Consider the following 114503-nt stretch of genomic DNA (forward strand, 5'->3'; position numbering starts at 1 on the left):
CTGGCGGTGCTGCACCGCGCGTACCCGATTTTCATTCCCCTCCGGCCTGCTGAACTCGATCTGTCCAGTAGAGACTACGGGAAGCTGGACCAATCAAGTGGACACTTCCAGTGGACGGTTTGGCCGAGAGAACGTCGTGGTCAATCACTCCCAGTGGCCCGTTCGCACTCGTCCGGTATGACGATGGTCTAAACGCACACCCAAACCCGCAGGAAGCTTCTCAACCCGGACCCGCGAGACAAATCGCGATGAGCCTGCCGAGGTGATCTCAAGAAGCCCGAGCCGTGCGAGAGACCGTGGAGTGTAATTTCCGAGGCGGACGATTGACGGCACGCCACCGACGCGGCCTGTTTATGCACAACCCGACCAGTGCCCCCCGACGTCGATGACTGCCACGCTTCTGCTGTTGGCCGCCATTGGCAGAGTTGCAGCGGTCCGCGAGTAATCTGCAACGGAAATCCCGTGAGGAGAGGAAGCCCTATAAATGGAACCGCCACCAGGGTCGGGTTCGTTAAACCCCAAAACCGGTCGATACGAATCAGGCGAATGCTACTGGGACGGTCGAACCTGGCGGCGGATAGACGACCAGAAACATAAGAAGCCGCACAAGTGGCCGTTGACGACGCCTCAGTCAGTGGTTGCAGGTGCTGCGTTGGTAAGCGTGCTCCTCCTAGGAGTCGCTCTCGGCAACGCCGACAATAATGAGAACTCTACGCGCGCCATTCAGACGACCACACGCACGCTTCCGCCTTCGCCCCCGGGAGGTTCGGCTCCGAGTGGTGCCGAACGAGCGACCACCGTCCCAACCGTATCGCCCTCACCGGCCGCTGCGGTAACGACAGATCCGAACGCGGCTGCAATCGAAGCAAATCGCGTTGCTATGGATTCTCAACAGGCAGCGGCCGACGCTCAAGCAACACGGCTGGACCGACAAACTTACCCAGCAATCGGCGAACGCGAATTCGGCGTGTTGGTCCGCGATCCAGATGCCGAACGGGGAAGAAGAGTTGTCGTGTACGGGTATGTGACCCAGTTTGACTCGGTCACCGGGACCTCTATGTTTCGGGCAGACACCTCTGCAGTGGAAGGCAACCAGTGGTACGAGTTCGACCACAACACCATAGTGAACTTCGATCCGGTCATTGGACGCGAAATCATTGATGGCGATGTGGTGACGCTCTACGCAGAGGTCGCCGGAAGTCGGAGCTATGAAACCACATTGGGCACGAGCGAAACCGCGTTAGTACTCAAGGCCAACATGATTGACATCACGGGATAGCAACGGCCTCTCCGACTGGACGATTGATTACGAAGATGAGCGGCATGTCGGGGCGTGTTGCGCAGGACTCGACCGCAAAAGTGTCGTCGAGCCGCGCGATCAGGTTGGGCGCGATGCGAGAGTGCCAATTGTTGATGGCGTTGGCGATTCGATCCCACAATCCGTTCGCCGAGGGACCGATGTGCTCTCGGTCAGAGTAGCTGTCCGATGCACCCATTCGGTCGCGTGCGGTTGTCACGATGCCGAGCTCGATATGGACGCGGTGCGCACTCGCGTTCGGCGATGGTTGTCAGGGCAACGCACACCCACCACAGTTGCCCCTGACGTGTGTCGTCGTCACTCGCAGCCGACGCCGTCTCCGTCACCGTCGAACTCGGTACTGAATCCGGGGTCTCCAACTCGGATGGGGGCTGCACCGGCGGCGCGAACTGCGGCGCAGTTCGCGTAGATCACGCTCGCCAGCGCCGGTGCCATACCCACCGGCGCTGGCGCAGCGGGTTGCTGAGCTGGTGTCAGCGCGGGCGCTGACTCGGCGGGGCGGATTGAGGCGGTAGCGCCGCACTCCCCGAGTATGCGAACGATGGCATCGTATTCGGGCGGGGTGACCCAAAGTCCGTACGCGGCTTTGACCTCGACCTGCCGTGAGACGTAGGTACACCGGTACGGCTTGTTGCTCGGCAGCCATGTCGCGGCATCGCCGTCGCCTTTCTGCTGATTCGCCGGGCCGTCCACGGCCTGCAGATTGCGCGGGTCGTTCGCCAGATTCCGCAACGTGAGCTCGTCAAGCTGCTGCGCACCTGTCTGCCAGGCGTTGCTCAGAGCAACGACGTGATCGACCTGCACGGTCATCGAGGTATCGGCACCACGGATGAAGTCGATGGTGGCCCCGGTGTATTCGTCAACCAGGGTGCCTGTTTGTATTGCGCATCCGTTGGATCCCGGTTTCACAGTGATTGCGGTGAGATCCCGTCGAAGTACGTCGTTGCGGGTGTCGCAGCCGTTGCGGCCGTACTCAACGGTTACGTTGTCGGTCCAGGCCTGCCCGAACAGGTCGCGGTCGTAGCCGGTCTTCGGGGCTCGCCCCTTGATCGGCACGGTTGCCAGCATAGTCAGGGCTGTTTGTGCGCTGTCCGCGTTGGTGACCACCGCCGCGGCAGGTACGGATGGATCCACCGGTTCGGGTATGGCCGGCGGATCGACCGGAAGCGTGGGCGTGGCCTCGGTAGTAGCCGCTTCGCGTGAGGTGTCGATTGTCGTATCGGCGGCCGACGACGCAGCATCGGTTTGCGACGTTGCGTCCCTCTCCCCCGACGGATCCACGCAACCGACGACGAGCAGACCGGACAATGCCACTCCGGCGATCCACGGCCACGTCCGCACACTCTTCGATGCGGATGACATAGGCGGCGAACAGCCGGAAAAAGACACAGTGGTGCTCCAGGATCGTTGATGAACGAGTCGGGCGACATCGTAGTTGGGCAGCTGATCAGCAACCGACGCAGTGGAAGTATTCGGCGACGGCTACCGTTTCGCAGTTTCGAGTGCGATTAGCGAAGAACATCACTGCCAAGGAGGTAGCGGTTTCACCCGGAATGAGCCCACATCAGGCGGCCGTAGTCGGCAACAGACGAAAAAGCAGGGTATAGGACCTGGTCATCGACACGTCCCGATGCAAGCCGTTGTCCCACATGCACAGGCCCGAGAGTTGACAGGTCAGATATCGCCCGAGGCTGCTGCCCTGCAGAGTACCGTTACGCGCATGGGGAACAACTTTTACGGCGGCGTTCACCACCATTACCATGGTGGGACGAGAGGTGTTGAACGTCAACCCGATCCGCCGCCCGTCGACACGCGCTCTGTGTGGCGCCAACACCCTATCGTCGGGACGCTGACCTTCGCGATCATGGCCTTCATCGCCCTCGGTGTTGTCATCAACTTCTGGTATGTGTTCGTGCCGCTCGCCGTTGTCGGTGTCGGCGGCTATTTCGGAATCCAGCGGGCCAAGGCGCAGCGCGCAGAGAACGCGGCACTGTCGGCACGGGCACAGGCCGAGCACGAGGCGTACATGCGAGGGTCAGAGGTGGGAATGTTCGGACGGTTCCCGCCGGAGGTGTAACCGATTTGAGAATTCTCGGCGTCGCCTCCGGGGGAGCGGCTGAAACTTTAGCGTAGGTTGTCGTCGGGTTTTCTGTTGATCGTTTACCCGGTCAGTTGTCTTCAGTCCACGTGGTCACCAACTGGGTGGGCAATGGGGTGCTGCTCCCCGGTCGGAGTGCGCATTGTCGCTATGAGCACCGACTGTGTCCGGAGACTTCAGACCACCGATCGAACACGCCTGAACGAAGCCGTGCCGGGAGGACGCGTGCGGTTTCTAACTGGGTGCGCTGGCAACGTAATGGGATGGCATCTCGGTAGGTTGGCGTCGCGGCGGGTCCGGCGCACTCTGTCAGCTATCTGGAGGGGTGGGAGTATCCCAGATTCCCGCATACATCTCGGCTACCAACGGCCACACCTGGCGAAGACCGTCCTCGACGGAGTCGACGACGGTGGCGAGGTCGCCGAAGATCACGAACTCGTGGGGAATCACACGGCCAGCCGAGTCTCGGCGTCCGAGCGGATCCTCGATGCGAAGCGCAACATGTCCATCCTGGCGGTGCCACGCAGTCAGCGCGTCTCCAGCGTCGTCGAAAGCACGTTCGTAGTCCGGGAGCGGGTCGCCGAGTCCGGCGTCGAGAAGAAAACGAAAACCCCAATTACGGCCCCGAGTGGACCAGATGATGTCCGAGGGTCCGGAACTGGTGCTCACTTCGGGTTCCTGATCACCTTGTCGTCGACGCCCTGCTCGAGGTCCAACTTGAACTGCGTCAGTGTCGCTCGCAGGTAGTCGTGCTGAGCGCGGGCCTGCGCGTTCATCTCCCTGAGTTTCGGTCCCACCAACCGCGCCGCGTCCGCCAGGATGGGCAGCGCGACGGCGGCGATCTTTCTTGCCTTTCCGCCCTTACCTGGGTTGACCAGTGCTAGAAGCTTTTCGATCGCCGCAAATTTTTCACCCGTCAGGCCTGCTGCCAGCAACTCTGCGCCGTCGGCGAGCGAGTCGAGCACTTTGCCAGGAATGTCGTGCTTCTCCTGCCATTGCACACGACGCTGAAGCGGAAGAATCGACGCCACCGGAAGGACGAGATCGAGACCGATACGCCGGGTCAAGTCGATGTCGAGCGTCTGTGGACCAGTGGACTCGCGCTCGAACTTGGCGGAGGACAGCAGCAAGAAGTCTTCCCCGATGGACAGGGCAGCGGGGGTGTCGATGAGTTCGGCGATGGTCGATCGGAGCTGTTCGATGTCTGCTGCTGCATTGACGATGATCAGATCGCGGAAAGTGTCGACGTCCCAGTCCGGGAACAGATCGGCTTTCGAGAGCGCCAGGATCCACACCCGAGGGAACTCGACGATAGGCCCGTCCTCGAGCAAGTCGTCCTTGATTCGTAAGAGCCCCTGACGAAAGCTGAACATCAACGACTTCAGGTACAGCTCTTCGTCGCCTCGGTGGTCGAGTAATTTCTGTCCGTCGACCAGCAGGAAAGCGACGTCGGACCGAAGTAGAGAACGGAAGGTGTCGGTGCGCCGCTCGCGCTCCGTCGCGCTGCTGGGCTCGGTTTCGAACCATTCGCCTGGATAGTCGTGCCATGCGAGTCGGAGGACGTCGAAGGGCCGCTTCTTGGCTGCGTCGGTGTCTGCGCCTTTGAGTTTCACCGAGAAGTAATGAGTCGTCGCCTTGTATCGGTCTTGTTTCGGTGCCGTCGCGAGGTCCCGCATGCGGAGGTAGTTCCTGTAGAGCCGATGCCCTTGGCCGATGTCGTCGGCAACAAGGTCCCAGAGATCGTTCGCGTATCCCCCATCCTGCGTCGGTCCGAAAAAAGACGACAACAAAACAGTCTTGCCCGAACCACTCTCGCCGAACACGGCGATGTGTTGCTCTCGAACCCTGGGAAATTTGGCCATGGCAGGGAAGGTACAACACACGGCGTGAGCGCCTCCGCTGCGACAAGAGACCGCAGGTGAAACGTGCAAGCAGTGCCGTCACCTTCGAACCCAGAGCTGCACCTCCTCGGCCGCAACCTACCGGTCTCAGGCACATCGACGACTTTGAAAATCGATGGACGCATGATCAGCCAAGAGGGTTCATCTGCTTCAATTCCGTCATGACCGATCCGGTAGACATCACAACGACAACACCCACCGTTGGTGACACAGTCCAAGTGCGACGCCTAGAAGGCGGCTTCGTTACCGGGACCGTAGTCGAGGACTTCGCCGACTACTTGCTGACCGTCCCCGTCGCCGGCCGAGACTGGGCGATGCCCCATCGATGGGCCGTCGCAACGAACAGCGGAACGCTGATCTTCGCCGACGACGCCGACATCATCGAGCACCACAAATCCGAACCGTCGACGACAACGGCGACACCGAACGACGTAAGCCACAAGACCTGACCGGTGGACATCTACCCAATTCTGGTTGCCTCGGTCATCGGGTCCGCGGCCGTACTGGGCATTGTCATACCAGTCCTGCTGGTCATGACGATCATCGACATCACGCGGGCGCTGCGAAACCGCACCGAAGGTTCCCCAAGCCAACCCCCGGCGTCAGCACGAAGAGCAGCCGACTTCTGACACTGACAAACGTCATCGACACTACTGATCCTCGCGTTGATCGCCCTCGCTGGCGGGAAGTCGATTCACGTCGCGATCACCGTAGGAATCACCCCATTCCCACACGCCACTGAGGGCATCGCGAACTTCGCTACAGCCCGGACGACGGTGTAGGCGCGTGGTAAGCGTGGGCGTACTCACGGAGTCGATCACGGACATCGTCGTCCAGGTCCGGGCCGCCCGGCAGATTCAAGGCCCACCACAACCGGCGCCGATACTCCGCACCCGAAATTCCGAACGCGACGAAGATGTCTTCATCGTCGGCACCACCGTACGGTTCCCAGCGCACCGCGAACCCCACAAAAGTCTCTGCCGACCGCTCGTCCGTCATGCCGACAATTCTCGCCGACCTATCGACCGTCCACACACTCCCACCGCAGCCCCGACAACCCGAGACCTGCGATGCCCCGATTGTGCACTCCACTTCTGCACTCAGATTGTCAGAAGACGGCTGCAATCACTGGTGAAATCCCAGCAAATCGTGCAGCCCACTTCTGAAACTGACACCTGTCAGTTTCAGGAGTCGCGTTCACTGTGTCAGAAGTCGAATGCACTGAGCGCCAGCAATTGATGTGGGTTCGGCTCCTACTCCGGCTCGTCGGCGTTAGTGTTGCCTATGGGCATGTCGAAAGTGGTACCTGCGCTGCCGGTACGAGACATCGACACCGCTGTAGAGATATACGTCCGCGCGTTCGGCTTCACGACCCGGTACACCGACCCGACTTTCGCGAGACTTACCCGCGACGACGTCGAGATCCACTTGTGGGCCGCCGACGACGACAGCTGGAATACCCGTTCAGACCCTGCGGCATGGCCGGTATGCAGCGGAGCCGAGACGTTCCTTGCCGGCACAGCCAGCTGCCGCATCGCCGTGGACGAGATCAACGACCTTTACGCCGAGATGTCCCGCGCGGGAGTGCTCCATCCCGCAGACGCGGGTCGTCCCGTCTCGACGGACTGGGGAACGACGGAGTTCGCAGCTGTCGACACCGACGGCAATCTGATCACTTTCCATACCGATGAAAAAAGCCAACACGAGCCCACCACGGCAGGCAACGGCGCACCCTGACCGCACCCTCGAGCAGAAACTCGATGACCCGGACGTCCGTCGACGCGCTACGCGTGGTCATCGTCCTGAAATAAGCGCATGCTGGACTTGTCCACCCGCGCGCAGTCAGGCGACGGTCAGATAGATCAACGCGACATTGAGTGCGACGACGATTCCCGCGATGAGCCATGCCGCGTATGCCGTGATCCGGTGATTGACATCGCCGCCCATCAGGATGCGGTCCGAGGTGAACCGCACCAAGGGAATGAGCGCGAACGGAATACCGAAGGACAGGACGACTTGTGAGACGACCAGTGCCCGACTGGGGTCGACCCCCGCGGCCAGAATTGCCAGTGCGGGAACAAGTGTCACCAGTCGTCGCACCAGAATCGGAATGCGCTGACGTAGTAGGCCGTCCATGATCATCGCGCCGGCGTATGCCCCGACCGATGTCGATGCCAGGCCCGAGGCCAGCAGGCCCACCGCGAACAGCAGCGCTACCACCGGCCCCAGAGTGTCTCCTACTGCTGTGTGAGCTCCTTCGATGGAATCGACGCCCTCTCGGCCTCCCAGCGTCGAGGCCGCCAACAGCAGCATCGACATGTTCACTGCACCGGCCAGCAGCATCGCCAACCCGACATCGATCCGGGTGATCCGCAACAACCGCTGCCGGACAGGCCCTGCCTCGGGGTGTCCGTGCCGGTCACGTGCAAGGCCGGAGTGCAGATAGACCGCGTGCGGCATGATCGTCGCACCGAGCATAGCGGCGGCTATCAATACGCTTTCCGCGCCGTCGAACCGCGGAATCAACCCGGCGGCAGCGGCGGTGAACGATGGCGGTTCCACGACGACGCTGGCAAGAAATCCGACGGCGATGACACCGAGTAGACCGAGAATCACGAACTCGAACGGGCGCTGGCCCCGGCGATCCTGGACCAGCAACAAGATCATCGATACGGCTCCGGTGATGAGGCCGCCGATCAGGAGCGGCAGGTCGAAGAGCAAGTAAAGAGCGATCGCACCGCCGACGATCTCTGCGAGGTCGGTCGCCATGGCGACCACTTCTGCTTGCCCCCAATATGCCAGTCGCACACTCTTGCTCGACTTCTCGCGGACCACTTCGGGCAGTGTCATTCCGGTGACGATGCCGAGTTTGGCGGAGAGGAACTGCACGAGGCCGGCCATCACGTTCGCGGCGACGATCACCCAGACCAGCAGGTACCCGAACTGCGCGCCGGCGCTGACGTTGGAGGCGACATTGCCGGGGTCGACGTAGGCGATCGCGGCGACGAAAGCAGGACCGAGCAGAACGAGGCCAGACCGAAACCTCGAGGGCGGCCGAGACGATCGGCGCTGCAGCACAGACATGACCACACCCTCCGGCACCAACAATATGTCAGAACCCTGAAAATATAGTTCGGCCTCCCGAACAATGCAATGCGGCGTGGCGGTTCGGCGACATCACGATCAGATGGGCAGGATCACTGCACTGACGAATTCGTTGCGGATCCAGGCGATGAACAACCCCCACACCCCGGTCAGCAGTGCGATGCCGACGGCGATCATGATGACACCGCCCGCCACCTTGATCCTCTGAGAGTTCCTCCGAAGCCACCCCACACCGCGCATCGCCGAACTCGAACCGAACGCAAGAACGACGAACGGTAGGCCGAGTCCCAGGCAGTACGCGACGATGAGAGTGACCCCGCGGGCTGCGGTTGCACCTTCGGTGCCTGCCGCCACGGACAGCACGCCGGCAAGGGTCGGACCCAGGCACGGCGTCCAGCCGAGCGCGAACACCCCACCGAGCAGCGGCGCTCCTGCAAGGGACGAGATCTGCCGGGGTGCGAATCGGGTGTCGCGTTGCAGTGCGGGTATCAACCCGATGAACGCCGCACCCATGATGATCGTGATGACCCCGCCCACGCGTTGGAGTACTTGCTCGTTGATGCGCAAGGTGCCGATGACTCCGAAGACCGAGGCTGTGGCGAGGACGAAGACGATGGTGAACCCGGCGACGAACAACGACGCTGCACCGGCCACACGCCAGCGATTCACGAGACCCGTCGACGACGTACCGGCGGTCGCGGTGCTGGGTGTCCGGGCATCGGCTGACTGAGCCTCGCAGGCCGATTGGGTGCCGCGGGCTGATTGGGCGTCGCGGGCTGATTGGGCGTCGGCGCCGGCGATGCCTGCCAGGTAGGACAGGTATCCCGGCACCAGCGGCACCACGCACGGTGAGGCGAACGAGACCAACCCGGCGAGCATGCATGCCGCGATCGCCAGCAGTAGGGGCCCACTCGATGCCGCGTTCTGGAACGTCGACCCGATGTCTTGGGCGAGAAGAGTCGTCATTCCGCGGCTATCCGTTCGACGACGGGAAGCAGGTCTTCGGTGAGCAGGGCTCGCATGAAGACCGCGGCCACCCGGTGCTGGCGATCGAGTACCAGCGTCGAGGGAATGACGCTGGTCGGATAGTTCCCGCCGAGGGCGATCAGCGTCCGCATCGAGGGGTCGTAGATCGAAGGGTAAGTGACGTTGTTGTCGACCACGAAGTCCTGCGCTTTGTCCTTCTGCGGATCTCGGACATTGATACCGAGGAACTGCACACCGCGCTCACGGGTGGCCTCGTAGACCTCTTCGAGGTCGTCGGCTTCGCCGCGGCAGGGGCCACACCATTGACCCCAGAGATTGATCACGACGACCTTTCCGTCGTAGTCCGCCAGAGCGGTCGTCTTGCCCTCCTCCATCAGATCGGGGCCGGCGAGCTCGCCTATGGTTCCGCGTGTTTCGGGAGGGTCGTAGACGATGTCGGTTCGGCCACCGGGCGCGACGAAGTCGAAGCTCCCGCCGGACGGTGCAGCGTCGGCACCAGCGGAGCATCCGGAGATCAGTAGTACGACGGCAAGAATCGATCCGATTGCCGCGGTGGGCGTGCCGCCTTGTCGTCGAGTACCGACCCACACGGGTAGGAAACGTGTCATGAGGTGAAGTCCTTTATTGCAGTGCGGATCTGGTCTGTCGTCTCGAACACTGTCGGGTCGGTGATGCGCTCGATCGTTCCGTCCGGGCGGACGAGAAAACTCAGGGGAAGGACCGGCGGTGCCGAGAGCGCGTCCTGGACGCTGCCGCCGTCGATGTAGTTCGGATAGCGGATGCCCAGTTGCGTGAGCAGCGCGGCCGCGTCCGCGGGTCGGTCCTCGACGTTGATTCCGATGACTGGGATCGCGTCGGGTTCTGCGGCGTAGGCATCGACTACGGGCATCTCGGTGCGGCACGGGCCGCACCAGGATGCCCACAGGTTGATCAGCGTCACCTCGCTGCCGAGAACGTCGACGAGATCGACATCGTCGGCACTGCCGATGCAGCGCGCCATCACTCCCGCCAGCGGCCCACCTTCGTGTGGCACCGGCTGCGGACACAGCGGTAGCGCTGTTGCTCGTGCCGCGTCATCCGGCGGGCGGGACAGTGTGGGTTCGGGTCCGACCGGCGCGACATTGTTGGCGATGACGTCGGATGGGCCGCCCTCGACGCCACCGGAGCGGGGCCACAGTGCGACGATCGATGCAACGACAACGACGAGCATGACGATCGACCAGCCGCGCGTCATCGCCGTGACCTTCTTTCTCGAGAGATCGGCAGAGGGGCGAACGGTACGTCGCGGATCATAGGAGCGTGGACCAGTACGACCAGAAACGCTGCGCGATCAGGGCGATGAGGACGAGAAACCACACGGTCAGCGCAATCGAGTGATTGCGCATCAACACTCCCGCCCACTGCCGCCGGCCCGCACTCGGAGCCCCGCGGTCGAGGTTGCGCAGCGTGACGTACCAGAAGATCGGTACGGTGACCGCCCACACCGCCATGCAGTACGGGCACAGCGCGCCGATGTCGTAGAGGCTCTGCACGATCAGCCAGTGCACGAAGACCGCAGCAGCAGTGACACCGACCTGCAGTGCACTCCAGAACCACTGCGCGAACACGGCTCCGGCGAGCAGGGCGGCACCCACTGCCGCCACGACGGCGAAGCCCGCGATCCCGAGAAGGGAATTGGGAAATCCGAACGCAGACGCCTGCGGGGTGTCCATCACCGATCCGCAGTTGAGTACCGGATTGATACTGCAGGTCGGGGCGTAGGCGGGATCGAGCGCAAGGGCGAACTTCTCTACCGTGAGTACGAACGCGGCGGCCAGTCCGATCACGCCTCCTACCAGCAGCAGCCAGGGCAGGCTTCGGGCGAACGGTCCGCTGCGTCGGGTGAGAGCGGCTGCGCGGTCAGCCGAGTGCAGCGTCGAGGGCATCGGTGAGGTCTCCGTAGGTGGTGGGTTCGATCTTGGTGCCGTTGAGGAAGAACGTCGGGGTGCCCTGGACGCCGAGCGCGATCCCGTCGGCGACGTCGGCCTCGATGCGTTCGAGCGTCGCAGGGTCGGTGTAAGCGGCATCGAAGGCGCTCATGTCGAGTCCTTGCTCGACGGCGAAGCTCCGAAACAACTCGTCCTGCGGAACCTGCTGTTCGCCCCACTGCGCCTGCGTCTCGTACATGCGCTGATACATGTCCTCGAAGCCGCCCTGCTGTGCTGCGGCTTCGACAGCGCGTGCGGCGCGTTCGGCATTGAAGTGCGAGGCGATGGGAAAGTAGCGGGCCACGAAGCTCACCCGGTCGCCGTACTCCTCACGCAATTGTTCGATCGCTGGGTAGACAGACCGGCAGGCCTCGCACTCGAAGTCGAGGAACTCCACGAACGTGACCCGGCCGTCGGGCACCGAGTTCAACCGATGACTGTTCTCGCGCACCGCGATCGAGGCAGGGTCGGCGGCGGCCTGCTCGGCGGCGGCAGCATCCGGCGTGCCCGATCGGTCCACCACCAGAAATACAGCCAACGCGGCGGCGAACACGACCACCAGGGACAGGGAAATCTTCAACGCTCGGCTCATACAACTACCTTCTCGACTCGTTCGGACTGATCAACGGGCCCGATATGGGCGTTTCGACCCGTTGTGAGACTAACAATCGTACGAACGTCGACCGAAAGGTCTTCCCTGACGATCGCATGATTGTTAGATTGTGCCCATGGCCTTGGAACCTTTGGACTCGTGCGATCTGTTGTGTATGGACCTCCCTCACGCCGAGAGGGTGCGCGCAGCCTTGCCTGCTCTCGGCGATATCGAACCGGTCGCCGACGCTGCCCGAGCTTTCGGTGACCCCACCCGACTGACCATCGCGCTCGCGTTGAACGCCGGCGGGCAGATGTGCGGCTGCGATGTTGCGTGGATCGTGGGACAGAGCCAGAAGCTGGTCTCCCACCATCTCCGCAAACTCAAAGCCGCGGACGCCGTCACATCGAACAGAGAGGGAAAGTTGGTCATGTATTCGCTCACCGATCGCGGCGCCCGACTGCTCTCGATACTGACCGAGCCACTGGCCACCGCCTCGGCCACCGCTGATCTCACCGGGGTCGATCATGGCTGACGCGTGCTGCGGACCGACCCCCGCTGCGCCGACCACCGAACCGGCCGCCGACGGTACGGGCACGGCAGGTCCGGCTCCGACCGACGTACCCCAGAGGTTGTGGCAGGTCCGCGAGCTGCAACTCGCATCGGTAGCCGCGATCATCCTCGCCGCATCGTGGTTGCTCGGTCGAACGGGTGCCGATGCGGTCGCGACCGTCGGCGGTCTGATCGCTGCCGCGATCGCGGCCGTCACCTTCGTTCCCGCGACGGTGAGAAATCTGCGACACGGCCGCATCGGTGTCGGCACGCTGATGACGATCGCGCTCCTCGGTGCCATCGCATTGGGCCAGATCCCCGAGGCCGCGATGCTCGGCATCCTGTTTTCCGTCGCCGAGGGACTCGAGGAGTACGCGGTCACCAAGACCCGCCGCGGACTACGCGCACTTCTGTCCTTGGTGCCGCCGACAGTGTCGGTCCTGCGCGGTGGAACCGAGCAGGCCCTGCCCCCCGACGATGTCGTGATCGGGGACACCATGGTGCTGCGACCGGGCGAGCGAGCTGCCACGGACGGCACCATCGCACGCGGTTCGACGAATCTGGACGTGTCCGCGATCACCGGCGAGTCCGTGCCCATCGAAGCCGGTGTCGGCGACGAGGTGCATGCCGGTGCCATCAACGGCGGCGGAGCCATCGAGATCACCGTCACCGCGCCGGCATCGGAGAGTTCGCTTGCGCGCATCGTCCGCATCGTCGAACAGGCCCAGGACCGCAAAGGGGCCGGCCAGCGGCTCGCGGACCGGATCGCACGTCCCCTCGTGCCTTCGATCATGATTCTCGCCGCCCTCGTCGCCGGCGTCGGTGCGGTGCTCGGTGACCCCATGTTGTGGCTCGAACGCGCACTGGTGGTCCTGGTCGCGGCATCACCGTGCGCGTTGGCCATCTCGGTGCCGCTGTCGGTGGTGGCGGCGATCGGGGCTGCGAGCCGCAACGGGGCATTGATCAAAGGCGGTGCAGCAGTAGAAGAGCTGGGCCGCATCCGCGTCGTCGCCGTGGACAAGACCGGCACCCTCACCGCAGGACGACCGGAGGTCGTCGACGTCGTCACCGCTGCGGGAATCGGCCGCGACGCCGCGCTGGCCGTTGCTGCTGCGCTCGAAGCGCGCAGCGAGCATCCACTCGCCCGCGCCATCCTCGCTTCCGTATCGACCGTCGCGGCAGCCGATGATGTCACTGCCATCGCCGGACACGGCCTGACCGGCACCCTCGACGGAGCCGCGATCAGGCTCGGGAAACCGAGCTGGTTCGACACCCACCCCAGCTCCGAGGAGTTCCGCGCCGACGTCGCTCGTCTCCAAAGCAGCGGTGCCACAGTCGTTCTCGTCGAACGCGCCGGAGTCCTGATCGCTGCGATCGCCGTCCGCGACGAACTGCGGCCCGAGGCCGCCGAGGCTGTCCGCCAACTCACCGCGCTCGGTATCGACACTGCGATGCTCACCGGCGACAACGCACTCACTGCGCAGGCCCTGGCGACCCAGGCGGGTATCACCGCCGTCCACGCCGAACTACTGCCCGAGGACAAAGCGGCCCTGCTCGCCGACATCGCGGCCGGACGCAAGATTGCCATGGTCGGCGACGGCATCAACGACGCTCCCGCCTTGGCGACCGCAGATGTCGGTATCGCCATGGGCGCAATGGGAACCGACGTTGCCATCGAGACCGCCGATGTTGCCCTCATGGGGGAAGACCTCCGGCATCTACCGCAGGTGCTGGCCCACGCTCGGCATGCCCGCGGCATCATGGTCCAGAACATCGCCCTGTCGATCGCGATCATCGGCGTGCTCGTCCCACTGGCTGCCACCGGCGTCCTCGGTTTGGCGACTGTGGTGCTCGTCCACGAACTCGCCGAAGTCCTGGTGATCGCCAATGCGATTCGTGCCGCCCGCACCACACCGTTGGACGGGTTCGTCCCACCGCCTACGGCATCCGGTGCCCTCAATGTCACGATCGCACCCGCAGCGGCCTTCGAGGATGCCTGCTGCGCTCCGGCCCCGACGCCGAGGAACGCTGCGCCTCTCGCATCTGGGAACCTACTGGCCGCCACCACCGCACCGTCACCCTCGGCGATCGGAGCAGACGACGGCAGCAGCTCCGGGTGCTCGGATGGATGTACCTGCTGCACATCGACTCCCGCGCGAAGCGAACTCGGTCAGGGAAGGTAGAGACCTGCGGGCGGTGATCGGACTGCATGCAGGCTCTACGGGATCGACATGACCCCAGCAGCAGCGGCATCGACAACAGAGGTGCGCTGGCACCACCTCGAACGAACACACATCCTCTCGCAGCACTATCCGTGATTGCATGCTCTCAACCACGCCGCGATGGTGAAAGCTGCGGCGGTAGAACATGATCGGCGCGAATCCTGGGGTCAGGTGATCCGGATCGTGATCGCTGCTCCAGGATCGTGGTCGGGGCGATACCCGGCCGGTAACACCGGCCGGGTCGAGGCGGGACCGATGTCGCCGATGCCCATTCCGCAGGACCGTACGGACGCGCTGAGAGGCAGATAGCGGTCATCAGTTCAGGCCTGCGTAGGAGTGCAGGCCGGAGACGACCATGTTGATGATGAACAGATTGAACAGCATCGCCACGAATCCGGCGATGTTGATCCATGCTGCGCGGGTGTTGCGCCACCCGCTGGTGGCGCGGGCGTGCAGGTAGGAGGCGTAGACGATCCAGGTGATGAAGGAGACCGTTTCTTTCGGATCCCAGCCCCAGAACCGGCCCCACGCGGCTTCGGCCCAGATAGCGCCGAGGATGACGCCGACGCCGAAGAGCGGGAAGGCGAAGATCGTGGTCTTGTAGGCCACGATGTCCAGTGTCTGCGCGGAGGGCAGGCGGGCTGCGATCCGGCTCACGCGGCTGCCCGAGTCCTCGGGATGCTTCATGCGGATCAGGAACAGTATGCTCGCAACCCCGGAGATCAGGAACACCCCGCTGCCGAGCGAGACGATGGAGACGTGCACCGGCAGCCAGTACGACTGCAGTGCCGGTACCACCGGTGCTGCGTCGGCGTACAGCACGGTGCCGGCGACGAACAGCAGGATCAACGTCGGCACCAGAACGAACAACCACAGGGTGCGTAGCTGCGTCGAGCGCAGCACCACCAGTGCAGCGACTACACCTGCTGCGCAGGTGACCGAGACGAATTCGTACATGTTGCCCCACGGCGGCCTGCCGGTGGCGATCCCGCGAAGGATGATCGACCCGATATGCAGGGTCAGTGCCACCATCACCAGCCCGAGTCCGCTACGCCCGAAACGTTCGGATGGAACTCGCCGGGGTGCGTCGGGAATGCGTCCGGGCGTCGTCGACGTGGCAGCAATGATCCGAGCACGAAGTCGCTCCGTATTGTGCAGTTCCGCGCTACGGGTCGTTGCGAGCTGTGCGAGGAATGCGATCGCGGCGAGGAGATAGACCACGAAGGCGGTCTCGAAGCTGATGTCGCTCCACCGGGCGAGGGTGTCGTCGATCGGCATGGTGCTACACCGTTTCTCTGTCGTGGTTCTCGGACGGGCTCTGCGTGTGCGGCCAGATCTTCAACCGAAGGGTCTGGAATTCCGGTCCCCAGCCGGCGTGATCGGTGCGAGCCAGGCCACCCATGTCCACTGGCGAGAGACCGCGCTCGCCGGGGTGGACCCGGAACCAGACACGGCGACGTGTGATGACCAGGGACACCAGTAGTCCGGTCATCATCGTGACCGCGAACACGAGCACCCACCGCTGCGCGGGGTCGTATCCGACCTGGAGGTTCGCGAATTCCTTGGCACCGTCGAACCGGACGACGGTGCCGTCGGAGAGGGTCGTCGATTCTCCGGGCCGCAGGTTGACCCGGTCCTGCTTGACCAGCCGGCCCTGGTTGATCATCTCCTGGTCCAGGGAGAAGATCGACTGCGGGATGCCGGTGTCGAGACCGGTGTCGCCTTTGTAGATGTCCACTGCCACCGCGGGATCGACCAGTTCCGGGAAGCGGGAGGAGAGCAGGTTGCCGTTGAATTGCGCGGTGGGCGCGAAGAGTCCTTCGATGGCGATCTGCCCTCGGCGGCGCTCCTCGGCGGTGGCGTAGGTCCCCCCGGGTGGGTCGAATCGCAGCGCGCCGCTGCTGAGGAACGTGGTGGCGTCGTCGGGGCGGAACTGCAGCGCTTCGGTGCGGGTCTGGCCGTCGGGGAAGGTGACGGTGAACTCGGGGGCGTAGCCGTGTCCGGTGAGGTAGATGCGTTCGTCGCCGAGCCGGAGGGGTTCGTTGACTTTGAGTTGATAGTCGCGCCAGGTGTCGGCGGCGATGTCGTCGGCGCTCTGGTAGGAGATGTTCGAGGTGAACATCTCGGCCTGACCGTTCTCGAGGTAGTCGGCGGTGAAATCTCTGACCCGGATACAGAACGGCTCGAGTCCGGTGCCGTCGGTGCTGTTGCCGGCGCGAAAGGAGTCGTAGATCGCGGGCGAGGTGTTGCAGAAACCGGGCCCGTTGTCGGCGATGACGATGACCGAGCCTTCGTAGCCGAACAGTTTGCCGATCGCGATGGCCGCGAGCAGACCGATCAGCGAGAAGTGAAACAGCAGGTTCCCGGCCTCGCGGGTGTAGCCCTTCTCCGCCGAGAGAGTCAGTGCCCCATCGGGCTCGGGTCGAACGGCGGTACGCCACCCTTTCAAGTGCCGCGCGATGTCGGCGATCACCTTCTCGGGGTCACCGGCGAGGGTGCCCGAATGATGCAACGGTAGTCGAGTGAGGTTTCGCGGTACTCGAACAGGTTGTGCGCGAAGAGCTTTGCCGTGCTCGATCAACCGGGGAGTCAGACAGCCGATCAGCGACACGAACAACAGGACGTAGATCGCGGTGAACCAGGAACTCGCGAACACGTCGAACAATTCCAGCGTGTCCATCACCGGCCCGAGAACCGGACGCGCGGCAATGAAAGAATCGACGGCCTGGGTATTGAGATTGCGCTGCGGCAGCAAAGCGCCGGGGACAGCTGCGGCGGCGAGGAGGAACAGCAGCACCAACGCTGTCCGCATCGACGTCAGTTGTCGCCACCGGTTGCGCAGCATCGCCACTGTTCTGCGCACCAGTCCCGGCGAGTGCGCACGGGGGTGTTCGTCGATCGTCATCTCCGCACGCCCTTCACCGACCACCATCTAAATACTACGCGACATAGTAGTTTGCGGGGTTCGGTGTGATGGAGCGTGGTCGGCGCAGCAGCGAGAACGCCAGTGCTGCACCAGCGCCGGTGGCGGCAATCCATTCCGGAACGCTGCCGGTGATCGTCGCCGGGGTGAGGGTGGTGCTCAGTGACACCTCGGTGACGACAGCTGCGGGGGTGAACAGCTCCGTGCGCTCGACGACCTCCCCGCGTGCATCGATGACGGCGCTGACGCCGCTGGTGGCCGACACGACGACGCTGCGCCCGTGTTCGACCGCTCGTACCCGCGACATGGCGAGTTGTTGATAGGTCATGTTCGTCCGACCGAAAGTGGCGTTGTTGGTGGGCACTGCGATCAGCTGGGCACCGGCGCGCACGGAGTCGGTGAGCAACGAGTCGAAGGCGACCTCGTAGCAGGTGGCCACCGCGACGTGCACTCCGGCGAGGTCGAGGACGCCGTTGCCCTGGCCCGGGGTGAAGTTTCCTGCCTGGGCGGCATAGGGAGAGAGTGCGGTGACGATCGTGCGCATCGGCAGGTACTCCCCGAACGGCACCAGTTGCCGCTTGTCGTGCCTCTGCCCGGGCCCGGTGACGGGATCCCACACGATCGAGGTGTTGCTCGTGGTGCCGTCGTCTCGGCGGAGAACCGTGCCGACGAGTACGGGGACTCCGACGGCGCGGGCCGCGGCGTCGATACGTGCGGCGGCGTCGGGGTTGCGCAGGGGATCGATGTCGGAGGAGTTCTCCGGCCAGATGACCAGGTCGGGTGCGCGTACGCGGCCGGAGTCGATGTCGGCGGCGAGCTCGATGGTGCGCTGAACATGGTTGTCGAGAACCGCGCGTCGTTGGGCGTTGAAGTCGAGACCGAGACGCGGGACGTTGCCTTGCACCAAGGCGACGGTGACCGTGTCCTGCTGCGGCGGAGCGAACAGTGGAGCCACCATCGTGAGCGCCCCTACAGCAGTGGCCACACCGATGCACGACGCTGCTGCAGTTCTGCGGGTGATGCGACCGGAGGCAACGACGCCGGCCAGAGCGGACCCGATCAGCACCACGACGAACGACAACCCCGGCGCGCCGATCACCGCAGCCAGAGGCAGCAGCGGCCCGTCGGATTGACCGAATGCGATGCGGCCCCAAGGGAAGCCGCCGAACGGGACCCGAGATCGTGCCGCTTCCATCGCCACCCAGGCGCTCGCCACCCAGACCGGCGCCCACGGCAGTCGGGACATCCGATCCGCTACCGCACCGAACAGTGCCACGAAGAGTGCTTGAACGACGGACAGCGCCAGCCACGGCACCGATCCGACGTACTCCCCCACCCACGGCAGCAGAGGCACGAAGAACGCCGAGCCGGCGACGAAGCCGTAGCCGGCCCCCGCACGCGCCCCTCGCCCGCGCACAGCCAACAGCAGCATTGCAAGTGCTACCGGAGCGAGAAACCACAGATCGATGGGCGGGAATGTGGCATACAACATCAGCCCGGATGAGGCGGCGGCGAGGAGCCGGATCCACGCGCGGACTCCGTTGCTGCCGGTCACCCACCGCGCCCGGCTCGGGTCGTAGACGAGAGGTCGAGGCCCGGGCTCGATGCCGGGAGCCGATCTCATGACGGCACGCGCGTGCAGCCGGTACCGGAGGAGCCTCTGCCGTTCATCAACTACTATGGTGCATAGTATTTTATGTGATGGCAACTCTGCGGCGGTGACCGATCCCCTTCCGTCGACACCCAGCACCTGTCCGAGATACACACCCGAGAACGAGGATCCGTGAACCGCTCGCCCACCACGTCTCCCACGCGGCTGCGTGCTTACGCAGTGACTCTCGTGCTGACATTGGTCGCTACCGCGCTGACCGTCGACTACTGGGCGCAAGAAGCATTGGTCGGCTCTCCGATCCCACTACCGATCCTCGAATTGCGGCTCGCCTTCAACCGCGGAATGGCCTTCAGTCTGGGCAATTCGCTGCCCCTATGGGTGATCGTGTCGGTCACGGCGACGATCACCGCCGGGGTCGCGGCCTACGGATGGCACAGCGCTCGGCACGGGGAGCAGTGGACCACGGTGGCGCTGGCGTTGATCCTCGCCGGCGCGCTGTCCAACGTTCTGGACCGGCTTGTCGACGGTGCGGTCACGGACTACTTTCACACCGGTTGGTGGCCGACATTCAACCTCGCCGACATCTACATCACCTGCGGGGTGGTGCTGATGATCGGGGCGGCACTGGCACGCGAGAGGGCACAAGGGTTGCCCCTCTGCCCGCAGTGCCCGACAGCGCCGGATCGTGAACGTGCATGAGATATCTCGGCGTTCGAATCGAATGCCCTGCAGTGCACATACATTCGCGACAGGACAATCATGCTGATCCGCTCGAACAGTGAGGGTGATCGACACCGGAACTGCTCGAAACATAGTCGACTACAACCACCGACACGCGATCGTCGCCTCTCGCTCACCGAGGCGTACCGAGGGGAGCCTGCTGTATGAGCGAGGACATCCCGGCGCTACCGCGCCGTATTTTTCTCGCTACGAGCTGCGCTACAGCGTGCCTGACTGCCGCCGGATGCAGCGTCGGCGAAGCCCCGTCCGGTGAGGACACCGCTTCCGACGGTCCCGTCACCTTGTCGGTGAACGATGTTCCTGTCGGCGGTGGAATCGTGCTCGCCGACCGGCAGGTCGTCGTCACCCAACCGGAACCCGGTATCTTCCGGGCCTTCTCGGCTATCTGTTCTCACCGAGGGTGCACAGTGAACCGAGTTCGCAACGGCACGATCGAGTGCCCCTGCCACAACAGTGCGTTCTCGATCACCGACGGGGCGGTCATGCGCAGCCCCGCCACCGAGCCACTGCCGAACCGTGCCGTGACCAGAACCGTCGATACCCTCACCGTCGACTGATCCATCACCGGGCGCGAACATGCGAGGTGGACGGGTTCGGGGTGAACGGTCTCGACCGGGCCGATGTGCGGCACTCGAGGACCCACTCTGTGCCCCCACCCGACGGGTGCCGGTTCGGTACATCGCTGCCGTGTCGACGACAGCACAGCGTGCCGATCGCGCACCGGGTCGAGACCTGCCTACCAATTGACCTCTCGGCACCGGCCTTCGCCTTCCCGGGGTTCGACCTGCACAGTGGCGTGTTCGAGACCGAACTCGTTGCGGAGAACCTGCTGCGCTGCAGCGAGCACCCGCGGTGTCTCGGCCTCCGGGGCGACCGTCAGATGCGCCGACGCGACCTCCATCCCCGACGTCAGTGTCCATATGTGCAGATCGTGCACCTCTTCGACATCGTCGACATCGGTCAGGGCCCTTTCCACGGCGGCGACATCGATGCCCGCCGGAGCATGTTGCAGCAGAATTCGTACGGCGTGACGGCCCAGGTTGAACGCGCGTGGCAGGACGAACACGCCGATGGCGACCGCGATGACCGGGTCGGCGTACCGCCACCCGAACAGGACGGTGACCAGTCCGCTGACCAGTACGCCGATCGAGCCGAGCATGTCCGCCATCACCTCGAGATACGCACCCCGAACATTGAGGCTGTCCTTGGCGCCGCTGCGCAGCAGGACGAACGCGATGAGGTTCATCACGAGCCCGAGGGTGGCCACCGCCATCACCGGGACGCCGGGGACCTCGGGCGGATTCGTGATGCGTTGCGCGGCTTCGTAGAGAATCCAACCGGCCACACCGAACAGCAGAAGTGCATTGAACAATGCGGCGAACACCTCGGCTCGGTAGAGCCCGAACGTGCGGGCAGCCTTGGTCGATCGTCGCTGTGCGAGTGTGATCGCCACGATCGCCATCAGCACCCCGAACACGTCGGTGAACACGTGTGCGGAATCGGAGAGCAACGCCAGCGACGAGGTGGACAGGCCGACGACGACCTGCGTCACCAGGGTGACCGCCCCCAGACCGACAGCGATCCACAGTCGCCCGAGGTGCTTACCGGACGCGCTGGCCGGTGAACCCGGCTCTATCCCGTGGCCATGTCCGTGCCCCATCGTTGCTCCTTCGTCGTGTCAGATCCGCAGAACGACAACATATTGCGATATGCGCATACATGCAAGTGTTGAAGGATCATCCGGCGGTGGCTGCCCGGACTCGTACAACTATCATTCGTAGTAGTTCATTGTCGGCGCAGGTCGGACTGCCTCGCGCCCATGCCGGAAACACGATCCACCGGGAAGAGGCGCACACCATGGCCACCGAAGCGGCCCATTCGACCCGCGGCGCAGTGGATCGACGCTCCGGATCGCAGGTGATGGTGCTGTGCGCAGCGATTGCCGCGGTGGTCGCTGCACTGCTCGCAGCGATGTCGACGTCGCAAGCGCTCGTGCTGTTGGGTCTGCCCGATCCGGGCCCGATCACCACGTACGGGATCCCGGCACTGACCGCGATCGGCGAGGTGGCTGCCGTCGTGGCGGCGGGGTCGCTGCTCCTCGCGGCATTTCTCGTTCCGCCTCAGAGGTCGGGTGTGCTCGACATCGACGGGTACATCGCCGTCCGCACCGCGGCGAAGGCCTCCGCAGTGTGGGCGGTGTGCGCGGCGGCGTTGGTGCCGCTGACACTCTCGGACGCCTCGGGTCAACCTGTCGGATCCGTTGCAGCGCAACCGGTGCAGTTCCTCGGTGCGATCGGCGATGTCGAGGCCTCCACTGCATGGGCCATCACCTCTGCGGTCGCGGCGATCACCGCCGCAGCATGCGCGGCGGTGTTGCGGCATCGATGGACCCCCGCCTTGTTCGCCCTGTCGATGCTCGCGTTGATCCCGCGCGCGGTCACCGGCCACTCCTCGACCGGCGGCAATCACGACATCGCGACGAACTCGTTGATCCTGCACATCCTCGCTGCCGCTCTGTGGGTGGGCGGACTCCTCGCACTTCTCGCTCATGCGCTGCGCGGAGGTGGACACCTTGCCGTCGCGACCCGCCGCTACTCGACGCTCGCTCTGGTCGCGTTCGTGATCATGGCGGTCTCCGGAGTGGTCAACGCTGCCGTGCGAGTGCCCGTGACGTCGCTGTGGGATTCGACGTACGGCGCTCTGATACTGGCGAAGATCGCAGCCCTGGCGATCGTGGGGACCCTCGGGTGGATACAGCGACGACGAACGGTCCGCGCTCTGGCTCACGACCCCGCGAGGCGCAGATCCCTGATCACGTTGTCGATGATCGAGACCCTCGTTCTCGTCACCACAGTGGGCCTGGCGGTCGCACTGGGCCGCACTCCCCCGCCCCCGCCGCAGGACACCTCGCTGCCCCAGGCGCACGAAGAGGCCTTGGGCTACGTGTTGGACGGCCCGCCCACCGCTGCGCGGTTGGCGTTCGAGTGGCGTTTCGACCTGGTGTTCGGCTCCGCTGCGGTGATCGCGGCCGTCCTGTACCTGGTGGCCGTGCGGCGCCGCCGGCGGGTAGGCCTGCCATGGCAGAGGCGGTGGACAGCGAGCTGGTTGATGGGCACTGCGGTGCTGCTCGTGGCGACCTCGTCCGGGGTCGGGCTCTACAGCCCGGCGATGTTCAGCGTGCACATGGCGGGACTGACCGCGGTCGCCATCGCCGTGCCGTTGCTGTTGGTCCTCGGCCGACCGGCAACCTTGTTCGCCTCGGTCCTGCCGACCGCGCCGGCAGCCGAAGCACCGGGCTCGCGCGAATGGCTCCGGGCTGCATGGCAGAGCCGAGCAGCCCGGATCGCGATACACCCGTGGGTCAGCACCACGGTGTTCCTGAGCAGCTTCTACCTGCTCTACCCCGGCGGACTGTTCGACACCGTCGCCGACTCGCATGTGGCACACATGGTGATGAAGGGCTGGTTCCTGACCGTCGGGATGGTGATGTTCTGGGGCACGGTCGGCGAAGACCCGGTACCGAGACCGATCGCGGGACTGACGAAGTTGCTCGCGAGTATCACCGCATTGGCCGGGTTCGCATTCTTCCTCGTCGTGACGATCGATCTCGAGACCGCGCTCGGAGCGAGCTTCTACAGCGGACTGCGTCTGGACTGGAACGCAGACCTGCTGGCCGACCAGCGGCGCGGCGGCACTCTGGCGTGGGGCATCGGGGAGTTGCCGTTGCTCGCTGCCGCGGTTCTCGCCGCGGTCCGGTGGTCGGCGGCCGACGAGAGCGCGGCACGGCAACGAGACCGCCGAGTCGACGATCAAGGTGATACCGAACTCGAGGCGTACAACACCATGCTCGGTGGCCTGTCCTCTCGGCGCGATCACCCCTGATACCCGAAACGCCCAGCCCTGTTCCGGTGCGGATGTCGTAGCCCGGCGGGATGTCGTAGCCCGGCGGGATGTCGTAGCCCGGCGGGATGTCCTCCGAGGACCGTGACCAGCGGTACGGACGAATCCGGGTCGAGTGGGATGGAAAAACTATGCTCGATAGTAGTAACCTGTGGCCTGACCGTCACCATTTCGTTATCTCGAGCGAGGCCACGGCCTCGTAGCCACCAAGGATTGTGATCTTGGCCCGACACCGCACACCCGATCCGATCGACGACGACTACGCAGCGCCGGCACCCGGCGTCGCGGTCTCGATGCCCGTCGGCAACAGGCCGACGGCGCTCATCGATCACCCCCGTCATCGACACGCCGGGTTCGCACCCTCGCGTTTCGTGACCGAGTCGCCCGCCGAGACCGTGTACTCCGACAATCGGTCGCAGGACGAGCACACGCCTTCGGCGCAGACGCCCGCACCGGATGTACCCGCTCACGCGGTCAGCGCCGCCTGGGACACCGCGGCCGCGGACACTGCCGCGTCGATGTGGGTGCACGTGGCCGGTCCGGACGAGACGACACACGGCGACGGTGGCCGCGATGTAGTGCAGGCCGTGTCGCGACGTGCTCGCCGCGGACTTCATCGCCGCCGGGTGCCGAAGCCGGGTGGCCGCGCCATCGCTGCGTCGGTCGCGGTCGGTGCCTTTCTGTCCGCGGCAGCGACGTCTCCGAACACCGGGTCGCAGGACAGTGTGGCGCTCAGCGCTGCGAGTATCGATAGCCCTCCCGCCGGCGTCCTGCCGCCGAGCCCGGTCGTCGCCTCACCCCCGCAGGTGTTGCAAATGCCCGATCTCGATGTCGGCCGGCTCGCGCAGCGCATGACCGAGCAACTCGCCGAGGGGGGAGTTCGGGCGGCGGAGCGCGCCGCACGCGATGCCGAGGCGCGGCGCCCGCTCTCGGTGGTGCCGGTGTCGGGCACATTGACCTCCAGTTCTGGGCCGCGTTGGGGGACAACGCATTACGGACTCGACATCGCCAATACGATCGGGACGCCGATCGTATCGGTGACCGACGGTGAGGTCATCGAAGCAGGGCCGGCGCAAGGGTTCGGCCTGTGGGTGCGTATTCGTCAGGACGACGGCACGATCGGGGTGTACGGCCACATAGACCAGGCGCTCGTCACCGCCGGTCAACGCGTGAAAGCCGGCGAGCTCATTGCTACGGTAGGCAACCGAGGCCAATCCACCGGACCCCACCTGCATTACGAAGTGTGGCAACCCGACGGTGCCAAGTCCGACCCGACGGCGTGGCTGTCGGCACGCGGAGTCGATATCAGCTGACACGACGAGGAAAGAAGATCTGGCGATGAAAAGGCTCGGTGATCTCGAAGCGGAGGTGATGAACGTGCTCTGGGAATGTGACCGACCACAGTCGGTCCACGACCTGCGTGAACTCATGGCCGACAGAAACCCCGCCTACACCACGATCCTGACCGTCGTGACCCATCTCCACGAGAAAGGGTGGGTCGAGCGGACCAAGCAGTCACGCGCCTATCTCTACTCGCCCGTGCAGTCGCGCGCGGAGGCCACCTCGCAAGCGCTGCGCGAAATCCTCGACACCAGTACCGACTCGGCCGCGGTGCTGATGCATTTCGCGAAAACCGTCACCGACGACGAGCTCGACGCTCTGCGGGGGAACCTGCCGGACGTGAACCGGTGATCGTCGCGCTGGTGTTGCTCCTCGCGGCGATCATCGCGGCCGTCGCCCTGCCGCAGCCGCTGACCTCGCTCACCCGCACCGTGAGCCCCACTCTCGCCTTGACCGCATGGATCGGCAGCATCGCCGGGGTGCTGTTTCTCGTGGGATCCGCGGTGGCCGTGTTGCTCTGGCCCGGTCATGCGCCCGCCGAGGGCATGGTCGAACTCGCCGTCCGCTGTCTGGGGTCACTGCAACACGCGGCGCAGCCGTGGATCGGGGAAGCGGTCGCCGGGGCATCGGTCGTCCTCGCGGTATCGGCGTCGGCGCGCGTCCTGCGCTCGACTCGCCGTCAGCTTCGAGCCCGGTCCAAAGTCCGCGACTATCACCGCGATGTCATCGCCGTCGTCGCGCGCACGGACCCCGGACCCGAACCGATCATGTGGCTCGACCACCCGCTCCCGCTGGCCTACAGCATCGACGGTCGCCCCGGCTACGTCGTGGCCACCGAAGGCCTGCTTGCCCATCTCGATCCCGATCAACAGCGGGCAGTGATCGCACACGAACGTGCCCACCTGCGCGGGCGCCACCACCGCATCGTCAACATCTGCGAGATCCTGGCCAAAGCACTTCCTCGCGTTCCCCTCTTCGCCGCGGCACCTGCAGCGGTGCGGGTTCTGGTCGAGGTCGCAGCCGACCGGTCCGCGGCCGCGGTCACCAGCGCCGACACTGTGCGTTCGGCCTTGTCGACGGTCTCGCAGGCGCATTCGGCGCGTCCACTGTGGGCGTTGGGCCTGATCGGGGAATCGACCGCCGAGCGGTTGCATCACCTCGACACGAGCGCGCACACGCCGACCCGAACCGGAGCAGGCGCGTACGCTGCCGCCGCCGTGCTGCCGCTCGTGGTGCCGGCCGCCATGGCAATCCTCACCCTCAGTGCGGTCTCCGCCGCAGCGTGCGCGGTTCTGCTGACTTGAACCACCCCCAAAATACTATGCTGCATAGTATTTGGGCTAGGCTGTCGGACGCGTCCTGTAATTCGCGTGCGATTCGAAGGTGGTTCCATGACGGCGCTGACATCTCCTCCGGCTGCGCCGGCGGTCCGCCCCTATCCTCCCCGCGGGGCACGCAAGGGGTCGTTCCTGCACACGATGGTCACCACCACCGATCCGAAGGTCATCGGGCTGATGTACTTGGTGACCTCGTTCGGGTTCTTCCTCGTCGGTGGCCTGATGGCGTTGATCATGCGCTCCGAACTCGCGGTCCCGGGAATGCAGTTCCTCTCCAACGAGCAGTACAACCAGCTCTTCACCATGCACGGCACGATCATGCTGCTGCTCTACGCCACCCCGATCGTCTTCGGCTTCGGCAACTACATCCTGCCGCTGCAGATCGGCGCACCCGATGTCGCCTTCCCCCGGCTCAATGCCTTCTCCTACTGGCTGTACCTGTTCGGCGCACTGGTCACCACCGCAGGTTTCATCAGCCCCGGCGGTGCCGCAGACTTCGGCTGGACCGCGTACACCCCGTTGAGCAGCGCCGTCTACTCCCCCGGTATCGGATCCGACCTGTGGATCGTGGGCCTGCTCGTCGCCGGCCTGGGCACCATCCTGGGCGGGGTCAACATGGTCACCACCGTGGTGTGCCTGCGCGCACCGGGAATGACGATGTTCCGGCTACCGATCTTCACCTGGAACATCCTGGTGACCTCGATCTTGATCCTGCTGGCGTTCCCACTGCTGACCGCAGCACTGATGGGCCTGCTCGCCGACCGGAAACTCGGCACCCACATCTTCGATCCCGCCAACGGCGGAGCGTTGCTCTGGCAGCACCTGTTCTGGTTCTTCGGACACCCCGAGGTCTACATCATCGCGCTACCGTTCTTCGGAATCGTCTCGGAGATCTTCCCGGTCTTCTCCCGCAAACCCATCTTCGGGTACAAGGGGTTGATCTACGCCACCGTCGGCATCGCCGCCCTGTCCATCGCGGTGTGGGCGCACCACATGTACGCCACCGGTGCCGTGCTGCTGCCGTTCTTCTCGTTCATGACCTTCCTCATCGCCGTGCCGACCGGGGTGAAGATCTTCAACTGGATCGGCACCATGTGGCGCGGCCAGGTCACCCTCGAATCCCCCATGCTCTTCTCCATCGGATTCCTGATCACGTTCGTCTTCGGTGGACTGTCCGGAGTGCTCCTGGCGAGCCCGCCCATCGACTTCAACGTCACCGACACCTACTTCGTCGTCGCGCACTTCCACTACGTCGTGTTCGGAACGGTCGTGTTCGCGACCTACGCCGGCATCTACTTCTGGTTCCCCAAGATGACCGGCCGCATGCTCGACGAACGACTGGGCAAGTGGCACTTCTGGCTGACGTTCCTCGGCTTCCACGCCACCTTCCTCGTCCAGCACTGGCTCGGCGCCCAAGGAATGCCGCGCCGCTACGCCGACTACCTCCCGTCCGACGGATTCACCACCCTCAACCAGATCTCGACCGTGGGATCGTTCGTCCTCGGGGCCTCGACGCTGCCGTTCATCTGGAACGTGTTCAAGAGCTACCGCTACGGCGAAGTGGTCACCGTCGACGACCCCTGGGGCTTCGGTAACTCCCTCGAGTGGGCGACCAGTTGCCCACCCCCGCGGCACAATTTCATCGAGATGCCCCGGATCCGCTCCGAGCGGCCGGCGTTCGAGCTGCACTATCCGCACATGGTCGAACGCATCCGCGCCGAGCAGCACGTCGGTGGCCCGCACTCGGATTCGATCGCGCCCTCGGAAGTGATCACCGAAGCGATTGCCGGACCGGACGTATCGAAACGGCCGGACGTCGACAAGTAACACGGTCGACCGACCCCCGTAGGCTCACACCCCCTTACTACTAGTGCGCATAGTAGTAAGGAGAATCAGTACGACCAGAGGAGAACCGAACGTGAAACGATGGATGCTGGTCGCCGTGCTCATGTGCGGCACAGCACTGTTCTCCGCGGCCCCGGCATCGGCGCACAGTGAACTCGTCAGCTCCGACCCCCCGGCCGATGTGACGCTCGAGTTCGCACCGATCGGCGTCGGCCTCAAGTTCAATCAGGACATCAACGAATCGTTCGCGACCATCAGCGTGGTAGGTCCTGGCGATACTCAGTGGACGCAGGGTACGGCCACGGTCGAGGGCCCCGACGTATCGGTCCTGCTCGAGGACGGCCTACCCAACGGGCAGTACACCGTCGGCTACCGCGTCACCTCCGCGGACGGGCACCCGATCACCGGGTCGTACGGCTTTTCGGTCGACGTCGCGGAGACCGCCACCCGCCCGGACGCTGCTGCACAGCAATCGCAGGGCGGTGCGACCTCGCCGGCTCCCTCGACCACGCCGACGCAGGCCTACGATCCGAACAACCCGTCCGCCAGCGAGGACCGGCCACCGAAACAGAACACCATGATGCTGCTCTCCATCGTGGGCCTGACTGTCCTCGGTCTCGCTGCCATCGCCCTGACGTTGGTGATCCGAGGCAAGGACAAGCAATGACAGGGGCCCGATGAACATCGCCGCCGTAACTCCCCCGGAAGGCCCGCCGACCCTGGCAGCGTTGCTGAGCTTCGATCTTCCGCCGCTCCCGATCCTGCCGATCGCCGGCATCGTCATGGCCGGACTGTACTGCTGGGGGCTCTACCGGATCCGCGGCCGGGGTATCGCATGGTCACGGTGGCGGAGTGCGAGTTTTCTGCTCGGCTGCGCGGCGCTGGTCCTGGTGACCGGACTGCAGGTCGAACGCTACGGATACAGCCTGTTCAGCGTCTTCATGTTCCAGCATCTGACGTTGTCGATGACCATCCCACCGTTGTTGGTGGTGGGTTCGCCCGGACGACTTCTGTTGCGTGCCACCGCTCATCACGGAGCCGGGCGGTGGGTACTGATCGCGGCGCTGACGGGGTTGCGTAGCCGCGCCGGGCGCATCGCACTACATCCAGGTCTGACGATCCCGTTGTTCCTCTTCAGCTATTACGGGCTGTATCTGTCGTCGATCTTCGATGTTCTCGCCATCACAGTCATCGGGCACGTATCGATGGAGATCTTCTTCTTCGCCAGCGGGCTGCTGTTCATCATCCCTGTGCTCGCCGTCGGCCCCCTCCCCGTTCGGCAGAGCAATCTGGGCCGGTTGTTCGACCTGTTCGTCGAGATGCCGTTGCATGTGTTCTTCGGTGTCATCCTGATGATGTCGAGCACCCCCATGCTCGCCACGTTCGCCTCCCCTCCCCCGCAGTGGGGTGTCGATCCGGTATCCGATCAGAAGCTCGCCGGGGCGCTTGCGTGGTCCTACGGTGAGCCGGTGGCCCTGCTGGTGGTGCTCATCTTCTGCATTCGGTGGAACCGGGACGAAAAGGAGGAATCGGCTGCCGCGGACCGGCACGCCGAAGAAGACGGGTACAGCGAACTCAACGCCTACAACGACTTTCTGAAAAAGATCGGTAGCGAGACCAGTCAACGGACCTGAGCTGTCGCGGCCGTCCCGCGCTCGGGGACTGCCGCGAGCTCATCGCCTGATCGCGCTTACTGGCAAGGGCCTGATCGGGCGCATTCATCGCGCACGTGTGCCCACCCCGATTCTGGCTCCACGCTCACCGAGCCAGGCTTGCGGATCGACCTTCTGTCCCGCGGGAGAAGTCGCCTCGAAATGCAGATGCGGACCCGTCGAGTTACCGCGGTTCCCGACCTCTGCAATCCGATCGCCCTTACGGACGCGCTGACCCACCGTGACCGAATTTCCGTTGTTGTGCCCGTAGGTGGTGATCGATCCATCGTCGTGTCTGATCCGAACCCACAGCCCGAAGCCCTGTGCGGGCCCGGCGCTGATGACCGTTCCATCGGCCGCGGCGACGATCGGTGAGCCCAGTGAGTCGGCGATGTCGACACCGCCGTGTTGTGTCCCGCTTCGGGTGCCGAAATTCGAGGTGACCAGTCCGCTGCTGGGTGCGACAGCAGACGCAGTACCTCGGGAGGTGGCCGAGCCACCGGACGTGGAACCGCGCTGCTGTGCTGCATCAGGAACAGAATCTTCGGGCGCGGTCGTCTCGGATGCGGGAGGGGTGTCGGTGGTGCCGGGCACGGGCGAATCGCGGCCGGTGTTGCCCGTCACCGGATCCTGTTCCCCACCTCGGTCGCCGTCGTGCGGGACTGCGGGGTCGAGGGCGTCGACCTGGAGCGATGCGGCGATACGAAGGGCCAGGAGTGGGTCGAGAGTCGCCAACGGGGCCAGGCAGGACAGGGACTGCGCCGGGGCATTCGACACTCCTCGGGCGATGGCGTCGACGATGCATCCTGCCGACGCGGACACCGGGCCGGCGGTGTCCGCGATGACGCCGCCGGCCTGGGCGGCGGCCCACGTCGAGGATGCGAAGGCTGCGAGGTCTGCCACCGCGATCGGATCGGTACCGATTGTCGCGGCCCGATCGGCCAGGCGGATCAACCGGCTGACGGCGTCGGCGGTCTGCTGACCTTCGACCTCGTCCCCGGACTCCACGGCCGGTTGACCCGGATTCGCTTCGGCTACCGGGGCGTGCAGGAACACCGCACCGAGTGCGGCACCGACGATCACGTATGTCCGCGCACCTCGGCATGCGCGACGTCGCCCGCCGCTCGGCGTCGTCTTTCCCGCGTTGTTCACGTGGTCACCCCACCCTTCTCGTTGAATGCCGGTCACGATCGCAGTGGATGCCGTGTCGGCCGTGGGTCAGTGTTGCGTGATCCCATCGACACCACAAGCCCCTTCTGTCACACTCTCGACTGCATTCGTCGCTGTTTCGCCTATCGATTCGGCGTCGAAAGTGAGTGCTTTGCACAGTAACTCGACGATTCGACGCCTTTTCATGCGTGCCGATGCCGGTCATGGGGGTCATCCCAATCGTTATTACTATGCAACATAGTATTTAGATATCGGCGTCAGCTCTCCGGCAACGGTGAGACCCCGTGTGCGCTCAGCAGGACATCGATCTGACCGACCTCGGCGGTTTGCGCGGAGGCGATCGAGCCCGCGAGCGCGGCGACAGCGGGAACTGTCGCGTTCGCTGCTCCCTGCTCTGCCATCGGGATTCCCCCACGATGGTGGCGGCGGAGCAGTTGTAGATACCGGCCGTCGAATTCTTCGGCGTTCATCCGGCGAAGTGCCGTCAGCTCGGCGGTACTGGCCATGCCGGGCATCGACGTCGCGTCCTGTCCGCTGTCGTTCGCGGACGCGCTCATGTCCATCGGGTGACCCCCTGTCGAGCTGGCCCCGGTCATCCACGTCATCGTCGGGCCGTCGGGCAGATATGGCCTGTCCCACAGTGTCAACCAGCCTTGCATCGTGCCGACTTGGCTCTGCTGCGAGGTCAACACGTCGAAGGCGAGGGTCCGGATGACCGGATCCGTCGAGCGTCCCAACGCCATCGCCGACATCTCGATCGCCTGGTTGTGATGGACCGACATGTCCTGCGCGAAACCCACATCCACCGAATTCGATGCCGGTACGGCCACTCGTGCGCTGTCCGGTGTGAGCAGTACGCCGATGAGGACGCCGGACAGGACGAGAGCTGTCACCGCCAAGCCGATGAGCAGTGCCCTGGGCCTGGATCTGGGTCCCGTTTCCGCGGCGTCATTCTGTGCACTGTCGTTCTGTGCATCGTCGATCTGGGCATCGTCGGCCTGGCCGTGCACGGTCATCGACTCCCCTCCCCCATCGGCGCTGGCGCACTGTCGAGGGCCGGGTCTTCCTCGAGGGGCACCGCGTCCGGTCCTGGCTCGCTGGCGTCGAACGGCGGCGGGTTGTCGGGATCGAACGCGCCGGGAATGGTCGAGCAACTGGCTCCGCTCTCGGGGTGGGTCGAGGGGTTCTGTCGCAGAGCAGCGACGAACTGAGTGATGCGCCGGTCGGAGGCATTGTCGAGCTCGAGTCGATGGCCCCACGACTGCAGCGTGATCGGTGCCGTCAGGCCCGGGTAGGGCGACATCATCGTGTAGGGCTCGCCCTCGACCCGCCCGGCGAGTGAACCGACCTCGTCGGAGGAGACCCGGTTCGGGTCGTACGTCACCCACACCGCCCCGTGTTCGAGCGAATGAACCGCGTTCTCGCTGCGTAGCGGGACGGGGTACACCACTCCGGTACACGTCGCCCAGGTCTGGTCGTGAGGGCCGCCGAACGGCGGACTCTGATCGTAGGCAACTCTCTGAGCTGGTTCGACGTGCCGCGCGGCCGGATACTCGACCTCGACGACGCCGTCGATGCCGCGGGAGGGGTCCGGGTCGTCGGCGGTCGGCGCGAACCGCTCGGCCTGATTGCGTTCGAGGACGCGGGGGGCCAGGTTGTATCCGATCGCACCGACGAGCACGACGATGACGACACCCGCGCCTATCACCGCCCAGGGAGCGCGCACGCCCCCGGGCACTCCGGCTGGGCGTGATCGCCGAGTCGAGCTCCGTCGGCCTCGGGCGGGGTTTCTGCTGCTGTTCATATTGCTCCTCCATCAAATACTATGCACCATAGTATTTGAATCAAGGTCCCAGGAAGCCCCTACGCACGACAGGACGGCCGATGCCGGTGTTCCGCGCACCCTCAACTGCTCGCGGGCAGCTTGCCCTTCATGTGCTGGCCTACAACGGTGCACGCCTGCTCTTCGTGTGTGTCGCCGCAGGAGTGCTTTTGGCCGTCGACGCACTGACGAGCCTTGACATTTCCTTCGTGTTGGTACTGCTTGGCGCACTTGCAGCAAGCCTGCCGCTGTCGGCACTGACCCTGAGGAAGCTCCGCCGAACCATCAATGCGGACATCGAAGCAGTCGATCGCACGCGCTCGATCAAGAAGCGAGGCCCCGCGGCGGGACGACCCGGCACCGACAAACCGTGACGTCGGCGCACGGACTTCGGCGTTGGCGTTGGCGTTGGCGTTGGCGGATCGTCCGTGTCGGTCACTGTTCGCCGACCCATTCGACGGACGCTTCGGCGTCCGGCTCGATGTCTAGTAGTTCCAGGGTGCGGTGCATCAGAGTCTCGATCCGATACTCGAGATCATCGACGAGGTCAGGCACATCGGCCAGAGCGGCGTGGGCACGGCGGCGGGCATCGACACCGATTAGCTAGTAGTCCGAGCCTGGTGCAGCTGACACCGGGTGCGGTGGTGTGCCGGTGACGTCAGTTTCCCGCTCGCCACGACCGCGTCGCCACGACAGGGGCGGGCGTGGATCGCGCCGGGGCAGTCGCCCGGAGCGGTGAGCAGCGATGACCGCCCCGACCGCTACCTGGGGCATCGGGTCGGCGGGAAACGGCACGACCCCACCGGTCGATCGGAACGGCGACGGGGCCTGGACGCACCGGCCACCTGCACATACCGGGAAAAGTCTCCCCCGGTACGTGCTCGGTGAGTAGTAGCGTCGAGGGGTAGCGATAGAACCGCAGGACAGTACGCCAGCGTTCCCACATCTCGGCGGGACGGAAGCCTTCCGACTCATCGGCTGATATCCGGACACTGTGCCGCCCACCGATCCACAGGGATGGAACTGACCACGCGCGGATGGGCCGCGAGTTCGTGCTACTTGAGCACGCAAATTACACCGCTGGGTGGGCTTGTCACCGAGGTCGGCAGACGAGGTGCAGGTGGGAGTTCGATTGCTTCCGAAGGGAATACGAACACCGAAGAACCGCCGAGTGAGCTGCACCTCATCGACTTGCGGCTCCGTACACGGCCGGGAGACTTGGTTGCATGACATCTTCTGTGGCACTCAGCCGCGAAACAGCCGTCGGCGCGGAGGCGCGACTGTCGTGGATACTGTCCGCGCTGGCCGGAATGGTGGGTGCTGTCGCATTTCTGCATTCGGCGGGGTATTTCGTGACGTTCATGACCGGCAACACCGAACGCGCCGTCATCGGGCATTTCGGCAGTCCGGAAGGTAAGCCCGTTGCACCCGGCGCATCGCCGTGGGCGGCGCTGGCTTTGATGGGTGCCTTTCTGGCGGGAGTGGTGATCGCGTCGATCTGCCGCCGCCGATACTGGTCCAATCACCCACACGGAGCAACAGTTGTCACGACCATCGCCCTCGCCGCGGCAGGGCTCATCGATATCGGGATATCCGGCTGGGCGTCCGACGACGTAAATTTCTATCCCATTCTGTTGGTTGCGTTCGCTCTCGGCGCGCTCAACACAGCATTCACGAAACGAGAAGAAACCTACATCCCCCTGAGCTACGTCACCGGCACCGTCGTCAAACTGGGCCAAGGGATCGAAAGACACCTACTGGGCGGCGGTACTTACCTCGACTGGCTTTGCTATGCAATGCTTCTCGGGTCCTTCGCAGCCGGAGGCGCAGCCGGGGCTCTGATCGGTGCCGCGATCACCGGACCTCAAGTACTCCTGGTTACCGCAGCCATCAGCCTGCTTGCAAGCATCTTCACCTTCACTCACACCGAGCGACGATCCCTATGGGGATAGGTCTATTCCCGGCCAGCGAAAACCTACGGGTCCGCGCTCCCGAGATCGTTCTGCTCCACCGGCGGACTCGACCAACAGAAACACTGTCGCAACGTGAATCAATCGGTTTGAGCGTGTGGAGAGGATGTTCGATACACACCATCTCTCGCTTGGCCCTGATCTCTTCGCCAAGGCGTCAGCGATGCCGGTAGTTGCTAGGTGGGTTGGGAGGTCGGTGCCGAAACCGTCAATAGTCGGCGACGCCGACGAGCGAGCTCGGTTTCGCAGCTACGTCGTGCACGGCCGCATCGGTCCCCGTGTGCGATCCGGATCGGAGCCATTGCCGACGACGGATACGGCAGATTCTGGGTCTCCCGCTGTGGACAACCGCGGGTGGTTCGCCCGCATCGCTACGCGTTGGCCATCGCGCTCGGTGGGTCGATCGACGAGTCGGTGAACGCATTGCACATGTCCGACAACCCGATCTGTGTACGAGTGACGCTGGACGAGGCGCAGCAACAGCCTCTTCACGTGGTCGACGGGAACCAATCGCAGAATCTGCGCGACATGGCCGCGAAAGGTCGCGGCGGTGGACGCCGCCGACCCGGGCTTTGGTACGGGCCGGATCGAGCCGCACGGGCGACGCGCGCCGGTTGCGTACGGCGGTACGCCATGGCCGAGACGACGTATCGGTGCAGGCAGCCTACTGAAGAGCGGTACACCCACGCTGTTCTCTCTAGCGTCGACGGATCGCAACCCACAGTCCGCAACGTCGGCAGATATAGGCAGCTCCCCCTGCCAGGGAGTGCAACTTCACGGTCGGGAAATCGCGACCACAGCAGGAACAGGCCGAGGTGCCGTCACTCTCACTGGACAGATTCATGAGCAAGCCCTTTCCGTCGAGAGTGACGGGAGAAGTTCGGCACTCCGTCTCCTTCCGCGTAATCGAATTCTACGACCTGTGCGCTGCCAACTTCAGCACGGATATACCGTGGGTGGATGGAGATCACCCTGCAGTATTTCGACGGTTGCCCGAACTGGACGGTCACTGCTGAACGGTTGCAGCTCCTCGCCGCGGAACACTCGGACGCCGTGCTCGTCTATCAACGCGTGGACACGGTGGACATGGCCGAACAGGTGCGTTTTCGTGGCTCTCCGACCGTTCTCGTCGACGGCGTCGACGTCATGGGCGACACATCCGCCGCAGTCGGTCTGGCCTGCCGTGTGTACATGACAGGTGACGGGCCGGCGGGTGCGCCGAGCATGGCTCAGCTCCGGGAAGCCATCCTCGGCTGACACCCGAATCGGGATACCCCAGGGGGTACTCATTGGTATCGTCGGTGACATACGGCGTCGTACAGAACGAATCGACAGGGCGAGCGCAGTCTTTGACGATTGCGTACGGACGAAGACCAGGCTTGCCGAAGCCCTGCTGATCTGATCTCGTAACTCTCCTCGGCGACGGGGTGCCGGCGACGACGCTGCGCTTCCACGAAAGCGAGGGGCTGCTGCCGGCGGACCGAGCCCCGAACGGGTACCGCGTCTACGACAAACGAGCACAGCAACGGTTGGCGTTCATCACCGCCGCGAAAAGCTCGAAACTGACGCTGCCACAGATCAAGACGATGCTGCGCGCATGGGAGAACGACTCCTGCGCCGCTGTGAAGACCGGGCTGCGGCCAACACTGCGCGAGCACATCACCCGGGAGGAGGAGTCGATCGCGCAGCTCACCGAGCTGCATGCCGCAATGACCGGTGCGTTCGATCGTCTCGACGACACTCCCGACGCGTCGGCGCGCCGTTCGACCCGCAATGCAGCTGGTTGACCTCGGCCTCCTCGCCGTCTCGGACGGATTCGGCGAGTAGGGAATCGAAAGCGCCTTCGTAGCAGGTGCCACCGCGATCGGGAAGTCGGCGATCTCGACCGCGCCGTACGGAGCAACTGCGGTTTGTCGCGTGCGTCCGCAGGTCCGGTGACCGGGTCCCACACCACGGAGGTGTTCTTCGTCGTGCCGTCGTCCTGTCTCAGTACGGCACGACGAGGATCGGACTCGTGCCGACGAGACCGGGGCCGAGCATTCACGCATAGCGATCATACCGGGCTTAGATGCTATCATCGTTGCATGACGATCAATAAGGATGGCCGCCTGCCCGGCGGTTCCACGTCGACTTTCGATGCGGCAGTGTCGTTGTTCCACAGCCTTTCCGATGCGACACGGTTGGCTATCGTTCGCCGTCTCGCCAGCAGGGAGGTGCGTGTAGCGGACCTGGTGAGCGAGCTGGGGCTGGCACAGTCGACGGTATCGGCGCACATGGCGTGCCTGCGGGACTGCGGATTGGTCGTCGGTCGCCCCCAGGGCCGGCAGGTGTTCTACTCCCTCGTCCGGCCGGAACTGTTGGACCTGCTCGCTTCGGCCGAGACCCTCCTCGCCGTCACGGGGAACGCGGTGGCACTCTGCCCGGTTTACGGCACCGCGCCCGCCGGGTCGGCGGTGACCGGATGAGCGACGCATGCGGCTGCGACCACGACGAGCCCCGCCCGGGCGGCGACGACGAGCAGGAACCCGACAGGTTGTGGCAGATCACCGAGATCCGAGCCGCGGCTGTCGCTGGCGCTCTGCTGGCGGCCGGACTGACCATTGGCTGGACCGGCGGTCCCGATGGTCTCACTCTGGTACTCGAATCGGTCGCGTTGATCGTCGCCGGCTACACCTTCGTACCGTCGACCCTGAAGCGGCTCGCCCGCGGCAAGATCGGCGTCGGCACCCTCATGACCATCGCGGCGGTCGGCGCCGTGATCCTCGGTGAGGTCGGCGAGGCTGCGATGCTCGCGTTCCTGTTCGCCATCAGCGAAGGCCTCGAGGAGTACGCGGTCGCCCGCACCCGGCGAGGTCTGCGGGCGCTGCTGTCGTTGGTTCCCGACACCGCCACCGTCCGACGAGATGGTCGAGAACAGGTGGTGTCGCCGACCGAGTTGACGGTCGGCGAGATCATGATCGTCAAGCCCGGCGAGCGCATCGCCACCGACGGCACGATCCGCAGTGGCAACACCGCGCTCGATACCTCGGCGATCACCGGCGAATCGGTGCCCGTCGAGGCAGGGCCCGGCGATGAGGTGTACGCCGGGTCCATCAACGGAACCGGGGTTTTCGAGGTCGAGGTGTCCGCGCGCGCCGAGGACAACTCGCTGGCCAAGATCGTCCGGATCGTCGAGGCCGAGCAGTCCCGCAAGGGCGAGGCGCAGCGACTGGCCGATACGATCGCCAAACCCTTGGTGCCCGCGATCATGGTCGCCGCGGCCCTCATCGCCGCTGTAGGCAGCCTCCTCGGCGACCCACGGATATGGATCGAACGCGCACTGGTCGTCCTCGTCGCTGCCTCACCGTGCGCCTTGGCCATCGCCGTCCCGGTCACCGTCGTCGCTGCGATCGGCGCTGCCAGCAAACTCGGTGTCCTGGTCAAGGGCGGCGCAGCACTGGAAGCCCTCGGCCGCATCCGCGGAATCGCACTGGACAAGACCGGCACCCTGACCCGCAACAAGCCGGTCGTCATCGACGTCGCCACCGTGAACGGCGCGACCCGCGAACAGGTCCTCGCGGTGGCCGCGGCGCTCGAGGTGCGCAGCGAGCACCCCCTGGCCGCGGCGATCCTCGCCGCCGTCGACGACCACACCCCCGCCGAGGACGTCGAGTCCGTCACCGGTGCCGGCCTCACCGGCCGCCTGCGCGGTTCCGACGTCCGGCTCGGACGGCCGGGCTGGATCGAGCCCGGCCCGCTGGCGGCGGAGGTGGAACGGATGCAGCGCGCCGGAGCCACCGCCGTGCTCATCGAGCAGGACGGCCGAACACTCGGCGCGATCGCGGTCCGCGACGAACTGCGACCCGAAGCCGCGGAGGTCGTCGCCGGTCTCCGCCGTGACGGATACCACGTCGCGATGCTGACCGGGGACAACGAACGCACCGCCCGAGCGTTGGCCGCCGATGTCGGCATCGAGGAGGTCCATGCGGACCTGCGACCGGAGGACAAGGCAGCCATCATCAGCGACCTGAAGGTCCGACGGTCGACCGCGATGGTCGGCGACGGTGTCAACGACGCCCCCGCACTGGCCACCGCCGACCTCGGTATCGCCATGGGAGCCATGGGAACCGACGTGGCCATCGAAACCGCCGACGTCGCCCTGATGGGCGAGGACCTCCGGCATCTGCCACACGCCTTGGCCCACGCACGCCGATCTCGGCGCATCATGCTGCAGAACGTCGGGCTGTCTCTGGCGATCATCACCGTTCTGATGCCGCTCGCCCTGTTCGGGATTCTGGGCCTGGCAGCAGTGGTTCTGGTGCACGAACTCGCCGAGATCGTGGTCATCGCCAACGGAGTCCGGGCAGGCCGCGCCCACCCCCTGACCACCGGACCGGCACCCGCATCGGCCCCGACGGCAGCCGAGGCCCGCATATGAGCGCCGACGCAGCCCCGGGCATCTCGGCGCCACGGTCCCGGCGGACCCTGACGATCGTCGCCGTCGTACTCATCGGCGTCGCACTCGCGGGCGACCCCGTCGCCCGCCGCGCACTCTCCGACGGCCGCATCGTCGAGCTAGGCGTGCTGCAACTGAAGTTGGCCTACAACAGTGGTGTCGCCTTCAGCGTCGGGAACCAACTGCCGCCGTGGGTCATCATCGCGGTCACCGCCATCATCACCGTCGGCATCGGTGTGTACGCGTGGCGCACTGTCCCCACCGGCTCACCGTTGGGGACTGTGGGACTGTCGGCGATCGTCGCCGGCGCCGCCGCCAACGTGATCGACCGCACCGTCGACGGTCGCGTCACGGACTACTTCCACACCGGCTGGTGGCCCACCTTCAATCTCGCCGACACCTACCTCACCTGTGGTGTCGTACTGGTCATCGGCTCCATACTCTGGGAGGAAGCGGCCCTTACTCGTACCGCGCACGCGCAGGAAAAATCCGGATGACCGCCTCGCGGCCTCGCAGCCGATCCACCTCTACCGCGGTCCAGCCCTCCGGACACGACGTTCAGCCGCCCCGCCGTGGCCGCTCGGTGCGGGAGTGATCACCACCATCGCCGCGGCGGTCGCGATGTTCGCCGGCACCAACATCGACGACATCGTCGTGCTGACCGTGCTGTTCGTCGCCTCCGCCAGCCAGGGGCGGCCGCGGGCATGGCAGATCGTTGCCGGCCAGTACGCCGGCCTGATCACCCTCGTCGCGATCAGTGTCGTCGCTGCCCTGGGATTGGTGATCGTCCCGGAGGACTGGGTCGGGTTACTGGGGTTGCTGCCCCTGTCGTTGGGTGTCTGGGGCCTGATCCGCGGCCTGCGCAGCGGCGACGAGGACGAGGCCCCGGTGGTGGCAACAGGGATGGTCGGTGTCGCCGCCATCACCATCGCCAACGGAGCCGACAACATCGCCGTCTACACCCCGGTCTTCCGCACGCTCGGTGCGCCACAGACCGCGGTCACCATCGCCGTGTTCCTGATCTGCGTGGGAATCTGGTGCTACGCAGGCAGACTGTTGGGCACTCGCAGAAAGGTCGTCGACACTCTCGAACGGGTCGAGCACTGGCTCGTACCCGTGGTGTTCATCGTCCTGGGTGCGATCATCCTGCTCGAATCCGGTGTCCTCGGCCGGCTCATCGTCGCCGCGTCATGACCGACGTCTGTTCGCCCGGCAACTCCAGCGGCAGCGGCATCGATCGCCGCAATCACACCGTCCCAGGCGCTGCGGGCGGGTACCGGACTGCGAGACCGCGTCGGAGCGGTCCCCGGATCAACCGGCTCGTACGAGCGTGGGCGCAGTAGAGCCGCATCAGCACCACCCGCGAAAATCTCATCGTTCTCGACCGCGATGATCGCGGTCGCGGCGGCGGTCAGTACTGCTGCTTGTTCTTCCCAGCGCAGGTCCTCGAACGGAACCCACGATGTTCGGAGCGGGCGAGAACGGCCGGTGGATTTCCAGATCGCGCTGAGTGGCTTTGCCCACCATCCGGTGCGGACCAGAGGTGTTGATACTTCGTCGACGACGGTGCGCAGCAGCCTGAACCACACTGCTGCATGAACACGGCCCGCGCCGAGCTCGACCGACCCGCACGTCAACGCGGTGACGCTGCGTCTGTCGATTTCTGCGACGGCCGCCGCGACCGGTATCGGTGGTGCGTGCTCGTCCGAGCCTGCTGGTGTCCTGTCCCAGAAGACAAGTCTGCCGGGTACGACGCTGCAGAATTCGAGCCGGCAGAGATGCTTGGTGCAGCTGGTCAGCATCGGGTATTGCTGAGCCATCATGACCGCGATGTCGGCGTGTGTGTCGAGGGTGTCGATGCACAGAGGGCATGCCCGTGTAGTCAGCGTGCTTACCCAGGGAAGCCATGTGCCGGCGGGCGGTGCGCGTCGACGTCGATCGGCCATCGCCAGACCCGCCGGTAGTAGGACAGAGAACTGGTGGACGTAGGTGTCGAAGTCGCACTCGGTGGGGTCGGTGCTGTCGAGCAGCCAGGGCGTGCAGCCCGCCAACGTCATTTCCCGCAGCCGTTCCGCCGTACAGGTGCTCCTCTGGGCAAGCGCCGATAGCACCGGCTCGGGTGTGTGCCGGTCCAGGTCCACGCTCGAGGTGTCGACACCGAGCCCGTCGAGAAGGTCCGCTGTATTGATCAACGAATACAGTGCGCTGGTCCGGGCCAGCCACGACATCAGAGTCTCGCCAGGTAGTGGTTGCGGGCGCAGCGGCCACGGCGGATGCGCACTGTGGTCGAGCGCTGTGTGCGCTGCAGGGGCATCGGCTGGTGTCATGCCAGGTGCCGTTCGAAGTGGCGGCGGCGTTCGGTGGGCCCGAAGTAGGCGGTTTGGGTCAACACCTGTGAGGTGATCGCTTCCTCTCCGGCTTCTATTGCGGTCACTGCGGCCGCGGTCAACAGCGTGGCCAGTTCGCCGATGGTGCCCTCACACCGGGTGAGGAGGTAATCGGTCATCTCCGCCGATGTCAGGTACGAGGGCGCACGCAACGGGAAGCTGGCGGTGAAGCTCGCCAGCAGGGAGCGGGTGTCGGTGTCGTTGGTCCAGATCGGCAGCGTCATGGGGTGAAAACGGTTTTCCAACTGTGCATCACTGCGGATCGCGAGGTACGCCTCTCGGGTACCGACTCCGACGAGAGGGATCCGCAGCTCGTTGCCCAGAAACCGCAACAGGTTCAGAAATTCTCGGCGCACGTTGTCGCGACCGGCGAGAACATTATGGAGCTCGTCGATGATCAGCATCCGAACCCCGGTTGCTCGCAACAGCGTCACCGCTTGCTGTTCTAGTTCGTGAACGCGGCTTCGCGGGCGCATCGGCGTTCCGAGGGCAGCGAGCATCGCCAGGTAGAACCGTCCGGGTGCCGGGTCCGGGGGCATCTGCATACACAACACCGGTATCTGCTCACGGTCGGGCAAGCTGACAGCGGGGTGCGCACGCCGGAACTTCTCGATGATCATCGACTTGCCGTTGTTCGTCGGCCCGATCAGAAGCAGGTTCGGCATTCGTTGCCGATCCGGCCACACCAGCAACGTCTCGAGGTGCACGATCACCGACCGTGCACGCGGATACCCGATCCACCGTTCCGTACGAATGTGCCTGATGCGTTGTGCAGCAGGAAGACCCGCTATCGATCTGACCGAACTTCGCAGGTGGATCAGATCCGCACTACCGGGGTCGATGTCTTCGCCGCTACCGTCGCCTGCAGGAGTGATTCGGGGGTCGTCGTTCATCGATTCACCATTCTTCGATGTCGTCGAAGATCGGAACCGGTACTTGGTCGGTACCGGGGCGACTCTCGGGCGGGCCCATCGCGTTCGGTGGTGTGGTGACGCTGCTCAGGTGGGCACGGCGAGTGCGATTACGTCGGGCTCGTTTGGTGTCCCGCTCTGCCGACGTGGCTACCTGACGCATCTTCTCGATCATCGCGAACAGAGCGTGTTCGTCGATAGTTGCTCGGCCGTGCTCTCGAAGACGCACCACCGCTGCCCGGTGTTCCCACGATGTCACCGCCGGATGTGACATCGTCCGGTACGGCACCTCGACATACCCGCCGCCGCTGTCGGGGTCCAGGACCCACACCCTGCTCAGATCTCGTGGATCACGCCGGATCACGAACTGACCCAACTTCTCTCGCCTAGCGATCCACGGTTTCAGAGCGTTCGAGAAGTACTGGATGTGGTCGATGACGAACCCTGTCCGGGTCAGGCGACGCCGGATGACGGGAAGGAAGTCCACCAGGAATGCGGTCTCGCCCACCACTGTCGACGTCGATCGAGCAGTATCGGCGTCGGTGCTGCTGATCCACTGCGCAGCGGGGCTCCGGCTCAGGCCGGTGTGCACGTCCGCGTGGTACGCCGCGACCGCGAGGATCAGCCAGCGTTCCAATTCTCGTAGCGTCAGGGCTGCCGTGCCCTCTGAGTCGTATCTGCCCCGCTGCGTTGGGTTCGAGAACGTGGTGCCGGGGAGTTCGTGGACCTGGGTCATGACGGTGCCAATGATGCGTTCGACGATCCCGCCGTAATGCGGCCGGCCGGGTGGTCGGTAGCCGAGGTCGATGCCGTGCTGCTCGCAACCACGCTGGAGCGCTTCACTTTTGAACTCGGCGGCGTTGTCGACATACAAGGCGCGCGGCTTTCCGACCATCGGCCACCGCACATCCGCGCCAAGGCCCAAAGCGTCGATCCATACGCTCTTGTCCGAGCACACCCTGCCCAGACACAACCCGACGGACACTGCGGACGGCGGATCGAGTGTGACGACGAACCCTGGCACACAGCGGCTGAAGACATCGATGGCAATCGTGAGATACGGACGTCCGATCGGTGCCCGGTCGTATTCGTCGACGATCATCAGATCGACCACGGTGTGATCGATCTGGACTTGTTGCAGAACGGCCGTCACCGGCGGCGGGACGTCGCCAGCGGATTGCCGCGATCGGGCCGCGTCCGGTCCGCCACGTGAGCGTGCGACGCGGCCCGGGTGCATTGCTGCGATCCGCGCGTTGACTGTGTTGCGGGCTGGGATCGGGAGTCCGGCGCGGCGGCAGGCGAGCGCGATACGACGATGCAGCGCAGCCACACTGAGCTTCTGGCGAGCCAGAAAGTCACGGTTGATGTGCTCGGCGATTACCACTTCCACCTCGGTCGGCACGCGGGAGCGTCCGCGCCCGCCTGAAGGTGCGGAGACCAACAGATCGGTGACCGCCCCTCCCCCATTCCGGAGCCTGGACAGCAGCACGTACACACGCCGCGGCGAGACCCCCAACTGCTGCGCTGCATCCTCGACCACTGCGGTACCAATCGAGGATAGATCCGCTAGTTCGCTGAGCACTGCAAACCGCGTCCGCGCCTGCTCCCACTGCTCGGCCGACGCGGTCAGCACACCGGTCTCGGCGACGTCGAACTTGTCCGCGTCCATCGCAGCCTCCGAACGCCCAGCCTGGGTGACCGATTGTGCAGTGCACTTCTGCACTCAGAATGTCAGAAGACGACTGCAATCGGAGGTGAAACCCCAGGAAAGCATGACGCGCACTCCTGAAACTGACAGGGCTACGCGAGGGTGTCGACGACCGATCAGAGCGCCGACGCGCAGAGCGAGGCCTTGAGCGCTGCCGGGTGTTCGAGAGTGTGGACGGAGACAGCGTCGGGTGCGACGACGTCTCGGCCGCAGCTGTCGGATCTGTTCTCGCATCTGCGGCGCGGCGACACGTTGGTCGTGTGGCGACTCGACCGTCTCGGGCGATCACTCCCCCATCTCCTCGAAACGGTCGAGCAGCTCGACGTCGATGGCGTCGGATTCCGCTCGCTGACCGAAGCGATCGACACCACCACCTCCGGCGGAAAGCTGATCTACTCCATCTTCGGAGCATTGGCGGAATTCGAACGCAACCTCATCCGCGAACGCACCAACCTCGGACTGGCAGTGGCACGCGCCCAAGGGCGACTCGGTGGCCGACCACCGGCGATGTCCGGGACGCAAATCAAACAAGCGAAGCGAATGCGCACCGGCGGAATGTCACTCACCGACATCCGAGAAGTGCTCGGAGTGTCGCGATCGACGCTGTACCGGCACTTGAAATAGCCCACCGCCAATCGCCGTTTCTCGCACATGGCCCGCCGGGCCGATGCGAGTCAACTTCCGAAGCTGCCACCGTGGGGGTCTCGGGCACATCGACGACTTTGAAAATCGATGGACGCATGATCAGCCACGAGAATTCGTCTGCTTCAATTCCGTCATGACCGAACCGGTAGAGATCACAACGACACCACCCACCATTGGTGACACACTCCAAGTGCGACGCCTAGAGGGCGGCACCGCTACCGGGACCGTAGTCGAGGACTTCGCCGACTACTTGCTGACCGTCCCCGCCGCCGGCCGAGACTGGGCCATGCCCCATCGATGGGCCATCGCGTCGGAAGACGGAACGCTGATCTTCGCCGACGACGCCGACATCATCGAGCACCACAAATCCGAACCGTCGACGACAGCACCGACAACACCGAACGACATCAGCGACAAGACCTGACCGGTGGACATCTACTCAATTCTGGTTGCCTCGGTCATCGGGTCCGCGGCCGTACTGAGCATTGCCAAACCAGTCCTGCTGGCCATGACGATCATCGACATCACGCGGGCGCTGCGAAACCGCACCAAAGGTTCCCCAGGCCAACACCCGGCGTCAGCACGAAGTGCAGCCAACTTCTGACACTGACAAACGTCATCGACACTACTGATCCTCGCGTTGATCGCCCTCGCTGGTGGGAAGTCGATTCACGTCGCGATCACCGTAGGAATCACCCCATTTCCACACGCCACTGAGTGCATCGCGAACTTCGCTACCGCCCCGACGACGGCGTAGGCGCGTGGTACGCATGGCGTACTCACGGAGTCGATCACGGACATCGTCGTCCAGGTCTGGGCCACTGGGCAGATTCAAGGCCCACCACAACCGGCGCCGATACTCCGCACCCGAAATCCCGAACGCCACGAAGATGTCTTCGTCATCGGCACCTCCATAGGGTTCCCAGCGCACCGCGAACCCCACAAAAGTCTCTGCCGACCGCTCTTCCGTCATACCGATGATTCTGGTCGACGTATCGACCCGTCCGCACATCGGCCGCCCACCCCCACCACAGCCTTGAACACCCCGACCTGTGGTGCCGATTGTGCAGTTCACTTCTGCACTCAGAATGTCAGAAGACGACTGCAATCACGGGTAAAACCCCAGCAAATCGTGCAGCCTACTTCTGAAACTGACAGCAGCGATTCACGTTTGCCGGTCAACCTCTCCCGTGGCTACCGAATCACACCGGAGCCGAGCGGGCCGACCTGGCCCCATCCCTGAGTGCATCGCCGTTCCGACAACTCGTAGTCGTTTTCTATCGACGTTTCGGCATCGTCGAACGGGAAGCCGCACCAGACCGCCGATCGAGTGCGGACGCCTGTGTAAGGCTCTCGTGATCAGCTGGGGTCTTCGTGGGCGAGAGCGCGGTAGCCTTTCGCTCCGGCACGGTCGACGGCGGCTTTGACGACCCCGAACACCGCGCCATGAATGGCGGCCGCGATCAGCACCTCCTGGACGGTGCGGCTCAGGTCTTTCGGGTCGGGAGTCGAGGTGTCGTTGTCGCCGATACGTTTCCACACCTGCTTGAACACCACCCCGGCAAGTACCCCGCCGAGCACGCTGGTAGCCAGCGACAGCGGTTTGTACACCGCTTTCGACACCGCACTCATCGCAGCAACCGCCGCGCACGGCGACGACGCGAGAACACCACCAGCACTACCGCCGCGACCAGGGTCCCGACAGCGGCCGCGGCGACCTGCGGATTGTCCTGAGCCAACGTCTTGGCCTTCTCCGCCTGAACGGTTGCTTCACTGCGCACCCGCGCAGGCACATCGACTTTGTCGGCGAGCGCCGCCACCGTCTCGGCGAGTTCGGCGCGCTGCTGTTCGATATCCGGCACCGGCGCTACTGGCGGGTCTGTCACGTGCGCCTCCTCGCCTGTCTCGTTACCGCGTGCAACGTGCTTGTTCTCGGTCATCGGATTCCCTTCTTGATGGCGGTGATGTCGTCGTTGACACTGGCGACGGTCTCTGCCGGTACCGGAGGTACCGCATTCTTCGCGCGTGAGGTCCCCACCGCAGCCAAAACCCCTCCCACCACCAGGACTGCGGCGGCGACGATCAGCGCTGCCAGCCACGCCGACAGCACTGTCGCCAACCCCAGCACTGCAGTTGCTATCAGAGTGGCGAGACCGAAGAACAGCAGCAGTGCGCCCGCACCGGTGATACCGATACCGATGCCGAGCCGGGTGCCTTTGCTTTTCACTTCCTCGAGGCCTGAGCGGATCTCGCTGCGCACCAGCGTCGACACCTGATCGGTCAAGCGTTCGACGAGCTGCACTGTCGACAGATCCGCAGCCGAAGTGCGGGCTTCCTCCGACGGTGGCCCGGAATGAGCGTTCATTGTTTCTCCCTGCATATGTTGATTCGAAGTGATGTCTCCGCCAGTGCTGGAGCCGGAAACAGGTACAGGCAACGGCTTTTCGTCGCCGTGTGTCGTGCGATTGTGTCTGTCATCGCGCTGCCCAGCACCGCTGGAATGTGCCGTGGCATGTTGGTGGCGAAGCCGAAGCCGTCGTCCGTCGTCGACGGCGGCGGCATCTTTCTCCTCGTTCTTCTCCGACACCCGAGTATCTCGGGGTGGGAGCTGCAAACGTTCCTCGGCGACCATCCCTGCCTGCAGTTGTCGGCCACGTTCGAGTTCGGAATCGAGTTCGGCACCGAACAGCAACGCAAGGTTGGTGATCCACAACCACAGCAGGAACACGATCGCCCCGGCCAACGATCCGTAGGTCTTGTTGTAGCTGCCGAAATTGGCGACGTAGAACCCGAACAGGATCGTCGCGGCGACCCACACCACGATCGCCACCACTGCTCCGCTGCTGATCCACCGAAACTTCGGCTGCTGAATATTCGGAGTCGCGTAATACAACAACGCGACCGCGAGAACGACGATGACCAGCACGACCGGCCACCGTGCGATGTTCCACACCGTCAACGCGGTATCGCCGAGACCGACCGCATCCCCCACCGCGGCTGCTACCGGTCCGCTGACCGCGAGCATCACCGCCGCGAGAGCAATCAGCACCAGCGCCGCCACCGTCACCAGCAACAGCACCGGCCGCAATTTCCAGACCGGACGCCCTTCCTCGACCTCGTACATTCGGTTCATCGCCCGCCCGAACGCCCCCACATACCCCGACGCCGACCACAACGCACCCGCAACACCAGTAACCAGAGCGAACCCTGCGGCCGGAGCGGACACCAACTGCGTGATCGGCTCCCGCAGCGTCTCCACCGCCGAGGAGGGTCCCAGATCGGACACGATCTGCAACACACCATCGACGGTGGCTTGTCCTTGCCCGAACACACCGAGCAGCGACACGATCGCCAACACAGCGGGAAACAGCGACAACACTGCGTAGTACGTCAACGCTGCCGCGAGATCGGTGCACTGATCACGCGAGAACTCACGCGCAGTCTTGCGAAGCACGAACAGCCACGACGTTTTCGTCAGCTCCGTCGGCGAGTCGGCCTTGCGCGGATCATCCGGGTCGGCATCCACCGGTGCGGACGGGACATCATCGTTCTCACTCACCTGACGCTAGTACCCGCAGCACACCGACGAAAACATTGCCCGAGAGTCAGCAGCAGATGAATCGGCGGCACAGAAAACGCAGTAACAGTCTGGTCTTGCGCCGCAAAATGGACCGAGCTTGGTACGCAGAGCACCGCTACCACCGGCGCGGTCTGTCTCTCGATGAGTGAACAACCCGTCAACCGAACAGGGTTTCATCGGAAATAGAACGGGGACGGTTTTCGCCCGGTGGCGGTGACAGATCACCATCACTCTTCCGTTGTTGTACACGGCCCCATACCCACGACGTTATCGGCGTTGTCCGCAGGCGAGGCGTCGAGACCACCGCGAATCAGCGGCTGACCGGCCTGCTTCAATGCTCAACTATGACCGATCCCAAACAAACCACCACCGGAGCCCTCTCGGTTGGTGACATCGTCGAAGTGCACCGCCCCGACGGGACCACCTCTGCAGGGACACTCGTCGAGGACTTCGGGGACTACCTCCTGCCCGCAGACACCCTCGGTCGCACCTGGGCGCCCCCACACCGCTGGGCGATCGCCCTGGACGCCGGGGCCCTCGTCTTCGCCGACGACCAGGACGTCACCGCACTACCTGCTTCCCCACCCACCAACACCGCAGCCAACAGTCCCGCAGCTGACAGCACCGCCGGCACGCCGTGACGGAACACCCTCGATCTGTCCCCCGCCGCACCTATCTGTTTTGGAGCGGCGTAGCGCTCGTGCTGATCACCTGCGCGGCGTGGGCACTCGACCCCGAACGCGGGTTCCTCGGCGCCGCGATTCTCGGCGCCACCGGGACCGCCGTATTCCTGGCACTCGTAGCAGTCATCAGCCGAACAGGATGAGCGGACAACCGGCCCGGGCAGGCTGGTGGGTGAGTCTGCATGCGCCAACCGCCGCGATGGGCTGAACCTCGGCACGCGGAAACCCCCGTAATTCCGACACAATGGACTCGAAGTCACACGGCACATCGTGTGAACCCATCCTGCATCCGCCCTGCACACCGAGCACTGACCCCCGTTCCCGACACCACCAGGGGTGGATTCCTTTGAACGACAACACTGTCGACCCGGCATTGATCGACTTCGCACTGCGTTGGCACCACTACGACAACGACGTCGGTGACGAAGACATCTATCCCACCTTCGGTATTACCCCGGGCGAATACCGACGCAGACTCTGGTATGCCCTCAACCTGCCCGACACCCCTGCCCTCGACGAAGACACCCGCACTCGCCTACTCGACTATGCCCGTCGCTACACCACCGACACCATGCCCACACCGTCCACCACATCACTGCGGCGCCCGGTCAGGTGAGCACCGCCGCCTGCTCTCTCTACCCGCCAACAGCGGGATCGGTGTTTGCAGCAGTGGCGGCCCAGATGCGGATGAGGTCGGGTCGTACTCGTATCGTCCACTCGGTTGAAGTCAGGACGCACGGTCGCCGAGGTCGCCGCAGGTCTCGATGTCACCGAACAATCCATCTACAACTGGCGTAACCAGGAGCTCATCGATACCGGACAGAAGCCGGGGCTGAGCTCGATCGAGAGCGCCGAACTCGCTGCCGCCCGTCGTCGTATCGCCGAGTTGGAGACCGAGCTTGCCATCGCCGAACGCTCCACGGAACTGCTGAAGTCGGTGGCGGCCGCAAAGGCGGTTCGAAGCGATCGAAGTGATGGCCAAGGAAGGACTACCGGTACAGACTTCGTGTCGGATTCTGGAGGTGCCCGAGTCCGGCTTCTACGAGTGGCGCAATCGCCCGCCCTCGGAACGCTCACTGCGACATGCCTGGTTGACGCAGCCGATCACCTAGGTTCACACCGCCTCGCATGGCACCTACGGTGCCCGCCGAGTTCACGGAAGAACTCACCCTTAGTCACGACATTGCCGTGGGACACGGCTGCATCGAACTACTGATGAGAACTGCTGGTGTGAAAGGACTTCCGGGAAACAAACGTGCCCGTTCCAAGCATCAGACTCCCACCGCGAGCGATCTCGTGGACCGTACGTTCACCCGCGACGAGCCTAACAAGCTGTGGGTCACGGACATCACGGAACATCCCACCCGTGAAGGTAAAATTTACTGCGCCGCTGTCCTGGATACGTTTTCGAGGCGAGTCGTCGGTTGGTCGATCGACAGCTCGCAGACAGCGACGTTGGGACTGCCCCAGCTTTGGTTGACATCTGATCTGTGAGGATCGCTCCTCACGGTGGAAGGATGTTCACCATGCCGAAAGCATTTCCCGAGGAGTTCCGCCGCGACGTCATCGCCGTCGCACGCAAGGGCGAGGCCCCGTTGCGTCAGATCGCGAAGGACTTCGGAATCTCCGAAGGTTGCCTGCACCGCTGGCTCAAGATTGCCGATCGTGAAGACGGCGTCGTCCGTGACGGCCGGCAGAACCCTGGTGACGAGTCCGCTGAGCTGCGGGAGCTAAAGAAGCGCAACCGGCTGCTCGAGCAGGAAAACGACGTTCTGCGGCGAGCCGCCGCCTATCTGAGTCGAGACATACTCCCAAAATGATCTACCCGCTGGTCCTCGACCTTGCTGGCGACGGAGTACCCGTCACAGTGACCTGCCGGGTTCTCGGTTTCTCAACCCAAGCGTTCTACAAATGGAAGAAAAAGCCAGTCACGCAACGAGATTGGGATGATGCGCATCTGATCAACATTGCTCGTGAGATCCACGACGACGACCCCGCATTCGGCTACCGCTTCATCGCAGTCGAACTACCCGACCGCGGAATCACCGCCAGCGAGAACAGGGTCGCGCGGTTGTGCTCACAAGAACGCATCTGGTCGGTGTTCTCGAAGAAGCGAGGCCTGAACAGGAAGGCCGGCCCGCCGGTTCACGACGACCTCGTCGACCGTCAGTTCACCGCACGGGCCGCGGACGAGCTGTGGCTGACCGACATCACCGAACACCGCACCGACGAGGGCAAACTGTATCTCTGCGCGATCAAGGACGTCTGGTCGAACAGGATCGTCGGCTACTCGATCGACTCCAGGATGAAGGCCTCGTTAGCGGTGTCAGCATTGGATAATGCTGTGGCGCAAAGAGGCTCGGTGGGGACTATCGTGCATTCGGATCGCGGTAGCCAATTCCGATCCAGGAAGTTCGTACATGTCCTGTCGCGCAACGGGTTACGAGGCTCTATGGGGCGGGTCGGGGCGTGCGGTGACAACGCCGCGATGGAGTCGTTCTTCGCACTCGTGCAGAAGAACGTCCTCGACCGCCAGCGGTGGTCGACCCGCGAGCAACTACGGCTGGCGATCGTGACCTGGATCGAAAAGACCTATCACCGCAAACGCCGTCAACGGCGCCTCGGCAAGCTCACCCCTATCGAGTTTGAGACAATCAACCGGACCGCACACGCGGCCTGAATCGCTCAACCCCACTAGTCAACTGAAGTCGGGGCAGTCCCCTCACCGGTTTCGTCACACCCGACTTACCCGCCTGGCCGAACTCGGTTTACCGGTTCACGTGCTCCAACGCTATGCCGGCCATGCCACCCCGACAATGACCATGCACTACATCGCGGCCCGCGACGAACACGCCGAACAAGCATTTCTCGCGACCACGAAACTCCGCGCCGACGGCACGCGCATCGCATTGTCCAGCGACGACCACGACAGCCTGCATCTGTTCCGCAGTGCCGACCGAATCCTCCCGAACGGCTGGTGCATGCTTCCTCCACTGCAGACATGCGGAAAAGGCAACGCATGCCTGACATGCTCGGTCTTCGTCACAGACATCACTCACAGCAGCGTCCTCAAACGTCAGCTTCACGAGACCACAGAGATCATCGACAGAGCCACAACAGAATTCGAACAGAAACACGGCCAACCTATGCCCTCGGACAACGTCTGGCTCAACCTCCGCCGCGCCGAACACACCGCTCTGACAGACCTCATAGATACCCTCGAACGCACACCCGAGAATCCACTCGACGACATCACCCCGCCGTGCAACCGCTCCACTGCCGGGCCGATCGCACTAACTCTCGAGCCGATCAAAGACCGCAGAGGCACACCATGACCGACACCCGAGAACGCCGCATCGCCGTCCTCACTGCCGCCGCGAAGGCCAAATCTCAGCGCGCCGCACACGCTGCCGATCAGGCAATCAGATCCCTGGTCAAACGCGGTGAACCCATCACATTTCAGTCCGTGCAACGAGAGGCCGGCGTCTCGCACGCCTTCCTTTACAAGCACTCCGAGCTTCGCCGACGCATCGACTACCTACGCGGGAAGCACCTCTCAACGACAACCGCACGCCCCATCGCCACCGACGAGAACCCGCTGGTCATCACGCTGACACAACAGATAACTGAACTCAAGAGACGTCACCGACAGCAAACCCAAGCTCTGCGCGACGCGCTCGAACAAGCCCACGGCGAAAACCTCGACCTACGACGCGAAATGGCCCGCCGCGGCAACACCCAAAACACTGCTGAATCAATCGAAACGACAACCTGACCCGCACACGAACCACCGTTCTGACCCAACCCATAGATAACGACCGGAGTCGGCAAAACACATCTGGCAACAGCGTTGGGGCACATGGCAATCCGCCGACGCCACAGTGTCCTGTTCGCACGGTCGGACAAATTGTTCACGCGACTGCGAGCAGCGCGACTCGACAACACCGTCGACGCCGAGATCCGGCGGTTGACCGCCATCGAGATCCTGATCATCGACGACTTCGCCCTGCGCCCACTCGATGCCACCGAAACCAGCGACTTCTACGAACTCATCGTCGAACGCCACCGAAAGAAAACCACCATCGTCACCTCTGCGGGCGACCTCGGCGATGGTGCGGCCGGAATCGATCACCCTACGGGCGGCCTCGACCTTGTATTCGGTCGTGAACGACCTGCGTTTGCGGGACATGCGGACATCCTTCCAGCGGAACCATCGGTCCCGCTATCTCGGTGTCCACCATCCGGGGTGAACCTCAAACGCACCCGACCCGGAACAGTTGACGACACCACCAACAACGAGCATCCTCAATAACGCGCCACGGTGGTCCCTACCCTCTGGCAATCAGGTGGTCCCATCACCCTGGCAAGCGACAGCCAGCGCTATGACCGTCGTGGCGACAATCGCCCCGTCAAGAACGACGGGCAAGACCCACGCTCGTCCTGGATCGGTCCCGGCCATAATCGCCAGCTCTCGGAGCGCGGCGAAAGACAGCCAAAACGATGATGCTGCGATGCCAACGGTTAAGGCGATACCGGTCATCAACGCGGCGAACAGCACCTGCGGATGAACTGCAAGCACAGGTGGCGAACCGACTGTACGGCTCTGATCGGTGCGCATGTCCGTTGAGACTCCTTTAGAGGTGGACTGTGTCTGCTGCAGCTACGTCGGACTGCGCGTGGGAGGCGGAATGGCGTACGTGAGCGGGAGATCGGCCTGGGCTATACGTCTTCATCAACGCGGAAGCTCCACGGCTTGACGAAAGCGGAGCGCACCTGTTCAACGCCAGGAGTCAGGTGACCCGTAGGTACAGACGCAGAGCTTGTTCGACTAGGGCGCTTCGACTGCCCGCGCCCCAGTCACTAGCTAGCTGATCGAGAAGCGCCGCGTCAGAGTTAATGACTCCAGCGAGCGGAACACGAGACAGGGGTGCATTGTGTCGCCTACGTGTGGGCCTTCCGTCCGCCCTTTTGAACAAACCTGTACTTGCGCTCGCGACTGCACCCGCCCAATGTGTCTTCAGATCGTCCGCGTGCTCTTCAACCGCGTCGAGTACGACTTGACCGTATGTACGTGCCGTTACTGCATTCGCAGTCCGCTCCTCCAGCGTAAGTGACCGCAAGGCGCCGTAGACCTCATAGGGCAAAGCTACCTCGGGTGGTGCGACACGGTTTGTGCTGGTTGTCGCCGAGTCTTTTCTTACGTTCTTTCGTCGCGCGTCCGCCCGGCGTGGCGAGTTCTGCTTGTCGTCGGTCCCGGTTTGCGTAGTGACTGCCGGGGTGTGTTCTTCGAATTCTGCAGGCTCATCTGCTACCGAGCCTCGGTCGGAGTCGTCGTACGTTTCTGGCTGGTCGTCCGCTACTACTGCGAGTGCGTGAGCGCGCCCTGCTCGGTCGCCGTTCGAATCGATGACCTCCTGGACGGCCGTCGCAACACCATTTTGGTCAGCGTTGTCGCGTTCGGTGTTAACCGCTGTAGCGCTGCCCGCGGCTGCAGCGTCGCGGACGAGATTGAGCGGTGGGAGCAGTTCGTCTAGATCGTTGAGTGCATTCGGATCAAATGCGGCCCGGCGCTTTCGTGTGGTCACGCGACACCGCCGGCAACCTGCTTGCGTTCTGCGTTCGCGACACGGCTGAGTATTTCGCGAGTCAAGCCTTGGTAGTCCGATGCCAGCCCGGATGGATCGCGGGACCACAGGCGGTCGCTGGACTTGCCCTTCTGACGCAGTCTCTGCAGACGGCTTTTCTGGTCAGACTCAGCTGCTTCGACCAGTTCTAATGGAGTGAGATGGCGTGTTCGAAGATCCACTGCTGCAGCACGATCCGATCGTATAAATGATTCGAACGGGTCAGCGCCGCTGCCTTCGAGAAGTTCGTTGACTTGGTCGAAGACTTCGCGATTGCGTGCCGTCGCGCGGGGATTTGTGTCAAAAAGGACAACACCCAGCAGTTGAATCTTGGATCCAGCTCGCCGCGCCCGTAGGTATCGCATCGCGAGTAGTTCGACACCAGACAAGCTGGCGTCGTCATCCTTGGTGGGTACGACAAGGTATCGAGCCGTCCCGAGTAGGGCCTCAAGAAGGGGGGCATCGCCGGGGCCGGAGTCGATTAGAACCAAGTCGTAGTTCTCGGTTTCATCCAAGTCGTTCAGCGTCTTCGATAGGTTGCCGCGCAGATCGATTCCAGTCTGCGACGCGGTTGCTGCTACAGACGCAACAACGGCGAGCGCCGGGCCACCCGGGACGACATCGAGGTTTGGGCGAACATTCCGGACAGGAGTCAATGCTTGCGAGAACTGCAACGCCATACTCAAGCCACGGCCGCCGTCGCCTTCAACCCCGAGGTCAGACGAGGAGACGTTGGCTTGCTGGTCGGCGTCGACGACAAGCACGCGCCGCCCCGCTGCGGCGACCATGCCCGCCACGGCTGACACGATCGAGCTTTTGCCGACGCCACCCTTCTGGTTAGCGACCAGCACTGTCCGTGAAGCTGCGGTTGTCGTCACCCGCATGAAGGTACTGGACTAGCGACGCTCCTGCGGTCTGCGACACGCGCGGCCGCACAACTTTCTGCAGAGCTCTGGGCGCGGCCCTGCGTCAGCGCTTAGGTCTGGCCAGGTATCAGGATGTGCAGCAGGGTCTACTGCTGGCTTTGGTGGCGGCTTTCGAAACGACCCGACATGAAGCCGAGTGCAGGCGCTCATGCACGGCTGGCTCTAAAGCTGCCTTTACAACCGTTGCAGTTGTCATGCAGCTAGACGCACAGACCGCTCTCGCACAAGCGGTTGCCACCGCACGATAAAAGGCTTGTCGTGCGGTGCTTCGTGTGGGCGCTGATGTAGTTCTACAGACAGCAAGTAGAGCGGTTACATAAGAGGCGTGGCTTGCGTACGGGTGGCAGACCGACTGCACGGACGTACGCACCGCCGCGTGGACGGCCGGTTGTAAGGCCAGTTGCCTGAACCGTTGTACGCACCCGACACGGTGCTTCTACATGTACACCCATGCGACCGTTGTAGCCCCCTTTGTCCTGAGCACTTTAACGATCGCTCTTACGGCCACCGCATAAGCCACCCTTGGGCCCGTATGTATGGCCATATGTATGGGCTTACATACGGACTTACCGACGATGTAGATAAATCGGCAGGTCACACCCCAAGTAAGTGTAGTCCACTCGAAACGCTTGCGAGTCATTCGGCCGTCGGTCGCCACCCAGATTCGCTCGAAGAGAAGTTCCATTTCAGATTGCCAAACTTGGCAGGAGGCAGCCGCCTCCGAGGTGCTGAGGAGTGTAGATCAGTCGATGGCGCGGCCGCGGACCGCGCAGAAAGCTGTGCGTTGAATGGAACGGGCGTCTGACGGCATCCCCGAATGGGGAAGCGAGGCTCTGGTAAACGTGCGCCATTTCGGGCAGACCGCCAGTATTGGATCGGGCGCACCCGCATCAGTGACGGGATGCGCCGCACGTTGGCAAGCCGCACATATTCCGGGCGTGCGCGCGGTTCGAAGCGATCTCGGCACACGACTGTTGCGCATCGTTAGGTGCGGCTAGTCACCACGCGAGGAACAACTCCGCCGTAACCGCCTACAGGCGGTCGACTAGCGCACTTATGGATCAATCCGAGGCGCCCGCGACTCGTTCGGCTCAATCGGCCGCCCAAGATTGGGGTACGTCCGGCGACAGCCTAACGCCGGTCAGTGAGTGCAGCCTCACGTACGGGCATGCATATGGGTCTCTCGTGTGGGGCCGGATTGGTTAGGCGGCTGGTGCAGCAAAGACGGGCGTGGAAAATTTGCATCTACGTCTGAGCCCTTCGACCGGTTGGGCTTACAGCCGTTCATATGGCCGTCTGTATGGGCTTACGTGTGGGCGTATGCGCTTGCCGACCAAAAGTGCTCGAAAGACGGGACGCCGCACAGATGGCGGGTCCTGTTGCGTCACCCCGCTACCGAGGCGAACAAGAGCCTTCGTCACAGTGACAAATCTTGTTCAGACTCGGGCATTGCGACCAAATGCACCCGCATACCTGCATACTGCCGCCCGGAACATCGGCAGTGTCACGGTACCGACGCCATAAATCGGCATCTCCTCAGACGAGGATTGGGCGCGAGTCCGCCCGCCATTACACCCAAAGGTCGAATTCCACCGAACCCGCCCCGTTAACGGTGACCCGGCGCGAAGGATCGAAACGTTCGCCTCCCTGCGCGCAAATTTGGCGAACGGTGCTCGGCGAAGAACGCTGCTGTCGAGCGAGGTGCATCTGCCGGCTCGACCAGGGGCCGCCATCACGACAAGCAACGCGTACTCGGCGAGGACCGCCAGACCGCTTACCGGACGCTCGCGACCCTGGGGATAGGTGCGGGGCGAAGCCGTACATCAGCCTCGGATTGGACGACGCGAACAGCCGCAGCCGAAGTGAGTGTCGGTCACTACCTACGAGATATGCCAACTGATCCATCAGCCAGACACAGTTCGAGAACTCCGCAGGTCAGACTGTTGCGCGGTGAAAGCCCTGGTGACTCGTAAGCACGCTCCAGCAGTATCGAGCACCCCATAACGAGGTTGCCTACCGCTGCCAATCTCGGCGTCTAATGAACATGCAATTTGCCCGAGTTGGACCCTGTGCACGGTCGGCCCCAATTTTGTAGATGTGGGCTACGTAAATTGCATTTTCCGCACCGTATCCCACAAAACGCCTGTTCAGCACATTTTTGCCACGCAAGAGTGTCGGTGAACTGCGCTAGGCTGCGCGTGTGGACTTTCGACCAGGCCGAATACCTGCCGTGACCACCGTTGCGGGAACGGCCGAGGCTGGCAGGTCGGTCGCTGTCGAGCCGGAGATCCCCTCGGCCGTCGCGAAGCGTATCGCCAGCGCTGTGCAATCCTCCCGATCCGAGGGGACGCGCAAGACCTACGCGGCCGCGTGGAGACGCTTCACCAGGTGGTGCGAGTCGAATGGTCACGTGACGCTACCGGCGCACCCGATCACCGTTGCCGCATACCTCGTCGACGCGGCCGACACGAGAACCGGAACGGGGGAGCGGGCCTACGCCATCGCCACTTTCGGTACCTGGATCGCGGCAATCAACCATCAGCACCGCACCACCGGGCACCTGTCTCCGTCCGCACACGAACTGGTCACCGCAACCTTGTCCGGAATCCGACGCGAGTACGCCGCCGCGGGGGACCGGCCCCGCACCCCGCGGGACCCGCTGTTGGTCGAGGACATCAAACTCCTCGTCAGGACCGCCCGGGCTCGGTGCCGCGGGTGGGCCGACGAGGTCCTCGAACGCCGCGATTCGGCCATCCTGCTCCTCGGGTTCGCCGGCGCGTGCCGCCGCAGCGAGTTGTCAGACCTAGTGTGCGGGGACGTCACCATGCACCGGCACGACGGCCTCCACATCCGGCTACGGAAGTCGAAGACCGACCAGGAGGGCAGGGGAGCGGTGAAAGCCTTGCCGTACACGAATTCTCACGAGACCTGCCCGCCGTGTGCGTACGTCCGCTGGGCGCAGGTGGTCGCTGCGTTCGACGTAGGTGGACGCCCGTCGGTTATTCGACTTCTCCGCAAACAAGAACCGTTCGACCAGCATGTGTGCCGTGAGGGAGTGCCCCGCACCGCCGCCCGCTCACCCTTGCTCCGTGCGATCGCGAAGAACGGGAACCTCGGCACAACCGCACTGTCCGGGGCCGCTATCCACAAGACCATCCGCCGCCGCGCCGCACACGCCGGTTACGACTTCACCGCCCTGAATAAGCTCGGTGGCCACTCGCTCCGCGCAGGTTTCGTCACTCAGGGCACACGCAACGGCACCGACGGATCCGCCATCGCTCGCCAAACCGGCCACGCCAGCCTCGACTCCGTAGAGGTCTACCGACGCGAGCACGCCCCGCTTGTAGGTAACGCCGTCACCGACATTGGCCTATAGCTGGTCAAGTAGGCGGAATTGCGTCCGATGCAACTGCGTTACACCGCATAAGCTGATGCGACCTGGACGTTGACCGCGGTGTCATCCTATCCGTTGCCGGCCCTCCGTCTCGCCTGACCTGCGGCGACGGCAGTCAGACTAGACTTGATTCAACATTGTTGTGTTTAATGCAACGCATGGGCGAGACTGAGATTCCGGGTGCGGCGCATCTGGTGTTGACCGACGGGGTAGTGCATCTCGAGCCCGAACAGGCAGTGTTCGAAGCGATGCTGGCGGGGTGGGAACGTCAGCAACGAACGCGGTTTCTCAGTGACGAGGGGACGATCGCGCCGCGTTTGTCGCTGGTGCGTCGGATGGCCGAGTTCACCAATTCGTATCCGTGGCAATGGGAACCGGCGGACGGTGAAGATTTCATCGTGCATCTGCGGTCCTCGGTCCGGCGTAAGCCGATCGTGGTGTCGACCGCCCGGTCGTACGAGATGTCGATTTGCTTGTTCATGGAGTACGTCACCGACAGCCGCTACGGTTGGCCTGCGCAGTGCTGGGATCGGTTTTCGGTTGTGCCGCAACAGGTTTTTCACGAGGGAAACACGATCGCGCATGCTGCAGATTTCGAGGGCGGACCGGGGAGGCGGCCGCTGACCTACGACGAAGTGCAGACCTTGTTCGATGCCGCGGACGGCCGCGTCGAGCAGATCCGCAAGCTGGGCCGCAAAGGTTCGTTGACAGCGTTACGCGACGCCGCCCTGCTCAAGACCGTCTACGCCTACGGACTGCGCCGTCGAGAGGCCCGCGGGTTAGATCTCTCCGACCGACGCCGCGCACCGAAAGCAGCGCAGTACGGCCAGTACGGTGCTTGGTTCGTGCGGTGGGGGAAGGCATCGAAGGGAAGCCCGCCGAAGCGGCGCACCGTGTTGACGGTTCCGGAGATGGATTGGATCGTCGATGTGCTCGACCACTGGGTCGAGGAGGTTCGGCCATTGATGAAGCCGGGCGCGCTGACCGCGCTCTGGGTCAGCGAGCGCGCCGGTCGAATGTCACTGCGCAGCATCAACGATGCCTTCGAGCAAGTGCGTCAGGCGGCGGGGTTGCCGGTCGAACTCGACCTGCACTGTCTGCGGCATTCGTACGTCACGCATCTGGTGGAGTTCGACTACCCAGAACGGTTCGTCTCCGAACAGGTCGGTCACCGATACGCCTCGACGACCGCGATCTATACCGGTGTATCCGACGAGTACCGAACCCGACTAATACGCCGAGCGCTGCAGAGCCGCGACACTTTATGGAAGGGAGCGCCATGATCAAGAAGATGGGCTACCGCTGGAACCTGCGACGCCTGATGGCCGACCATGAGATGTTCCAGACCACCGAGCTGGGCCCGCTGCTCGCCGAGCGCGGGATTCACCTCTCCCGCGAACAGGTCTACCGGCTCGTCACCGCACCGCCGCAACGGTTATCGATGGACACCCTCGCCGCGTTGTGCGACATCCTCGGGTGCACACCGAACGACCTCATCGAGATCGACGTCGTCAACACTGCTATCAAGAAGACGAGCAACGGCAGTACGGGTGAGCACCCAGCCCCGCCACGGGCACGACGCACCACCATCCGCCGACCAGAGACGACATGAGCCGACGGCCGGGAGTCGAGCCACGCCAGATCGTGCTCGAGCGAGCCGCCCATCACGTCAGAGACAGTGTTCCTGACCTCAGTCTCTGCGCCGCAATGGAATTCGTTGCCGAAGCGGTAGTCGACTCAACACTGAGACCGTTGGAAGCGCACCTTGCGCGGCATCCCGATGCGCTGACGTCGGGATCATCGAACACCCCAGTGGCAGTGCAGCGACTGGCCGCGCTACTCGTCGCGGCCGGACACACCACGGTCACGATTCCCAGTTGCCTACGATGCAAGGCCCCAAAGATCCTGCACCACATAGTCGACGGAGGTCGTGTCTGCGACAACTGCCGACGATATTTCCACTGCGCGCCGTGCAGTCGCTGCGGCAAGGATCGGTCGATCGCCAAACGCGACGACCACGGCAGACCACTGTGCAGCTCATGCGTCCCCCGCAAGAGGGGGCCATGCGGACAATGTGGGCGAGTGTTGGCGATCAAGGCGCGGCGGAGCGACGGCGCCGCATTGTGTCCGAATTGCTACCGCACTCCGCACTGCACCTGCATCCGGTGCGGGGAGGACGCGCCCACATACGCCCACACCGACGACGGCCCGATCTGCAAAAGCTGCTACACCCGGCCCAAGCGCCGCTGCGGTGGGTGCGGCGAAGTCAGGGGAATCGACCGCACCGCCCGAGGCACCGAACCTGATCTCTGCAACCGCTGCCTCACCCGACCACGACACCCATGCGTGATCTGCGGTGCGGCGCATCCAGCACATCCGGATGCCCAACAACCGGTATGTCTTCGCTGCCGCGACGACGGCCATGTCCTCGAACCCCAGCTCACCGAATCCCCGACACGAGTACGCCGGCGACAACACGAAACCGCCCACGACGCACTCGAGGCAAAGCTCCGCATCGTCCTCAGTCACCCGGAACACGGCATTGCCGAGCAACTCGTTCCGTTAGTTGCCGTCTTCGCCCACGTCCCCAATCCGTCTTCGACGATGCGCTGGCTTCATCGACGCGCCGGCGGTGCGAAGTTGCTTCACGAGCTCGCTCAACGAGCCCACCACGAGTCCCTGAGCCATGAACTGCTCGACCAGTGCCCGCCGAGCTATGCTTTGCACCGACTGCGTGATCTGCTCGTCCACGCGGGAATTCTCGCGGAGCGCGACGAGTTGCTCGAGCGAATCGAACAGTGGCTCGAGCATGCCCTCGGTGAACGGCCCGCTCATCACATCGCACTCGTGCGACCATTCGCCACCTGGCACGTTCTGCGGCGTGCTCGCCGACGATCCAACCGACGGCCCGTCACGGTCAGCGCTGCCACTTACGTTCGGAGCCAAATCGCAATCAGTCTCGAATTCCTGACCTGGCTCGATGAACGCGGCAAGACACTGCCCACGACCGATCAAGCCGACATCGATGTTTGGCTCGACGGTGGCAGCGAATACCGTTACTTCGTAACCACATTCATAGAATGGTCGAAAGGAAGGAAGCTATGCTCCGACCTGACGGTGCCCCAAAGGCCGAGCGCCGGCCCGTCGAACTTGCTCACCGAAGAAGACCGGTGGGACATGCTCGACAGGTGTCTTCACGACGACGAACTGCCTCTCGACGTCCGAGTCACGGGTGCGCTCGTCCTGCTTTACGGCCGCACAACCACCAGCATCGCTACGCTGACCTGTGGCCGCATCGACGTCGTCGACCAGGAGACCTACCTGCGTTTCGACGAAGGCCCCGCCTTGGTGCCACCTGCACTGGCCGCACTCCTGACCACCCTGCGAGACAACAGAGTCGGTCGCGAAACCTTCTACCAGACCGAACTCGCAACCCGATTTCTGTTTCCGGGAAGGTCCCCGGGCAGGCCAATGGCGTCTGCTGTCCTCGCACGCAAACTCCGCCACCACGGGATCGAACCGCTTCCTGCCCGCCACTCGGCTCGCTCGGCCTGGGCCCGCGACATCCCTGCCCCGATCGCCGCTGACCTACTCGGCGTCAACATATCTACAGCCACCAAATGGTCCAGTCGAACACGACGAGACTGGGCCGACTACCTGCTCGCTCGTTCCGAAGAGCAACAAGACGAATCATGAACGCCAAGCTGAAACAGTGAATGTGCACTTACACAACACATTCAAGGTCCTACCATCGAGCATTTCGACCAGGTTCGATCCGGGCATCGGGTCTCGACTACCTGTCCCAGTTTTCGGATACACCGACGAGTGGGCAGGTTACGTCGCCGGTGGCCCCCAAATGGGGTTGCGTCTACGATTCGGCGCTTGGGTAGGAAGCGACTGCTTCGACCTCGAACAGGATGTCGGGCATGGCCAAACCCGACACACCGATTACGGTCTGTGTCGGTGGCAGCTCCCCGCAGCTGTCATGGACAACACTTCCGATGATTCCGAGCTTCTCGAAATCCGGGCCGACGACGTAGGTTCTGAGTTGGACGATGTTGCTGTGGTCGAGCCCGTGCGAAGCCAGGGCCACGCCGAGGTTGGCGAATGCTTGTTTCACTTGGCCGGCGAAGTCGGCAGAGACGACCATGCCGTCCTTTCCGGATCCGTACTGACCGGAGACGAACACTAGGCCAGTACCGGCTGGCACTGCCGCAGTGTGACTGTAGCCGTAGGGAATTGGGTCGTGGAGCTCACTGGGGTTGATGACTGAGTGGGACATGGGTGTCACCCTTCTTGTTCGCCGAGCGCCGGCGGGTTGCCGGAAGTTTCGTGGGTATCGACTTGGAGGACGTACGCCAACTGGGAGATGACTACGTCGCGGTAATTCGTTGCAGGAAGAGGCAGGTGGCCGAGTACCGTTGGGTACAGCACGCCGACGATGTTTGCCACTGCGACTTCGACGATGGACTCGACATCGAAGCGCGGGTCGAATTGACCGCTCTCCACTCCTCGACGAACAGCGTCCGCGAAGGGTTCTCGGTACTGGGTCGCCAATGCTGTGGCGTGCTGCCGGAGTTCGGTGTCGTGGGCGGCTGCCGTCCAGAATTCCATGAGCATCCGCCAGGTCGGAACATCCGTTGCAAGGCCACGGTCCACCATCGCCACCAGTTGTTTCCATGGGTCATCGAATTGCGCCGTGAATTCGCGCATGGCTTCAACGGCAACGGAAGTGGCGCGTTGGAAAGCTTCGATCAACATGTCCTCGCGAGATCCGAAGTAGCCCTGCAAGGTGCTTACTGCGATACCGGAGGCCTCGGAGATATCTGCGTACCTGGTGCCGCCGTATCCGCGGACCGCCATAGTCGATATCACCTGATCGAGCACGAGGAGACGCTTGGGGCCACCTGCTCGTCGGTTGCGCACTGCGGCCTCGCTCATAGCCATACCGTATCACAATACGGTATGGCTAACCGGTTCAACATCCGCCTTCGATCACGTCCACCGCCGCAAACGAGCCTCCGATTGACGTGACGGTGCGAATGGACGGGCTCGTACGGAACGGTTTCGCGCCCGCTGGCAGACGGCGGGCAGATCTGAAGATGCTTGGGCTACGGGGGCGTCCACCTCGGCTCGACGTCACCAAGGCTGGGCGAGCGGTGCCTAAACTGTTGTAACAGCCAAACCGGGGAGGAAGTGTCACCGTTTCCGAACACTGCAACTTTGAATATCGACACTCCGCCAGTCAAACACGTCGGTACATGACAGTACCGGCGAAGCGTGCCGACAGACCTTCCTGAACCAGAGGTCGAAGAGTAATCGCCAGCGGTTTAAGTCCGCGTATTCGGGTAGCCCAACGGATGGCTCAAGACCGCCTGCGCGGGTCGCCCGAGACCAGGAGCAGTGCTGCACGGAGCACTATCCGCTTGATCGATAGGTGCCTTGGCGCGACACGTAGCCGGTCCCTCGAAAAGTCAGCACAGACCAGGCTCCCTCACAAGACGAGTAGCTCGTCTTCGGCGATCCAGCTCTTTATCGCCTTCCATCCATGTGTAGCGCCGCCACCGGCGCGTAGGACAGCGGCGACCATGACCGCTCCGGCGACTCCGACTTTGCAGGCACCGGCCTTGACGGCGCGTTTGGCGTGGTCCTCGATGCAGAACCGGCACTGGTCACTGCGACGCTCACCGCGATCAGCTCCCACGGCTCGTCAAGCGGTGGTGGTACGCCCTTCGGGCTGCTCAACGGTGCTGCTTCAACCATGCCCTCAGAGTGTGCACTCTGTTCACTGAAAGTCGGGCCTTGCGGGCCGACACCATTCCGACGCCCGACGCCAGCAGCTGAGCTTCCGTGTCTCACTTGAGCCTGACCGGGAAGAGGAGGGTGTCGTTTGCCGCAATGTGAACTGCTTCCCCTGAGTACTCTGCGGTTACCGGATTCGCAACAACAGACGCAATTGGGGCTGAGGCCTGCTTCAACCAGGTTCGCGTCACAAGTTGAGTCTTACGTTCGAGTGAGACGCGACTACCCATCTCAGAGGTCTGTCCAGTGAAGTCGCTGAAGCGATCAGTCGCTTAGAATTCAGCCGTCTCAAGTCTTCTACAAGCCTGTGAAATGGTCTTTCTCGACTTGGTGTTGACGTAAGTCACAAACGGCTGCAAAGTGTGACATGTATCCAATCGGAAGTAGATGCGCCGAACACGACGAAGTCGCCAACTCCAAATGCTCCACACCCCCAGGCCCATCGGCGTGAATATCAGCACGCACCGCACAAGCAAGGACGCCGACTATGCCTCATCTCAATGTCCCGCAGAAACAAAAGGTCCATAGGCGAATGCCCAAATGGTCCGAGTTGAGATCACAATTGCAGTTCGCGCCCTTCGAACGGGATGCAACCACGAGGCGTCTCGGCCGTGCGCATACCATTTCCGACCTACGCGATGTGGCACGCAAACGAGTACCACGGTCTGTCTTCGAGTTCGTCGACGGTGGTGCCGAGGATGAATTGACCATGTCACGCTCGCGGGCGGCGTTCGACCGCGTCGAATTCAGGCCCAGCGCTCTGAGTGGGGCATTAGCAGTGGACACCAGCACAACTCTGTTCGGCCGCTCGTTGGATCAACCAATCATTCTGGCTCCCACAGGATTCTGCCGTCTATCACACCACGAGGGCGAGCGGGCGGCGGCACGAGCGGCGGCACGAGCCGGGATTCCCTTCGCGCTGACAACCATGGGCACGGTGTCCATAGAAGATGTCGCCACCGTCGGAGGTCCTGAGGCGGACCAGTGGTTTCAGCTGTATGTCATGCGAGACCGTGGACTGACCACCGACCTGATAGCTCGGGCAAAGGCCGCTGGATTCTCGACCCTCGCCATTACCGTAGATACACCGGTGACCGGCCAGCGCCGCAAAGACCTGCGCAATGGATTTTCGGTCCCTCCTCAGCTGACCGTCCGAACGCTGCTGGACATCGCTCGGCGTCCGTCCTGGTGGATCAATCTGCTCACCACTGATCCTCTTGTTTTCGCGACGATTCCTGCCGGTGAACCGGAGGCGCACGCCAAGTTTATCGACAGCGTCTTCGACCCCGGTGTGTCCTTCGAGGACCTCAAACTCGTGCGGGAGGCCTGGGACGGTCCTTTGGTTCTCAAGGGTATTCAGAGCGTCGAAGACGCCCGCAAGGCTATCGATTACGGTGCCGACGGAGTAATAGTGTCGAGCCACGGTGGACGTCAACTCGACCGTTCGCCTGTCTCGTTGGAATTGCTGCCACAAGTCGCCGACGCCGTAGGCGATCAGATCGAAGTGCTGCTGGATTCTGGCGTTCGTACCGGCGCAGACGTTGCGGCCGCCGTCGCTCTCGGCGCGAAGGCGTGCTTGGTCGGTCGGCCATACATGTATGGCTTGATGGCCGGCGGCGAAGCTGGCGTCGACAAAGCGATCGAGATATACGCATCCGAGCTGCGGCGAACCATGCACTTGCTGGGACTCGCGTCGATCGACGATCTCGATACCAGCCGTGTTCGGTTGCGACCGTCAAACTAATACATAGTTCGCCAGGACAAGCTTTGTTCGCCAATCTTCTATCACTGGGCTGTGCGCTCCGAATGTCCGGTCCTTCTGGACAACAGCGATCTTCTGGTGGTCAAAATGCGCCAGGACCGAAGCCGTCTTTGACCAGTCACGGGAGTTCATGGACCGATGGCGGGAATGCGGGTGACAACGAGTCGGTAAGCAAAGTCAGCGTATGCCGTTGCAGCACAACGGCGGTGTCGGTAGCGTTGGCGCACCGTAAGGAGATCGAAGCGCGAGGTTTTTTCAATGTTGGCGCGCAACGGCGTGACTGCTTCACGCTATCGCGCGTGATATGACGACGCGCATGATCTCGTTGGTACCTTCCAGAATCTGGTGGACCCGAAGGTCGCGAACGATTTTCTCGACACCGTACTCGGCGAGATAACCGTATCCGCCGAGCAACTGCAGCGCCCCGTTGGCGACCTCGAAGCCGGTATCGGTACCGAAACGCTTGGCCATCGCGCACATCTCGACCTTGTCGGCTGCATTGTTCTGCAACCCGTCCGCTGCTCGCCACAGCAGAGTTCGCGCAGCTTCGAGCTCGGTCTTGAAATCCGCCAGTCGAAACTGCAGGGCCTGCGAGTCGAGCAACCTGGCGCCGAAGGCGTTGCGGTCGGCGAGGTAGGACACGGCCTTGTCGAGAGCGGACTGTGCGCCGCCGATCGAGCACGCGGCGATGTTGATGCGTCCGCCGTTGAGCCCGTTCATCGCGATCCGAAATCCGTCGCCCTCGCCGCCGAGCAGGTTGGCAGCCGGAACGCGGGCACCTTCGAAGATCACCTGGCGGGTGGGTTGAGCGTTCCATCCCATCTTTTTCTCGTTCGCTCCGAACGACAGTCCCGCGGTGTCCTTCGGCACGATGAACGCCGAGATGCCGCGGGGACCCGGCGCTCCGGTGCGGGCCATGACGACGTACACCTCGGAAGTGCCTGCGCCGGAGATGAACTGCTTGACGCCGTCCAGCACGTACTCGTCACCGTCGCGGACGGCCTTGGTACCGAGCTTTGCCGCATCGGATCCAGCGCCGGGTTCGGTGAGGCAGTAGCTACCGAGCTGGTCCATCGAGCACAGCCCCGGAAGCCAGCGCTGCCGTTGCTCGTCGTCGCCGTACGTGTCGATCATCCAGGCGACCATGTTGTGGATGGAAATGTAGGCCGCGATGGACGGGTCACCGGTGGCGAGTTGCTCGAAGATGCGCACCGCGTCGACGCGGGTCAGGCCCGATCCACCGACGTCTTCACGAATGTAGATGCCGCCCATCCCGAGAGCAGCAGCCTTGCGCAGCACGTCCACCGGAAAGTGCTTCTGCTGATCCCATTCGACGGCGTTCGGTGCGAGGAACTCGTCCGCGAAATCACGAGCAGTGTCGTTGATGGCACGCTCGTCCTCGTTCAACGTGAACATCGTCGATCAGTCCATGTTCGGAATGACGAAGTGATTCTGCGCAGCTGCTTCCTTGGTGCCCGACGGCCAACGCTGAGTGACGGTCTTGGTCTTGGTGTAGAAGCGGATGGAATCCGGTCCGTGCTGATTGAGATCGCCGAATCCCGAACGCTTCCAACCACCGAACGTGTGGTACGCGATCGGCACCGGAATCGGCACGTTGACGCCCACCATGCCCACCTGGACGCGGGAGCAGAAGTCGCGAGCGGTGTCGCCGTCGCGGGTGAAGATCGAGACGCCATTGCCGTACTCGTGTTCGGACGGCAGACGCAGTGCGTCCTCGTAGTCCTTCGCGCGCACGACGATCAGCACCGGTCCGAAGATCTCTTCCTTGTAGATGCGCATGTCGGTGGTCACCTTGTCGAACAGCGTTGCGCCGGCGAAGAATCCGCCCTCGTGGCCCTCGAGACTGAATCCGCGTCCATCGACGACCAACTCGGCACCCTCGTCCACACCGATCTGGGTGTAGTCGTTGACGCGCTTCAACGCATCGCTACCGACGAGCGGGCCGAAGTCCGCGTTCTCGTCGTCGCTGCGGCCGATCTTCAGTTTCGCCACTCGCTCGGTCAGTTTGGCGACCAACGCGTCGGCGGTCTCCTCACCGACGGGAACCGCGACGGAAATCGCCATGCATCGCTCGCCGGCCGAACCGTATGCGGCTCCGAGCAGAGCGTCGGCGACCTCGTCGAGGTCGGCATCGGGCATCACCAGAGCGTGGTTCTTCGCTCCACCGAAGCACTGTGCGCGCTTGCCGTGCTGCGCCGCCGTCTCGTAGATGTACTGCGCGATCGGCGTCGATCCGACGAAGCCGATCGCCTTGACGCGATCGTCGGTGAGCAGCACGTCGACGGCATCCTTGCCGCCGTTGACGACGTTGAACACGCCCGGCGGTAGACCTGCCTCGAGGAACAGCTCGGCGAGCTTGAGGGGCACGGACGGATCCCGCTCGGACGGCTTGAGAATGAAGGCGTTACCGCAGGCGATGGCCGGGCCGGCCTTCCACAGCGGAATCATGGCCGGGAAGTTGAACGGGGTGATGCCGGCAACGACACCGAGCGGCTGACGCATCGAGTAGACGTCGATACCGCCACCCGCACCCTCGGTGTACTCACCCTTGAGCAGGTGCGGCACACCGACGGCGAACTCGACGACCTCGACGCCACGCTGGATGTCGCCCTTGGCGTCGGCGATGGTCTTGCCGTGCTCCGACGAGAGCAGCCGCGCGAGTTCTTCGGTGTCGCGGGTGACGAGCGCGAGGAACTTCATCAGCACCCGAGCGCGCCGCTGCGGGTTCCACTTCGCCCACTCACGCTGCGCCTGCTCGGCGTCGGCGATCGCGGCCTCGACCTCGGACACATCGGCCAGGGGCACCCGGGCCTGCACCTCACCGGTATTCGGATCGAAGACGTCCCCGAACTGTCCGGACGTTCCGGCTACATGCTTGCCGCCAATGAAGTGTGTGAGTTCGCGAACCATGGGAGACTTTCCTTTCATTGAACTGGACGTCCAGGTAATCGATTGCGACCAATGGTTTACTGCCTGCGAGGTGACCGCGCGGGGCCATGCCACCACCACCGTGCACGACGGCTTTATATCGCTGATCGGTGATGGCAGACATCTAGCTACCCCACTGCGGAGCCCGAACTACTACAGAGCTGCAGCCTTCAGTATCTGTCGCGCTCGGTCGACGATGGGATAGTCGACAAGCCGCCCATCGACGACGATTGCCGCAGCTCCCTGTGCCTCTGCTTCCGCGAATTTTTCGATTATCGTTCGTGCTGTGTCGACCTCGGCGCTGGTCGGAGCAAAGCCGATGTGACTCAGTGCCACTTGATTTGGATGGATGAGCATCTTGCCCCTGAATCCGATTCGGCGGGCTTGGCGGCACATAGCTACGAACTCTTCGTCTCGTTTGAACGCGACGAAGGGTCCATCCAGGGGCGCCGACACTCGTGCGGCACGTGCCGCGATGACCAATGCCGATCGAGCGTAGAGCAATTCTTCTGCTCCGTCTGAATGGTCCAGACCGTTGATGCCGAGGTCGAGCATGAAGTCGTGCGCACCGAACACAGCGGTCTCGATCCGCGAGCTCGCCTGCAGAATCTGGCGGGCATAATCTATTCCCTGTGCGGACTCGATCAGGACGAGGAGCTTGGTCGATCCATGTTCGACTCCGTGCAGCTTCTCGGCCTCACTGATCCACTCGTCTGTCGCACGTATGGTCTCGACGTCCTCAACCTTCGGGATGACAATTCCGTTGAGGTCCGGCTGGACTACGGCCTCGATGTCACCTTGGGTTCGCCCCGTCGACGGATGGTTGACTCGCACATAGCTACGGACGGCAGCGATATCGGCGACACCTTCCCGCGCTTGCGCCCGCGCAGCGGTTTTGTTGTCATCCGTCACAGCATCTTCCAAGTCCAGTGCGGCCGCATCAGGGGCCAGTTCGAGCATTTTGCGCACTCGCCGGGGTGAGGTCGCAGGGCAGAACAAAAGCGACCTCAAAGGCGTTAGGGCAGTGGAGATTTCGACAGTATCAGTCATGTCGCTCTTTCTTGTTTGTTGTCGGAAAGCTTGGTCCGATGGCGATGCTTTTAGGAATTTCATGCGGATAGGAAATGACGCAGTTGCATAGATGAAGTCCTGAACGAAACACTGCGGAACCTTCGGGCCTCTTCGTCAGACCAGCTTTGCGGCCGATGCAGGACTCTGTTCGTCGCGGAGATCCTGTCGTCCAACTACTGCGCCGGTGTCCGCCGTTGCATCTCCCATCGTTTTTCGGATACAATCGACCATATTCGATGACGCAGGTCACGTCAAGAAATGATTGTGATGCGCACTTCGTCTTACCAATCCCCTGCTGAGAGAGTGAGCATTTGCATGGACATATCGTCACGCCCCCGCCGATCTGCGCTGTATCTGCCGGGTAACAACGTTCGAGCGCTCGAGAAGGGCAAGATTCTGCCGGCCGATGTCCTGATCCTTGACCTCGAAGACGCGGTAGGTATCGACGATAAAGTCGTGTCGCGTGAGCGGGTTTGTAACGCAGTCGCATCGGGCGTCTACGCTCCTCGTGAGGTCGTTGTCCGTGTCAATGGCTTGGGGTCGGCGTGGCACGATGACGACATAGCGGCTGTCGCTCTTTCCGGAGCTGATGGCGTTCTGGTGCCCAAGGTAGAGTCTCCCGAGCAGGTGTACGAGCTATCCGATGCCCTGGATGACGCGGGCGCTCCGTCCAATTTGAAATTGTGGGTCATGGTGGAGACACCGGGCGCATTCTTGCGGGCCGAGAATATCGCTTCTGCCAGTGAGCGGTTGGCTGTGCTGGTGATCGGTACGAACGACCTCGTCAACGATCTGCATGCTCTGCACCGGCCTGGACGGGCACCGATTCTTACCGCGCTCTCACTAGCGGTTCTCGGGGCGCGTGCAGCTGGCAAGGTCATCCTCGACGGGGTATTCAATTCGATCAAGGACGACGCCGGTTTCGTCGCCGAAGCCTTTCAGGGCCGAGAGATGGGCTTCGACGGCAAAACGGTCATACATCCAACTCAGATCTCCGGCGCGAACGATGTATTCGGACCATCTCAGGACGAAGTCGTATACGCACGGAAGGTCGTCGCGGCCTTCCGCCAGGCGGAGGACGCCGGTGAAAGCGTCATTGCCCTCGACGGCACGATGATCGAGAGCATGCACGTGCGCGATGCACACCGAATTCTGGGCCTCGACTCGAGGATTGCCGAGCTGTCGGCCGCTGCACCCGTGCAATAGACCGCGGTGTTCGCTATTTCAGGCCCGTCCTCAGTTTTGTCTTTTCCGCAAAGGAGGCTTTTTCCTGTGTTCTCAACCGAACCTCACGTGCCCGAATCCGCACCCGACCACCATCGGCCAGGGGGACCGTTTTTCGACGACCTCGAGGTAGACCAAAGGATTGTTTCTCCGGGAGTTACGCTGACCAGCGGGCTAGCAGCTGCGCATCAGTGCATTCTCGGTGACCGAGCCGCGCTTTTTCTTGACACCGAGCTCGCATCGAAGGTAACGGGCACTTCAGCACAGCTCGCCCACCCGGGGTTGGTGTGGGATGTCGCCATCGGCCAATCGACACACTTCAGTCAACGTGCTAAGGCCAACTTGTTCTACCGCGGACTTGCACTGCATCGTTTCCCGGACATCGGTGACACCCTCACAACCGAAACCCAAGTCATTGGACTACGGGAGAACACACGGCGAGAGGGCCGCTTTCCGACGGGAATGGTGGCACTGCGAATCAAGACCGTCGACCAGCAGGAACGTACCGTACTCGATTTCGCCCGGTGCGCCATGATACCGATGAGCGTTGCCGACACGACGACCGCTCACCGCCAGGATCTTTCCGCTATCGGATCAGCGCTTGACCGAGATCAACTTCGGGCGTTGACAGCGCAGTGGGATCTGTTCGGGCACCCGACCGGCAATCCGGTCGCTGCGGGTGACACATTCGATTCGGCCTTCGGCGATGTGGTGACCTCGGCACCGGAGTTGGCGCGGTTGACACTCAATTTAGCTGCTGTTCATCATGATTATCGATCTGCTGGTTCTCAGAGACTGGTCTACGGAGGTCATACGATAGGGCTGGCCAACGCGCAGCTCAGTAAACTGTTTCCGCAATTGGTATCGGTCGTCGGCTGGAATAGTTGTGACCATCTCGGCCCGGTTCACGAAGGTGACACAGTGTTCAGCTCTGTCACCATCGAGCAGGCCGAGCTGCTTCCGAACGGGAGTCAGTTGGTAGACCTACGTACAACGGTTCGCAAGGTCAGCCCCGAGGTCAATACTCCGGTCGACGTTCTGGATTGGCGCGTTGTAGGAGTATTCGCGTGATTGCGCAGGCGGGGATTCTCACCGGTATGCGAGTAATCGAAGGATCCGCTTTCGTCGCGGCACCTCTGGGGGGAATGACTCTGGCGCAGCTCGGCGCGGACGTTATTCGCTTCGACCAGATCGGCGGCGGGCTCGATTACCGCCGATGGCCTGTGTCTGCGACTGGCCACAGCATGTTCTGGGCCGGTATGAACAAGGGGAAGCGATCGGTTCAGATCGACTTGCGCCACCCTGAGGGCCGCGAACTCATCACCGCACTGATTACGGACCCAGGTGACGACGGTGGAATGTTCCTCACGAACTTTCCAGCGACAGGGTGGCTGGACTACGAGCGCCTGCGTCTCGGCCGGGCCGACTTGATCATGGTTGCCTTGAGCGGGAACTATGACGGGACGAGCGAGGTCGATTACACGGTTAATCCAGCAACGGGTTTCCCCATGGTGACCGGTCCGCGAGGGCAGCACGAACCCGTCAACAGTGTGCTCCCGGCTTGGGACATCGCCCTGGGCGGCATAGCAGCGACAGGACTCCTCGCCGCCGATCGGCATAGACACCGTACCGGTGCGGGCCAACTCGTTCGGGCCTCTCTGTCCGATGTCGCTTTCTCCATGGTGGCCAATCTCGGTCGCGTCGCGCAGGCTCACACAACTCCGGATAGTTCTGTGGAGAAAGACGGAAACTTCTTGTACGGCTCTTTCGGCGCGCCATTCGTCACCAAAGATCAGCGGTTCGTGATGGTCGTCGGCCTCACTCCACGCCAGTGGAAAGCTTTAGAATCAACCACTGGGCTCGACCGATACCGCACCCAGATCGAGCGAGTAGCGGGTGTGGACCTCGAGACCGAAACTGGGCGTTTCAACGCCCGAGACCATATTGCGCAGCATCTTCGATTGTGGTTCGAGCATCGTAGCTTCGATGATGCCGCAGCAGCACTCGATGCCGGCGGCGTCGCCTGGGGGCCTTACCAGAGTTTTCTCCAGCTACTCGACGATCCCAGACTGTCTGCGGCTAATCCATTGTTCACGTCGGTGGAACAACCAGGAATCGGAACCTACCCGATGCCCGGCTCGCCGCTCTACTTCAGCGCTGTCGATCGCGCCGACACGCGCCGAGCGCCGCAGCTGGGTGAGCACACAGACGAGGTTCTGAGCACTGTTCTCGGGCTCGACGACCACGAGCTGGGGCGTCTTCATGATCGGCACATCATCGCCGGCCCCGTTTCGCATCCGAACGCCCTTGCCGAGCCGTGACGCGAACACATCATGGCACTAAGCGATTGTCAGCTGCTCGGAGGTGAGGCTTCAAATCGAACTGCCTCCTATCACTGTCGCTGAGACAATTGGGTTCGCCTCTACAACGAAGTTCTCATTGAGGTGCACGGCTTGCAGGCGTCACGAAGTGGTCGAGTTCCGGGCGGGCTGTTGACTTATGAGTCGCTGCAGCTGCCTGTTAATGTCGTTGACAATCGATTGAATACGAGGAGCCGCTCATGTCGTTGTCGCTGAGCCTCGATTCACGCACCCTTGTCACACAGATCACCGACAAACTGAGGGAACAGATAATCACAGGCAAGCTGGCACCGGGTGATCGCATTCGTCAGGATGCCTACGCCGAAGCTTTCGGAGTCAGCAGAACGCCATTGCGTGAAGCCTTTCGTCTGCTGGAGTCGGAGGGGTGGATACAGCTGCGTGCGAGGTCGGGGGTCGAGGTCAGTCGGTTCTCGCCCGTCGAAGTACAAGAAATCCTGTCGATGCGATTGTTGCTTGAGCCCCTCGCAATCCGTGTCAGCGCCGTGGGTCACGCCGACGACAGCGTGCCTGCTCTGACATCACTGCTCGAACAGTTACCGTCGGGTCCGAGTCGAAGTGTGGAGGAGGTCGAGGTTTACGAAGCTGCAAACCAGAAATTCCACTATGCACTGTATGGATTGACCGACGCGTCAACCGATGAACCCCTGCATACGAGCCTACGGAGTCACTGGGAGCGTTACTCACGCTATCGACGTGTGTACTACCGCAGCGACTCGGAGTCGACGTCACACTCCAACGAGGAGCATGTGCAGATTCTCGAAGCCTGGCAGTCGCGCGATGCCGATCGTGCCGAAGCGGAGCTGGCGCGTCACATCCTCAGTGCAGGTCGGTCTCTGGTCCGTGCTTTGGGTGACAACGACCGGCCGAGCTTTCTTCCTACGCTGACAGCCCTCGCCGGACGTTACGACTTCGACCTGGCATGACTCTCCCGTCGATTCGACGCACGCCGCAGCGCATACACGAGCAAGAGATTCAACTCTCGGTGGAGGCCAGACCTGTGGATGGGGAGGAAATCGTGGTTCACTGGATCCCGCGTAGTGATGCCGTAGGGGCTTCACCGACCAAGCAGAACTGCGAATGATTCCGCTCTGAGATATCGCTACGCCCGATTACTCTGCCTCCGAACACTATCGGTGAAAGGCCACCACATGGACCTCGTCCAATCCAGCCGCGACGTCGGCATCATTGTCCCGCTGGTAGACGAGATCACGGCCATCTTGCGTGAGCGTATCTATTCGCAGGTCTATGGCCCTGGATACAGGCTCAAGCAGGAGGCTTTGTGTAGCGAGCTCGGAATCAGCCGGACTCCGTTGCGCGAAGCGATGCAACGGTTAGAGCAGGAGGGGTTGATTCGATCCGAACCGGGCCGCGGCGCGCGCGTGGTATCGGGTGACGTACAAACCCTGCTCGCTGCATACCAGGTAAGAGCAGTAATCGATGGTCTCGCTGCGCGTTTGGTGGCCGCTGGCCCGACGCACGAACATGTCGGCGAGCTACGTAAATCGATCGAACGCCAAAAGGCGGCGATGAACCCGTGGGATGCCCGGCAGTACTCCAATTGCAACGTCGATTTTCACGAGCGTATCTGCCGCATGACCGAAAACGAGTTCGTTATAGGGCAGGTGTCCCTGATACATATGACAGCAAAAGTCTTCACGCCGGTAGCTCTCATCGATCGTGACAACGCCGAGCGGGCGATTGGCGAGCACTCGGCAATTTGCTCGGCAATAGCCGCGGGAGATGAGCGGGCAGCGGAGCACCTTGCGCGCGCACACATCGAACAGACGATAACGGAGTTGACTGAGCGCGACTCGGGCCGGCTCTTCAGGTAGAGACTTCACCTGAAGAGCCGGCATCGCGTCTAAGGCAGTCCATACCTCGACCGACGGTGTAACCCGTTGTCAGATAGTGCCATCCGCGCGGAGCGCTCCGATGGCATCGTCGTCGAGATCGAGCCATGTCCGCAACACATCGTCATTGTCTGCACCCAGAGGTCGGCCGAGATGCTCCACTCGTCCCGGCGTGGCAGACAATCTCGGCACCGGTGCCTGCACCACCATGCTCCCGAGGTCAGCGTCCTCGACACGCACGAAGGTCTCGCGTGCGCTGTGGTGGGGGTCGCTGAGTAGTTGTTCTGCATTGTAAACCGGAGCTACTGCAACCTGCTCGCGATCGAACCTGTCCATGACCTCGTCGAACGAGCGTTGGCGAATCCAATTCGCCACCATTTCGTCAATTTCGTCGGCTCGTTGCAATCGCTTCTGCGGATCGGCGTACTCGGGGTCGGCGGCGAGCTCAGGGCGATCGATTGCCTTGTAGACCCTCAACGCGATCGAGGGCGCGCTACCGGACATGACGATCCAGCGGTCATCTTTGGTCTTGTACGTGTTACGCGGGACGGTGATCGCCCAACGATTACCGTTTCGCTCGGTGTTTCGTCCGAGCTGATCGAATGTGAGGACTGACTGTTCCAGCAGTCTGGCAAGTGGTTCGACCAAATTGATGTCGACCTTCTGGCCACTGCCTCCACCGACGTCTCGGTGGTAGAGCGCGATCATCACAGCGTAGGCGGCGTTGAGAGAGGCCACTCCGTCGGCGAGCATGAACGACGGCAGCGTCGGGGGCCCCGACGCCTCGCCGGTCGTATGAGCGAAACCACTCATTGCTTCGCCCAAAGTTCCGAATCCCGGCTTGTCGCTATCGGGGCCACCTTCACCGAAAGCGGTGATATGCACATAGACGAGCTTCGGGTGAGTGAGTCTGAGAGAGTCGTAGTCCAAACCCCATTTTTTCAGAGTGCTAGGACGCGTATTGAAGATGATCACGTCGGCGTGCGCAGCAAGTTCTTTGAGGTGCTGCTGTCCGGCCGCTGTTCGAAGATTTGCAGTCACCGGCTTTTTGTTGCGACCGACGCTTTTCCACATCAGGCCGGTGTCGTTCTTCCGAACACCCCAGGCTCGCAGCGCGTCACCACCGCGAGGTTCCTCCACCTTGACTACGTCTGCTCCGAACTCGGCAAGATAGGTAGCAACCAGAGGTGCGGCCGCGAGAGAGGCGGCATCGATTACACGCAGCCCCTCGAGAGCGCCCCGTGGTGTCGATTCGTCAGTCATCGTTCTCCCTTGTGTCGCCGCGCTGCGCGGACGCGATTGAGGTGTTGTCTGTGTCGGCATCGGAGAAGTCGAGACGACCGCCAATGAATGTCCGCCGTCTTTTTGTCGAAGCATGGACTTCAGCCGGAAGTGCCCTACATCACTGACTATAGCGGCTTTTGTATCCAAAAAGAAGACGAATCGGTAGGCTTACTCATTGAAAGCGCTTTGGCCCATCGGGCCAGTACACGCGTGTTTCACCTGCCGGGCTGAGTATCTGAAACCTAGGATTTTACAGTCACTAGTCCAGCAGGCCACTTAGTGGTCATACCTGTAGGAGATCCCAAGGCGTTCCACCGCAGGTTGTCGAAGTATGTAAAAGCCGTACGATCAGAGGAGCCGTGATGGCGAAAGTTGCAATAGTTGGATGTGGTGCAATGGGGTCGGTGTATGCCGGGCTCATGCAAGAGGCGGGTCACGAGGTTCACGGTGTGACGTTGTGGACAGATCATGTCCAGGCAGTCAACGACCGTGGTCTCCGCGTCTATGGCGATTCCGGCGATCGAACGCTTCGCTTGGCCTCGATGTCGACCGAACCCGCCGGGATTGGCACCTGTGACCTGGTCATCATCGCGACCAAGGCGTATGACGTCGAGGACGCCGCGAAGACGGTCGGCCCTCTCGTCGGGCAGGAAACACTAGTTCAAACGATCCAGAACGGACTTGGATCGCCCGAGCTTGCGGCTCGATACATCGATCCAGACAAAATCGCGGTGGGTGTCGTCGGAGGCTTCGGGGCTTCTGTTCCGAAGCCGGGCGAAGCTCATCACAACGGTCGTGAGATAACTCGTTTCGGTGCATTCCGTGGTTTGTCGAGGGCATCACTGGAAACGGGGGCCGCGATCTGGGAGTCCGCGGGCTTCAAAGTCGCACTCTTCGATGATCTCGACCAGATGGTATGGGAGAAGTTGATCATGAATGTCACGTTCTCAGGAACTTCGTTTCTCACAGGTCTGACGATTGCTCAGATAATCAACACGCCAGCCGCGTGGACCGTTGCCTCGGCCTGTGCGCAGGAGGCCATCGACGTTGCGAGAGCGCAGAACATTGTTCTCGACGTCGGGGATCCTATTGGCCACATTCGGCACCTGGGCCTACGCATCGGTGATGCGATACCTTCCATGCGGCTCGACGCGGCGCTACGCCGTCGCGCGGAGGTGGACGCAATCAATGGATCCATCGTCCGGGTGGGTGCCGACGTAGGCGTGCCGACCCCGGTCAATTCTGTAGTGGTCGATCTTGCCCACGCCGCTGAGTCTGCATACATCCACTCGGCGGATGTCACCCGCATCAACTGACCACCGGAGCGCACACCACCGCATCGTGCGATATCAGGCGGTAGGTTTCCTACAGGGAGGGAAACCTACCGCATTTTCGTTGTCGCACCGAGATGTCGATGCGGCTCGAAACAACTCGAAGCTTCGAGGGGTGTCGTGGCCGGCAGGCATTTCCACCCTTAGATACGGGACGGACAGCGGCCCGGCACCTGAAGTGGTTTCGGCGAACGGGTTATGTCGGTTCGGAGCCTCGCTGCCCATAGGCTGGGCGGATAGAACGATGAAGGACATGGCTGGGACGGTTGCAGATCAAGACCGTTATCCCGAAATGTGGTGCACAGGTGTGTTCGAGTTACGCTCGCCCCTCGACGGGGAAGCGATCAAGGTCGCGTCGATGGTCGACGAGCTGGAGTTCATTTCGTATGTGTCGCAGAGGGTTTGCGCCGATTGCGTCGGAACTTCGTTCATTCCGCCGAGCGCACTGCGGAACAACGAGCACACCCGATCTTGAGGGGTACCTCTCGCATACTGCCCAATGCACCGACAACCGCTAACCGGTGGACGGCTGCGAGATCGGAAGACCAGCGGGTAGTCGGCATGATCGTCTCTCGCAAGAGATCGAAAACTGGACTGCGCCCCGGATGATCATTTGGGGCGCAGTCCAGTTCCCTTGAGGGGCCGTGGTTTAACGATCCGCCGTTACGTCCGAAGATTCGTTTGTGGACATGTTCGTCCTCTTACGCAACGACCGGCCCACCAAGAACATGGATATCGCAGCGGCAACCAGGAAGAGCGCGTTGACGGCGATGGCGGCCGAGCTGGTCCCGAGGGTCGCATTGTCACCCCGAATGAGAGCTACCAGGTAGGGCGAGACGAAGCCGCCGATGTTTCCGATGGCGGTGATGAATGCAATGCCACCGGCCGCCGCCACGCCGCTCAACATGAACGGTACAACGGACCACAGAACGGGCAGCGTCGAGATACATCCGACTGCACCTATCGAGAACCCGACCAGCGCGACCGCAGGATAGGACCCCAGGGTGAACGCGGCCAGAAGAAGGCCGCCGGCACCTGCAAGCGCTGGAACCACGTAGTACTGAAATCTTTTGCCGGACTTGTCCGACCGCCGCGAGAGCAAGACCATCATCATCGATGCAACGACGTACGGCACAGCCGTGATGAACCCAACCTGGGTGTTGGTGAAGGTGCCGGCTTGACGAACAATCGTCGGCAAGAAGAAGCCCAGTGCGTAAAGCGGAACGATCATAGCGAAGAAGGCAAAGGCGACACCGATGACTCGTGGGTCCTTGACCGCGGCTTTCAAAGAGTGCGGATGCCCGGCGCCGTGCTCGCTCGTTTCTCGTCGTAACGAATCGGTCAGCCATGTGCGTTGCTTGTTACTGAGCCAGGTGGCCTGCGCGGGGCTGTCGGTGAGGAAGAAGAACACCAACGCCGCAACGAACAAGCATGGCAGACCTTCGATGAAGAACATGAAACGCCATCCCTCGAAACCGAAGGGGGAGAAGCCCATCAACCAGCCGGAGAGAGGAGCTCCTACGACCGTCGATACCGGGACTGCGAGGTAGAAGAGCGCGATTATTCGAGCTCGACGGAGGGATGGCACCCATCCTGTCAGGTACAGAAGGACCCCCGGGACCAGGCCTGCTTCAGCCACACCGAGCAGGAACCTGAGTACGAAGAAGCTGACGGGCCCTTGGACCAAGGACATAGCCATCGCAACCAGGCCCCAGGTCACCATGATGCGAGTAATCCATAGGCGGGCACCGACGCGGTACAAGACGAGGTTGCTGGGAACCTCGAACAGCACATAGCCGATGAAGAATACTCCTGCACCGAGGCCATATGCCAGCTCGGTCAGGCCGATCGCGGGTGCCATCTCAGCCTTCGCAATGGCAATGTTGGTTCGGTCGAGGTAGTTCAAGATGTAGACGAAGAACAGAAGAACGACCAGGCGCCGAACGACCCGGCGCATTGTCTGCTTCTCCAGCACATCCGCCTCGGACTTCTCATACGAGACCGGTCCGGGTGCACTTGTGCTTTCCATGGCAGTTTGCCCTTTCTTTTCATGTGCCACATCTCGTGAAGCACATGCCGCGCCCTGGTGAAGTCTTCTGGACTACGACCGCGCCGGATGCTGAATGGTTTGAATGTGCCGGATCTCGACGACTAGCCGCTGGCCGGGTTTCGTGGCCCTCAGCCCACTCAGAGGGGAGTGACGGCGCGCCCAGTGCTTTGGATCCAAAAATAGTATGGGCTAAATATGTGATGTAGTCAACACTTCGGCACAGCTAGGTTGAGTTTCACAGTGACAAGCAGCCGTCTTAGCAGGCTTTTGATGGATGCTGCGAGCTCTTCGCAGCAAACTCGGCCTTGACGTGACGGTAGTCACGGGTGCATTGTGATTCCACTGGTCTTACCACCCAAAACTCCTATATCTGGATTGGAGCTTGCAATGGGCCTCTTCGAGCCCCCGTACCCCGAAGGCCTCCCGATCGCCGGAGACTGGATCACCGAGAACGTTCAACGTTCCACCGTCTACTTTCCTTACGACGGTTCGGTGGTCGCGCCCGCCCCGGTAGGGATAGTGGAACACGCGAACAGGGCGCTAGAAGCTGGAGTCCGAATACAACCGACAGTTGCACGGCTACCAGCATCGGCACGGCGCCGCTTACTACTCGACGTCGGAGTGGCACTCGCCGAAAACCGGCACGACATCGAACAACTCCTGGTTGCCGAAACCGGCAAACCTCTAATCGACTGCCAGACTGAGGTATCGCGCACGCTGTTCACGTGGGATGCTGCGGCCGAAGCTATTACTTCCCTGCATGGCGAGACGGTGCCGCTGGACCTGCAACCTGGCGGTGAAGGGATGATCGGGTTTTGGAGTCGGAAGCCCATCGGCCTTGTAATCGGGATAGCAGGCTTCAATTACCCGCTACTTCTGGCTACCCACAAGATCGCACCGAGTATCGCCGCCGGGTGTGCAGTCATCTGTAAACCCGCACCCAACACGCCGTTGACCACTCTTTGGCTCGTCCATCTCATCCGCCAGGCCGCGCAAAACCTAGAAATTCCAGCCGACATCGTGCAGTTGGTGACCGGTGGACCCGAGGTCGGCAAAGCTCTGACAACCGACCCCCGCATCGGAGCGGTGAGCTTTACCGGATCAGCTGCCGTGGGGCACCAGATCGCCCGCGACTGCGCACCGAAAAAGACACTACTGGAATTGGGGTCCAACGCCGCGCTGATCGTGGCCGATGACGCCGATCTGGATGCTGCGGCGGACGCCGTAGTCCGAGGCGCGTTCTACGGCAACGGACAAGCCTGCATTTCCATTCAGCGAGTCATTGTCGACGGGAAGGTTCACGAAGAGCTCGTCAAGCGTGTAGTGGAGAGGATCGGCGAAGTCAAAATTGGTGACCCTCGCGAGCCGGACACTCGCGTCGCTGCCTTGATAGACGCGCGGTCGACGGAACGAGTATTGGCCTGGATCGGCGAAGCAACAGGGCAGGGTGCCCGGATTGCTTTCGGAGGCAAAGTCATCGGTACCGTGCTCGAGCCGACCGTGCTGGTCGATGTACCCAACCGTGTTCAGGTGTGGGACGAAGAGATTTTCGGCCCTGTCGTATGCATACGTACCGCCGCTGATGTCGGCGATGCGATCGCTTTGGTAAACGAGTCGCGCTACGGACTACAAGCGAGTGTCTACACCACCTCGCTCACGACTGCTTTCCGTGCAATCGAGGAACTCGAAGTAGGCGGAGTTGTAGTGAATCAGGTACCTGGCTACCGAAACGACATCATGCCGTACGGGGGCGTCAAGGATTCTGGCATCGGACGTGAGGGACCGCGCTTCGCGATGGAAGAACTGACAGTGACCCGCATGGCAATCATCAAGCCTTAGAAACGATTACAGGAGACAGTCCGACATGAACTATTCAGACCTTTTCAGACTCGACGGCCGCAAGAACATGGTCATCGGCTCGGCCAGCGGCATCGGACGTGAATCAGCCCTGGCGCTGGCCGCACAGGGTGCACACGTCATCTGCGCCGACCGTAATGTCGACGGCGCGAGAGAAACTCAGGCTTTGATCGAGTCGGCCGGGGGTGTGGCGGATGTCGTCGAACTCGATGTACTCGATTCGGACGCAATTTACGCCACGGCAGCGAACCACCCGGACCTGGACACAGTGGTGTTCACAGCCGCAACAAACGTACGTAAGCGACTCTTGGACTATTCGGCGGGTGAGTACGATCGCGTCGTCAATCTGAACATGCGCTCCAGTTTCGACCTGATTCGCGCCTTCGGAGCCAACATGGTTGCCCAACAGCGCGGCAGTCTCATCGGATTCTCGTCTGTTCGGCATCTTGTAACCGAACCGGGTCAGGGTGTCTACGGTGCTACGAAAGCAGCAACAGTACAACTCCTACGCACCGCTGCGGCGGAATTCGGACCCGCCGGTGTCCGAGCAAACGCGATCGCTCCCGGCTGCGTCGAGACCCCTCTTACTGACGCCATCAAAGCTCGTCCGGACTGGTACGACGCCTACTCGGCAAAAAGCGTGTTCGGGCGCTGGGCACGACCATCCGAACTAGCTGGTGCTGTGGTCTATCTCGCCTCCGACGCAGCGACGTTCGTGACGGGAACTGTGATGTACGTTGATGGTGGCTGGACTGCGGTCGACGGACGGTTCGACCCGCCGACGTCATAGGATTGAATGGGGTGCAAGGAGTGAGTGAGCCCGCCGCGGGGTCTGAGCAGCCGGCCCGAATCTACCAGCTGATCGCTGACCGAATCGAGGATTCGATACTGGCGGGCCACCTCCAGCCGGGTGACCGACTACCCAGTGAGCGAGAGCTGGTCATCGAGTATGGTGTCAGTCGGCCAACTGTGCGTGAGGCGCTCCGAGTGCTCGAGAGCGGATACTTGGTGAAATCGCGACACGGCGATCGTCGCGGGCCGGTTGTGCTTCCATTGAGCTCACATTCTTTGCAGAAGGCCCTGACCCGTCTGACGATGGGAAGTGCACTCAGTTTTGAGGCCCTACTGCAGTTTCGAATGGTTATCGATAGTGCCGCAGCTAATTTAGCTGCGCACAATCGCACAGCTGCGGAACTATTGGAGCTCGAACGTGCGAACGCTCGCATGCGTGTCAGTCTCGATTCTCAACCCGCGACGTTCAGCGAAGCGGACTTTGCTTTCCACAGCGTGATTGCCAAGGCCAGTCGCAACCCGCTGTTCGAGCTCGCAGGACGTGCCGTACGCGACTCAGTGTTGGTGCAAATGCGAAGGCGAATAGAGGATGCGCCGAACAGTCAAGTGCAGATGCAGAACTCCATCCGGCACCATGACGAGGTCCTCAAAGCTATCCGCGACGCGGATGGAACACGCGCGTCGTGGCTGACGCGGGATGCAATATACTGGTACTACCACGATTATGTCGATTCTGCCCATCGTTCAGCACTTCGATCTTTGGTGGACGAAGTCAACAAATAGGCATCGCAATGTTGCGGCGCACCGCATTTTCCCTGCTGCAGTTGCTCGCTGGCAACGGATCGCAATTGCTAGAAAGAACCAGTGAGTTTCGAACTCGGTAGCAGCGAGGCCATCGTCGACATGATCGATCGACCGGATGCGCAATCTTCGAGGTTCACTCTGTCGATTTTCTCGACGATAAGACGACCTATTTCCGATGTCGTGGCCATAACAGGGTTCCGACCGTTGCCGATCTGCGCCAACACCGAGGCGGCTGCTGCCTCGATCGCCCTGGCCGCGGCGGGTTCGGACAGATTTGCCAGACACATGGCGACCGACAACACTGCGGCGACTGGATTGGCCGCCCCTGTACCGGCGATATCGGGTGCCGAACCGTGCACTGGCTCGTACATACTCGGTGCGGATCCGGACGGGTTGAAGTTCGCACTCGCCGCAACACCGAGACCTCCCTGAATTGCCGCACCCAGGTCACTGATGATGTCGCCGATGAGGTTGGGAGCGACGACGACATCGAAGCGACCCGGATCCAACAGCAAGTGCTGGCACATCGCGTCGGCGTGGACGTAGTCGTGTTCGACGTCTGGGTATCGGGTCCCGACCTCGGTCACTATGTCTTGCCACATGGCGCCGGTATGAATCAAAACATTCTTCTTGTGACACAGAGTGAGCCGCTTGGTGCGCAACAAAGCCATTCGGAAGGCAAAGTCTACTATTCGAGTAGTGGCGGGGACCGAGGTAAACGAATGCTGGATCGCGAGTGCACGTGGGGTGCCCGCCTCCCAGGTCATCCCACCCCCTGTGTAGATCCCCTCGGTGTTCTCTCGCAGGATTACCAGATCGCACGTTTCGGCATTAGCCGCCTTGACGGGGCTGGCGACACCCGGATACAACTTGACCGGACGGATGTTGATGGACTGCTCGAAAGCGGTACGCAACTTGATGACCAAACCACGTTCGAGGATTCCCGGCGTCACTCGTGGATCGCCGACTGCACCCAGCACGATCGCGTCGTAGGTTCGAAGATCCTCTATGGTCCTGTCGTCGAGTACCGTTCCATCGCGTAGATACGACTCAGCCCCACAGTCGAATCGCTTCAGCGCCAACTCGAACCCGTACCGTTTGCCAGCAGCTTGCATGGCGTCTATCGCCACACCGATGACTTCAGGACCTATTCCGTCTCCCGCGATAATTGCAATTCTGTGCTTGCGCATACTGACCCGGTTCCTTAGAAGTCTGATGGTGCCCACACATGAAATACGTTGCCTCACGTGGGAGTAGACAATCGCAGTAAGTCCGCTTCGCACTCCGCCTGCAGAGCATCCTGCGAGTTGCACCGAGGCGACCGACGAGACACGCGCGTTGGCTGTGTCCTGCACGTCTGACTGGCACCCGAAGCAACAACGCGAAACGTCCAGCCGATGGGCGATCGATCCGCGAGCTCACGCCGCAGGCCTGTTGTACAGAACCTGACCGCGATCGATGCATCACCTCAATTGGATATCAGCACCGGATGCTGACCATAGCATGAAAAAGTTGGATCCATTCGGGCGAAACGTTCACGAATGCATACGTTGCCTCATTGAATTCCCGTAAAATGTTCTTTTGCAGCATGTTACGAGCGTAAAATGATAAAGTTGATGCCGGACTGGACAGGAGATGAGGCGCGACACAGACGTTCTACCTCTAGTGGTATTACCAGTGAGTGTCACTGTCGACCTTGGAGCGCGGCGAAGCGGGCGGGCATGCTCCAGCTTCCGCCGCTACCTATTTGTTGTGCAAAGCGAAAGGAACGGATGCATGGAGCGTCAACCCTCAGGAGTTGGACTGATCGGAGCTGGCAAGGTGGGGCTCGTGCTCGCCAGCGGACTTCAGCGCAGCGGACATCCCCTTGTCTCGGTGTGGGACCCTTTCGAGGGCGCTCGAGAGCGGGCAGTGCACACACTTGGTGACGTGCCCATGCCATCGTCCCCTATCGATGTCGTGGAATGTGCCGCATTAATTGTCATCGCCGTTCCCGACGACTCATTGGCCGCGGTAGTGGACGACCTCGCCGGTGCAGGTATGGAGTTGGGGGGCAAAACGGTACTTCATGTCAGTGGGCGGTATGGCGCTGCTGTGCTCGAGCCGTTGAGAACTCAGGGTGCGAGCACCGCAGCAATGCACCCAGCGATGGCTTTCACCGGCGATGTGAAGACGGAGGTGGCAAGGCTGGCAGGTGCCAGGTTCGCCGTCACCACTGGCGCAGAGGACGCTTTGGTGACGGTTCGTTGCCTCGTCGACGACCTCGGCGGCGTAGTTGTCGAGGTCCCGGAGTCGAAACGCATCCTCTATCACGCTGCACTCGCTCACGGAAGTAACCACTTGGTGACACTCGTGGTCCAGGCAGCGAAAATGCTTGAGCTGGCCGGTGTTTCGGATTCGTCTGCCGTGCTGGGGCCGGCGATGCGGGCGGCACTGGACAACGCCCTTGAGCATGGCGCGTTAGGCGCGACGGGTCCAGTTATCCGCGGTGACACGGGTACGATCCGAGAGCACCTCGTAGCGTTGTTCCGCACGGTCCCTGAGACTCTCGATACGTATCGCGAAGTCACTCTTGCTAGTACAGACATCGCACACGCCGGCGGCAGGATCGACACTTCCCAGCGGAACGAACTCCGAGCAGTGTTACGAAACGCTGAATTTCATCGGTCCGAGTAAGAAAATCAGGCAGATGTGCTGGTAGGCAGAGAAAATTACGGCCGCGCGGTTCATCGGAACACTCGCTGCTCCTACTCGCTCTCGATCGCCGCCGCTGTGTGCGCGACGTTGCCGATCGTCCTATGAAGAACTTCACCAGCGATGCGTGCGGAGACTCAGCACTAGTATTGCGTGTCGACGACCCCACTGTCGCAGCCTGGCCAAGAGTCCTGAAGTCACTGCGCCCAGCGCACTGAAAGTAGCCGCGCAATATTTGCTACCAGCCAACGTCGACAACGTCCTGGCCGGCAGCAGCGAGCCGGCAGGAATGTAAGGGTCGCCGCGCAGCGGTGTAGCGCGGCCCCGCCACTGGGTTCGTTTTACCGACCGCCGGGTTTGATGGAGGGCCTGCTCGGCGAACGCGGCGACGGAAGCTGTGTGATGGTCGAGCCAGATCAGAGACGACGTGACGGGAGGCGCGCCGCGCAGCGTGAGGTAGGCCAGGGCGGGGTGCCGGTAGAAGTCGGCCGGCGAGGATGGCGTGAGGCCGAACACTCCGCGTGCCGTGGCTCTGGTGGTGAACCAGTCTTCGACATCGGTCGTGGTTCTGTCACGGGCCAGGCCGGTCATGGGAATGGCCCCATAGGTCGTCCGGAGTTGGTTCCGCTGTTGGTGTTCAGGACGAGATGGTACGCAGCGAAATCGGTGAAAGTGACGGATGTCGTAACGGCGAGCGGATCCTCACTCGAGACAACGACCACTCGAGGCTCTACGTCGAGGACGGTGTGACGGTAGCCGGGTTGAACCGTCCATTCGCGCATCAGCGCAAGATCCCGCCGATGTATCCAGAGCCGACACCGGGGAATCGAACCGTACCAATTCCGCACTCGGTTAACCTGATTCACTTTCCCAGGCCAGTGCAGGAGTGCGGGCAGCCCACGAGTACGCGACGCAGAGGGTCGGCGGCTGGAACGGGCTGCTCATGGCACAGTCGAAATCGGCGACTAACCCGACGTGCGGTTGCCGTGAATCGACGTTCGGCTGCAGTCGAGGTCGCTCTCCAGCCCGCCCGATCAAACAGCTCGGCACCGACCTGCCGCAGTTCCCACCATGACCAGACCTCAGGTGTCGAGAGCGATCAGCAAACGACATACGGGTGACACAGGCCCCGAATCTTTGATCGGCGCATCGAGCTCGGAGGCATACTGATGCGAGGTGCCGTGGAAGCCGTAGCCGAAGGTGCCGCACGTGGCTGTGTTCACTACCGCGTCCGCCGGCCCGGTAGCGTCGCTCATGTGACACCGAGACTGGCAGCGCGGTGAGCGGTTACAGCTACCAGTGGTCACTGTTCGCCGATTGGTGCGCTGCGGCCGACGTCGCCGCCCTACCTGCGTCGCCGATCACCCTGGCGAAGTTCCTCGCCGAAAATCCTGCCAGCGATGCGGCACAGCTGCGCCGGGTTTCTGCGATCAACCGCGCTCACCTCGATGCCGGCCAGCCCGCTCCCGGACGAGTGACGTCGATTCGGATCGCACTGGACTCGGCACGTAGCGAGCGAACGATCCGGCGTGCCGCGCAGGACCAGATCATCGCGGCCGGACTCCCGACTTCCGGATCAACGGCCGCACTGTTCGGTCGCCGCGACGCCATCCTTCTCGTTCTCGCCGGAGCAGGCCTGTCCCACAAAGCCATTGCGGAACTCGACCGCACCGACATCACCACCGACGGCGAAACTGTGCGGATCGGCGGCCGCCACCGAATCCGCATCGCCCCCCACGACGCCATTAATGTCGAGCCGGCCACGATATGGCACCGGTGGCACACCGTCCTGCAGTTCTCTGAGCGCTACCCGTCGACGACGTTGCTGTCAGAACATCTACAACGCAACACTTTTCCCGACATGACGGGGTTGGCGCATCGCAGTGGTCCGGTCGCGGTGCCGATCGACCGGTGGGGCCACCTACCCTTGCCTGTCGCTGCGATGACCGCCACCGAGATCGGAGCGGTGATCGGCAGGCACCGCACCGGCGCTTCTCCACTGCACACCCCACGTCGCCCCATCATCAGACCCGCCGACGGTGGCACCGATCAGAGTCACCCGATCGCCGCGCCGGAGCCGGTATCTGCAGACCTCGACTCCAGGTACTACCACTCGGGTGTCGAGGCACGTCGCCGTGCCCACACGGCGTTGGCCGATGTACCGGACATGGTCGACGACGTCGAGGACCGCATCGAGCGCCTCCTCGAACGCACCCTGCAGCTCCTCGACTCATCCACCAGCGGCGACAGCACCTGATGCGGCGCGCTCACGATCCGGCACACCGACACCTAGGTCGTCGTCCAAACTCGTCGAGCACAGAGATCGGACACCACCTTCGCTGTCGCAACGTGGGTTGGCACCTGAATTCATGACGGCGACGTGTGGCCTGCAGGCCCAGCTCTGGCATCCCCGCACACTGTCAACATTTCTTGACGGTGCGGTAGACACTTCCCGCCCATCCGCCGACAGCGACACCGCAAAGGCGTCGCAGTACTTGCTTCCGCGCCGGGTGCGGCTTGTCGACGTAGTGCGCCTGGATTTGCGCCGAGCCGTTCGCCCTATCAGGTTGTATACGTAAATATAAGATTCAATCTAATACATCTGCATACGATCCGATAGTCTGGGTGCATGGAGTACGGACTGAATCCCTTCACACCTGGCTCTGGCACCCGCCCGCCCGAGCTCGTCGGACGTACCGCCGAGCTCGAACGGTTCGACCTGTTGATCGCGCGGGCCAAACAACGGCGCTACGACCGCGGATTGATGCTGCAGGGACTCCGAGGGGTAGGCAAGACCACGCTCCTGGCGACCATGGCGGACCAAGCTCGCCGCCACAACTGGGTGGTGGTCGAGGTCGAAGCCCAGACCAGCGTGGAAGGTGCCGAAGCCCTGAGACGGCGTATCGCCAAAGATATCTCTCGCGCTGTACGTCGTCGTCAGTTCGCCGGCCCGGTAGCGAACAAGATCCGGCAGCTGACCGAAGAGTTCTCGGTGTCCGCCACTGCGTTTGGGGTAGGCGTCGAACTTGCTCGCTCATCCGGTACCGAGAAGCCGACCCTGGGGGTCGAATTCGAGGACCTCGTCGAAGATCTCACCGAGGAACTCCGCAAGGACGGCACCGCGCTGGGGCTGTTCATCGACGAGATGCAAGAACTCGAGCCGGCGCTACTGCAAGTGATCCTGGCAACCCAGCACCGTGCAGCCCAGCGTGAATGGCCATTTTTCGTGTGTGGTGCAGGCCTGCCGAACCTCGCGCAAGCATTGGCCGACGCACGGTCGTACGCCGAGCGCCAGTTCGACTACAGGACCATCGGTCCGCTCGCCGACGATCAGGCCCGCGATGCGATCGTCACCCCCATCACCAGGTTGAACCAGGACATCGCCACTGAGGCAACGGACTACATCGTCGCGGCGAGCGATGGATACCCGTACTTCCTTCAGGTGTTCGGTCACGAGCTCTGGCAGGCAGCCCAGCAATCGCCGTTCACCCTGGCTGACGCTGAGGACGCTGTCGACACCGGCCACGCCTCGCTCGATTCCGGCTTCTACAGCTCGAGGTGGCTACGGGCCACCGAGGCAGAGAAGCGCTATCTGGTTGCCATCGCACGCAGCGGAACCGACACTCCGAGGACGGCCGCCCTCGCCGAGGCCCTCGGATCGAACCCGCAATCGATGGCACCGCACCGAGACTCCTGCATACGCAAAGGACTGATCTGGTCTCCCGCCCGCGGCCTAGTTGCTTTCACCGTCCCCGGGATGGCGGACTTCATCCGCCGTCAACCCAACGCACCAGTCATCTGAGCTCGACCCCGAACGTCGACTGGGTCGAAATCGAGCACGTCGACAGATCGTGCAGCACCGGCATCACACAGCGACGTCGGTGTACGAATCCAGGTCGGTCCGCGCTTGCAGCGTCCAGCCGCGCGGCGGCCGGGCGCGCGGCGGCCGGGCGAGAGCAAGCAATGCGAACAAGACCGGCGCGCCCGCGTCTGCCCCAGGTTGGTGGCCGGTACACAGTGCGTCAGAACGGGTCTGGTGGGCCGGTGTTCATCACCGCCAGGATGTAGTCGCGGTCGGGTGGGTCTGCGGGGTGATCGTCAGCAATTGCGAACACTGACCGATCCGGTTCCTTCGGGGTACGTGCCTCGTCGCGGGCTGCGAGCCATTCTCGCCAGACGATGCGTTCGGCGCGGTGGCGCACGATGCGGGCACGAACGGCCGACGTGAGGCCGTGGCGATTGCCGATGTCGTCGAGTTCGACGGACCCGACGCCGATGTGTGCGTTCTCGACCGTGAGGAGACCGGCGACGCGCAGATCCAACAGGGCCTCGTACCCGCTGGTGCGTCCGACCCCGATGGCTGTGAACAACTCGTCCGGGGTGAGGGGTTCTGCTGCGGCGACTACCGCGTCGTAGAGGATGCGGTGACGCCATCCGATGACACTCCATGCCGGGTGTACCGACTCCACCTCTGCTGGCCCTGCAGAGGTGTCGAGTGCCGCTGCTCGTCCCGCGTGTGTGGGCACCAGCGCATACCGGTCGGGGTTCTGGCCCACTCCGCGTTCGATGAGCAACAACGGCGACCCTTCCATGTCCCGCAACCGCTCCAGAACAGACCACACCGTCGATTCCGGGAGCATGCCCGCCGCAATGGACAGTGACCGCCCACCGACACCGACAGTAGGAACACCTTCCACTATCTCCCCTGAGACTGCCGCAGCCCACGCCAAGGCTTGAACGACTGCATGGGTAGTCCAGCGATCTCTCCGATGAACAAACTCCGAAGCGACCCAGGTTTGAGCGTGGGTAAGCCATGAACGAAGTACCGGATCGTAGGTACCCCCTGTGTGCTTTTGCTTGTGCCCGATATCCCGGACTGGGTCGGGGATAGTCGATGCGGCCCAGTCGAGGGCGCGGGCAGTGTCGCGGCGGATGGCGCGTTCGGGTTCGGCGTAGCGGGCGTACGCGGCGCGCACACCCGCCCAGCCGGGTTCGGTGACGCGGGTGAGGATGTCGGCGGTGCTGGCGCCGGTAAGGACGGCGTGGGTGATGACGGACTGGCGTGCTTCCGAGCGTGAGGGCCAGCGGCGGGTGTCGATGCGGCCGGTGCGGGCGAAGTCGAGGACGCAGCGCGGCGGCGGGGTGGAGCGGCAGAAACGCGGATGCAATCGTGCGTCATCGCGGGTGCCGAGGACGCGTTCAGCTGACGTCTCGGCGCGGATGTGGGCGTCGATCGGGCTGGTGATTGCTCGGCCCGTTCCTCCGAGCAGGGCTTCGAGGCGTTGGAGTGTGCCGGCATCGGATCCGATGGTCAGGATGTCGGACGCTGCGTCGGGGTCGAGGTCGACGAGGGTGCGGTAGCCACCTTCTTTGCACTGTGAGCCCGGCACGGTGATGCAGCCGGTGGCGTCGTTGGTCATCGGTGTGATGTCCAACGTGGGAAGTCGTGCTGCGAGAAGGCGCAGCAACGGCCGGATCTCCTCGGCGGTGACCGTTCTTCCCGGTGCCAGCGGTATCAGCACGTGTCGGCCGCCGCTGGTCGATTCGTCGACGACTGCGCGGCCACCGCATTCGGTCAACCAGGCCAATAGACGCTGGGTGTCGGCGACAACGGTCGCGTGGCCGTGATGTTTGGTGTCGAAGTCCAAGGCAACGACGCCGGCGCGCCCGCGTGAGAACAGCGGCACCGCAGATGGCAGTGCCGGCCTTTTGGCCGTCAACGGCCCCGCGGAGACGTATTTACGCGTCGTCGGGTCGTAGAGACGCATCGATCGGCGCGCAGCAATAGCCGGTGCGAATCGATGCCACAGCCGGTCCGCAGTCGCATCCGGATGGGCGACACGAGCATTCAATCTTGTACCTACTTCAGGGCACGATGTACCCTGAGACATGTCCGCCAAGACAGTCCCTTCGGGGAGAGCACCACAGAACGAGTTGCGAGCTAGTCACTCGCTTCTCTGACTTCAGAAGCCCTCGGCCCGCACGCCGGGGGTTTTTGTCATTTCAAGGTGCTGCGTAGATTTAGTTGGACATAAGACCCAAATGTCGATTCAGGTCGAGACGGCTACGCAGTCAAGGGCAGTACCCCCTGTTCATGCGCGCGATTCAATTCGCGCGCAAGATCTTCGCGGTCGCTCGCAATCGCGATCAGATCAGCGACGTATTGACTCAGAGATGTCGCGCCAGCCGAGCTTCGCTGCGCCTTGAGCGTGTCAATCAGCTCCGACGGCAGTCGGACAGTCAGCGACGTCCGGTCACCCTTACTGGGCATCGGCATGGCACGGCCTCCTTCGTCTACTTCCGCGGTCCCAACCGGTGTCCATCCTGAACCAGAATCATTTTCGAAGCATCGAGACACGCCGAGAAAGTCATCAGGAATTACACCTCTGTCATTCAAACGTCTTCATGCGTTGCCCGGTCCGCACTCGCAGCATGCGTCACATAATGGCCCTCGAACAGTGTCTGTCGACGTGGGGGACACTATCTGGCATGGAGATCGCCCAACCCATCTCGAAGACTCTGCCTCACCCGCGCTACCGACTGCCGTTTGCCGGCGACATCGTTGGCCTCGATACTGCCAAGCCTGTTCAAAAAGAGATGGCAATGGCCTCTGAGCTCGGGGGGATCTACGAACGCAAGATTTTTGGTCACCGACTCGTGGTGGTCTCGGAACCGGAGCTTGTCGCAGAAGTGAACGACGAGAAGTACTGGGCAAAATTTCTTGCCCTGCCACATCGAAAGCTACGCGCCATTGGCGAAGACGGTCTGTTCACTGCGTTCAACTCGGAGCCGAACTGGCATCGCGCGCATGCTGTGCTGGGGCCGGCGTTCAGCAAAGGGGCCATGCGCGGTTACCACGAGGCCATGCAGGAATCAGTCAACGAACTTCTGACCTCATGGGATAGCGGATCGGGTCCGGTAGACGCCTACGACGAGTGCTCCAAACTGACCTTCGACGTGATTGGGCGTTGCGCCCTGTCGCATGATTTCGGCTCGTTTCGCCAGCCCGTACCCTTTGCGGACGCCATCGCTCGCGTCCTTCACTATGTGAACAAGTCATCGAACGATGTGCCGATCATCCGCTCTGTCTTAGGACGGAGGGCGACGAGGCAGCACGATGAGGACCTCCAGTTCATACGCCACACTGTGGACTCCCTGATCGAACAGCGAATGGCCCAGCCTGATTCCAACAAAACTTCTCCGGACCTGCTCGAACATATGCTCAATACGTCAGACCCCGATACAGGCGAGAGACTGACACTGGAGAACATCCGCAATCAGATCATCACTTTTTTAATCGCGGGGAACGAGACAACAGCATCGACCATCGCCTTTGCGTTGCATTTCCTGAGCACCCGACCCGATGAGATGCAGCGGATACGGGCCGAAGTCGATGCCGTCGCTCCTGATGGCACGGACATCGAGTTCGAGAATGTGCCCAAGCTGCGCCGGACACGACATGTCGTCGACGAAACTCTCCGCCTGTGGCCCGCTGCACCCGGTTACTTCCGCAAGGCACGTGAGCGCGGAGCAACTTCGCTGGGCGGGTATGAGGTGCCCGAGGGATGGGTTTTTGTTCTCCTTCCACAGCTGCACCGCTCACCGGAGTGGGGGCCAGAGGCACACACCTTCGACCCCGACCGGTTCGCCACAGGGCAGGCCAGCGACACCAACGGCCGTATATACAAGCCCTGGGGTACTGGTCTGCGAGCGTGCATCGGCCGCCAATTCGCCTTACACGAGGCGGTGCTCGCGTTGGCGTCCATCGCTCGTCGGTACGAGATTCGGGCAGACCCTGATTACCAGCTCGACGTGCGAGAAGCCGTGACAATGAGGCCACACGGCGTCAGACTTTCTGTTTCGCGGCGGCCGTGACTGTACCGTCGTCGGTCTAGGTCGATCAGGAAGGGGAACCTGTGGACATCGTGAACAGCTGGCACCTGGTGGAAACCCTGGTACCAGGACAGATGACAGTCATCAGTACTGGGGGTAAGGTCCGAGATTGGACCAAAATCGATCGCTTGTCACCTGGGCCTGAGTTCGATCTGCATGGTTTTCTGGAACTCACACGCAGTTCTTGCGCCGAGCAAGATGTGCTCTTCAAAGGCCGTCGGCGTGAAGCTCGCATTCGCGCAGTACCCGTTCTGGGGCCGTCAGGGGAAACCCACGGCATACAGGTCTGGGTGGGGGACCCGGAGGTCGAACCCGATCCTGTGCGCATTGTTTCCGGAATAGCCTGGCTACTCGAACGCACCGTCATCGAGCAGACGGTCGAGGCTTCCGCGATGTCCGGCGTCTCTGCTGCTGATCACGTACCAGAACGAACCCCGGCTGAGTACAACGCCAAGGCCGTCAAATTCGATGGGTCCGAGGAGTTGTTCGCCCAGGCGCTGGTCCCTACACACGGTCAGAAGTGGGAGGGCCCGATGTCCGTTCTCCACGCAGATGGCCGAATCATGCGTTGGCACTGCTGGGGGAGGGGGAGAACTGACCCTCCCAACGTCGGCCTCAGGCTGCTATGGCACGACGTGACAGACACAACGGAACCCGACAAGCCGACATTGGCTGAGCTGGGAATGCCGAGCGGCCTAGAGAGCGGTGGAACACGCATCGCGGTATTCGACGGCCGAACCGGGATTTTGACGATGTGGTTACCGGAAGCTCCAACCTGGGTGAAATGGCGTGACCTCACAAGCGGCTGCGGCGTGTTGCACGACGACGACCGAGCGACACTTTCAGATGCCCTAGAAAAGTGGACTCACGATGCGTCACCTGTGTCAGCTGATGTACGCGTCCGTGCAATCGACGGCGGCGACGCGACCGGCTGGAAGTGGCAGCAAACCCGACTCGAACTACGGCCCTACCCTGGACAGCTTGGTGACCGGCTGGTCCTTGCGGTGCTCCCCGCGCTACACCCTTCCGAGCAGGTGCTTGAGGTTCCCACTACGTAACAGATCGTGATAGCTTCGCCCACGGCACCTTCCGCTCTCCCGAAGAGTTGAAGATTTCCTGTCGGCCGCATGGCCCTCAGACGCAGCCTTTGAGCACCACGTGGAACACATTTCACGTGGCTAACAAGCACGCGTCTTGGAGCCAGAATGTCGATCCAGGGTCAGGTCCCCAGTCAGGCCGGTTCGCCCCGTGGCCGCTTCCGCACACGCTCGTATGCCTCGCTGACCCGTTGCGCCGGGTACCCCAACGCTTCCGCTATCTGGCGGGCGGCCGGCGCGCTCAGCTTGCTCTGCCCGCGCTCGAGCGCCCCGATGTACTGGCTACTGACGCCGATTTCGCTCGCGAGCATCCCTTGGGTCAGCCCTCTGGATATTCGCAGATCACCGAGGTATTCCTCGTCCTCCGGCACTGAGACGAAATCGCTGATCTCGCTGCCGAATTCCTTAGCGCATCGAGCAAGAGTGTCTATGCGGGGATGGGACTGGCCTCGCTCCCACTGTGAGTACGTCGTCAAAGCCACTCCGAGAACGCGCGCAACCTCGGCACCACTCAGCTTGAGTTCAATTCGTCGTGCACGCAGCTTGTCAGGTGCGAAACCACGCAACCGACGCCTCACCGATGGAACCTCACGAGAGGACACGATGCCACTTGTCCCAATTCGGTAGCACATAAAGCATGTTTTGATGCTAGTGTATAGAAACAGTTGTTTAGACGATGCGATCAAGGTTCGCCCCTGGGCGTCGGCAGAGCGAGATTCGGCTTACAGACGCACACCGCATCAACCGCAGCGTCTGCGCATCACTGATACGCCAAAGAAAGCGAGAAGCCAACTGGCACAGAGTAACTCGAATTAGCAGACTCCAGATGCGCCGTGATTGGTCGTCCCGAAACGCATCCGGAGTCCCCTCCACCTACAGAACAAAGCCCCCAATATCGGGCCCAACTTGTATCCGCAGGGGCTCTCCCAGCCTATGCGGATCTAGCAAAACCGCAATCGGATCGGAGACACCTATGACATCCGTCGCGCAACCGCGAACGTTACATCCGGGCTCCACCTGCAATCCCGGCACCGCCCTCTGCCCCTCGGTCAACGACCGTGTTGCGGGCCTGGCCGTGTGTTCGCTCCCAGCCGTGCCCCACCACAGCCACCACAGGCTGATCTGTGAAGAGACCGGCGCGGTGATCGGTGAATGGACTGACGCCAATGCGACGTTCCTGGAACCACTCCCACGATCTCCGCTCTTCAGCCACGTGGCCTAGTACCCCCAATCTCGACTGACGCCTGAAAGGCGATCAGTCGCAAGGGTCTACGCGGCGAACTCACCGCACTGAGGCTCCCGTGTAGCCCCTCAGTTGGTGGACCGGCGTGAGGGTCGCGTGGTGACGCTTCGACCTCATCGTGTGCCGAACTGCGCGACCCCGCCGGGACATCGACCACATTCCCGCATATCAACTGACAGAAAGGAATACGACCGATGCCTTGGATCTTCTCGCAGCTCTGGTTCTGGCTCGGCCTGCTGGGCTGAGTGCTCGTGGATGCCGGCGCGCAACGGACGCGCGCCGGCATCCACTCCCAAGGCATCACCCATCGTCCGCGCTGAGGGATCACCCGAAGGCTGACCCTCGTTTTCGGTCGTTTCCCAGCGCGGGCGGTGGTGGTTCCACCATCAACCACTCCTGTCATGTCCGCCCAATACCGCTGCATCGCAGCGACTTACGAAAGGCACCACCACACATGTCTCCCCAGCAAGGAATTGGCGGACGTCACCGCCGCCGCAGAGAACGAGCACTCGTTCTCACTGCCGTGCCCGTCGCCGTCGCACTGGCATGGGGCACCGCCACCGCACACGCGGCACCGCAGGACTTCGTGACCGCACCCGACACCGCCCAGTCCGGAACCACCGACACCACCCCCGTCGCGCCGCCGCCGGCCCCGGCCCAGGAACGCCAGTTCCTTCCCGGCTACCAGGCCTCACCCCAGGTGCAGCAGTCCCAGTGGCGTAGCTACGACGACTACCGGTCCGGCAGCCAGCAGTCCTCGTACCAGAACACCTACTACGAGCCTTCCCCCACGACGCAGCCCACACCCACCGAGGCACCTCCCGCCCTGCAAGCGGCCCCGCCGCCCCCGCCGCCGGTTCCGACCGTGCAGCGCAAGGTCATCGCACCGATCGACGCACCCGACGGCTACGTCCTCGTCGGCGGCGAGCTCGTGCCCTACGACCCGAACCTGCTCGACCCGAACCTGGTGGAACAGTTCAACAACACCGGAGCCGCAATCCAGGCAGACGGCGGAAACTGGCTCGTGGACAACGGATTCGCCGATGCATCCCGCGCCGACCGCATCGCCGCGGGCACCATCACCGGCGTCGTTGCCGGCGGCGCAGTCGGCCTCGCAGCATCCGTGGCCCCGGCCGCAGTCATCACCGGCACCGCAGCTGCCATCGGCGGTGGACTCGGCGTCGCCGCCACGACCGGCACCGGTGTAGTCGTCTGGGGCGGACCGGTCGGCTGGGTCTTCATCCCCGGCGCAGCCGCACTGGCAGGCGCAGGAGTCGGTGCGGCCCTCTCGGCTCCGATCGTGCTGGGCCTGACCGGCACGGGCGCGGTCATCGGCGGCGTCCTCGGAGCCACCGTCCTCGGCGGCGAGCAGCAGATCATCGAAGAGCCCGCACCGCTCCCGGCACCTGACAGCGTCCCGGCACCACCGGCTGCAGCTCCGCTGGCGCTGGACGCACCCAGCGTCCAGAACGCCATCGACGCCACCGTCGACCAGATCCAGGGCAGCCTCGACCTGGCCCCGGCCGACGTCGACCAGGCCGCCGCCGCTGTTCAGGGATGGACCGAACCCGCCTACCCGCAGGTTCAGCAGTTCACCTCCACCGTGCTCGAGCAGCCCGAAGTGGCGGACACCGTCGCTGCAGTCAACACCGCCGCCGCACCCGTTCTCGACCAGGCCAAAGCGGCACTGGCAGGTCTGAACCTCGCGATCTGACCTCCTGGGTGCAGCCCGACCACCCCCGGTGGCCGGGCTGTATCCGAAGGTTCGACCCCGTTCCTCAACCCGACCCTCGGAAAGGCCTGCTGTGGCACCTCGAGATCGCACCACCGACGACGGCATCGACGATTGGTTCTCTGAGCCCGTCGTCGCCGAGACCGACACCGCTGCAGCAGCTTCCGAGCATCCGACCGAACGCAGACTGACCGTCCTGACCGAGCATCAGGCCGATGAGGTCGATCCGGACGACGACTGGTTCGTCGGCCCTGCCGACGACATCGACATGGACCGGCCGGACCCAGGCCACGCAGCCCTGCCGTCGGACGAATACAGCTCGTTCGACGCACGGACATCTCTTCTTCGCGCTGGAGGCCCCTACGCCGCACCCGCACCGGCCCCACAGTCGTGGTGGCGACGCCATCGCTCCACGGTCGCCGTCACGACCGCACTGGCGGTCCTGGTCGGGGGAGGAGTGGGGGCAATGGCGGTGCTCACTGGATTCGGTGAGGAACCGCAACCACCGGCCGCACTGCTTCCCGATGAGATCGTCACCACCACAACGGCTCCGACTTCCGCAGCTCCGGCTGCCGCCGGTGCCGCCGCAGCCGATGTCACCTGGTGCCGAGGCCAAGCCGACGGTGACCCGGTCACCGAAGACAGTGACGACCCCGGCGCGGTGGCGATCTGGCGGTTCGAGAGGGCCTTCTACTTCGACCGCGACGGCGTCGCCGCCCGCGCCGCAGGTGCACCCGATGCCGTGATGGCCTCCGCACAGCGCCTGCAAGCGGGGATCGACCAGCTCGAGGCCGATATCGAGTTCTGTGTCCTGGCCGACCCGATCGACGCCGGGATCTACGACGTCACCGTCGTCGAGCGCGGCCCCGGCATCGACGGCCGCACGAGCCGCCAACGGATCACCACCACCAAGGCGCAGGACAGCACGACGCTCATCTCCGCCATCGTCTCGCGCTGACCCACATGACCAGGCACATCCGCTGGACCCCATCGAAGAAGAGAGAAGCCGTGCACACACCCATCGACCAGGTTCGTCGCCTGACCCCACGCCTGCTCGCCGCTACCGCCGCAGTGACCGTCGTGGTCTCCGCGAGCGGCGTCGCGGCCGCGCAGCCCTCCGCCACACCCACCCCGTCCGGCTCGACGACCACGAGCCGATCCAGCACCGACGGCAACTGCCCGGCACTGCATCTCGTCGTCGTCCCCGGCACCACCGAGATCGACGAGAACTCCTCACCCGACGCAGATTCCGGCTTCTTCTCCCGCCTGACCGTCCCCGCGATGCGTGATGCGAACTCCGGCGACGGGCCCGCTCTCGAACGCAGCTACGTCCCGTACCCGGCGAGTTTCGGCGGCAAGCCAGGCGATCGCAGCGCCGTCCCGTACGCCCAGTCGGTCGACATCGGCGTCGAGAACACCACCAAGATGATCTCCGACATCGCCGACCGCTGCCCCGGCACCAAGGTCTTCCTCTCCGGCTACTCCCAGGGCGGCGAGGTCGCCTCCCAGGTCACCCGCGAAATCGGGGCAGGAACCGGACCCGTCGACGCCGACCACTTCGCCGGCGCAGCACTGTTCTCCGACCCCACCCGCGCCGAAGGCGAGGACGTCATCGCCAGCGGGGGATCGACCCCCGCTCCGGCACCGGGCACCGACGGCGCAGCCGTGGACACCGTCCAACTCGCCCCGGCCGTCGCCGTAGCCGCCCCCGCAGGTGGCGGTATCGCACCGACACCGAAAATTGCCGGATTCGGAGCCGTCTCCGACCGGGTCGCCTCGTACTGCACCGCAGGCGATCTCGCGTGCGACACCCCTACCGATGCCCCGGCCGCGAAACTCGTAGCGTCCATCGCCGGGCAGTCCTCGATGGACACCCGAGACCCCGTCCGGATTCTCACCGACGTCTCCACCGCCGTCGGACGCACCGCACTGATGACCGGTGCGTCGGTGATCAACGACAACATCGACTTCGACTCCAAGGCAGGACGATTCGAGGTCAACTCCTCGTCGGAGACGGTGCTGTCGAAGATGGCCAAGTACTCCGATCCCTCCGCCACCTCGACCGACGAGATGATCGACGAAGCGGTCGGTGCGGTCACCAAGATCGCCGGCATGGCCATCGGCGCGGCGATCACCGTCGCCAAGGACGTCATCACCCCTGAGACGATCGGCCAGCTCGCCACCGTCGGCCTGACCAACCCACCCGCAGCCCTCGGCATACTCGCCACCAAGGTCCTCTCGTCCGCGGTCAAGCTCGTGCCCCCGGCGACGATCGATTCGGCCGTCGACGTCGCGTTCAAGGAAGTGTCGAACACCATCGACGAGAACGCCGGCCTCGCGCAGCTCGTCACCGACACCTCGTACTGGAACACCGCCACCAAACACGGCTCCTACGACAGTGTTCCGGTCGGATCCAAAGGTGAGACCCCCGTCGAGCTGACCGTCCGGTGGATCGTCGCACTCGCCGCCGACCTGACCGGCGATCAGAGCCTCGCCGACAAGGTCGGGGCAGTGATCAAACAAGGCGCGTCACTGTTCGCCACCACCGACACCGTCCGCAGCGCCGGGAGCATTCTCGCCGCCCACGCCACCGCCGGGGCCACCGGCACCGCCACACCGAGCTCGGCGGCCACCACCACCTCGGACGTTCCCGCCGCAGCACCTACGACCGTCTCGCCGACCACCACTCGGTGACCGAGAACGCCGGAGAAGGAGGTGCGCCCGACATGGCCGCACAACCAGCAGAGCACCGTGACTACCACCGAGACGACGAACCGTCGGTCACCCCGGCCGGGCTGCGGATACCGCCGCTCGAACGCCGGGCACCGATTCACGACGTCCCGGTCGCGGTCCCCGGTCGCCCGCCCGTGATGTGGCTGCTCGCCGCTCACGGCCGCTCCGGCGCAGGCACACTCGCCCAGATCTGGGCCCCGGCGGGCGATGCTCGCCGGGGTTGGCCCGCCGCCGACCGGCACCGCAACGTCGTGGTCGTGTGCCGCACGGACCGCGCTGGCCTCGACGCTGCCCACGATCTGCTTCTGCAATCGGCCGCAGGTCTGACCGGCGGCTGCACACTCCTCGGACTCGCTCTGGTTCCCGATGCACCCGGCCCACTCCCGAAGACGCTCAGTAGATGGGCGACTGTCGTCGCCGCAGCAGCTCCAGCGGTCTGGCGGATCCCGTACGTCGAGGATCTGCGCATCCACAGACAGCGCGAGCTCGCGATCTGGACTCCCACCGAGCCCGACCCACCTCCACCGGGGCGGATGCGATCGCCCGCCCCCTCGACGACCACCCCACACCCCGACATTGCCGTAATCGGGCGGGAGATCTTCACCGCCGCCCGCATCGCGGCAGGCCGCTGAACCACAACCACCTCTTAACCAAAACCCCAGGAGAGCAACATGATCACCACCCTTACCGCGTCGACGACCGCATTCCTCGCGCAGAACATCGGCGACGTTAGCCCCACCGCACCCGACGGTGAAACCGGCAACAAAATCAACATGCTGCTGTCCTGGCTGATGTGGGGATGCATCATCGCCGCCGTCGCCGGGATCATGCTATGCGGTGCGATGCTCGCCTTCGAGAAGATCACCGGGGGACAGGGCAACGCCACCGGAAAACTCGTCGGCGGCTTGTTCGGGTCCATCATCATCGGTGGTGCCGCAGGCCTGGTCAACATGCTCGTCCTATGACCGCCCTCAATGCGGCCCTGTGGGGACTGACCATCGCTTCGCTCGTCGGAGTCATGGTCGGTGGCGGTGAGCTTGGCTATCAGAAGTGCACGGGTTGCGGTTGTGCGCCCAACCGCCGCGCGATCGGACTGCTGTACGGGTCGATCCTGCTCGGCTTCGTTGCCGGAGCGGCGAACACAGTGTTCACAGTGGCGGTGACGTGAACGCCGTGACCGTGCTCGCTCAACCGCCGACTTCACCGGTGGAGTGGCCCGACGAGGTGTGGCAACCGATCATGACCGGCCTGTCGTGGCTGCTCTGGTTCGCCATCATCACCTGCATCGCAGCACTGTTCGTATGCGGGGCCGTGTTCGTCAACCAGCGCAAGTCCACCGGCACACAGATGGTCGAGGACGCGACCCTGGCCCGGATCCTGATCTGCGCGGCCGTCATCGGATCTGCATCCGGCATCTCCCAGGCCGTCCTCGCCTGACTTCCCACATCTGCTGCGCCCGAACTGTATTCGACCCGAAAGGCCTCACCTGATGACCGTCTCCCGCACACTCCGGATCGCCGCGACAGCGGCGACCGTCCTCGCACTCGCTGCGTGCGGATCCGGCAAAGACGACACACCGACCTCCGCCCCGGACGCAGCACCCGATCTGCGGTCCGCCCCGGCCGAGCTGACCTGGCGCGAGGTCGCAGGAGTATCGGTGCCGACCTCACGGGTCGACGGCCCCCATACCGGAACGTCGGTGAACCGCAGCGGATACTCCCAGACCCCACAGGGCGCTGTCCTGGCGGCCATCGTCGGCCAGACAGCACTCGCCGTCGCCGACGACCGCTCGTGGCCAGAGGTGGTCAACACCGTCACCGCACCCGGGCCCGGACGAGACGAGTTCGCAGCCGCACGCACCGCCGTGACCGTCTCGGGATCGGTTCCGGCCGACGCCGCACCGAAGTTCGTCGGGTTCGAGATCACCGACTATCGCCAAGACCCGCTCACCGCGGCGGTGTCGGTGGCACAAACCATCGGCACCGGCGACCAGCTCTATGCCTACCCCGTTGCGCTGCAATGGATATCCGATGATTGGCGCATCGTCCTGCCGACCGCCGAGGAGAACATCGACGCGGTCGAACTGGATTCCCTCGACGGCTACACCACCTTGGAGCGCACCTCATGAGCCGCCGTATCCGCAACATCCTGATCGCCGTCGCGGCCCTCGTCGTCGTCATCGCGGTCGGTGCGATCTTCTTCATCGTCCCCAACATGAACGACGACGACCCATCGGACACGGCGATACCACCGACCACCGCGACGCCGCCCGCATCGGGGGAGGCGAACCCGAACACCGGGGCAGAAGGATTCGGCACCCCTGACGCCGATCTGTCCGGACGCACCGTGATGGTCCCGAACAACCCTGCAGGGCAGCCGCTTCCGCAGCGCGCTGCGACCGGACCTCGTGTCGAATGCACGAACGACGGCCGCCCGGTCACGTCTCCGGAGTCGATGATGATCCAACGCAACTTCGGTGTCTCTACCCTGTACTCCGAAACAGACGGGCCCTCGTACATCGACGGCCTGGTGCTCGCCGGATACACCCGCACCCCGCAAGGTGCAGCCCTGGCCGCCGCCAACTTCCTTCCCCGCGGACTTGCGGGCGGCGAAGTCGCCATCGAGGCCAGCGAGAAGCTGCTCTTGAACGGCAGCGAGGCCGTCGGTCCGGACGCGCGGGCGGTCGAGGCGGACAAGCCTGTCAACACCGAGACTGTCGCGCTTCGAGCTCCCATGGGATTCAAAATCCTCTCCTGCACAGACAGTTTCGCGGTCGTCGAACTCGCCCTCATTCGCGACGTCGATGACACCGGGGTGCGGATGCCCAATCCGACATACACCGGCCTGCGAATGAACATGGTCTGGGACGAGGGCACCTGGAAGGCCCGCGAAGCCACCGGACCGGCACAATTCGGCCCGTACACCTCGCTCGACGGCTTCACCCGGTGGGCACTGTGACCCGCACAGCAGCGCGTGCCGCTCGCGCTGTCGTAGTCGTACTGCTCTCGCTGATCGCGATCGTCGGTGCCAGTGGCCTGGCCCACGCTCAAGATCCCACCCCTGCTCCTACGCCGAATCTAACCGAGCAGATCAACCCCGACGCCGACGGCAACGACTTCCAGCAACAACGCCGAGAATGCCTGGCCGACGGTTCCGACGTGATCGAAGACGGTGGGATCGCAGACAAGCTCCTGGACGCAATCGGAGGCCGAGGAGCAGCCGACCAATTCTTCTGCCTGGATTCGGCGTTCAGTGATCACCCCGGAGACGCGTTCTCCACGGCCGTGTCGTCGGCGTCATCAGCGTTCTGGGGCGACCCGGTCGGCGACTTCACCAAATCGGTGATGGAAGGCAACACACAGGCCTTCCGATCGGTGATGACGTTCTGGATGTCCTCCGGTATCCCAGGTCTGGCGGCCGAGAACGCCATGTCGGGCCTGCGCAACATCATCTCCGGATTCACCGTCGTCGCCCTGTTCGGCTCGATCGTCATCGCGATGACCAGACTCGCCATCGCCCGCAAACAAGCGGTGATGGAAGGAGCCACCGAAACGGCCAACATGCTGGTACGCACCGTCGTCACCGTCTCGCTCCTGCCGATCCTGGTGCTGATGTTCCACCAGGTCGGAGACGTCGCCTCGTCGTATGCGCTGGAGAAGTTCGTCGGTGGCAACCTCGACGAGAAGATCACCGCCATCACCGCGTTCGACGACAAGACCGGCCTCGGCCCGATACTCGCTCTGGCCTGCGCCGGATTCGCCTTCCTCGGCTCCGTCGCCCAGCTGATCGCTCTGCTGATCCGCGAAGCCGTGCTGTGCGTCGTCGTCGCCGTCATCCCACTCGCCGCAGCAGCATCGGCCACCGGCACCGGGCGTAGCTCCTACAAGTCGATGATCGCCTTCACCCTCGGCGCGCTGCTGTTCAAGCCCGTCGCGACGCTGCTGTACCTGTTCGCGTTCTGGGCATCCTCGGCGTCGAGCTCCGACCAGATCGCGACGGTCATCATCGGCTCGATCCTGCTCGCTGTCGTCGGTTTCGCCCTACCCACATTGATCAAGATCGTGGCTCCCGCAGCGGAATCCATCTCAGCCGGTGGCCGCGAAGTAGGAGCGCTCGGCGCAGCAGGTGGGGCAGTCATGGGGGCCGGCGGAATGGCGGCATCGCGCACCCTCGGTGCAGCGGCGAACACCGTCGCCGGATCCTCGGGCGGCGGAGGCAAGGGTGGCTCCGCGGGTGGGAACGGCACCGGAGCACGGTCCACCCCGGGTTTTCAAGGCCTCTACAACGGGGGATCGAGCCGCTCGCACGCGGGCGCGTCGTCCGGACCGATGGGCGCAGCACGCAGGGTCGGATCGGCCGTCGGTTCGGCGGGGCGCACAGCATCCTCCGCGGGCCTGCGTGGGGCAGCAGGGGCGCTCAAGGCCGCAGGCAGCGCCGGACGCACCGCCGGGTCTGTCTCCAATGTTCTTGGCTCGGCTGCAGAAGGTGCAGTCGGCAACTATCACGGACGGATCCAACGATGACGCAACACAATTCACCTCACGCACCCAAGCGCACTGTCTTCATCTTCGACCCGCACGCACACAAACGCGGTGACCTCCGATGACCGCGCAGCTCGAAGCCCCGTACGAACCGCCGATCTACTCGGCAGGTAACCGGCCGCAGAGCACGTTCGCATTCGGACTGCCGACGAAGGTCATCGCCTACGGTGCAGGATTTTTCGCAATCTCGTTCGCCGTTCTGATCTTCGTCCACGTCGTGGCCGGACTCGCGCTGATGGGCGTCGGCGCACTCATCCTCACCCCTCTGGTCATAGCCCCGAACGGCCGAACCCTCTACGAGACAGGACAACTGAGAATGCAATGGCTGCGGCGCAAGCACATCGACAAGTCCACCGAGTACCACGCCGGACCGCACTCGAGGATCCCCGGTGGCCGATACAAACTCCCCGGCCTACTCGCCCGCACCAAGGTCTACATGGGAATCGACCGACACGGCAACGAATTCGGCATGATCCACAACCCCGACGATCACCGCTACACCGTCGTCTTCGACGCCCTGCCCGGCGGTGACGAAGCGATCGTCCAGCGCGACAAGGACCTCTACACCGCCGACTGGGGTGTCTACCTCGCCGACCTCGGTCTACCCGGCGACATCGTCGGTGCTGTGGTGGTGGTGGAGAACATCCCCGCCACCGGGCTGCGGCTGGCACGGCGTGCCGAACACGAACTCGTCTCCACCGCACCGCCCTTGGCGGCGTCGTTCGTCGAGCAATCGGCCGTTCGGATGCCCTCGGGTCGCCACCGCACCCTGGCACGACTGTCGATCACCTTCCGCGCTACCACCCGCGAGCGACAGAAGGACCCCGAAGAGATGGCCACCGAACTGGCCCGCCGTCTGCCGGATCTGTACGAATCGCTCTCCGGTGCCGGGATCGACGCACAACCGATGACCGCCGCCGAAATCACCGCGGCCGTGCACCGCTCCTACAACCCCTCGACCGAGAACGACTTCGAGGAACTCGAGATCTCCGGCGAAGAGCACGGCGTCGACTGGGACGACGCCGGACCCGGACGCGCGAAGACCGAGTGGGGTCACTACCGCCACGACGGCGGAGTCTCGGTCGTCTGGGAAATGGCCGCACCACCGGAATCGGTGTTCACCGACACCGTCCTCAAACCGCTGCTGCAGCCGCACGACGACCTCCCGCGCAAGCGCCTCACTCTCGTCTACCGCCCCTACACCGCCGGGGACGCAGCGAAGAAGGTCGACAAGCAGCACCGAGATGCCCTGCACGCAATTAACTCTCGCGGAAACAAGATCACCTCCGCCGGGTCGGAGAAGCGGCACGAGATCGCCGAGCAGGCCCGCCGCGAAATGGTCTCCGGAGCCGGATACGAACGCTATTCGGCACTGCTGACCATCACCGTCGGATCGGTCGAGGAGATCGCCAACGCCGCCGCCGTCACCGAATCCCTCGCCGCACGCTCCCGGCTGCGACTGCGCCGAGCGTTCGCCTTCCAGGACGCCGCGTTCGCCGCCGGTCTCGGCGTCGGAGTGCTCCTGCCCGATCAGATCTCCACCTCGATCCTGGTGCGCCGCAGCTAAATGCTGCTCGCCCCACCGGCCCACACTCTGCGTGAGAAAGAGACTCCCGATGACCATGACCGACGACCGCCCCGACCTGAGATACGCAGATGACCTGTATGTCGAGACCGACGCTGCACGGCCGTCGGCATTTGTGCGGTGGATCATCGGCGACACCGACTACGCCGAGCTCGCCGCAGCCGTCGCGACCGGCGACGCCGAAGAGCCCAACCCGTACTCCCGACGCGGCATCGGCATGGCGCGGTGGCGCAACGACCACCCTCACGTCGATCGGGCCGTCCACGACGCCGCTGGGGATCCGTGGTGGCGGGCAGCACTGTCGTCGAGCGCTCGTGGCCTCAAAGGTGCGGGCGGTGGTCGGATGTCGACCGTCCCGGCACCGATCGAGTACGAAGCGACCTCGGTGCAGATGTGCGGGCTCAACCCGTGGGCGATCGGCGCGGCCGCGCCCTCGTCCGGGACCATCGTCGGTCAGCACGCCATCACCGGCAACGCGGTCTCGTGCGATCCGTTCGCGTACTTCCGCGACAAGCTCATCGGCAACCCCTCGATGTTTGTCCTGTCCCTGCCGGGCCTGGGGAAGTCGACGCTGATCCGCAAGATCCTCCTCGGGGCGTGCGGCTGGGGACAGACCCCGATCGTGGCCGGCGACATCAAAGGCGAATACGTCAAGCTCACACACCTGGTCGGTGGGCAGGTGATCACCCTCGGGCACGGCGGCGGACATCTCAACCCCCTCGCCGCCGGGGCCCTCGGGCAGGCCGTCGTCCGCGCGATCGCCGCCCGCGACGAGGCCACCGACCCCGCCCGGATCGCCGAGCTCGACGAGCTGATCGACGTCGCCACCATCACCATCTCCACCCGCCAGATCAACGCCGTCTGCGCCCTGGTCGAGCTGATCCGCTACGACACGCACTCGGTGAAGGCCTTCGAGAATTCCCTGATCGGTATCGCGCTGCGCGAGCTGTACGCCGACGGCGGATTCTCCTACGAGTACCCGCCGCTGCTCAAAGACCTCTTCACCCGCATCGACGCTGGCTCGGCGGACATGCTCCAAGCGGCCTACAAGACCGATCGGGGCGGCTACCGCGAGGCGATCACCGAGCTGATGCAGGCCCTCGGTGCACTGACCTCCGGCCCACTCGGAGACATCTTCGCCGACCACACCACCGAACCGATCGACCTCGACGCACCGATGATCTGCATCGATGTCTCGTCCCTCGACCGGGGAGACACCACCCTCAAAGCGGCCGTGATGCTCTCCTGCTGGGCCGACGCCTACGGCACCGTCGAAGCTGCACACCTGCTCGCCGACGCAGGCCTGGATCGCCAGCGCCTGTTCCTGATGGCCCTCGACGAGCTGTGGCAGGTCATCGGCGCCGGACCGGGCATGGTCGCCCGCGTCAACGAGATCACCCGCCTCAACCGCACCGACGCGACCGGGCTGCTGATGATCACCCACACCGGCCGCGACCTCGAAACCCTGCCCACCGAAGCCGACATCAAGACCGCCAAGGGCTTCATCGACCGCGCCGGCATGGTCGTCTGCGGGGGCCTGCCCATCGGTGAAGTCGAACGCCTCTCCGGTGAGCTGAAGTTCACCGCCGCCGAAGCGGGCATGGTCACCTCCTGGTCGCGCGGCGCTGCGCTACGCGGGTCCGAACGGCGCACCATCCGCAATCCGATCGGGCGCGGGAAGTTTCTGATCAAGGTCGCCAAGGACAACACCCCCGGCATCCCCATCCAGACGGTGCTCACCGACGTCGAATACGACACCGGCGTCCACGACACCAACGCCCGCTTCGCCGAGTACTTCGCCGGCGGCCAGCACCACGCCGCTGATACCGACGACGCCCACTACGCGCCCGACACGGCACCGGTCGGAGCGCAGTGATGACCGCCGAGTACCCCCGCGCCGAATACCCGGCGCAGACCCGATCGTGGGCGCTCGATCAATACGAGAAGTCGCGACACAACTACTCCTCCCGCGCCGAATGCGTTGCAGCCTTGGCTGTCTCGATCGGGGCACACGAGAACACCGTGGCCCGGTGGATCAAGGACAAGTACGGGCCCTCGCGTCGACCCGCGGCGGACGAGGTGACCGCACGACTGCGGGCCGCCGAGGAGGAGATCACCCGACTGCGGTCGGAAAACCGGACCCTCAGCGAGCGTTTGGCCGCCCACGCCCCGCGATCGATCGGCGCGGAGTCGATACGGACGGCCGCGTTGTGAAGAAAGGCGGCGCGATCGCGCTGGCCGTCGTCCTCGCACTGTCACTGTTCGTGGTCCTGTTCGTCACCACCGGTGTGCGCGAGGAAGTGCCCACCGATTGTCTTCCCGGGAAGAGCATTTCCTCTGCTGCAGGCGGGGTTCCGGCCGGGTCGTTCTCCAAGCCGATGAAGACATCCGAAGGCCAGTTGACGAGCCCGTTCGGGTCGCGGTGGGGAACGATGCACAAGGGCATCGACCTCGCCGGTCCCGTCGGTACACCGATCTACGCCTACGCCGACGGCATCGTCACCAAAGCCGAACCCGCGACCGGATTCGGGATGTGGATCGTCCTCGAGCACAACATCGACGGACAGACCGTCTCCACGGTGTACGGGCACATGTTCCCGGACGGTGTCCTGGTCAAGCCGGGCGAGCACGTCACCGCCGGTCAGCACATCGCCGACGAAGGCAACAACGGCGACACCACCGGCGCGCACCTGCACTTCGAGTACCACACCGGCCCATGGTCACCCGACAACGCGATCGACCCGCAGCCGTTCTACGAAGCCGCCGCCGAACCCGGCAGCGGACAGACCGGCCAGAGTCCACTACCATCACCGTCGCCGCCCGCCTCGACCGGCGGAAGTACAGCGGAAATGGCCGCGCTGCCCGCCGGCGTCGGCTCCGAAGAGCACTTCCAGGTCGACACGGTCCGCGTCGCCCGCGCCGTCCGCGCGAAGTTCCCGCAGATCACCACGATCGGCGGGTGGCGAGCCGACGGTGGGGGATTCGACGACCACCCCTCCGGCCGGGCCGCGGACATCATGATCGACAACTGGTCCTCCGAGGAAGGCAAAGCACTCGGCGACCAGGTCAAGGACTACCTGTGGAGCAACCGCGACTACCTCCAGATCGAATACATGATCTGGCGACAGGAATACATCCCCGCCCAAGGTGAGCCGAACACCATGGAGGACAGGGGATCTTCCACACAGAACCACTTCGACCACGTCCACGTCACCACCGTCGGCCACGGCGCACCGGCACCCGGCCAGACCTACGGGCCCGTCCCCGGCGGCGGCGGATCCGCACCGAAGGCGACCGGGAACTGCACCACCGCACCCGGTGCCGGTCTCGGTGATCACGCGAACCTCGCCGCCGGCCAGATCCCTCCCGAGTTCGAGCCGTGGCTCGCCCTCTCGGCCGCTCAGTGCCGCGAGCTCTCACCCGCGATCCTCGCCGCTCAGCTCGAACAGGAATCCGGCTTCACACCGGGCCTGACCAGTCCGGCTGGGGCCGAAGGGTATGCGCAATTCCTCCCCGGAACGTGGGCGTCGTTCGGTTTCCCCGTCGACGATCAGGGCGTCGTCACCGGAGCTGCGGGGGAGGGGGATCCCAACGACATCGGCGACGCCGTCATGGCGCAGGGCCGCTACAACTGCTCGGTCGCCGACACCCTACGACCGGGCATCGAATCCGGGGCCATCACCGGCGATCCCGTCGAGCTGATGCTCGCCGGATACAACGCCGGCCCCGGAGCGGTCCAACAGTTCGGCGGCGTCCCGCCCTACTCGGAGACCCAGAACTACGTCACCACCATCACCGCCACCGCATCCGACTACGACCTGGCCCGATAGCCGCCACCGACCAATACTCGACGGAAAGGCCCACTCATGAGCACCGCACCGACACGCAACAACCACCTGACGTCCCACGACCGGCATCGAGCACTGACAGCCCTTGCTCTGACCTCGGTCATCGTATGGACGGTATGGGCTGTTCCCGTCGCCCGATTGATCCTGGAGTCGATGATCACCACCATCGACGACAGCGGCCGCGCCGCGGCGACCCGCGACGTTCTCGCGCATGGTTGGTGGGCCGCCATCGTCGTCACCGCGGCGATGACCATAGGCAGCGTCGTCGCTGTCGCCGACGCCTCTGCGCGAGCGCAGAACTGGACTGTCACTGCGCTCCGCAAAGCCATCCACTTGGCGGCGACCGCGCTCGTCATGTGGGCGATCTGGACGGTCAGCGTGATCGCCGCAGCAGGAGTCCCCACCGTCGGTTAGCGCTGCACACACCCCCACATTTGTTGTCGGGGGCCACCAGGACACTGGCACCATCACAGACCAAGGAGCACAGACATGGCACAGATCCTCCACAGCCGCCGAGCGGACGCACCGATCGTCGACTGGCTCGAAGTCATCGCCAAAGCCGCTGCACTGGGCCAGATCTGCGACACCGACGCTGAATCAGCGAACGACTCCGACTCGCAGGAGACCACGAGATGAGCCGAAGAGCAGGCATCGTGTTCGCGTGTCTCGGCATCGTCGGTGTGGTCGCCATTGCCGCTGTGATCGTGTTCGTCTTCCGCGGCTCGGACACACCGCCGCCACCGGGTACCGACGCCGGGATCGCCATCGACCCGTCCGCCACCGACCCCGTGGGTGTCGCGACGGCGGTGATGTCCGCTGTGTACACCTGGCAACCCGCAGTGCAGGATTCGCCCTGGGATGCCATGCACGGGCAACGCCAACATCTGACCGGATTGATGGCCACCGCCGCCGCCACACCACCCGATCCAGCGCCGCAGCCGATCCCGGAATGGTCGGCGTGGGCACGCAGCGGAGACGTCGTCACCGCCGTCGCTCGACCGGACACCAGCGTCTACGCCGACGGCACAGCCGCCGAGATGGACGGTGACAATCAGGCCACCGTGGCTGTCGTCATAGACCGCGTCGTCCAACACCGCAGCGGTGAGATCACCCCGTTCACCGGCTACACCGGGGCCGTCGACCTCGAACGCACCGACGACGGCTGGAAAGTCTCGACCTACCGCCTCACCGCCACCGACCGCTGAACTGCACCAGCGCAAAACCGAGAGTAAGCATGGACAATGTGCAGCTGGACAAACTTCGTCGTCACGAAGCCGAAAGGCATTGTTCCCGTGGTCCAGCCGTGGTCTTGGTTTGGCGACTGGGGTGTTTCGCGGACAATCAGACAGTATTGATAACTACGACCACCGGCTACCGCGCGGATAGATCGAAACATATGTTGAGTTGGGCTGACTCGATGTGCTGTGCGGGGTCATTCCGGTGACCGAGCGTCGGGTGCTAGGTCATAGGTCAGCCAGTGGGTTCTGTGGGCTGCGGATTCGTAAAGTTCACGAGCGCGTGTGTTGCCTTCCGCTGTTATCCATCGCACTACGCTGAGTCCGTTCGCGCCGGCCATGATTGCTAACTCGCCGAGTAGCTTTCGGCCTATGCCTTCGCCTCTATGGTGCGGATCGACGAAGAGATCGTCCAAGTACAGTCCTACGGTGCCTGTCGAGGGCCTTGCGAAACGTCTGTGGTGTGCAATCCCGACCATTGTTGTGTCATCCACTGTTGCTGCAAGAGCTGCGGATTCGTGGGATGGGTCGGTGATCCAGCCCCACACGCGGTCAACGACGGTTTCATCGCTCTGCAACGCGTAAAAGCTTCTGTATTGCCGAAACAACTGTGCCCACTGCTCACGGTCGTCCTGTTGGACCTTACGGATCTCGATCACGGTAGCTGCCGTCTGTTCGCCTCATCGGCTAAAGGGGTGGCGGTGTAGGCATGGAATCCTCGCTCTGTTTTCCTGCCGAGACGTCCTGCTTCGACCATTCTTCGTAGTGTGGGTGGTGGCAGATGGCTGGTGGTGCCGAGCTCTCGATATAACGATTCTGCGATGGCAGTGACCGTATCGAGTCCTATAAGATCTGCCAATGCCAGCGGACCCATGGGGTGTGAACAGCCCAGCCGCATCGCATTGTCAATATCGTTCGCAGTTGCCAGCCCTGATTCCACCATTCGGATCGCGTCGAGGATGTAGGGAATGAGTAGGGCGTTGACGATGAATCCCGCTCTGTCTGGGGCCGATACCGGGGTCTTGTCGAGTGTGGCACTGACGAACCTGCTGATTCGTGCAGTGACGTCACTGCTAGTGACCAGAGACGGAATAACTTCCACCAGTTGCATGATGGGAACAGGATTGAAGAAGTGCATCCCCACGACATTCTGCGGCTTCGATGTGGACACGGCCACGCGAATCACGGGTATCGATGACGTGTTGGTGGCCATGACGACATCTCGGGAAAACGTCACTAAGTCGAGCTTGCGAAACAGATCAATTTTCACCGATTCGGATTCGGTCACGGCTTCGATCAGGAGGTCACAGTCAGCGAGATCGTCGAGATTGGTGGTCCACTCGACTAACTGGCGTACGGCGTCCCTTTCGCAGCCGGATCGGCCGCTTTTAGTGAAG

At 63.3% G+C, this 114503-nt stretch carries 114 protein-coding genes and 4 pseudogenes (2 of these 118 cut by a window edge); 71 read left to right on the forward strand and 47 right to left on the reverse strand.

The window, feature by feature from the left end; genetic code table 11:
• Nucleotides 1-35, reverse strand: the start of a protein-coding gene (locus AB0362_RS20085) for a recombinase family protein (protein ID WP_094689029.1). 565 nt of this gene lie to the left of the window's left edge; the window shows 35 of its 600 coding nt (coding positions 1-35); its start codon is at nucleotides 33-35; the stop codon falls past the left edge of the window.
• 845 nt (nucleotides 36-880) lie between these two features.
• Here AB0362_RS20085 and AB0362_RS20090 point away from each other — a divergent pair.
• Nucleotides 881-1279, forward strand: a complete 399-nt coding sequence (locus AB0362_RS20090; RefSeq protein WP_094689030.1) for a hypothetical protein — start codon at nucleotides 881-883, stop codon at nucleotides 1277-1279.
• Here AB0362_RS20090 and AB0362_RS20095 read toward each other — a convergent pair.
• Nucleotides 1269-1517 carry a hypothetical protein gene (locus tag AB0362_RS20095; RefSeq protein WP_243610799.1) on the reverse strand — a complete coding sequence of 83 codons (249 nt, stop codon included), beginning with the start codon at nucleotides 1515-1517 and terminating at the stop codon, nucleotides 1269-1271. The two genes, AB0362_RS20090 and AB0362_RS20095, sit on opposite strands and share 11 nt — an antisense overlap.
• Nucleotides 1518-1615: 98 nt before the next feature.
• Entirely contained in the window at nucleotides 1616-2680 is a 1065-nt protein-coding gene (locus AB0362_RS20100; RefSeq protein WP_243610800.1) for a DUF1524 domain-containing protein, read from the reverse strand.
• A 502-nt stretch (nucleotides 2681-3182) separates the two neighbouring features.
• On the opposite strand from AB0362_RS20100, the gene AB0362_RS20105 reads away from it, so the two are divergent.
• Nucleotides 3183-3395, forward strand: coding sequence for a hypothetical protein (locus AB0362_RS20105; protein WP_243610801.1), 213 nt, complete (start codon nucleotides 3183-3185; stop codon nucleotides 3393-3395).
• 330 nt (nucleotides 3396-3725) lie between these two features.
• Here AB0362_RS20105 and AB0362_RS20110 read toward each other — a convergent pair whose 3' ends face one another.
• Entirely contained in the window at nucleotides 3726-4085 is a 360-nt protein-coding gene (locus AB0362_RS20110; RefSeq protein ID WP_094689034.1) for a hypothetical protein, read from the reverse strand.
• Nucleotides 4082-5278 (reverse strand): ATP/GTP-binding protein, encoded by a 1197-nt coding sequence (locus tag AB0362_RS20115; protein WP_094689035.1) that lies wholly within the window; start codon nucleotides 5276-5278, stop codon nucleotides 4082-4084. Before AB0362_RS20115 ends, AB0362_RS20110 begins: the two co-directional genes overlap by 4 nt.
• A gap of 200 nt (nucleotides 5279-5478) precedes the next feature.
• On the opposite strand from AB0362_RS20115, the gene AB0362_RS20120 reads away from it, so the two are divergent.
• Entirely contained in the window at nucleotides 5479-5766 is a 288-nt protein-coding gene (locus AB0362_RS20120) for a hypothetical protein (RefSeq protein WP_143545972.1), read from the forward strand.
• Between the two features lie 310 nt (nucleotides 5767-6076).
• Here the strand turns inward: AB0362_RS20120 and AB0362_RS20125 are convergent, their stop codons facing one another.
• On the reverse strand, nucleotides 6077-6316 hold the full coding sequence (locus AB0362_RS20125; protein WP_094689037.1) for a hypothetical protein: 240 nt from the start codon (nucleotides 6314-6316) through the stop codon (nucleotides 6077-6079).
• 291 nt (nucleotides 6317-6607) lie between these two features.
• On the opposite strand from AB0362_RS20125, the gene AB0362_RS20130 reads away from it, so the two are divergent.
• Entirely contained in the window at nucleotides 6608-7054 is a 447-nt protein-coding gene (locus AB0362_RS20130) for a VOC family protein (protein ID WP_197077431.1), read from the forward strand.
• Nucleotides 7055-7159: 105 nt separating this feature from the next.
• On the opposite strand, the gene AB0362_RS20135 is transcribed toward AB0362_RS20130, so the two are convergent.
• From AB0362_RS20135 to AB0362_RS20160, 6 genes are all read right to left on the reverse strand, one after another.
• Nucleotides 7160-8401 carry an Nramp family divalent metal transporter gene (locus AB0362_RS20135; RefSeq protein WP_008720147.1) on the reverse strand — a complete coding sequence of 414 codons (1242 nt, stop codon included), beginning with the start codon at nucleotides 8399-8401 and terminating at the stop codon, nucleotides 7160-7162.
• Between the two features lie 99 nt (nucleotides 8402-8500).
• The gene (locus AB0362_RS20140; protein WP_032373339.1) at nucleotides 8501-9388 is read right to left on the reverse strand and encodes a cytochrome c biogenesis CcdA family protein; all 888 of its coding nucleotides are present in this window, start codon (nucleotides 9386-9388) and stop codon (nucleotides 8501-8503) included.
• The gene (locus tag AB0362_RS20145; protein WP_080733221.1) at nucleotides 9385-10017 is read right to left on the reverse strand and encodes a TlpA disulfide reductase family protein; all 633 of its coding nucleotides are present in this window, start codon (nucleotides 10015-10017) and stop codon (nucleotides 9385-9387) included. The genes AB0362_RS20140 and AB0362_RS20145 overlap by 4 nt, the downstream gene beginning before the upstream one ends.
• Nucleotides 10014-10643 carry a TlpA disulfide reductase family protein gene (locus AB0362_RS20150; RefSeq protein WP_008720130.1) on the reverse strand — a complete coding sequence of 210 codons (630 nt, stop codon included), beginning with the start codon at nucleotides 10641-10643 and terminating at the stop codon, nucleotides 10014-10016. The genes AB0362_RS20145 and AB0362_RS20150 overlap by 4 nt, the downstream gene beginning before the upstream one ends.
• A gap of 55 nt (nucleotides 10644-10698) precedes the next feature.
• Entirely contained in the window at nucleotides 10699-11334 is a 636-nt protein-coding gene (locus AB0362_RS20155) for a vitamin K epoxide reductase family protein (protein WP_008720128.1), read from the reverse strand.
• The gene (locus AB0362_RS20160; RefSeq protein WP_008720127.1) at nucleotides 11309-11968 is read right to left on the reverse strand and encodes a thioredoxin; all 660 of its coding nucleotides are present in this window, start codon (nucleotides 11966-11968) and stop codon (nucleotides 11309-11311) included. The genes AB0362_RS20155 and AB0362_RS20160 overlap by 26 nt, the downstream gene beginning before the upstream one ends.
• Nucleotides 11969-12104: 136 nt before the next feature.
• Here AB0362_RS20160 and AB0362_RS20165 point away from each other — a divergent pair, with 136 nt between their 5' ends.
• The 3 genes and pseudogenes from AB0362_RS20165 to AB0362_RS20175 all read left to right on the forward strand — a co-directional run bounded on the left by AB0362_RS20165 (nucleotide 12105) and on the right by AB0362_RS20175 (nucleotide 15051).
• Nucleotides 12105-12503 carry a metalloregulator ArsR/SmtB family transcription factor gene (locus tag AB0362_RS20165; RefSeq protein ID WP_032373340.1) on the forward strand — a complete coding sequence of 133 codons (399 nt, stop codon included), beginning with the start codon at nucleotides 12105-12107 and terminating at the stop codon, nucleotides 12501-12503.
• Nucleotides 12496-14703 (forward strand): cation-translocating P-type ATPase, encoded by a 2208-nt coding sequence (locus AB0362_RS20170; RefSeq protein ID WP_032373341.1) that lies wholly within the window; start codon nucleotides 12496-12498, stop codon nucleotides 14701-14703. Before AB0362_RS20165 ends, AB0362_RS20170 begins: the two co-directional genes overlap by 8 nt.
• Before the next feature lie 48 nt (nucleotides 14704-14751).
• Nucleotides 14752-15051: pseudogene (locus AB0362_RS20175) on the forward strand (DUF3703 domain-containing protein).
• Nucleotides 15052-15057: 6 nt separating this feature from the next.
• On the opposite strand, the gene ccsB reads toward AB0362_RS20175, so the two are convergent.
• The 3 genes from ccsB to lnt are packed head-to-tail and all read right to left on the reverse strand — an operon-like array spanning nucleotide 15058 to nucleotide 19157.
• Complete coding sequence (gene ccsB / locus AB0362_RS20180; protein WP_032373342.1) at nucleotides 15058-16020, reverse strand: c-type cytochrome biogenesis protein CcsB; 963 nt, start codon at nucleotides 16018-16020, stop codon at nucleotides 15058-15060.
• A 4-nt stretch (nucleotides 16021-16024) separates the two neighbouring features.
• Nucleotides 16025-17647 (reverse strand): cytochrome c biogenesis protein ResB, encoded by a 1623-nt coding sequence (locus AB0362_RS20185; RefSeq protein WP_045841170.1) that lies wholly within the window; start codon nucleotides 17645-17647, stop codon nucleotides 16025-16027.
• 34 nt (nucleotides 17648-17681) lie between these two features.
• Complete coding sequence (gene lnt / locus AB0362_RS20190; protein ID WP_228139423.1) at nucleotides 17682-19157, reverse strand: apolipoprotein N-acyltransferase; 1476 nt, start codon at nucleotides 19155-19157, stop codon at nucleotides 17682-17684.
• 291 nt (nucleotides 19158-19448) lie between these two features.
• On the opposite strand from lnt, the gene lspA (AB0362_RS20195) reads away from it, so the two are divergent.
• Both lspA (AB0362_RS20195) and AB0362_RS20200 read left to right on the forward strand, forming a co-directional pair.
• The gene (gene lspA / locus AB0362_RS20195; RefSeq protein WP_052061206.1) at nucleotides 19449-19976 is read left to right on the forward strand and encodes a signal peptidase II; all 528 of its coding nucleotides are present in this window, start codon (nucleotides 19449-19451) and stop codon (nucleotides 19974-19976) included.
• A 185-nt stretch (nucleotides 19977-20161) separates the two neighbouring features.
• Nucleotides 20162-20575 carry a Rieske (2Fe-2S) protein gene (locus AB0362_RS20200; protein ID WP_008720941.1) on the forward strand — a complete coding sequence of 138 codons (414 nt, stop codon included), beginning with the start codon at nucleotides 20162-20164 and terminating at the stop codon, nucleotides 20573-20575.
• 179 nt (nucleotides 20576-20754) lie between these two features.
• Here the strand turns inward: AB0362_RS20200 and AB0362_RS20205 are convergent, their stop codons facing one another.
• Complete coding sequence (locus AB0362_RS20205; protein ID WP_008720942.1) at nucleotides 20755-21678, reverse strand: cation diffusion facilitator family transporter; 924 nt, start codon at nucleotides 21676-21678, stop codon at nucleotides 20755-20757.
• A gap of 197 nt (nucleotides 21679-21875) precedes the next feature.
• Between AB0362_RS20205 and AB0362_RS20210 the strand changes: the two genes are divergently transcribed.
• From AB0362_RS20210 to AB0362_RS20240, 7 genes are all read left to right on the forward strand, one after another.
• Entirely contained in the window at nucleotides 21876-23900 is a 2025-nt protein-coding gene (locus tag AB0362_RS20210) for a cytochrome c oxidase assembly protein (RefSeq protein WP_366236074.1), read from the forward strand.
• 668 nt (nucleotides 23901-24568) lie between these two features.
• A complete protein-coding gene (locus AB0362_RS20215) occupies nucleotides 24569-25231 on the forward strand; it encodes a M23 family metallopeptidase (RefSeq protein WP_366236128.1) in 663 nt (220 codons plus the stop codon).
• 25 nt (nucleotides 25232-25256) lie between these two features.
• Nucleotides 25257-25610 (forward strand): BlaI/MecI/CopY family transcriptional regulator, encoded by a 354-nt coding sequence (locus AB0362_RS20220; protein WP_032382574.1) that lies wholly within the window; start codon nucleotides 25257-25259, stop codon nucleotides 25608-25610.
• A complete protein-coding gene (locus AB0362_RS20225; RefSeq protein WP_008720974.1) occupies nucleotides 25607-26563 on the forward strand; it encodes a M56 family metallopeptidase in 957 nt (318 codons plus the stop codon). The genes AB0362_RS20220 and AB0362_RS20225 overlap by 4 nt, the downstream gene beginning before the upstream one ends.
• An 87-nt stretch (nucleotides 26564-26650) precedes the next feature.
• Nucleotides 26651-28423 (forward strand): cytochrome c oxidase subunit I, encoded by a 1773-nt coding sequence (gene ctaD, locus AB0362_RS20230; RefSeq protein WP_072692203.1) that lies wholly within the window; start codon nucleotides 26651-26653, stop codon nucleotides 28421-28423.
• A 91-nt stretch (nucleotides 28424-28514) separates the two neighbouring features.
• Nucleotides 28515-29108, forward strand: a complete 594-nt coding sequence (locus AB0362_RS20235; RefSeq protein WP_008720475.1) for a copper resistance CopC family protein — start codon at nucleotides 28515-28517, stop codon at nucleotides 29106-29108.
• A 10-nt stretch (nucleotides 29109-29118) separates the two neighbouring features.
• Nucleotides 29119-30075 carry a cytochrome c oxidase assembly protein gene (locus AB0362_RS20240; RefSeq protein WP_008720478.1) on the forward strand — a complete coding sequence of 319 codons (957 nt, stop codon included), beginning with the start codon at nucleotides 29119-29121 and terminating at the stop codon, nucleotides 30073-30075.
• 84 nt (nucleotides 30076-30159) lie between these two features.
• Here AB0362_RS20240 and AB0362_RS20245 read toward each other — a convergent pair whose 3' ends face one another.
• The 3 genes from AB0362_RS20245 to AB0362_RS20255 form a co-directional block, all read right to left on the reverse strand.
• Complete coding sequence (locus tag AB0362_RS20245; protein ID WP_230558228.1) at nucleotides 30160-31281, reverse strand: M23 family metallopeptidase; 1122 nt, start codon at nucleotides 31279-31281, stop codon at nucleotides 30160-30162.
• A gap of 239 nt (nucleotides 31282-31520) precedes the next feature.
• Nucleotides 31521-32279 (reverse strand): DUF305 domain-containing protein, encoded by a 759-nt coding sequence (locus tag AB0362_RS20250; protein ID WP_008720482.1) that lies wholly within the window; start codon nucleotides 32277-32279, stop codon nucleotides 31521-31523.
• Nucleotides 32276-33067 (reverse strand): DUF3105 domain-containing protein, encoded by a 792-nt coding sequence (locus AB0362_RS20255; protein WP_032373348.1) that lies wholly within the window; start codon nucleotides 33065-33067, stop codon nucleotides 32276-32278. The genes AB0362_RS20250 and AB0362_RS20255 overlap by 4 nt, the downstream gene beginning before the upstream one ends.
• A gap of 80 nt (nucleotides 33068-33147) precedes the next feature.
• Here AB0362_RS20255 and AB0362_RS20260 point away from each other — a divergent pair, with 80 nt between their 5' ends.
• The 8 genes from AB0362_RS20260 to AB0362_RS20295 all read left to right on the forward strand — a co-directional run bounded on the left by AB0362_RS20260 (nucleotide 33148) and on the right by AB0362_RS20295 (nucleotide 40684).
• Nucleotides 33148-33459, forward strand: coding sequence for a DUF4229 domain-containing protein (locus AB0362_RS20260; protein ID WP_008720486.1), 312 nt, complete (start codon nucleotides 33148-33150; stop codon nucleotides 33457-33459).
• A gap of 852 nt (nucleotides 33460-34311) precedes the next feature.
• Complete coding sequence (locus tag AB0362_RS20265; RefSeq protein WP_008720488.1) at nucleotides 34312-35037, forward strand: YoaK family protein; 726 nt, start codon at nucleotides 34312-34314, stop codon at nucleotides 35035-35037.
• A 978-nt stretch (nucleotides 35038-36015) separates the two neighbouring features.
• Entirely contained in the window at nucleotides 36016-36312 is a 297-nt protein-coding gene (locus AB0362_RS20270) for a hypothetical protein (RefSeq protein ID WP_008720468.1), read from the forward strand.
• A 170-nt stretch (nucleotides 36313-36482) separates the two neighbouring features.
• Nucleotides 36483-36842: a MerR family transcriptional regulator gene (locus AB0362_RS20275; RefSeq protein WP_008720465.1), complete on the forward strand. Its 360-nt coding sequence runs from the start codon at nucleotides 36483-36485 to the stop codon at nucleotides 36840-36842.
• A gap of 297 nt (nucleotides 36843-37139) precedes the next feature.
• Nucleotides 37140-37520, forward strand: coding sequence for a metalloregulator ArsR/SmtB family transcription factor (locus AB0362_RS20280; RefSeq protein WP_008720464.1), 381 nt, complete (start codon nucleotides 37140-37142; stop codon nucleotides 37518-37520).
• Complete coding sequence (locus tag AB0362_RS20285; RefSeq protein ID WP_094642706.1) at nucleotides 37517-39472, forward strand: cation-translocating P-type ATPase; 1956 nt, start codon at nucleotides 37517-37519, stop codon at nucleotides 39470-39472. Before AB0362_RS20280 ends, AB0362_RS20285 begins: the two co-directional genes overlap by 4 nt.
• Nucleotides 39469-39987 carry a signal peptidase II gene (gene lspA, locus AB0362_RS20290; protein ID WP_068049655.1) on the forward strand — a complete coding sequence of 173 codons (519 nt, stop codon included), beginning with the start codon at nucleotides 39469-39471 and terminating at the stop codon, nucleotides 39985-39987. The genes AB0362_RS20285 and lspA (AB0362_RS20290) overlap by 4 nt, the downstream gene beginning before the upstream one ends.
• A 94-nt stretch (nucleotides 39988-40081) precedes the next feature.
• Entirely contained in the window at nucleotides 40082-40684 is a 603-nt protein-coding gene (locus tag AB0362_RS20295) for a cadmium resistance transporter (RefSeq protein ID WP_068049656.1), read from the forward strand.
• 584 nt (nucleotides 40685-41268) lie between these two features.
• Here the strand turns inward: AB0362_RS20295 and AB0362_RS20300 are convergent.
• The 3 genes and pseudogenes from AB0362_RS20300 to AB0362_RS20310 all read right to left on the reverse strand — a co-directional run.
• Nucleotides 41269-41817: pseudogene (locus AB0362_RS20300) on the reverse strand (TniQ family protein); the annotation flags it as partial.
• Complete coding sequence (locus AB0362_RS20305) at nucleotides 41814-42770, reverse strand: TniB family NTP-binding protein (RefSeq protein WP_255032407.1); 957 nt, start codon at nucleotides 42768-42770, stop codon at nucleotides 41814-41816. The gene AB0362_RS20305 and the pseudogene AB0362_RS20300, both read right to left, overlap by 4 nt.
• 4 nt (nucleotides 42771-42774) lie before the next feature.
• Nucleotides 42775-44457 (reverse strand): Mu transposase C-terminal domain-containing protein, encoded by a 1683-nt coding sequence (locus AB0362_RS20310; protein ID WP_317549670.1) that lies wholly within the window; start codon nucleotides 44455-44457, stop codon nucleotides 42775-42777.
• Nucleotides 44458-44598: 141 nt separating this feature from the next.
• Between AB0362_RS20310 and AB0362_RS20315 the strand changes: the two genes are divergently transcribed.
• The 3 genes from AB0362_RS20315 to AB0362_RS20325 all read left to right on the forward strand — a co-directional run bounded on the left by AB0362_RS20315 (nucleotide 44599) and on the right by AB0362_RS20325 (nucleotide 45745).
• Nucleotides 44599-45120, forward strand: a complete 522-nt coding sequence (locus tag AB0362_RS20315; protein ID WP_358373919.1) for a recombinase family protein — start codon at nucleotides 44599-44601, stop codon at nucleotides 45118-45120.
• A gap of 154 nt (nucleotides 45121-45274) precedes the next feature.
• Complete coding sequence (locus AB0362_RS20320; protein ID WP_068051213.1) at nucleotides 45275-45565, forward strand: hypothetical protein; 291 nt, start codon at nucleotides 45275-45277, stop codon at nucleotides 45563-45565.
• 3 nt (nucleotides 45566-45568) lie between these two features.
• Nucleotides 45569-45745, forward strand: coding sequence for a hypothetical protein (locus tag AB0362_RS20325; RefSeq protein ID WP_176458463.1), 177 nt, complete (start codon nucleotides 45569-45571; stop codon nucleotides 45743-45745).
• A gap of 21 nt (nucleotides 45746-45766) precedes the next feature.
• Here AB0362_RS20325 and AB0362_RS20330 read toward each other — a convergent pair whose 3' ends face one another.
• The 4 genes from AB0362_RS20330 to AB0362_RS20345 all read right to left on the reverse strand — a co-directional run bounded on the left by AB0362_RS20330 (nucleotide 45767) and on the right by AB0362_RS20345 (nucleotide 48700).
• Nucleotides 45767-46114, reverse strand: coding sequence for a hypothetical protein (locus tag AB0362_RS20330; protein WP_094642614.1), 348 nt, complete (start codon nucleotides 46112-46114; stop codon nucleotides 45767-45769).
• 386 nt (nucleotides 46115-46500) lie between these two features.
• Entirely contained in the window at nucleotides 46501-46773 is a 273-nt protein-coding gene (locus AB0362_RS20335) for a DUF4235 domain-containing protein (RefSeq protein WP_032375676.1), read from the reverse strand.
• Nucleotides 46770-47027 carry a DUF3618 domain-containing protein gene (locus AB0362_RS20340; protein WP_032375695.1) on the reverse strand — a complete coding sequence of 86 codons (258 nt, stop codon included), beginning with the start codon at nucleotides 47025-47027 and terminating at the stop codon, nucleotides 46770-46772. The genes AB0362_RS20335 and AB0362_RS20340 overlap by 4 nt, the downstream gene beginning before the upstream one ends.
• A 50-nt stretch (nucleotides 47028-47077) precedes the next feature.
• Nucleotides 47078-48700: a YhjD/YihY/BrkB family envelope integrity protein gene (locus AB0362_RS20345; RefSeq protein WP_052063204.1), complete on the reverse strand. Its 1623-nt coding sequence runs from the start codon at nucleotides 48698-48700 to the stop codon at nucleotides 47078-47080.
• A 365-nt stretch (nucleotides 48701-49065) separates the two neighbouring features.
• Between AB0362_RS20345 and AB0362_RS20350 the strand changes: the two genes are divergently transcribed.
• From AB0362_RS20350 to AB0362_RS20385, 8 genes and pseudogenes are all read left to right on the forward strand, one after another.
• Nucleotides 49066-49362: a hypothetical protein gene (locus AB0362_RS20350; RefSeq protein WP_068051217.1), complete on the forward strand. Its 297-nt coding sequence runs from the start codon at nucleotides 49066-49068 to the stop codon at nucleotides 49360-49362.
• 388 nt (nucleotides 49363-49750) lie between these two features.
• Complete coding sequence (locus tag AB0362_RS20355) at nucleotides 49751-50020, forward strand: hypothetical protein (protein ID WP_068051219.1); 270 nt, start codon at nucleotides 49751-49753, stop codon at nucleotides 50018-50020.
• A gap of 105 nt (nucleotides 50021-50125) precedes the next feature.
• Nucleotides 50126-50620 (forward strand): transposase, encoded by a 495-nt coding sequence (locus tag AB0362_RS20360; RefSeq protein ID WP_094642616.1) that lies wholly within the window; start codon nucleotides 50126-50128, stop codon nucleotides 50618-50620.
• The gene (locus AB0362_RS20365; protein ID WP_082898868.1) at nucleotides 50533-50898 is read left to right on the forward strand and encodes a DDE-type integrase/transposase/recombinase; all 366 of its coding nucleotides are present in this window, start codon (nucleotides 50533-50535) and stop codon (nucleotides 50896-50898) included. The genes AB0362_RS20360 and AB0362_RS20365 overlap by 88 nt, the downstream gene beginning before the upstream one ends.
• A 32-nt stretch (nucleotides 50899-50930) precedes the next feature.
• A protein-coding gene (locus AB0362_RS20370; RefSeq protein ID WP_094642707.1) for an IS3 family transposase occupies nucleotides 50931-52084 on the forward strand; the annotation gives its coding sequence in 2 pieces (ribosomal slippage) (nucleotides 50931-51213 and nucleotides 51213-52084; 1155 coding nt in all).
• Complete coding sequence (locus AB0362_RS20375) at nucleotides 52050-52739, forward strand: tyrosine-type recombinase/integrase (RefSeq protein ID WP_303396237.1); 690 nt, start codon at nucleotides 52050-52052, stop codon at nucleotides 52737-52739. Before AB0362_RS20370 ends, AB0362_RS20375 begins: the two co-directional genes overlap by 35 nt.
• On the forward strand, nucleotides 52736-53179 hold the full coding sequence (locus tag AB0362_RS20380) for a DUF6262 family protein (RefSeq protein ID WP_068051225.1): 444 nt from the start codon (nucleotides 52736-52738) through the stop codon (nucleotides 53177-53179). Before AB0362_RS20375 ends, AB0362_RS20380 begins: the two co-directional genes overlap by 4 nt.
• A gap of 45 nt (nucleotides 53180-53224) precedes the next feature.
• Nucleotides 53225-53497: pseudogene (locus tag AB0362_RS20385) on the forward strand (ATP-binding protein); the annotation flags it as partial.
• On the opposite strand, the pseudogene AB0362_RS20390 reads toward AB0362_RS20385, so the two are convergent.
• From AB0362_RS20390 to AB0362_RS20400, 3 genes and pseudogenes are all read right to left on the reverse strand, one after another.
• Nucleotides 53498-53593 (reverse strand): annotated as a pseudogene (locus tag AB0362_RS20390) (transposase); the annotation flags it as partial.
• 153 nt (nucleotides 53594-53746) lie between these two features.
• Nucleotides 53747-54022, reverse strand: a complete 276-nt coding sequence (locus AB0362_RS20395; RefSeq protein ID WP_094642617.1) for a DUF2637 domain-containing protein — start codon at nucleotides 54020-54022, stop codon at nucleotides 53747-53749.
• 963 nt (nucleotides 54023-54985) lie between these two features.
• The gene (locus AB0362_RS20400; protein ID WP_231893828.1) at nucleotides 54986-55906 is read right to left on the reverse strand and encodes a ParA family protein; all 921 of its coding nucleotides are present in this window, start codon (nucleotides 55904-55906) and stop codon (nucleotides 54986-54988) included.
• 2278 nt (nucleotides 55907-58184) lie between these two features.
• Between AB0362_RS20400 and AB0362_RS20405 the strand changes: the two genes are divergently transcribed.
• The 3 genes from AB0362_RS20405 to AB0362_RS20415 all read left to right on the forward strand — a co-directional run bounded on the left by AB0362_RS20405 (nucleotide 58185) and on the right by AB0362_RS20415 (nucleotide 60960).
• Nucleotides 58185-59330 carry an integrase gene (locus tag AB0362_RS20405; protein WP_366236075.1) on the forward strand — a complete coding sequence of 382 codons (1146 nt, stop codon included), beginning with the start codon at nucleotides 58185-58187 and terminating at the stop codon, nucleotides 59328-59330.
• A 176-nt stretch (nucleotides 59331-59506) separates the two neighbouring features.
• Entirely contained in the window at nucleotides 59507-60631 is a 1125-nt protein-coding gene (locus tag AB0362_RS20410) for a tyrosine-type recombinase/integrase (RefSeq protein ID WP_006898169.1), read from the forward strand.
• Nucleotides 60628-60960: a helix-turn-helix transcriptional regulator gene (locus AB0362_RS20415; protein WP_006898170.1), complete on the forward strand. Its 333-nt coding sequence runs from the start codon at nucleotides 60628-60630 to the stop codon at nucleotides 60958-60960. The genes AB0362_RS20410 and AB0362_RS20415 overlap by 4 nt, the downstream gene beginning before the upstream one ends.
• Before the next feature lie 950 nt (nucleotides 60961-61910).
• On the opposite strand, the gene AB0362_RS20420 is transcribed toward AB0362_RS20415, so the two are convergent.
• Entirely contained in the window at nucleotides 61911-62363 is a 453-nt protein-coding gene (locus tag AB0362_RS20420) for a hypothetical protein (protein WP_143544395.1), read from the reverse strand.
• Nucleotides 62364-62465: 102 nt separating this feature from the next.
• On the opposite strand from AB0362_RS20420, the gene AB0362_RS20425 reads away from it, so the two are divergent.
• Nucleotides 62466-63044, forward strand: coding sequence for a hypothetical protein (locus AB0362_RS20425; protein WP_141214937.1), 579 nt, complete (start codon nucleotides 62466-62468; stop codon nucleotides 63042-63044).
• 172 nt (nucleotides 63045-63216) lie between these two features.
• Here AB0362_RS20425 and AB0362_RS20430 read toward each other — a convergent pair whose 3' ends face one another.
• The 3 genes from AB0362_RS20430 to AB0362_RS20440 form a co-directional block, all read right to left on the reverse strand.
• A complete protein-coding gene (locus AB0362_RS20430; protein WP_006898173.1) occupies nucleotides 63217-63630 on the reverse strand; it encodes a Rid family hydrolase in 414 nt (137 codons plus the stop codon).
• Between the two features lie 5 nt (nucleotides 63631-63635).
• Nucleotides 63636-64289 (reverse strand): TetR/AcrR family transcriptional regulator, encoded by a 654-nt coding sequence (locus AB0362_RS20435; RefSeq protein ID WP_255032467.1) that lies wholly within the window; start codon nucleotides 64287-64289, stop codon nucleotides 63636-63638.
• Between the two features lie 553 nt (nucleotides 64290-64842).
• Nucleotides 64843-65052: a hypothetical protein gene (locus AB0362_RS20440; protein ID WP_366236076.1), complete on the reverse strand. Its 210-nt coding sequence runs from the start codon at nucleotides 65050-65052 to the stop codon at nucleotides 64843-64845.
• A 585-nt stretch (nucleotides 65053-65637) separates the two neighbouring features.
• Between AB0362_RS20440 and AB0362_RS20445 the strand changes: the two genes are divergently transcribed.
• Complete coding sequence (locus AB0362_RS20445; protein ID WP_366236077.1) at nucleotides 65638-66894, forward strand: alpha-hydroxy acid oxidase; 1257 nt, start codon at nucleotides 65638-65640, stop codon at nucleotides 66892-66894.
• A 303-nt stretch (nucleotides 66895-67197) separates the two neighbouring features.
• On the opposite strand, the gene AB0362_RS20450 is transcribed toward AB0362_RS20445, so the two are convergent.
• From AB0362_RS20450 to AB0362_RS20460, 3 genes are all read right to left on the reverse strand, one after another.
• Nucleotides 67198-68328 (reverse strand): isobutyryl-CoA dehydrogenase, encoded by a 1131-nt coding sequence (locus AB0362_RS20450; RefSeq protein WP_366236078.1) that lies wholly within the window; start codon nucleotides 68326-68328, stop codon nucleotides 67198-67200.
• 6 nt (nucleotides 68329-68334) lie between these two features.
• Nucleotides 68335-69843: a CoA-acylating methylmalonate-semialdehyde dehydrogenase gene (locus AB0362_RS20455; RefSeq protein ID WP_366236079.1), complete on the reverse strand. Its 1509-nt coding sequence runs from the start codon at nucleotides 69841-69843 to the stop codon at nucleotides 68335-68337.
• A 171-nt stretch (nucleotides 69844-70014) separates the two neighbouring features.
• On the reverse strand, nucleotides 70015-70974 hold the full coding sequence (locus AB0362_RS20460) for a CoA ester lyase (RefSeq protein ID WP_366236080.1): 960 nt from the start codon (nucleotides 70972-70974) through the stop codon (nucleotides 70015-70017).
• A gap of 273 nt (nucleotides 70975-71247) precedes the next feature.
• Here AB0362_RS20460 and AB0362_RS20465 point away from each other — a divergent pair, with 273 nt between their 5' ends.
• The 5 genes from AB0362_RS20465 to AB0362_RS20485 all read left to right on the forward strand — a co-directional run bounded on the left by AB0362_RS20465 (nucleotide 71248) and on the right by AB0362_RS20485 (nucleotide 76369).
• A complete protein-coding gene (locus tag AB0362_RS20465) occupies nucleotides 71248-72138 on the forward strand; it encodes a CoA ester lyase (protein ID WP_366236081.1) in 891 nt (296 codons plus the stop codon).
• A 66-nt stretch (nucleotides 72139-72204) separates the two neighbouring features.
• Complete coding sequence (locus AB0362_RS20470) at nucleotides 72205-73227, forward strand: MaoC family dehydratase (RefSeq protein ID WP_366236082.1); 1023 nt, start codon at nucleotides 72205-72207, stop codon at nucleotides 73225-73227.
• A gap of 26 nt (nucleotides 73228-73253) precedes the next feature.
• Nucleotides 73254-74477 carry a CoA transferase gene (locus tag AB0362_RS20475; protein WP_366236129.1) on the forward strand — a complete coding sequence of 408 codons (1224 nt, stop codon included), beginning with the start codon at nucleotides 73254-73256 and terminating at the stop codon, nucleotides 74475-74477.
• Nucleotides 74478-74716: 239 nt separating this feature from the next.
• Nucleotides 74717-75460 (forward strand): GntR family transcriptional regulator, encoded by a 744-nt coding sequence (locus tag AB0362_RS20480; RefSeq protein ID WP_366236083.1) that lies wholly within the window; start codon nucleotides 74717-74719, stop codon nucleotides 75458-75460.
• Between the two features lie 225 nt (nucleotides 75461-75685).
• A complete protein-coding gene (locus tag AB0362_RS20485) occupies nucleotides 75686-76369 on the forward strand; it encodes a GntR family transcriptional regulator (RefSeq protein WP_366236084.1) in 684 nt (227 codons plus the stop codon).
• Between the two features lie 69 nt (nucleotides 76370-76438).
• Here AB0362_RS20485 and AB0362_RS20490 read toward each other — a convergent pair whose 3' ends face one another.
• A complete protein-coding gene (locus tag AB0362_RS20490; protein ID WP_366236131.1) occupies nucleotides 76439-77650 on the reverse strand; it encodes a CoA transferase in 1212 nt (403 codons plus the stop codon).
• Nucleotides 77651-78033: 383 nt separating this feature from the next.
• On the opposite strand from AB0362_RS20490, the gene AB0362_RS20495 reads away from it, so the two are divergent.
• Nucleotides 78034-78987 (forward strand): 2-dehydropantoate 2-reductase, encoded by a 954-nt coding sequence (locus AB0362_RS20495; protein ID WP_366236085.1) that lies wholly within the window; start codon nucleotides 78034-78036, stop codon nucleotides 78985-78987.
• Nucleotides 78988-79651: 664 nt separating this feature from the next.
• On the opposite strand, the gene AB0362_RS20500 is transcribed toward AB0362_RS20495, so the two are convergent.
• A complete protein-coding gene (locus tag AB0362_RS20500) occupies nucleotides 79652-81061 on the reverse strand; it encodes an MFS transporter (protein WP_366236086.1) in 1410 nt (469 codons plus the stop codon).
• 378 nt (nucleotides 81062-81439) lie between these two features.
• On the opposite strand from AB0362_RS20500, the gene AB0362_RS20505 reads away from it, so the two are divergent.
• The 3 genes from AB0362_RS20505 to AB0362_RS20515 are packed head-to-tail and all read left to right on the forward strand — an operon-like array spanning nucleotide 81440 to nucleotide 84484.
• Complete coding sequence (locus AB0362_RS20505) at nucleotides 81440-82891, forward strand: aldehyde dehydrogenase family protein (RefSeq protein WP_366236087.1); 1452 nt, start codon at nucleotides 81440-81442, stop codon at nucleotides 82889-82891.
• Nucleotides 82892-82916: 25 nt separating this feature from the next.
• Complete coding sequence (locus tag AB0362_RS20510) at nucleotides 82917-83699, forward strand: SDR family oxidoreductase (RefSeq protein WP_366236088.1); 783 nt, start codon at nucleotides 82917-82919, stop codon at nucleotides 83697-83699.
• A gap of 20 nt (nucleotides 83700-83719) precedes the next feature.
• Nucleotides 83720-84484: a FadR/GntR family transcriptional regulator gene (locus AB0362_RS20515; protein WP_366236089.1), complete on the forward strand. Its 765-nt coding sequence runs from the start codon at nucleotides 83720-83722 to the stop codon at nucleotides 84482-84484.
• 68 nt (nucleotides 84485-84552) lie between these two features.
• Here AB0362_RS20515 and AB0362_RS20520 read toward each other — a convergent pair whose 3' ends face one another.
• Nucleotides 84553-85695, reverse strand: coding sequence for a 3-isopropylmalate dehydrogenase (locus AB0362_RS20520; protein WP_366236090.1), 1143 nt, complete (start codon nucleotides 85693-85695; stop codon nucleotides 84553-84555).
• Nucleotides 85696-86281: 586 nt separating this feature from the next.
• Between AB0362_RS20520 and AB0362_RS20525 the strand changes: the two genes are divergently transcribed.
• Nucleotides 86282-87181, forward strand: a complete 900-nt coding sequence (locus AB0362_RS20525) for a Rossmann-like and DUF2520 domain-containing protein (protein ID WP_366236091.1) — start codon at nucleotides 86282-86284, stop codon at nucleotides 87179-87181.
• Nucleotides 87182-87313: 132 nt separating this feature from the next.
• Here AB0362_RS20525 and AB0362_RS20530 read toward each other — a convergent pair whose 3' ends face one another.
• The 3 genes from AB0362_RS20530 to AB0362_RS20540 all read right to left on the reverse strand — a co-directional run bounded on the left by AB0362_RS20530 (nucleotide 87314) and on the right by AB0362_RS20540 (nucleotide 88455).
• Nucleotides 87314-87790 (reverse strand): hypothetical protein, encoded by a 477-nt coding sequence (locus tag AB0362_RS20530; protein ID WP_366236092.1) that lies wholly within the window; start codon nucleotides 87788-87790, stop codon nucleotides 87314-87316.
• Nucleotides 87787-88065, reverse strand: a complete 279-nt coding sequence (locus AB0362_RS20535; RefSeq protein ID WP_366236093.1) for a LysR substrate-binding domain-containing protein — start codon at nucleotides 88063-88065, stop codon at nucleotides 87787-87789. The genes AB0362_RS20530 and AB0362_RS20535 overlap by 4 nt, the downstream gene beginning before the upstream one ends.
• Nucleotides 88066-88281: 216 nt before the next feature.
• Nucleotides 88282-88455, reverse strand: coding sequence for a hypothetical protein (locus tag AB0362_RS20540; RefSeq protein WP_366236094.1), 174 nt, complete (start codon nucleotides 88453-88455; stop codon nucleotides 88282-88284).
• 23 nt (nucleotides 88456-88478) lie between these two features.
• Here AB0362_RS20540 and AB0362_RS20545 point away from each other — a divergent pair, with 23 nt between their 5' ends.
• Together AB0362_RS20545 and AB0362_RS20550 are read left to right on the forward strand one after the other, a co-directional pair.
• Nucleotides 88479-89456: a hypothetical protein gene (locus AB0362_RS20545; protein WP_366236095.1), complete on the forward strand. Its 978-nt coding sequence runs from the start codon at nucleotides 88479-88481 to the stop codon at nucleotides 89454-89456.
• Nucleotides 89457-89828: 372 nt separating this feature from the next.
• Nucleotides 89829-91001 carry an ATP-binding protein gene (locus tag AB0362_RS20550; RefSeq protein WP_366236096.1) on the forward strand — a complete coding sequence of 391 codons (1173 nt, stop codon included), beginning with the start codon at nucleotides 89829-89831 and terminating at the stop codon, nucleotides 90999-91001.
• Between the two features lie 220 nt (nucleotides 91002-91221).
• Here the strand turns inward: AB0362_RS20550 and AB0362_RS20555 are convergent, their stop codons facing one another.
• The gene (locus AB0362_RS20555) at nucleotides 91222-93051 is read right to left on the reverse strand and encodes a hypothetical protein (protein WP_366236097.1); all 1830 of its coding nucleotides are present in this window, start codon (nucleotides 93049-93051) and stop codon (nucleotides 91222-91224) included.
• A 212-nt stretch (nucleotides 93052-93263) separates the two neighbouring features.
• A complete protein-coding gene (locus tag AB0362_RS20560) occupies nucleotides 93264-93476 on the reverse strand; it encodes a hypothetical protein (protein WP_032370879.1) in 213 nt (70 codons plus the stop codon).
• A gap of 212 nt (nucleotides 93477-93688) precedes the next feature.
• Between AB0362_RS20560 and AB0362_RS20565 the strand changes: the two genes are divergently transcribed.
• Together AB0362_RS20565 and AB0362_RS20570 are read left to right on the forward strand one after the other, a co-directional pair.
• The gene (locus AB0362_RS20565; protein ID WP_366236098.1) at nucleotides 93689-95074 is read left to right on the forward strand and encodes a cytochrome P450; all 1386 of its coding nucleotides are present in this window, start codon (nucleotides 93689-93691) and stop codon (nucleotides 95072-95074) included.
• Between the two features lie 41 nt (nucleotides 95075-95115).
• Nucleotides 95116-96150, forward strand: a complete 1035-nt coding sequence (locus AB0362_RS20570; RefSeq protein ID WP_366236099.1) for a GAF domain-containing protein — start codon at nucleotides 95116-95118, stop codon at nucleotides 96148-96150.
• Between the two features lie 173 nt (nucleotides 96151-96323).
• On the opposite strand, the gene AB0362_RS20575 is transcribed toward AB0362_RS20570, so the two are convergent.
• Nucleotides 96324-96821 carry a helix-turn-helix transcriptional regulator gene (locus AB0362_RS20575; RefSeq protein WP_094685989.1) on the reverse strand — a complete coding sequence of 166 codons (498 nt, stop codon included), beginning with the start codon at nucleotides 96819-96821 and terminating at the stop codon, nucleotides 96324-96326.
• A 1065-nt stretch (nucleotides 96822-97886) separates the two neighbouring features.
• Between AB0362_RS20575 and AB0362_RS20580 the strand changes: the two genes are divergently transcribed.
• From AB0362_RS20580 to AB0362_RS20660, 17 genes are all read left to right on the forward strand, one after another.
• Nucleotides 97887-99146: a hypothetical protein gene (locus tag AB0362_RS20580; protein WP_366236100.1), complete on the forward strand. Its 1260-nt coding sequence runs from the start codon at nucleotides 97887-97889 to the stop codon at nucleotides 99144-99146.
• Nucleotides 99147-99237: 91 nt separating this feature from the next.
• Nucleotides 99238-100122, forward strand: coding sequence for a hypothetical protein (locus AB0362_RS20585; protein WP_366236101.1), 885 nt, complete (start codon nucleotides 99238-99240; stop codon nucleotides 100120-100122).
• A 5-nt stretch (nucleotides 100123-100127) separates the two neighbouring features.
• Entirely contained in the window at nucleotides 100128-101858 is a 1731-nt protein-coding gene (locus tag AB0362_RS20590; protein ID WP_366236102.1) for a cutinase family protein, read from the forward strand.
• A 32-nt stretch (nucleotides 101859-101890) separates the two neighbouring features.
• A complete protein-coding gene (locus AB0362_RS20595; RefSeq protein WP_366236103.1) occupies nucleotides 101891-102529 on the forward strand; it encodes a DUF6668 family protein in 639 nt (212 codons plus the stop codon).
• 39 nt (nucleotides 102530-102568) lie between these two features.
• Nucleotides 102569-102862 carry a hypothetical protein gene (locus tag AB0362_RS20600; RefSeq protein ID WP_032392035.1) on the forward strand — a complete coding sequence of 98 codons (294 nt, stop codon included), beginning with the start codon at nucleotides 102569-102571 and terminating at the stop codon, nucleotides 102860-102862.
• On the forward strand, nucleotides 102859-103065 hold the full coding sequence (locus tag AB0362_RS20605; RefSeq protein WP_366236104.1) for a hypothetical protein: 207 nt from the start codon (nucleotides 102859-102861) through the stop codon (nucleotides 103063-103065). Before AB0362_RS20600 ends, AB0362_RS20605 begins: the two co-directional genes overlap by 4 nt.
• Nucleotides 103062-103334 (forward strand): hypothetical protein, encoded by a 273-nt coding sequence (locus tag AB0362_RS20610; protein WP_366236105.1) that lies wholly within the window; start codon nucleotides 103062-103064, stop codon nucleotides 103332-103334. Before AB0362_RS20605 ends, AB0362_RS20610 begins: the two co-directional genes overlap by 4 nt.
• Nucleotides 103335-103386: 52 nt before the next feature.
• Entirely contained in the window at nucleotides 103387-104025 is a 639-nt protein-coding gene (locus AB0362_RS20615) for a hypothetical protein (protein ID WP_366236106.1), read from the forward strand.
• A complete protein-coding gene (locus tag AB0362_RS20620) occupies nucleotides 104022-104855 on the forward strand; it encodes a hypothetical protein (protein WP_366236107.1) in 834 nt (277 codons plus the stop codon). Before AB0362_RS20615 ends, AB0362_RS20620 begins: the two co-directional genes overlap by 4 nt.
• Nucleotides 104852-106420 (forward strand): hypothetical protein, encoded by a 1569-nt coding sequence (locus AB0362_RS20625; RefSeq protein ID WP_366236108.1) that lies wholly within the window; start codon nucleotides 104852-104854, stop codon nucleotides 106418-106420. The genes AB0362_RS20620 and AB0362_RS20625 overlap by 4 nt, the downstream gene beginning before the upstream one ends.
• A 79-nt stretch (nucleotides 106421-106499) precedes the next feature.
• Complete coding sequence (locus AB0362_RS20630; RefSeq protein ID WP_366236109.1) at nucleotides 106500-108005, forward strand: SCO6880 family protein; 1506 nt, start codon at nucleotides 106500-106502, stop codon at nucleotides 108003-108005.
• Nucleotides 108006-108054: 49 nt separating this feature from the next.
• Complete coding sequence (locus AB0362_RS20635) at nucleotides 108055-109899, forward strand: ATP/GTP-binding protein (RefSeq protein ID WP_366236110.1); 1845 nt, start codon at nucleotides 108055-108057, stop codon at nucleotides 109897-109899.
• Nucleotides 109899-110237: a transposase gene (locus tag AB0362_RS20640; protein ID WP_094721950.1), complete on the forward strand. Its 339-nt coding sequence runs from the start codon at nucleotides 109899-109901 to the stop codon at nucleotides 110235-110237. The genes AB0362_RS20635 and AB0362_RS20640 overlap by 1 nt, the downstream gene beginning before the upstream one ends.
• Nucleotides 110234-111853 carry a peptidoglycan DD-metalloendopeptidase family protein gene (locus tag AB0362_RS20645; protein ID WP_366236111.1) on the forward strand — a complete coding sequence of 540 codons (1620 nt, stop codon included), beginning with the start codon at nucleotides 110234-110236 and terminating at the stop codon, nucleotides 111851-111853. Before AB0362_RS20640 ends, AB0362_RS20645 begins: the two co-directional genes overlap by 4 nt.
• A 36-nt stretch (nucleotides 111854-111889) precedes the next feature.
• On the forward strand, nucleotides 111890-112285 hold the full coding sequence (locus AB0362_RS20650; protein ID WP_366236112.1) for a hypothetical protein: 396 nt from the start codon (nucleotides 111890-111892) through the stop codon (nucleotides 112283-112285).
• Between the two features lie 75 nt (nucleotides 112286-112360).
• Nucleotides 112361-112507: a hypothetical protein gene (locus AB0362_RS20655; RefSeq protein ID WP_176460136.1), complete on the forward strand. Its 147-nt coding sequence runs from the start codon at nucleotides 112361-112363 to the stop codon at nucleotides 112505-112507.
• A complete protein-coding gene (locus tag AB0362_RS20660) occupies nucleotides 112504-113076 on the forward strand; it encodes a hypothetical protein (protein WP_366236113.1) in 573 nt (190 codons plus the stop codon). The genes AB0362_RS20655 and AB0362_RS20660 overlap by 4 nt, the downstream gene beginning before the upstream one ends.
• A 227-nt stretch (nucleotides 113077-113303) precedes the next feature.
• Here AB0362_RS20660 and AB0362_RS20665 read toward each other — a convergent pair whose 3' ends face one another.
• Nucleotides 113304-113765, reverse strand: a complete 462-nt coding sequence (locus AB0362_RS20665; protein ID WP_366236114.1) for a GNAT family N-acetyltransferase — start codon at nucleotides 113763-113765, stop codon at nucleotides 113304-113306.
• Nucleotides 113762-114503 carry the 3' portion of a 3-hydroxybutyryl-CoA dehydrogenase gene (locus AB0362_RS20670; protein ID WP_366236115.1) on the reverse strand. The gene runs 206 nt beyond the window's last position, so only the last 742 of its 948 coding nucleotides appear in the window; the start codon falls outside the window, past its right edge; its stop codon occupies nucleotides 113762-113764. Before AB0362_RS20670 ends, AB0362_RS20665 begins: the two co-directional genes overlap by 4 nt.

Source organism: Rhodococcus sp. NPDC079359, from assembly GCF_040702585.1.
GTDB lineage: Bacteria > Actinomycetota > Actinomycetes > Mycobacteriales > Mycobacteriaceae > Rhodococcoides.

Coding starts and splice junctions, on each gene's coding strand:
- AB0362_RS20350 (WP_068051217.1), top strand. CDS start 49,066: ATGACCGATCCCAAACAAACCACCACCGGAGCCCTCTCGGTTGGTGAC.
- AB0362_RS20490 (WP_366236131.1), bottom strand. CDS start 77,650: ATGACTGACGAATCGACACCACGGGGCGCTCTCGAGGGGCTGCGTGTA.
- AB0362_RS20415 (WP_006898170.1), top strand. CDS start 60,628: ATGATCAAGAAGATGGGCTACCGCTGGAACCTGCGACGCCTGATGGCC.
- AB0362_RS20100 (WP_243610800.1), bottom strand. CDS start 2,680: ATGTCATCCGCATCGAAGAGTGTGCGGACGTGGCCGTGGATCGCCGGA.
- AB0362_RS20170 (WP_032373341.1), top strand. CDS start 12,496: ATGGCTGACGCGTGCTGCGGACCGACCCCCGCTGCGCCGACCACCGAA.
- AB0362_RS20475 (WP_366236129.1), top strand. CDS start 73,254: ATGCGAGTAATCGAAGGATCCGCTTTCGTCGCGGCACCTCTGGGGGGA.
- AB0362_RS20280 (WP_008720464.1), top strand. CDS start 37,140: ATGACGATCAATAAGGATGGCCGCCTGCCCGGCGGTTCCACGTCGACT.
- AB0362_RS20660 (WP_366236113.1), top strand. CDS start 112,504: ATGAGCCGAAGAGCAGGCATCGTGTTCGCGTGTCTCGGCATCGTCGGT.
- AB0362_RS20365 (WP_082898868.1), top strand. CDS start 50,533: ATGGCACCTACGGTGCCCGCCGAGTTCACGGAAGAACTCACCCTTAGT.
- AB0362_RS20115 (WP_094689035.1), bottom strand. CDS start 5,278: ATGGCCAAATTTCCCAGGGTTCGAGAGCAACACATCGCCGTGTTCGGC.
- AB0362_RS20255 (WP_032373348.1), bottom strand. CDS start 33,067: ATGAACAGCAGCAGAAACCCCGCCCGAGGCCGACGGAGCTCGACTCGG.
- AB0362_RS20305 (WP_255032407.1), bottom strand. CDS start 42,770: ATGAACGACGACCCCCGAATCACTCCTGCAGGCGACGGTAGCGGCGAA.
- lspA (WP_068049655.1), top strand. CDS start 39,469: ATGAGCGCCGACGCAGCCCCGGGCATCTCGGCGCCACGGTCCCGGCGG.
- AB0362_RS20150 (WP_008720130.1), bottom strand. CDS start 10,643: ATGACGCGCGGCTGGTCGATCGTCATGCTCGTCGTTGTCGTTGCATCG.
- AB0362_RS20270 (WP_008720468.1), top strand. CDS start 36,016: ATGGAGATCACCCTGCAGTATTTCGACGGTTGCCCGAACTGGACGGTC.
- AB0362_RS20575 (WP_094685989.1), bottom strand. CDS start 96,821: ATGTGCTACCGAATTGGGACAAGTGGCATCGTGTCCTCTCGTGAGGTT.
- AB0362_RS20320 (WP_068051213.1), top strand. CDS start 45,275: ATGACCGAACCGGTAGAGATCACAACGACACCACCCACCATTGGTGAC.
- AB0362_RS20465 (WP_366236081.1), top strand. CDS start 71,248: ATGGACATATCGTCACGCCCCCGCCGATCTGCGCTGTATCTGCCGGGT.
- AB0362_RS20595 (WP_366236103.1), top strand. CDS start 101,891: ATGGCCGCACAACCAGCAGAGCACCGTGACTACCACCGAGACGACGAA.
- AB0362_RS20335 (WP_032375676.1), bottom strand. CDS start 46,773: ATGAGTGCGGTGTCGAAAGCGGTGTACAAACCGCTGTCGCTGGCTACC.
- AB0362_RS20540 (WP_366236094.1), bottom strand. CDS start 88,455: ATGAGCGACGCTACCGGGCCGGCGGACGCGGTAGTGAACACAGCCACG.
- AB0362_RS20200 (WP_008720941.1), top strand. CDS start 20,162: ATGAGCGAGGACATCCCGGCGCTACCGCGCCGTATTTTTCTCGCTACG.
- AB0362_RS20330 (WP_094642614.1), bottom strand. CDS start 46,114: ATGACGGAAGAGCGGTCGGCAGAGACTTTTGTGGGGTTCGCGGTGCGC.
- AB0362_RS20205 (WP_008720942.1), bottom strand. CDS start 21,678: ATGGGGCACGGACATGGCCACGGGATAGAGCCGGGTTCACCGGCCAGC.
- AB0362_RS20145 (WP_080733221.1), bottom strand. CDS start 10,017: ATGACACGTTTCCTACCCGTGTGGGTCGGTACTCGACGACAAGGCGGC.
- AB0362_RS20155 (WP_008720128.1), bottom strand. CDS start 11,334: ATGCCCTCGACGCTGCACTCGGCTGACCGCGCAGCCGCTCTCACCCGA.
- AB0362_RS20600 (WP_032392035.1), top strand. CDS start 102,569: ATGATCACCACCCTTACCGCGTCGACGACCGCATTCCTCGCGCAGAAC.
- AB0362_RS20410 (WP_006898169.1), top strand. CDS start 59,507: ATGGGCGAGACTGAGATTCCGGGTGCGGCGCATCTGGTGTTGACCGAC.
- AB0362_RS20165 (WP_032373340.1), top strand. CDS start 12,105: ATGGCCTTGGAACCTTTGGACTCGTGCGATCTGTTGTGTATGGACCTC.
- AB0362_RS20185 (WP_045841170.1), bottom strand. CDS start 17,647: ATGACGATCGACGAACACCCCCGTGCGCACTCGCCGGGACTGGTGCGC.
- AB0362_RS20485 (WP_366236084.1), top strand. CDS start 75,686: ATGGACCTCGTCCAATCCAGCCGCGACGTCGGCATCATTGTCCCGCTG.
- AB0362_RS20310 (WP_317549670.1), bottom strand. CDS start 44,457: ATGGACGCGGACAAGTTCGACGTCGCCGAGACCGGTGTGCTGACCGCG.
- AB0362_RS20455 (WP_366236079.1), bottom strand. CDS start 69,843: ATGGTTCGCGAACTCACACACTTCATTGGCGGCAAGCATGTAGCCGGA.
- AB0362_RS20590 (WP_366236102.1), top strand. CDS start 100,128: ATGACCAGGCACATCCGCTGGACCCCATCGAAGAAGAGAGAAGCCGTG.
- AB0362_RS20580 (WP_366236100.1), top strand. CDS start 97,887: ATGTCTCCCCAGCAAGGAATTGGCGGACGTCACCGCCGCCGCAGAGAA.
- AB0362_RS20525 (WP_366236091.1), top strand. CDS start 86,282: ATGGAGCGTCAACCCTCAGGAGTTGGACTGATCGGAGCTGGCAAGGTG.
- AB0362_RS20635 (WP_366236110.1), top strand. CDS start 108,055: ATGACCATGACCGACGACCGCCCCGACCTGAGATACGCAGATGACCTG.
- AB0362_RS20140 (WP_032373339.1), bottom strand. CDS start 9,388: ATGACGACTCTTCTCGCCCAAGACATCGGGTCGACGTTCCAGAACGCG.
- AB0362_RS20620 (WP_366236107.1), top strand. CDS start 104,022: ATGAGCCGCCGTATCCGCAACATCCTGATCGCCGTCGCGGCCCTCGTC.
- AB0362_RS20505 (WP_366236087.1), top strand. CDS start 81,440: ATGGGCCTCTTCGAGCCCCCGTACCCCGAAGGCCTCCCGATCGCCGGA.
- AB0362_RS20605 (WP_366236104.1), top strand. CDS start 102,859: ATGACCGCCCTCAATGCGGCCCTGTGGGGACTGACCATCGCTTCGCTC.
- lnt (WP_228139423.1), bottom strand. CDS start 19,157: ATGTTGTATGCCACATTCCCGCCCATCGATCTGTGGTTTCTCGCTCCG.
- AB0362_RS20240 (WP_008720478.1), top strand. CDS start 29,119: ATGAACATCGCCGCCGTAACTCCCCCGGAAGGCCCGCCGACCCTGGCA.
- AB0362_RS20480 (WP_366236083.1), top strand. CDS start 74,717: ATGTCGTTGTCGCTGAGCCTCGATTCACGCACCCTTGTCACACAGATC.
- AB0362_RS20520 (WP_366236090.1), bottom strand. CDS start 85,695: ATGCGCAAGCACAGAATTGCAATTATCGCGGGAGACGGAATAGGTCCT.
- AB0362_RS20430 (WP_006898173.1), bottom strand. CDS start 63,630: ATGTCCCACTCAGTCATCAACCCCAGTGAGCTCCACGACCCAATTCCC.
- AB0362_RS20210 (WP_366236074.1), top strand. CDS start 21,876: ATGGCCACCGAAGCGGCCCATTCGACCCGCGGCGCAGTGGATCGACGC.
- AB0362_RS20615 (WP_366236106.1), top strand. CDS start 103,387: ATGACCGTCTCCCGCACACTCCGGATCGCCGCGACAGCGGCGACCGTC.
- ccsB (WP_032373342.1), bottom strand. CDS start 16,020: ATGCCGATCGACGACACCCTCGCCCGGTGGAGCGACATCAGCTTCGAG.
- AB0362_RS20650 (WP_366236112.1), top strand. CDS start 111,890: ATGAGCACCGCACCGACACGCAACAACCACCTGACGTCCCACGACCGG.
- AB0362_RS20560 (WP_032370879.1), bottom strand. CDS start 93,476: ATGCCGATGCCCAGTAAGGGTGACCGGACGTCGCTGACTGTCCGACTG.
- AB0362_RS20130 (WP_197077431.1), top strand. CDS start 6,608: ATGTCGAAAGTGGTACCTGCGCTGCCGGTACGAGACATCGACACCGCT.
- AB0362_RS20220 (WP_032382574.1), top strand. CDS start 25,257: ATGAAAAGGCTCGGTGATCTCGAAGCGGAGGTGATGAACGTGCTCTGG.
- AB0362_RS20380 (WP_068051225.1), top strand. CDS start 52,736: ATGACCGACACCCGAGAACGCCGCATCGCCGTCCTCACTGCCGCCGCG.
- AB0362_RS20565 (WP_366236098.1), top strand. CDS start 93,689: ATGGAGATCGCCCAACCCATCTCGAAGACTCTGCCTCACCCGCGCTAC.
- AB0362_RS20265 (WP_008720488.1), top strand. CDS start 34,312: ATGACATCTTCTGTGGCACTCAGCCGCGAAACAGCCGTCGGCGCGGAG.
- AB0362_RS20395 (WP_094642617.1), bottom strand. CDS start 54,022: ATGCGCACCGATCAGAGCCGTACAGTCGGTTCGCCACCTGTGCTTGCA.
- AB0362_RS20640 (WP_094721950.1), top strand. CDS start 109,899: ATGACCGCCGAGTACCCCCGCGCCGAATACCCGGCGCAGACCCGATCG.
- AB0362_RS20655 (WP_176460136.1), top strand. CDS start 112,361: ATGGCACAGATCCTCCACAGCCGCCGAGCGGACGCACCGATCGTCGAC.
- AB0362_RS20495 (WP_366236085.1), top strand. CDS start 78,034: ATGGCGAAAGTTGCAATAGTTGGATGTGGTGCAATGGGGTCGGTGTAT.
- AB0362_RS20530 (WP_366236092.1), bottom strand. CDS start 87,790: ATGACCGGCCTGGCCCGTGACAGAACCACGACCGATGTCGAAGACTGG.
- AB0362_RS20435 (WP_255032467.1), bottom strand. CDS start 64,289: ATGAGCGAGGCCGCAGTGCGCAACCGACGAGCAGGTGGCCCCAAGCGT.
- AB0362_RS20445 (WP_366236077.1), top strand. CDS start 65,638: ATGCCTCATCTCAATGTCCCGCAGAAACAAAAGGTCCATAGGCGAATG.
- AB0362_RS20105 (WP_243610801.1), top strand. CDS start 3,183: ATGGCCTTCATCGCCCTCGGTGTTGTCATCAACTTCTGGTATGTGTTC.
- AB0362_RS20125 (WP_094689037.1), bottom strand. CDS start 6,316: ATGACGGACGAGCGGTCGGCAGAGACTTTTGTGGGGTTCGCGGTGCGC.
- AB0362_RS20285 (WP_094642706.1), top strand. CDS start 37,517: ATGAGCGACGCATGCGGCTGCGACCACGACGAGCCCCGCCCGGGCGGC.
- AB0362_RS20450 (WP_366236078.1), bottom strand. CDS start 68,328: ATGTTCACGTTGAACGAGGACGAGCGTGCCATCAACGACACTGCTCGT.
- AB0362_RS20090 (WP_094689030.1), top strand. CDS start 881: ATGGATTCTCAACAGGCAGCGGCCGACGCTCAAGCAACACGGCTGGAC.
- AB0362_RS20120 (WP_143545972.1), top strand. CDS start 5,479: ATGACCGATCCGGTAGACATCACAACGACAACACCCACCGTTGGTGAC.
- ctaD (WP_072692203.1), top strand. CDS start 26,651: ATGACGGCGCTGACATCTCCTCCGGCTGCGCCGGCGGTCCGCCCCTAT.
- AB0362_RS20550 (WP_366236096.1), top strand. CDS start 89,829: ATGGAGTACGGACTGAATCCCTTCACACCTGGCTCTGGCACCCGCCCG.
- AB0362_RS20135 (WP_008720147.1), bottom strand. CDS start 8,401: ATGTCTGTGCTGCAGCGCCGATCGTCTCGGCCGCCCTCGAGGTTTCGG.
- AB0362_RS20630 (WP_366236109.1), top strand. CDS start 106,500: ATGACCGCGCAGCTCGAAGCCCCGTACGAACCGCCGATCTACTCGGCA.
- AB0362_RS20260 (WP_008720486.1), top strand. CDS start 33,148: ATGCCGGTGTTCCGCGCACCCTCAACTGCTCGCGGGCAGCTTGCCCTT.
- AB0362_RS20160 (WP_008720127.1), bottom strand. CDS start 11,968: ATGAGCCGAGCGTTGAAGATTTCCCTGTCCCTGGTGGTCGTGTTCGCC.
- AB0362_RS20460 (WP_366236080.1), bottom strand. CDS start 70,974: ATGAAATTCCTAAAAGCATCGCCATCGGACCAAGCTTTCCGACAACAA.
- AB0362_RS20250 (WP_008720482.1), bottom strand. CDS start 32,279: ATGACCGTGCACGGCCAGGCCGACGATGCCCAGATCGACGATGCACAG.
- AB0362_RS20510 (WP_366236088.1), top strand. CDS start 82,917: ATGAACTATTCAGACCTTTTCAGACTCGACGGCCGCAAGAACATGGTC.